Below are 106,369 nucleotides of genomic sequence, written 5' to 3'. Positions count from 1 at the left end.
CAAGATCAACAGTTCAGTGTTGAAGAAGACGGTACGTTAATCTTCACCGATGCAGACCTATTAACAGGCGCTACCGACATTGAAGGTGACAACCTAACGGTTGAAGGTGTGACCTACGATGGCGGTGACGGTATCCTTACTGATAACGGTAATGGTACTTACACATTCGCTCCAAACGAAAACTTCAATGGTGACGTAAACTTCGGCTTCGATGTCTCTGACGGAACCGATACGGTATCAGCAAACATCGACGTGAGCGTAACTGCCGTTGATGATGCGCCAGTGTCTGGCGACCTAGCGTACTCAATCGACGAAGATGGTTCTATCCGTCTAAGTCAAGAGCAGCTTCTATCGCAAGCTTCTGACGTAGAAGGCGATGACCTTACTGCTAGCGGCCTAACGGTTGGTGGAGATGCGACGGTTGTAGCTAATGATGACGGCAGCTTCACCATCACGCCAGATGAGAACTTCAACGGTGACATCGATATCAGTTTCGATATCTCTGATGGCACCAATACCGTTCAAGCATCGGCTGACCTAACGGTTAACCCAGTAAACGACCTACCAGTACCTCAAGATCAACAGTTCAGTATTGCAGAAGACGGTACTTTACAGTTCACAGACGCGGATCTGCTTACAGGCGCGACAGACGTTGAAGGTGATAACCTGACGGTTGAGGGCATCACTTATGAAGGCACTGATGGCGTACTGACTGACTTGGGTGAGGGCTCATACAGCTTTGCTCCAAACGAAAACTTCAATGGTGATGTTAGCTTTAGCTTCGATGTTTCAGACGGAACAGATACGGTGTCTGCAAACATTGATGTAAACGTGACTCCTGAGAACGATCCGCCAGTTGCGGGTTCAACGTCCTACACGGTGAATGAAGACAATTCGATTACCATTTCTGATGCACAACTATTGGCAACATCTTCAGATATTGAAGGTGATGTATCGATAGACAGCGTGACTTACTCTGGTAGTGACGGTGTCCTTGAAATCAATGGTAACGGCACTTACACCTTCTCGCCAAATGAGAACTTCAGCGGTGAAATTGCACTTGATGTGGTTGTTGCTGATGAAGAGGGTGCGACCGATGCAACGACCGCGGGCATCAATGTTCTTGAAGTGAACGATCCGCCGGTTGCTGGCCCAACGTCTTATACCATTGATGAAGATTCAGTGTTGACCTTCAGTGAGTCTCAAGTGTTGCTTAACGCCTCAGATGTAGAAGGGGATGTTGATCTTGTTGGTATTAGCTACGATGGCCCTGAGGGTATCTTCTCAGTAAATGGTGACGGCACTTGCAGCTTCGCTCCAAATGAGAACTTTAATGGCCAAGTTCAGCTTGATGTCACCATTCGTGATGAAGATGGTGCAGAAGTGGAAACCGTCATCAATGTTGACGTATTACCAATCAATGATGCGCCAGTGTCTGGTGATTTGGCTTACAACGTTAACGAAGATGGTTCAATCACACTGAGCCAAGATCAGCTGTTGTCTCAAGCGTCCGATGTAGAAGGCGAAGATCTAACCGCAAGTGACTTAACAGTTGGTGGTGATGCGACGGTTGTAGCTAACGATGACGGCAGTTTCACGATTACGCCAGATGAAAACTTCAACGGTGACATTGATATTCAATTCAACATCACTGACGGTACTGACACGGTTCAAGCAACCGCCGATCTTACTGTTAACCCAGTTAATGACTTGCCGGTTCCTCAAGACCAACAATTCAGTATCGCAGAAGACGGTACGCTTCAATTTACAGACGCCGACTTACTTACCGGTGCCACCGATATTGATGGCGACGACTTAACCGTTGAAGGTATTAGCTATACAGGTGGTGATGGCGTACTGACCGACCACGGTGATGGTACTTATACCTTTGCGCCAAATGAAAACTTCAATGGCGATGTGAACTTCAGTTTCGATGTGTCTGATGGCACAGAAACCGTTAGCGCTAACATTGATGTGAGTGTGACTCCTGAGAACGATCCGCCAGTTGCGGGTTCAACCTCATACATGGTCAATGAAGACAATGCCATCACAATTTCTGATGAACAGTTGCTAGCTAACTCTTCGGATATTGAAGGTGCGGTGTCGGTTGATACTGTGACTTACAGTGGCACTGATGGTGTGTTCCAAGATAACGGCGATGGCAGCTATACCTTCCTTCCTAATGAAAACTTCAGCGGTGATATCAGCCTTGATGTGATTGTTGCAGATGAAGAAGGTGCAATTGATGAAACCACAGCAGGTATTACCGTTCTTGAAGTGAACGATCCACCAGTTGCGGGTCCAACGTCATACACCATTGACGAAGATTCGGTTCTGACGTTCAGTGAATCTCAGATTCTTGTGAATGCTTCGGATATCGAAGGCGATGTAGAACTTGTTGGCATTAACTACGATGGCTCTGACGGTATCTTCACTGTAAATGGTGATGGTACATGCAGCTTTGCACCCAACGAAAACTTCAATGGTCAGGTTCAACTGGGTGTGACCATTCAAGATGAAGATGGCGCAACGGTTGAAACACACATTAACGTTGATGTATTGCCAATCAATGATGCGCCAGTATCGGGCGATTTGGCTTACACCATCAATGAAGATAGCTCCATCACGCTAAGCCAAGAGCAATTGCTAGCAAGAGCAGGTGATATCGATAGCGATAACTTAGAAGCTATCAATCTATCTACTGATGAAAATGCGACCATCCAACACAATGATGATGGCAGCTACACCATCACACCGAACGCAGATTACAACGGTGACCTAGATCTGAACTTCGATATCATCGATAACGATGGTGGTTCAGTTCAAGTTGGCCTAGACATTACCGTGAATCCGGTTAATGACTTGCCACAAGCGCAAGATCAACAGTTCACGATTGAAGAAGACGGTACGTTACTCTTCACCGATGCTGACCTGCTTGTAGGTGCGTCGGATATTGATGGTGATGAACTGTCGATTGAAAACGTACTCTACACAGGTGCAGATGGTGTTCTTAGCGATAATGGCGACGGCACATATAGCTTTGCTCCAAACGAGAACTTCAATGGTGATGTTCAATTCTCATTCGATGTCTCTGACGGTACTGATTCAACATCAGCTGTTATTGATGTCAGCGTAACGCCTGAGAATGATCCACCGGTAGCGGGCTCGACATCTTACACAGTCCAAGAAGATGGCCAAATCACGATCAGTGATGAGCAACTATTGGCAAACTCTTCCGATGTAGAAGGCGATGTTTCACTGTCTGGAGTATCGTACTTCGGTGATGACGGCTCATTTGTTGATAATGGCAATGGTACTTACACCTTTACGCCAAATGAAAACTTCGATGGTGATATTTCACTAGACGTTGTTGTCGTTGACGAAGACGGTGCAACCGCAACCACAACCGCTGGCATCGATGTTATCGCTGTGAATGACGGACCTGAAACTTCGGGCATTCAGGCTGAAGTCGATGAAGATAATTCAATCACCATTACTCAAGAGCAGTTACTCGCTAATGCGACCGATGTTGAAGGTGATGAGTTAACGGCATCTAACCTACAAACCAACGATCCAGATGCGACAATTGTTACTAATGACGATGGTTCATTCACTATTACGCACACAGAAAACTTCAATGGCGAGTTGGACTTCACATACAGCATCAGTGATGGTGAGAATGAAGTTCTGACGACACTCGACTTGACGGTTAACCCTGTCAACGATGCGCCAGAAGCGGGCGATGAAATCTTCATCCAAGCGCAAGAAGACCAAACAGTTGGTGTGACACTTCGTGAAGAACCAGCACTACGTTTAGACCAAGCGCCAGAAAACGGCATCATTGAAGCAAATGTGAATGACGAATGGGTGGTACTGGAAGTAGGACAAGAAGTTCCTGCAGATACCGAAGTGCGCTTTGTTCCAAGTGAAGATGCTCTTGCTGAAGGTACACACACCACACAAATCGGTACGTTTGACGATAACGCGAGTGTGGATGATTGGGGTACAGAAGTTGACCCTTATACGCGTGAGTTCTCAGATGGTGACTTAACGGTAACTGTTCAAAGTAACGATGACCCTCTTGGTGCCTGGAATGGCAACACCCACATTGGTCATGGTATCGGTGATACTGACCGCCAAGGCTTAAGTGGTGATGAGAAACTGACGGTTTCAGTTGAAGGTCAAGACATCAATGAAATCAGTTTCCACCTAGATGGTTTGGGTGGCTGGTTCATGGAAGAGTCTCGTCACTTTACAGAAGTCGAAATCAAAGCGTTCAATGAGGATGGCGACCTAATTGACTCGATGACTTACCACAAAGAAGACCGTGGTACTTTCGAGACAGATTACACGCTAACGGTTGATCAACCAGTGTCCTACTTTGAGCTTGGTACCGTGCAAGGTAATGGTACTTACGTCGTTCAAAACATGACAGTGTCACAAACTTGTCATGATGAAGCGGTGTTTACATCGATTGGTGTAGATGGTTCAGAGATTACTGAAACGGTTGAGTTGAATATCCATGCGGGTGACAACGAAATCGAGTTAACGGCTGATCTTCCGAATATTACTGTCGATACCGATGGTTCTGCCCAGTTTGCTTCGGTTGTGATTACCGAAGAGCAACTACTGGCGCAAGCATCTGATATTGATGGCGACGACCTTGATATTGAAAATCTAGAGCTAGTGGGTGAAAACTCAGAGCATGCAACACTCACCGATAATGGTGATGGCACTTGGACGGTAACACCGGATGAAAACTTCCATGGTGAAATCGAACTTGGTTACCAAGTTACCGATGGTGAGCTGACAGACAGCAATATCATCAATATCAATTTCGAATCAGTAAATGATGCGCCAATCGTTTCTGGCCCGATTGTTCTATCGACAGATGAAGATGAAGGTATCACGTTCAGTGCAGATGACTTGCTAGCGAACACCACAGATGTGGAAGGCGATACGCTGTCTATTTCTGACATCACTTACGGTGGTGATAACGGTGAGCTAGTTGATAACGGCGATGGTACGTTTACCTTCATGCCGAATGAAAACTTCAATGGTGAAATCGACATCGACTACAAGGTGTTTGATGGAACTGATGAAGTTGCAACGCATCTAGACCTAACGGTCGTACCAGTCAATGATGTGCCGGTTCCGGGTGAACCATTGCACACCCAAATGCTTGAAAACGGCTCCATGATCATCGAAGCGAAAGACCTATTGTCTGGTGCGACCGATGTTGATGGCGACATTCTTCATGTCGAAAACCTATTACTTGCAGACCAAACGCAAGGTACGTTAACGGATAACGGTGATAATACCTTTACCTTCGAACCTGCAGAAGACTTCTACGGTGAAGTGAATCTGACTTTCGATATCAGTGATGGCCAAGCAAGTGCACCAAGCACTGCAAGAATTGACGTTGAAATTGTCAATGAAGGCCCTGAGGTGAGTGGTCCAATTGAAGCCACTGTTGATGAAGATGGTTCAATCACTATTACTCAAGAGGATCTGTTAGCGAATGCAACCGATGTAGATGGCGATAACCTTGAAGCGGTTAACTTTGCGACCAACGATCCAAATGCTGTTGTTGTAGAAAACCCAGACGGTAGCTTCACGATTACACCAAGTGCAGATTTCTTTGGTGAGATTGAATTTACTTACGATGTCACTGACGCAATCGAAACTGTTGCCGCTGACCTCAACCTAACCGTAAATCCAATCAATGATGCCCCAGACGTGCCTGACATGTCTTTCGCTACGGAAGATGGTCAAGCGATTACTATTACCGAAGCTGAATTACTGGCACAAGCGACAGACGTTGAAGGTGATGAACTGTCAGTTGTGAATGTAACGAGCGCAAGCGACACGGTAGAAGTCACAGACAATGGTGACGGAACATACACATTAACACCAGAGCAAGGCTTCTTCGGTAATGTTGACTTAGCGTTTGATGTGAGCGATGGCACTGATGTGGTTGCCGCAAACATCGACCTAAAAGTTGAGTTCGTCAACGATGCGCCAGAAGCGACACCGATGGTGGCAGATGTCGACGAAGATGGTTCAATCCTCGTTACACAAGAAATGCTGTTGGAGAACGCGAGCGACCAAGATGGCGATGAGCTATTTGCTTCTTCGCTTGAAACCAATGATCCGAACGCCAGCATTGTAGACAATGGTGATGGCACGTACACAGTGACACCTTCTGAAAACTTCAACGGTGATATTGCATTCACTTATGAGGTGAGCGATGGTGAGCTGAGCACGTCTAATGATATGACATTGACCGTGAATCCGGTGAATGACATTCCAATTGTTGCCCCAGGCATGTACCACATCGAAGAGGATGGCAGCATCCTGTTCACTCAAGAAGATCTGTTGAGTGGTGCGATTGATATTGATGGCGACGACCTAAGCGTTACTAGCATCAATTACTCTGGCGATGAAGGCACAGTCACCGACAATGGTGACGGCACGTTCAGCTTCGTTCCTGAAGAGCACTTCAGTGGTGATCTGCAGTTCAGCTTTACGGTAACAGACGGTACGGATGAGGTTGAACAAGACCTTAACGTTCATATTGAAGCAGTCGCGGATGCGCCGGATCTTGTGATAACCGATGGCGACGGCGTTAACGTTGATGACCAAGCTATTTTGGTTGAGCCAGGCGGCATTGTTGAACTGAACATTGCGGCGGCACTTGTCGACCAAGACTTGTCTGAAACACTCACTGTTACAGTAGATGGTGTGCCAGAAGGTTCGGTTATTCAATACGATAACGAAGGCGTTCTGAATGACCAAGAGAACGGTATCACCAGTTACAACGACACTGAAATCACAGTAACGTTTGAAGGTGAGACGGCTGGCTACCAAAACGCTGCGGGTTACTACAAAGTAGACGAAGACGGCAACATCACAGGTGTTGAAGTTGTTTACGAAAACGCATCACAAGTTGGTGGTGGCGGCGACCTTGTTCCAGGGCAAGATCAATTCAGCTTCCAAGTCGAGGAAGGCGAAAGCTTTAACCTGTTCTTAATTCCAAACGGACATCAGCACAACGACTTTGATGCGATGCAAGACGGTCAGTACGAGTTCCGTGCTGAGGATGGTTCGCCTGCGAACATGGATACGGTTGATCCTCAACTTGTCTTTGTGGCTGCTGATGGAACCGAGACAGTGATTCAAGGCCAGAATGGTGACGCGATCTTCCATGGTGGTTCAAGCTCTCAGCTAAACCAAGATGGTATCGAACATACTCGCACGACGGTTAATGAAGACGGCGAGCTGGTTTACGGCTTTGAAGATTTGTATGGCGGCGGTGATGCTGACTACACAGATTTCAACTTCACAATCGATGTGGGTGAAGTGAACAGCCAAATCTACAGCGGTGAAGTAACGGTTGGCCCTGATGGTACGGTGAACTTACCGACAACGGCTATCGAAAATTCACTACAAATCCAGTTACCAGAAGACTTCAACGAACAGTTTGAAGTTCATGTAACGGCAACCGCAACAGAGCTATCGAATGATGATTCTGAAACGGTCTCTCAAACCATCTACATTAACGCGACAGGCGCGCACATTGAGCACGCACCTGAAGCGCTGCCTGTTGCAGCAACAGTAGAAGAAGATGGTTCTATCACCATTACGCAAGAAGACTTGTTAGCTAATGCTCGAGATCTCGATGGCGACCATCTGACGGCTCTGAATTTAGCGACCGATGATGAGAGCGTTACGATTACCGATAACGGTGATGGTACGTACACATTAACGCCAGATGCTGATTTCAATGGCGATGTTAGCTTTACGTTTGATGTGTCTGATGGTGATGATGTTGTCTCTACCAACCTAGAGCTAACAGTTTCACCAGTGAACGATGGTCCAGAAGCACAAGACCAGGCATTCACAGTCGGCGAAGATGGCGTGTTAACCTTCAATGACCAAGACCTATTAACAGGTGCGACGGACATTGAAGGGGACGACCTAAGTGTTGAAGGTGTAACTTACACTGGCGCAGATGGTGTCCTAACCGACAATGGCGATGGCACATACAGCTTCGCGCCAAACGAAAACTTCAATGGCGATGTCAACTTCTCGTTCAATGTATCAGATGGAACCGATACGGTAACCGCTAACATTGATGTGAGCGTGACGCCAGAGAATGATCCTCCGGTTGCGGGTAGTACGTCTTACACGGTTCATGAAGACAACTCTATTACAATCAGTAACGAACAACTGCTAGCGAACTCTTCGGATATCGAAGGCGAAGTCGCAATTGATAACGTGACTTACAGTGGTAGCGACGGTGTTCTGGAAATCAACGGTGACGGTACATACACCTTCTCGCCAAACGAGAACTTTAATGGCGAAGTTAGCCTAGATGTTGTCGTGACGGATGAAGATGGCGCGACCGAAGCAACAACTGCGGGTATTACTGTCCTTGAGGTGAACGATCCGCCAGTTGCTGGCCCAACGTCATACACCATCGATGAAGATTCAGTACTGACTTTCAATGAGTCTCAAGTTCTGCTGAACGCTTCTGATATTGAAGGTGATGTTGAGCTTGTTGAGATCAACTACGATGGCCCAGACGGTATCTTCTCAATCAATGGTGACGGTACATGTAGCTTCGCTCCGAATGAAAACTTCAACGGCCAAGTGCAGTTGGATGTGACCATTCAAGATGAAGACGGCGCTCAAGTTGATACGTTTATTACGGTTGATGTATTACCAATCAACGACGTGCCAGTATCAGGCGACCTGGCATACAGTGTTGAGGAAGACGGTTCGATTACCTTGAGCCAAGAGCAGCTTCTGTCTCAAGCAAGCGATGTAGACGGAGACGACCTGACTGCTTCTAACTTGATTGTTGATGGAGACGCGACGGTTGTTGCTAACGATGACGGCAGCTTTACCATTACGCCAGATGCGAACTTCAATGGTGACATTGACCTAACGTTCGACATTAGCGACGGTACAGACACGCTCGTTGCGACGGCTGACCTAACCGTTAACCCAGTCAATGACCTTCCACAACCACAAGATCAAACGTTCAGCATTGGCGAAGACGGCATCTTGAACTTCACAGATGAAGACTTGCTAACAGGTGCTACCGATATCGATGGGGATGACCTATCGGTTGAAGGCGTGACTTACACAGGTGCCGACGGTGTTCTTACTGACAATGGCGACGGAAGCTACAGCTTTGCGCCAAACGAGAACTTCAATGGTGATGTGAACTTCAGTTTTGATGTGTCAGATGGCACGGATACGGTTCAAGCCAACATTGATGTCAGCGTGACACCAGAGAACGATCCACCGGTTGCAGGTAGCACGTCTTACACCGTTCATGAAGACAACTCAATTACCATCAGCGACGAACAGTTACTTGCTAACTCTTCTGACATTGAAGGTGATGTGGCAGTCGATAGCGTGACTTACACTGGCGCTGACGGTGTCTTTGAAGACAACGGTGACGGTACTTACACCTTCTCACCAAACGAAAACTTCAACGGCGAAGTTAGCCTTGATGTTGTCGTAACTGATGAAGAGGGCGCAACTGAAGCGACCACCGCGGGTATTACTGTACTTGAGGTGAACGATCCACCAATCGCAGGCTCAACCAGCTACTCAGTCAACGAGGACGAAGTTATCACCATCAGTTCAGAGCAACTGTTGGCAAACGCTTCTGATATCGAAGGTGAAGTGGCGATTGATAGCGTTAACTACACAGGTTCAGACGGTATCTTTACCGACAATGGTGACGGAACATTCAGCTTCGCACCTAACGCTAACTTCGATGGCGACGTAAGCCTTGATGTTGTCGTTACTGATGAAGAAGGCGCAACCGTAGCGACCAACGCAAGCATTGATGTTCTGCCTGTTAACGATGCTCCGGTATCGGGCGACTTGGCGTACAGCGTGGACGAAGATGGCTCAATTACCTTGAGCCAAGAGCAATTACTTGCTCAAGCGAGTGATGTTGATGGCGATGACTTAACAGCGGCTAACCTAACCGTTGGTGGTGATGCGACAGTTACAGCAAACGATGATGGTAGTTTCACTATCACGCCAGATGCTAACTTCAATGGCGACATTGATTTGAACTTCGACATTACCGATGGCGATGCGACGCTTCAAGCAACGGCTGATCTTACCGTTAACCCTGTCAATGACTTGCCAACAGTCGGTGAGCCACAGTTTGTGACTCAAGAAGACACCAGCTTTACCTTTACAGAAGAGCAACTGCTGCAAAATGCGGGCGACATTGATGGCGATAACCTATCGGTTGAAAATGTGGCTTCAGATAGCGGTACTTTGGTTGATAACGGCGACGGTACTTACACATTCGCACCGAATGAAAACTTCGACGGCAATGTGAACGTGACGTTCGACGTGAATGACGGTACAGCGACAGTACCAGCAGAAGCGACGATTGATGTTCAATCTGTGGTTGATATGCCAGAGCTGTCGATTGCTTCTGACCTAGTGATTGCTTCTGACAACTTCGAGTCTGGCTCAAACGGCTGGAATACCGGTACTGAAAGCTCACAAGGCTTCGAATCAGGTGACATGCTAGGTCGTATTGGTGGCACTGGTGGCGATGAAGCTGTCAGCAAAACTTACGACATTCCAAGTGATGTGAGCGAAGTTAATATCTCGTTCAGTTTCTACGAAATTGATTCTTGGGATGGTGAGTCATTCCAAATCTTTGTCGGCGGCGAAGAGCTTACTTCGTTAGATAACTCGGCGTTCCAAACTCAAGATGGCACTACAACGTTGTACGATTCAGCGGGCAATGAAGTCGGTGAAGTTGTTCACGGCGTGTCGCAAGGTGAAGGCTTCAGTGGTTGGAACGACCAAGCACATCAAATCAACCTAACGGTACCCGTTGAAGACGGCCAACTTGAGTTAGGCTTCGGTTCAACCTTGAACCAAGGTGTGAGTGACGAGGCGTTTGGTATCGACAACATCGAAATCACAGTGTCTGACGCGGATTACCAAATCATTGGTACTGAAGACACACCTGTACCACTTGATATTGATGCAGCTCTAACAGATACCGATGGCTCAGAAAACCTTGCTATCTTGATTGAAGACGTGCCAGAAGGCAGCTCGCTTTCTGCAGGTACCGATAACGGTGATGGCACTTGGTCATTGCAACCAGGCGAGCTAGAAGGGCTAGAGTTTATCCCTTCAGGTGACTTCAATGGTGATGTGGTTCTAACTGTGAATGCAACATCAACAGATGTTGATACCGGTACAACCGCAACAGCTACGCAAGACGTGACGATTCACATCTCACCTGCGAACGATGCTCCAGAAGTTGACGGTGATATTAGTGCCGTTACAGCCGAAGATAACAGCATCACGCTAACTCAAGAGCAGTTGCTAGAGCACGCTGTCGACATTGATGGTGATGACCTATCAGCAATCAACCTAACCACCAATGATGAAAATGCGACCGTTCAAATGAACGACGATGGCAGTTTCACCATTACACCGAGTGAAAACTTCAACGGTAATATCGAATTTAGTTACGATGTAACTGATGGGGAAGACATGGTCGCTGCTGGCCTAGACTTGACGGTAACACCTGTCAATGATGCGCCAGAGCCACAAGATCAAGCATTCACTATTGGTGAAGATGGGGTTCTTAACTTCTCTGACGCTGACCTGTTAACGGGTGCAACGGATGTTGAAGGTGATGACTTAACGGTAGAAGGTGTGACATACACAGGTGCTGATGGCGTTCTTACTGATAATGGCGACGGAAGCTACAGCTTTGCGCCAAACGAGAACTTCAATGGTGATGTGAACTTCAGCTTTGATGTGTCAGATGGCACGGATACGGTTCAAGCCAACATTGATGTGAGCGTGACGCCTGAGAACGATCCACCAGTGGCGGGTAGCACGTCTTACACTGTGCATGAAGACAACTCAATCACGATCAGTAACGAACAGCTATTAGCCAACTCTTCAGATATTGAAGGTGAGGTTGCGATTGATAGCGTGACTTACACTGGCAGTGACGGTGTGTTCGAAGACAACGGTGACGGCACTTACACCTTCTCGCCAAACGAGAACTTCAATGGTGATGTGAGCTTAGCGGTTGTTGTTACCGATGAAGAAGGGGCAACAGAAGCGACCACCGCGGGAATCACCGTACTTGAGGTGAACGATCCGCCAATCGCAGGCTCAACCAGCTACTCAGTCAACGAAGATGAAGTTATCACCATCAGTGCAGAGCAACTGTTGGCGAACTCTTCTGATATTGAAGGTGAAGTGGCGATTGATAGTGTTACTTACACAGGCGCAGACGGTATCTTTACTGACAACGGCAACGGCACATTCAGCTTTGCACCGAACGCAAACTTCGATGGCGATGTTAGCCTCGATGTAGTGGTGACAGATGAAGACGGTGCGACAGTAGCCACCAGCGCAAGTATTGATGTTCTTCCAATTAATGATCCACCAGTATCGGGTGACTTGGCATACAGCATTGATGAAGATGGTTCGATTACTCTGACTCAAGAGCAGTTGCTGTCTCAAGCATCTGATGTGGATGGCGATGATCTGACCGCAAGCAACTTAAGCGCAGGCGATAATGCAACCGTTGTTGATAATGGCGATGGCACCTTTACGGTAACGCCAGATGCGAACTTCAATGGCGATATCGACCTAAGCTTTGATATTTCGGACGGCACCGAGTCGATTGTGGCGAACGCCGATCTGACGGTAAACCCAGTCAACGACTTGCCAACGACATCTGATGTTTATGCGAACGTTGATGAAGATAATGTCATCACTATCACGCAGGAGCAGTTACTTGCGAATGCCGCTGATATTGAGGGCGATGACCTTGTCGCTTCCGACTTAACCTTAGTGGGCGACGATGCAACGATTGTCGACAATGGCGATGGCACGTTCTCAATCACTCCAAGCGAAAACTTCAATGGCTACATCGATGTTGCCTACAGCATCAGCGATGGCGACACACCAATTGCCGCTAACTTAGGCTTAACCGTTGACCCAGTTAACGACGCGCCAATTGTTTCTGCTGATGTGGCGATAACCATTGAAGAAGACGGTTCATACACCATTACTCAAGAAGAGCTCCTACAATTCGCGACTGACATCGAAGACGATGACATGACCGCAATTATCGGAGAGCAGGGCGATGAAACAACCGTAACCGGTACAGTGTTGGATGCTGAAACTGGCAATCCAATCGCAGGTGCGGATGTTACGCTAACCGACAACGCAGGTCATTCTTACACAGCGGAGACGGATCAATCTGGTAACTACTCTGTGAGCGGTCCAGTTGTTGACCAAGGTACCGTTACGATTGAACAAGAAGGCTCAATTACTAGCAGCTTCCTAGTTCCAGCAGGCGAAGATACCAATGGTGGCGTGACTGCAATATCTGAAGTCCTTGAAGAAACAGATATGCGTATCGTGGTCACATGGGGTGACAGTCCACGTGATATGGACAACCACCTATGGCTCTACGATACAGAGAATGGCAGTGAGCTAGACCATATTTACTATCGCGACATGAGCCATGATCTTGGTGAAGGTAACGTTGTTCAGCAAGATGTAGATGACACGAATGGCGGTGGTCCTGAAACCATCACTATTCCAAATTATCAAGATGCTGACATGCACTATTCAGTACACAACTACACCAGCAGAAGTTGGGATGTAGATGGTGTTGAAGATGTACAGGTTCAGGTATTTGTTGGCGATACATTGGTTGAAACCTTTAGCCCTGATTTATCTGAAAGCCCATCGGGTGACCACTGGCATGTATTTGATATCGTGAACGGCGTTATTGTTCCAAGCCAAGATGTAGGCAGCGAGAATGCGTTTGATTTACCAACGGCAGAAGAAGCGCTCGCGAATGAAAACGGCATTGATATCTCTGAATTGCTAACCGGCGAGGAAGGTGATGATTCTGGTGAAACGGGTGGTAACGAACCAAGTGTTGGAGATGTTTCCATTGAGAACGCTCTTATCACTGACAATGGTGATGGTACTTACACCATTACACCGGAAGAGAACTTCAATGGTGAATTCTCGATTAGCTACAACGTAGACGATGGCAACGGTGGGGTTACTCCAGCGGAACTAGACGTGACTGTAACAGCAGTTAACGACCTTTCTGTAATTTACGACCACGACTACACCATTAATGAAGATGGTTCGCTGACCTTTACCGATGAACAGCTACTGACTGGTGCAACGGATATTGACGGCGATGATCTTTCTGTCGAGTCGGTTAACTACGAAGGTACAGACGGTGTGTTCACGGATAACGGCGACGGTACTTATACCTTTGCTCCAAACGAGAACTTCAATGGTAATGTCGACCTAACTTACGATGTGAGTGATGGTACAGATGTTGTATCGGCGAATATTGATGTTCAAGTGGTTCCAATCAACGACGTACCGGTAGCGGGTTCTACGACTTACAGTGTTGAAGAAGACGGCAGTATCACCCTAAGCGATGCACAACTTCTAGCGAATAGCTCGGATGTTGAAGGGGAAGTGTTTGTCAGCGATGTAAGCTACAGCGGCACTGATGGTGTATTCACTGATAATGGTGATGGTACTTACACCTTTGCTCCAAACGAAAACTTTAACGGTGACATCAGTCTTGATGTCTCTGTTATGGATGAAGATGGCGCAACCGCTGAAACAACCGCAGGTATCGACGTCATTGCCGTTAATGACTTGCCAGTTGCAGGTTCAACGACCTACAGCGTTGACGAAGATAACGTGATTACCATCTCTGAAGCACAGCTTCTTGCGAACAGCTCAGACATTGAAGGTGATGTATCCGTTAGCGACGTTTCCTACTCAGGCGCAGACGGTATCTTTACTGACAATGGTGATGGTACTTACAGCTTCGCACCAAATGAAAACTTCAACGGCAATGTCAGCCTAGATGTCACCGTTGCTGATGAAGAGGGTGCAACGGCTGAAACCACTGCGGGTATTGAAGTTATCGCGGTTAACGACGCGCCAGTGTCAGGTGACTTGGCTTACTCAGTGGATGAAGATGGTTCAATCACATTAAGCCAAGAGCAGCTGCTTGCTCAAGCATCGGATGTGGACGGCGATGATCTTACCGCTGCCAACCTAACCGCCGGTGATAACGCGACCGTTACGGCAAACGATGATGGTTCATTTACCATTACCCCGGATGCTGACTTTAATGGCGATATTGACCTAAGCTTCGACCTTTCTGATGGTACTGAAACGGTTGTTGCAACGGCTGACCTTACTGTGAATCCAGTGAATGACATCGCAGTTGTAGAAGATGTCGCTTACACCATTGAAGAAGACGGTTCGCTTACCTTTACGGACGAGCAACTGCTAGCAGGTGCTTCTGATATTGATGGTGATGAGCTTTCAGTTGCCGACGTGTCTTACACTAGCGCAGAGGGTGTGTTTACCGACAATGGCGATGGAACCTACACCTTTGCACCGAACGAGAACTTCAACGGTGACGTAAGCCTAGACTTCACAGTGACTGATGGCACAGAGACAGTCGATGCCAACATTGATGTGACAGTCACGGATGTTAATGATGCGCCGGTTGCGGGTTCTACGTCTTACCAAATGAACGAAGATGGCACCATCACATTGAGCCCTGAGCAGTTGATTGCTAACAGCTCTGACGTTGATGGTGAAGTGTCGCTTGATAGTGTGAGCTACTCAGGTGCAGACGGTATCTTGGTTCACAATGAAGATGGCTCGGTAACGTTCGCACCAAACGAAAACTTTAACGGCGACATCAACCTTGATGTGACGGTTATTGATGACGACGGTGCAACGGCTCAGACTACCGCTGGTATTGAAGTCATTGCTGTTAATGACGCACCAGTATCGGGTGACTTGGCTTACTCAGTGGATGAAGATGGTTCAATCACGCTAAGCCAAGAGCAGCTACTTGCTCAAGCATCCGATGTGGACGGTGATGATCTTACCGCTGCGAACCTAACCGCAGGTGACAATGCAACCGTAACAGCGAACGAAGATGGTTCATTTACTATCATGCCGGAAGCTGACTTCAACGGCGACATAGACCTAAGCTTCGATGTGTCAGATGGCCTTGAAACTGTTCAAGCTGGCGTCGACCTAACCGTTAACCCAGTCAATGACCTACCGACAGCCGCAGACCAAAACTTTACTGTTGAGGAAGATGGAACGCTAATCTTCACGGATGCAGACCTACTAGCAGGTGCTGCAGACATTGACGGCGATGACTTGTCTATCACTGATGTGTCTTACACGGGCGCAGAGGGTGTGTTCACTGACAATGGTGACGGCACTTATAGCTTTGCTCCGAACGAGAACTTCAATGGCGATGTAAACCTTGGCTTCACAGTGACTGATGGCACTGAGACAGTCGATGCGAATATTGGTGTGACGGTAACGGATGTTAACGATGCGCCGGTAGCGGGTTCTACGTCTTACCAAATGAACGAAGATGGCACCATCACAATCAGCCCTGAGCAGTTAATTGCTAATAGCTCTGACGTTGATGGCGAAGTGTCGCTTGAAAGCGTGACTTACACTGGCTCTGACGGCACCTTGGTTCAAAACGATAATGGGTCTGTGACCTTCACGCCAAACGAGAACTTTAATGGTGATATCAGCCTAGATGTGGTTGTGACCGATGATGACGGTGCAACTGCAACAACAACGGCAGGAATCGAAGTTCTGGCTGTGAACGATGGACCTGAATCTGAGGATGTGAAACTAACCACAGCCGAAGACAGCACCATTCTTATCACACAAGACATGTTGTTAGCTCAAGCTACCGACATCGATAACACCGCAGACGAGCTGTCGGCTTCTGGTCTACAAATCGACCCTAGCTTAGGTGAGTTGCTAGACAACGAAGATGGTACTTGGTCATTTACGCCAAACGAAAACTTCAATGGCGATGTGCCAATGACGTTTAACGTTAGCGATGGCCAAGAGACAATTTCAGTCGACGGCAACATCGATGTTACGCCAGTCAATGATGCACCTGAAGCGCCAATGATTGAGATGCAAGGCGAAGAAGATGTGGTCATGGTGATTGACCCAGCTTACATCGCGGGTCAAGTAACAGACCTTGATGGCGACGAGATCAGCATTGAGAGCATCACAGTACGAGCTCCAGCGAACGCGACCTTAACTCAGCAACCAGACGGCATGTATCACTTAGTGACTACGCAAGACTTCAATGGCTTGGTAGAACTGGGTTATCAAGCGACTGACGGCGAAGAAGTGGTTGATGGCACGCTGAATGTGGATGTCATTCCGGTTAACGACGCACCATTCAATGTCGGCAACGCAATGATGACCACAGACGAAGATGGCGCGTTCACCTTCGATGCTGGCGACTTGATGAACTTGTTCGGTGACATTGATACCGCTGACCTTGTTGTTTCTCGCATTATCACCGCAGACGGTGAAGATGGCGGAGAAGTAACAGACAACGGTGATGGTACGTGGACATTCACACCAACAGGCGACTTTGCGGGTGTTTCTGACCTACAAGTTGTCGTGAGTGACGGTGAGTTTGAAACCGTTCTCGATGTTCCTGTGTTCGTACGTCCTGTCGCAGATGGCGCGGTTATTTCAACTGACCATGACGGTCCATTGGTGTTCGGTGAGGATGAAACCGGTCACTTAGGACTGAATGTTGGCCTAGTCGATGATTCAGAAACACTAAGTAATTTAGTGATGACAGGTTTCCCTGTTGGATTCGAGGTAACAGATGGTGTGAATACCGTGATGATCACCGAGCCGGGTCAATACATCGACCTGTTCGATTGGGATATCTCAAACATTCAAATGACGCCTCCTGAAGACTTCCATGGTGAGTTCTTCGTAACCGTAAGCGCAACAACGGTTGATTACGGAGATGAGCCGGAAGCGTTTGAAGATGGCATCGATTCTGGTGATTTCGAAACCGTAGCGGGTGATTCCATCATCCTAACGGCGGACGACCTAATCGGATTGGCTGAGAATGTGGATGCAGACAGCGATGATGAAGTGAAACTGGTTCATCTTGCCGACCGCAGCCAAGGTGAGATTGTCGATAATGGCGATGGCACTTGGACGTTCACACCAGCACCAGGCTTTACGGGCGAAGCAGACATTGCGTACGTAGTTGATAAAGATGGCGTGCTTCATGATGAGCAAACTGGCGTAGTCGTGAAAGAAGGCGACTCGCAAGACAATGCAGCACCAGAAGTTAACAGTATCACAACGACGGAAATCGCAGCGGATGCCACTTTATCGTTCACTGATGAAGACATGTTAGCGAACCTGAGCGATGCAGAAGGCGATAGCTTGAGCATTGAATCAGTAAGCTTGATGGAAGGTCAGGGCGTAATAGAGAGCGATAACCAAGGTAACTATCAATTCACTCCTGCTGAAGACTACACCGGCGATGTTCAAGTTGGGTTTATAGCGACCGATGGCGAAAATCGCATCGAAAGCTTCTTCAATGTGGATATCCAAGGTGGTGATGAAGCAGCGGCGAGTGAAGGTTATGCCTTAGCTGATGATGGTTCACTAACTATCACCGAGTCACAGCTGGTGGATGAGTTGGGCGTGAGTGATTCTGCACAAGTTGTTGATGTTGCAGACGCGAACGATGCTGGCTTCTTTGCCGAATCAGGTGAAGGTGAGTGGACTTACTGGCCGAACGAAGACTTCGATGGCAACTTAGCGATGAATGTTGAAGTTAACGACGGCGGTGAAGTATCAAGTCATAGCTTAAGCATTCAAGTTGAAGATGATTCAGTACAAAGTGATGAACCACAAGTCCAAGCTGCTCAAGCAACAGAAGAGCAACAAGTTGAAGTGGCTCAACAAGCTGATGACCAAGCTCAAGATGCTGAAACTGAAGACAGTACAGCAGATGTAACCGCGGCACCGGGTGATACCATCTCTATCTCGATTCCAGATGAGGTAAGTGGTAACGAATCGGTTGATTACGCTGATATGTCTGGTCTACCTGAGGGCGCTACTGTGAGCAACGCACTGGATAACGGTGATGGTAGCTTCACAATCAGTGGCAACCTAGAGCAGCCTGTATCCGTTGAACTTCCAGAAGGTTACGAAGGGACTAGCGAGATCCAATTCCAAGGTTACGACGAATTGGGTAGTTCAATAGACGGTGCTAGCGGTTCTGTTGAAGTTGAGGTCGATGATCAATACACCATGCAAGGTTCTACTCAAGAGCAGCAACCAGACATGGCGGGTATGGAATCTGGAGGCAGCGACTGGACAAGTTCAGGTGGTCAAGATCAAGGTGTTGACTTCACGGATGACTCTGGAAGCTTTGATTCAGATTCTCAAACTGGAACCGATCAAGGCAACGACTTCGACCAAAGCTCGATTTAATCGAGAGAGCTTAGTTTTAGTCTAAACCGACATTTAGTCTAAGCCAACAAGGAGATAGGGCAGCGTAAAGTTGCCCTCATTAAAGCCATGTAGAGTTATTGATACATGGCTTTTTTTAATTTTTTTGTTGTTTGTTTCGATAAATAAACTTGAGAACAGGTAAATATGTCCTTAATTATGAGAAGGGTCAGTTAGACAGGAGTGAGGGCATGTATCGTTATGTCAGTTCACCGCAAGCGTCGAAGTACATAGTGCCACCACCTCAACATCGAGAGTTGTCGAGTGTGGATGTGCCTGAGTCCGAATTAGAGATGCGAGAAATATTGAATAATTGGTTTGCTGATGGTTTAGCGCCCATTATTGAAAGTGAAGATGACTACATCTCTGCGAGCGATCACGTTCGATTTGAAAAGCTTAGCCGCACCGTTGGGATGTTGTTGAGAAACAAAGATTATTATTTTGCGGCTAAACGGATTTTATCAGTGTGGGAACAAGATTGTCTTGAAACCACTTATATCAATTATCTCATTTTGCGCAGTGAGCGAGTCACTTCTTTAAGGTAAGTTAATGGTGTGGCAGTTGTCATTTTTCATTAGGCATTAGGGATTAGCGACTTAGGGTTCGTGTGCTTACGATCTTTTTATTTTTCTAACGAATCAGCAAACAAAAAGGGCAAGCTTGGAGGCTCACCCTAAAGGTCTTTGTTTTGGCTTAACGTTATTTTCAACTAATTCTCAACTGGGTTACGACTTACACCCAACCATCAAATTTGAGTCGTTTTTGAATTCTTTCGACCGCTTCTTTCTGCATTTGTCTAACACGTTCATTAGAAACATTCACATCCAACATTTGTCCGACCTCAGACAGCGTTTTCACCTTGTTATCAAAGAAACCAAAACGGTGGATGAGCACCTTTTGTAATTTTGGAGGAAGTGTATAGATGATTTGTTCTAGAGCTTGGGTAAAGGATTGATCCTCACAATCTTGTTGAGGGTCTGGGATATATTCACTTTCGCATTGATCAAGCACCATAGGCGCATGGCTAGTTCCAACCGTTGTCGTCACGTCAATAAACCCGCTTAACGCCACCAGTTGATCGACGCGTTCGGCCTTTACACCTGAACTGTCTGATAGCTCAGAAATTGAAACCTCTTTACTCATTTTTTTGCTTGCATCGAGCTTTTTTGAGGCGAGGCTGTTTATTTCTTTACACACGTGGGCTGGCAATCGAACGGTTCGACCCGTGTTCATGAGTGCGGCTTCAATGTTTTCGCGGATCCACCAAACAGCATAGGTTGAAAAACGATAGCCTGGTTCTGGATCGTATTTGTCGATGGCCTTAATCAAGCCAATGTTGCCTTCCTCGATCAGGTCGAGCAGGGTGAAATTATTGCCTTTACGTTTTAGGTAACTCTTTGCGATTTTCACAACAAGGCGCAGGTTTGATTCGATCATGACATCACGCGCTTTTTTATCACCCGCGCGATTCAATTTTGCGTAATACACCTCATCTTCACGCGACAGCAGATCAATGCCAACAATATCTTTCAGATAATGAGCATAAGGGTCTGCACTGGTAGAAAATGATTCGGTAATGGGTGTTTCATCCGTGAGCCCCTGAAACGCAGCAAAACTATCGTTGTTCATTTCCTTGTCCTTATCTAGCCGACTGAACGTTTTAGTTTTTTTATTATGCCACCAAGTGATTAACGCTTGGTTTCATTAGAGTGTAGATAACAATTTCTTCTTTACCAATAAATAAAATGCAATTTCGTATGTTTATGTCACAAAAAGATCTACAAATATTTAACTATTTTGCATCTCATCAAGTGTGTTGGTTTTTCGTTTAAAACATTAATACGGATAGTTTATAAAGCATGTGTTATACATCGGTTTATCTAGATAAATGACGTGAATTTATAGGTGTGGGTTAGAACTATAATTGAGAGGAGAAATGATGAGAAAAATGTTAAGAGTCGAGGTTCAATGTTTCCAAGCACCTCAACTCTTTTAGCTGTGTCGGCTGTTAAGTATCGCCATGCACGTTTTAATTCTATCGACTAATAAGTGCTAAGAACCTCATCGATTTGCTGATTAATGATCTTCATTTCGCTGTAGATAACCGAAAGATCATCATCTTGCGGCGCAAGCTTATTGAGTGTGTTTTGTTCTACTCTTTCCAATGCAACTGTGGCCGTTTCTTCACCAAAGCTGGCTAAAATGCCTTTTAAGGTGTGCACGGTAAAATGAAGCTTGCCCCAATCTTGTTGTTGAACCAACTCTTCGATCTCTTGTAGCGAATTGCCATGGTCTTCTTGATATGTAGACAAAACGGCGTAAATGACGTCTCTGTCATTGTCTAAATAGGCGTTTAAAGCATCAAAGTCTAGCATGTGGACTCCTGTCGGCTGAATGTTGAAAATGGGCTAGGCGGCTTAGTGGAAAAACCATACCTTGATGAATCACTAATCCATTGATTCCATTTTGGAGGAAGTTCTAACTGTAAGATTTCTTCTAGATAGTCGTCGCTAAGTTTCTCATCTATATGAGCTTTATTGACGGCGTATATATAGTCAAGTTTGGCGGCAACTGAATATGGGTAACTGTGAATGTAGTCCTTTATTTCTTGGATCGAACCCAAATTTTCAATGTTTATACACGTTGAAGGGTCGACATTTTTGGACTCAAGTTGGTGATTTATGGCTTCTCCACGAGATTTGAGACATTCCACTGTTAAATGATAAAGAGAGTACTCACCAAAGTGGGCGAGCATGGGTAATAACTGAGTGAGCAAATAAGTCGGTTGGCTGTGGAAATTGTTCGCTAACAGTGTCGAAGCTCTAATCACTTTTTTGTGGGCAATCTGAGGGCTATTTTCGATGAGCAATATGCTGCTCTGAAATAGGGCAAGGCTGGCCAAAACTTGCTGCTGTTGTTTTACCGGAAGTTTCAGGTTTACCAACTCGGTGAATTGGTTGGCGTGCTCAAGCAAAATACGTTTGTACTTTAGTTGCGTCTCGCGCTGATACGTTGCTTTTAAGGAATTAAAGTGCGCACCAATGGAATGGATGACATCAATGTCAGCAGCTGAAATGTGGGTTGCATACATCTCACCTAACTTTATGATCATATGTGTGTTATCTGCGTTCTCAGCTAAGTCGATGGCCCTGATTGCACGATGGCTGATGCTGGGAGTCATCTCAAATGCACGAATCGCTAATTTAAGAGCAGGCAGCAGCATTTTATGTTTTTCATAGATACAGCTTAAGCAGTCAATCACGCTCAATGAGAGTGGCTGTGCTATTAGAAAATTGTGGAGCTTATCTATGGCTAAATTTGGCTTGCCTAAGCTGTCGAGAATCAGCGCCTCAGCCACCAATTTGGTTGGGTGCATGTTGGTTTTGGAGTTGTTAATGACGCTAGAGAGTAACTGCCATTTCTTACCTGCAATTAAATGTTCAATCAATGTCGCTTCGAACTGAACGCTAGTACCATTAGGGGAGATCGCCAAAGCTTGAGCTAATCTCTCTTGACTGGCAATGGGATACAAATCATTCAGTTGGGTGAGTTTCTTTGAAACGGACACGGCACTTTGGATCTTTTTACCCAACGTTTGAGTATTAATCGGTTTAGAAACGAAGTGGTGTGCTTCACCTGAAAGGGCGGTTAATACTGTTTCCTGACGCATATCCCCAGAGAGCAAGATTGTCGCCACAGTATGATCGATGAGGCGGTTTCGATACAGAATGCCCAACAGCTCAAAGCCAGTAAAAGACTGTTCTAAGTGGTAGTCAATGAGGAGTACATGAAAAGAGTGTGTCTCGACCGCTTTAATGGCTTTTCGATAGTCGGTCGCAATAAAAATACAGTCGCGCGAAACTCCCAAACTAGCCAGTTGCTGCTTAATAAGTATTGTTGCGCTTTTAGAGTCGTCGACGATCAAAATTCGAAGGTCTGTTGGTAAGGTCAAATCCATTTTCCTTAATACCAAATGTTATTTTTTAATTTAGGTGTCAAGTTGCACATTGTCAAGGTGCCTATATCACATACAAACACTCAATAAACTATTGGTAATTAAAGAGTATTAGATAACATTTATGAAAGCCTTCAAACGCAGGTGACTTTTACCTGATTTTAGTGGGGTTATACGTGTTTTAGAAATAAAAAAGAGGCAAGCCGATAAGCTCACCTATCTGTTTTATTGTTCGAGTTTTTATTCGAAATGTTGTTCTTTGCTTGAAGTTTTATTTACCGAAACTCTAGCGTTAATCACGCATGTTTAGAATCAATACTGCCGCTAGAGCCAAGAACGCCGTCATCATTAAGAACACATCGTTGTAAGCCATGATGGCTGCGTCACGTTGCATTGTGCCGAGCAAACTTGCTTGTGCTTGTTGCATCGCAGTTGCGGCATCACTTCCTGACTGAATGAAAAACGCTTGTTGTTGCTGAAGCGTCTGCCAACCAAGTTGACTCACTGAAGGTAGCGACTCCTTGATGTGTGCTAAGTGCTCACGGGTTTTGTTATCCAATAGCGTAGCGATAATCGCGATGCTGAAAGCGCCCCCTAAGTTCCGCATTACGTTGGTTAACGTTGATGCGTCTGGCGTGTCCATTTTGCTGATGTTCTTCATGGCAACCAAAGACAGCGGAACCATGATGAACGGACTACCAATAGCACGCAGAACCATAGATAAAATCAGCTGTTGCCCGCCAAAATCGATTGTCATGTGTGTATTTACGTAACAACTAAAACCGAACATCGCGAAGCCAAAGGTAACCAAGTACTTAGGCTTAATGATCTGTGTTAGCTTTGGCACAATTGGGAATATCAGAAGCTGTGGGAAACCCATCCACATTAGCACTTCACCAATTTCCATCGCGTTATATTGCTGAATTTGAGTGAGATACATCGGTAGAACATAGATAGAGCCGAGCAATGCCATTCCTAGAATCAAATAGGCGATACAAGACATCGCAAATTGCCCATCCCGCAATAGCCGCAGGTTAACCAATGGCTTCTTGTGTTGGAGTTCGTTTATCACGAAGTAAACCAAACTCACCGCCGACACGATACTCAAGCCAATAATAAAGCTCGAACTGAACCACTCTTCACGGTTACCTTCTTCTAACACCACTTCCAAACAACCTAGCCCTAATGCCATGGTGGCGATACCAAACCAATCGGCTTTTTTCAGCGTGCCAAGGTCGAGCTTTTCATCGTCCAAGCCATATCGGATCATGGTGATCACAAGCAAAGCTGGCGGAATATTGATGTAGAAAATATAGTGCCACGAGAAGTTCTCCGTCAGCCAGCCACCAAAGGTAGGGCCAATCGATGGAGCAAAGGTCGCGGTTACACCAAACAGTGCCATACCCACAGCACGCTTGTTGACCGGCAATAACTGAATCACCAGCGAGAAAGCAAGCGGGATTAGAGCACCACCACTGAAGCCTTGCATCGCGCGGAAAACGATCATCGAGGTCATGTTCCAAGAGAACGAACACAACAAAGATGAAATGGTGAAAATGGCTGTCGTCCACGTGATATAACGGCGTTTACCGAGCGCTTTAGAAAGCCAACCACTGAGTGGGATAGCGATCATCTCTGCGACTAGGTAAGACGTAGAGATCCACGAGCTTTCATCCAAGGTGGCTGATAGCGCACCTTGAATATCTTTGAGAGACGAGTTGGTGATCTGAATATCCAAGATCGCCATAAACGCGCCAATCAAGCCGCCAAATAGGGCGATCCAATGGCGTCTCGAAACCTCGTCATCATCATTTGTTTGGGTGACAACACCAGCGTTACTCATGGTCTAGCCTCGTTTATCGATGGTCGCTACCACAGACAAACCAGGAAGCAGTCGACCTTTCAACTCTTGCTGATCTGGAATAGTAATTTTAACCGGTACACGTTGAACGATTTTAGTGAAGTTACCGGTCGCGTTTTCTGGTGGTAGGAGCGCAAATTTAGCGCCAGTCGCAGGGGAGAAACTGTCTACCACACCTTCAAGAGGCTGCCCCGGGAACGCATCCAGCTCTACTTCAACCGTCTGACCTTTGTGAATACCACTTAGCTGTGTCTCTTTGAAGTTGGCTTCAATCCACACTTGGTTGTTTGGTACCAAGCTCATCAGTGGTGCGCCTGCTTGAATCAGCAAGCCTTCACGTACGCTGCGTTTACCAATCACGCCATCTGCTGGCGCGTAAACTTTGGTGTAATCAAGGTTAAGCTGTGCTTGATCTCTCTGGGCTTGAGCTTCGGTCACGGATGCATTTGCTTGCTCAATCTCACTAGCGATAACGGTTAATTGGTCATTGGTTGCAACGAGGTTTGCTTTTGCTTCTTCTAAATCTGCCTGAGTTACTTTTTGTTGTGCAACCATGCTGTCGACTTCATCTTGAGACGCGTAGTTACGCTTTAGTAAGCTACGAGAACGTACCACTTGTTGAATCGCGCGTTCGTATTCAGCTTGTGCAGAATCAACGCGGCTTTCTGCTTGATTGATCTTGCTACGTTGTAACGTTTGTTGTGCCACTAGATTTTTGACGTCTGATTGCACGACGCTTAAATGGGCGTTTGCTTGAGCGAGTGCTGACTGGTAATCCCGGTCATCGATTTGAACCAGCAAATCACCTTCTTTAACCGATTGGTTATCACTCACATAAGACTTAACAATATAGCCAGAGACCTTAGGGCTAATATTCGTGATGTCGCCTTGTAGGTAGGCATTGTCGGTAGATTCAAAGTACTGGCCATAGCCGTACCAGTATCCAGCACCGGCTAAACCCAATGACAGCATGATCGCAGTAGCAATAAGCGGAGCTTTTTTACGTTTTTTTGTGCTTACTGTTTGCGAAGCGTTGTTGTTCTCTGTCATTTTTTCTTTCTCATTTTGTTTTTATTTAGATGTAACGAATTGTAAATGAATTCGATTGATTGATAAGATAGGAAAAAAGGGAAACACTGTTGCAAAAATCTAACTAATGGCGCTTTGGGAGAAGTACGATGGACTTAAATGCTGTGACTGTTTTTACACAAGTTGTTGATTGTGGGAGTTTCACGCACGCAGCTGAAGCATTGAACATGACCAAGTCGACCGTCAGCCGAAAGCTAGACGAGCTGGAACAGCATCTAGGTGTGAGGTTGATCACTCGTTCGACACGAAGTTTAGTCTTAACGCCAGAGGGTGAGCGCTTTTATCAGTCGAGCATGCAGATGCAAGAGATCATGAACCAAGCTGAGCTAGAGGTTTCAGCCAATCAGGATTTGATCCGAGGGCAGTTGAATGTTGTGTTGCCTGTCGAATTGGGGCATCAAGTATTAGCCAAATACATCCACAGCTTCCTAAAAGAGCACCCAAACGTGACTTTGAACTTAGAACTGTCGAATCGAGAAGTCGACATCATTGCGGAGGGTATCGATCTTTACGCACAAATTGGTGAGCTAGTGGACTCGAGCTTGGTTTCTCGCTACCTCACAACATCAAAGCGTGTATTGGCAGCCAGCCCTGAGTATTTAGAGCAGTTCGATGACGTCTCTTCACCCGATGATCTTGAACCGCCATTCAGAATGATTGAGGTGGTGAACAATGCCGCGCGTCTACCCAAGTGGCATTTACAATTAGAAGGCGGAGAGTCGATTTTGATCGATCTGCCGTGTCAGTTGCGGGTGAATACCATCACGGCATGCCTAACAGCGTGTGTGGATGGGCTCGGCTTGGCGGTGCTTCCTGAATTCATTTGTCGGGAACACTTTAAGACAGGTAAGCTGATTCGTCTGTTACCTGAATATGAGATGCCAGAAGTTTCAGTAAGCCTAGTGTATGCAGACAGGCAGTTGATGCCGAAACGTAAAAAGGTCTTTATCGACTATCTACTGACTGCCTTTCAAAATAGGAAGCAAAAGTAACGGGGAAAACCTTAGCGGTTAAGTGCTTAGGCTTCCTATTATTCGTTATTGTCTAAACCGTATCGAAGCTAACTATGATCGGGCTGCCAGTCGACGACTTGCCCATTCGCCAATATAGCTTTGACCGATAGGGCAGCAATATCGACACCGTTGTAACGAAATGCCTTGTTAGAAAAGTTAGCAATGATCTTACTCCCGTCACTGAACTCAGTTTGTTGAACATCGCCGCTCTTATCTAACCATTCGGAATCGACTAACTGTTTATCCCATAACTGTTCGTGCATTGGTTCAAAGCCATCTTGATAGTGTTTGAGTGCTTTGATTCTCTGGCTTGAACTTGATAAAGCTTCATCTCTGGTCAAGTGAACCATCGGTGGTGTGTTGTATAGCATGGCGGTTAAGTCACGTTCTGCTTGTACATTAGTGAACTTGAGGCTGTCTGAATGCCAATGGTGCGTATTGATTACTTCATCATGGAAAACGGCTTGGTAAAGTGGAATTCGATATTGTGGCGAAAACAGTAGCGACTTATAGGGCTCTTTAACCTCGGCCGGCTTAAAGAAGAAGTCAGGCTTGTGGTCTGGGTACCAACGGCCTAAGTAATAGGGAGACTGGCAGTTCTCTTTCATGTCTTTATCTGTCCAACCAAAACCAACCGTTTCTAAGCCGTGTGCAAACACGATGCCTTTTGTTGTTAGGCTGTTGCCGTCTTCAGATCCTAATACTAACGATGGTTGCTCGCTAAGCCACTGCATTCGGTTGTTGAAGGCAGAAAGCATGTCTGATTCGTTTGTATTGCCATTGCCATTGCCATTGCCATTGCCATTGCCATTACTGTTGCTATGACTATCTATAGAGCCGCTGTAATCTTCACGTGCCATGGCGGTTGCATCAACATCTAAGAACAAGCTGTTGAAGTTGCCGAATCTCATAATGTCTTGAGCACGCTGTTTTACGTATTCTAAATGGCAATTCGGATTTAGATAGAATCCGTTACCGCGAAACCCTTTTTTTAGGTTGCCATCTGCCAGTTCAATGGCACAACTCTGACGCATCGGCTCTGGTAATTGAGCGGTTAGCCAGTTGTCATTGAGCTTCGCAGGAATGGCTGTGTTGTAGGAATCGTAAGTACCGACCAGATATCCGGACTGTTTTGCCATAGCCACGGCGTTAGGTTGATAGAATGCTGGCGTCCAATTGTCGAATCCAAGCCACAGTTTGTTTAAGCCTGCCTTATTTAGATTAGCGACCATGTCTGAAGACAGCGCTTGTCCCCAAGTCTCTGACGAGTTTAGGTAAGGGGAAGCGTGCTCTAGCAACCAGTTCTTCTTATCCTGTGCTGCTTTATATTGCGCTTTAATCGTGTTGTCTTCGAGTGTCGGATTACCAACAGGATATAACACCTGCAATGACTGGCTAATAGAGTCCAACAATAGTTGTTTGTGGTACTGACTGAACCAATCTTTACCCTTGGAGAGTGATGAAAGCTCTCTTTTTGCTTCCTTGGAAACGTTGAGTTTAGAGCCTTTTAGATACCAAGCTTTCAATCCCCACCAGTCACTCACATCTTGGATGCTTAATGGGTCTTTGCCGAATAGGTAAACGTGGCTCGCGCCGATCAACTTAGTCACATCTGGATTGCGCTTTTGCTTTGCTACAAGCGTTTCAGACTGGTCATTATTGATGCGCCAATCTCGGTATTGTTTGGCACCATCTAACCACGAGTCTCCGAGGGTGATACGAACAAGAAAAGGTTGTGACTGATTGAGCATCGTAAATTGGTGTGCTGCCTTCATATCAATTTTGGTTTTTGTATTTGAGGAAGCATTAGAGGATGCATCTGAAAAGAGCAGTTGATTGTTGGTTGCATTAACCATTTGATAGCTAATGAAATGATTGTTTTGCTGTACTGTCCAAAAAGGCATCCTCAAGTCTTGAGTAGTGTTACTTCCAGAATGGTTACCGACGAGATAACTTGCCCAAAGCTTGTTGTCAGTAGGCACGCGCATACCTTCACTAAACGGAAGAAATAGTGTCTGAGTTTGTTGTTCGGCAAGATCAAACCACGCCAATTCGATGGGTTTGTTTCGTTTCACCTGTATATTTGAAGGTAAGCTGAACTGAAAAGTGAGCTGGTCTTGATTAAGCTCTGCCTTAACGTTTATTCCACTGGGTACTAAGGTCCAAGTGGCGATTTTTGCTGAGTCAGCTTTATCGGAAAAGCCAATGACCAGATTGGTCGCTTTCTGTGGTTGGCTATCAACGGTGAGAGCAGCGCTGTTAACGCTTAAGCCGTTCCAATCTATCTCTAGAGTATTCGATGATATAGAGACGGTATTGTTGGTAGCACTGTTAGCGTTGTCGCGAATACTGCTGTCGCTAACGCTGCTATTACTGGTGAGCGTTATTTGGCTCGCTTGTGCATTGGATGAAAACAGACAAGCTGTTGTTAAAGCCACAATGGCACAAGTAGAAAGATTGAGTGGGTGACGAACGCTGAGCATATTTAGATTCCGTAAAGGGTAAGTACGGTTATTACACCTAAGTAGCGCTAGTGCTTTGTCACCTATATGTCTCTATTTTTTGTTTGGCTTTAGTGATGTTCCATTAGAAAGGCACGGCGACGCGTTGCACATATTGGACTTCAATAGCGCCTTGGTATTCAAACATTTCAACCGAAGCACTTAAGTGCTTGGCTTTGGTTCCTAGTGGACTTTCTGTGGGAACGGGTGCTTGTGTTGTTTTGATTGGCACTTTGTAACCCAGCAGGTTGTAGTCTTCATCAAACCATTGCCAACTCACATTAGCGTCAGGGCAGTTGTCGATCACCTTTGGAGGCGAGAGCACGATATGTGGTTCGCTGAGTTTACTTTCGAGCGTCAGCCATCGATTACTGTCATTTAAAGCGACAATAATAGGGTAGTGATTTGAACCTATCTTTAGTTGATAAACACCAGATTCGGGTTTGATGAACATTTCATTGGTTTCAATCTCTTGATACTCATTATTGGAAGCGAGTTGTCCATCAAGAAGGACTTTGCCTTTAGGCGATACCAAAGAAAGAGTTTGGGTTTCTAAGCCTTTGTTGAGCTGTTCGGAAGAGACTTTGATTTGATAACCGTGCGACGACAGGCCATAGCGTCGAATGAAGCTGACTTGAATGTGGTGTTTCGGCTCAGCACTTTGTTTTAGTGAGGTTCCACATTGAGTCTGGCTTAATATCTCTTGTTTGACTGGCAGCCAAAGCTCACTATCGAGTGTTTGTTGATCGAGTGCGATTTGCAGCTCTTGCCACGCAACTTGAGGCTGGTCATCAAGCAGAGATTGGTAGGTGTGCTGTAATGGCGTGTCAGTAAACCATGCTGCATGACTTGCGAACGGCAAGGTGCAGAGCAGTGCAGTTAACGAAGTGACTTTCATTATGACTCCCCAGCCAAGCGGTAACCAACGCCGCGATGTGTTTCTATATTCAATGTGGGCAGCTTCTGGCGTAAGCGCAGTATGTGATTATCAATAGTTCGGGTACTAGGAAAGGCCTGATACCCCCAAATTTTGTTGAGTAACTCATCTCGGTGAAACACACGACTTTGGTTCTGAACAAACAGTACCAATAGCTGAAACTCTTTAGGTTTTAGTGTTACTGGGCTTTCATCCAGATAAGCGCTCCGTTCCGATAAGTTGATTTGGATATTTGCGTAATTTAAGAGGCTCACACCTAACGGACGAAGCTGGGTAATGACTCGAGCAAGTAATTCGTCGTTAGAAAATGGCTTAGTCACGTAATCTTTGGCACCCGCCATTAAACCTTCAACACGTTGTTGAACTTCTACTTTAGCGGTCAACACAATCACAGGCAGCGCTTTGAGGAGCAACCAGTTTGGAAGGTGTTGCAAGCTGTCCCCATCTTCAAGCTGTCGATCCAGTATCACAAGATCGGCTCGAAACCATTTCTTACTGGCATTCTCTGAATCCTTCGCCCAAAGGCATTGGTAACCATTGGATTCAAAGAAGCTGACGAGGCCTTGTCCAAGCAGTTGGTCGTCTTCAATCAGCAGTAGGGTGTTCATAAGCAATTTCCAAAATACATCGGGTTGGGTTACGAAGAATAATGAGGCGGCCATTCGCTTGCTTCATCAAGTGCTCGACAATAGTCAGGCCAATGCCCATGTTATCCAGTTCGTGCGTTTCACTTGGCGTGACACCAGACATGAGCCGTTGTATCGGTGAAGGGAAGTGCCCCTCGTCTTGTACCTCAATCGTCAGCTTGTCACCGAGTTCGACCTTTACCAAAACCTCACCTTTACCATGTTGTTTGGCATTCTTGATTAGATTATCCAAGCAGATGGTTAGCCAGTAATAGGGAAGGTTCAGTTCAACTTCACGCGCTTCACATTGATAAGAAATATTGTGCTTTTCACAGACATGATCGAGCCACTCTTCTAATGATGCATTTTGCTTTAACAAAGGCTCTGACTGATCAGAACTTAGGTACACTTTGCTGTTTTCGGTGAGTTGAGAGAGTCTTTGATAATCAGATATTAAACGCCAAACCGCACTTTGAGTTTCATCCGAAAAGTCATCGTAGCGATTTCTGAACATCTCGACGGTTAGACCTAGGCTAGTAATGGGCGTGCGTAGTTCATGAGTAAGAAGCTGTAAAACGAACTGCCTCTCTTTTCGTTGTTTTGTTCTTAGGTATAAGACTCTAGCGAGGCCGGAAAGCAACGTTAACAGTAATGAAAATATCAAGGTTTTCATGATCAGGTTGTCATTGCTAGGCTCGCTTAAGCACACGTTGCTGTAACGAAAAGTACAGGTATCACCTGCCAAAGATATCTCTTGTTGTTCTGCGATAGGTTGCCAAACATCTAAGGGAATGGCTTTCCAGCCTTGTTCGCCACTTAACCAAAGTACATCATCTTGTTGCCAAGCGCGATATCCATTGAGCAGAGCTTCTCTGCCTTGTGCAGTGAGAGCCTCTAGCTTGGTATATAAAGGGTGCTGTGGGTTGGTAATATTCAAAAATGGACGTATTTGCTCGCTTACGTCTGGGTAAGCTGCCAAATAACGATCAGCAAAGCTGCCACCGGCAGGGTGACGTTTGGAGTGTGCTGCAAACCAAATCGAATCTAATGCTTGTTGCTGACACAGAGCGAGCTCGAACTCGATCGCGTCATGTAATGAAGGGTTACTGCTTTCAATTGCTTGGCAGTGATCTTGTATTGACGCTAACGCTGCGATGTCGTCCCAACTGAATTGGTTGAAATCAGGATAGCGGCTACGTTCATGGAGCAGAACTTTCGGATACTGAGCCAACTCTTGTTGAGATACTAAGATTGGAGATGATTGCCAGCTCAGTTGATACAGGGTTTGCCACTTATCTTGCAAACTTTGGGCATTGGCTAGAGTTGGGAGCCAAAAGATCAAGCAAAGAGCTAATGTAAACCTGCGCATCCAATCATTCTCGTTAAAAGTCGTGGGGCGAGTCTAAAGAGTTTTGGGCGCGATTTGTAACCTGAATGTCAACAAGTGTTCCTTTAACAACAAATTGTCGAGTGGGTCATGCTTTTAAATAATAAAGTACAAATACAGTAAGTATCATTTATTTGAAACGCCCTAGATAATTGTGTACTTACTGTCATTATTGGGCGGATTGAGGGGACTATACTGGGCTCATACCTAATAAGAGGAACCATTATGAAACTCATCATCAAATCAGTATTGGCAATCAGTATTTTGGCCGCAGGCTCTGCTCAGGCGTTCGAATTAACCAGCAACGATATTCAAGAAGGTCACCCAATGGCGAAGACTTTTGAATACTCAAGTTGGGGTTGTGACGGCGAGAACCTATCACCACAATTGATGTGGAAAGATGCACCAGCAGGCACCAAAAGCTTTGCAATCACAGCTTATGATCCAGATGCACCGACTGAAAGTGGCTTCTGGCATTGGGTTGCGTTTGATATCCCTGCAACTGTGAACGAGCTACCTCGCGGTGTCGACATCTCTAAAGTCGGTGGCAAAGAAGGTCGCATTGATTTCGGTACAGTTGGCTACGGTGGCGTATGTCCTCCAGAAAAAGATGGTATGCACCGTTACCAGTTCACGGTTTGGGCATTACCAACGGATAAACTTAACCTCGACGAAAACACGCCGTCGGCAGTGGTTGGATTCACGTTAAACAGTATGGCTTTAGACAAAGCGAAACTGACCGCAACTTATACACGTTGATAGCTTATGTACGTTAAAAGCTTATACACGTACATAATAAGTAAATAAGGGGGATGAGATGAATCATCAATATCAAGTGACGATCTTTCGTGCAGAGCAGTTACAGAAGCTGCGTAATGTGAGGATTCTATCCCCTAGTATCATTCAGATCATTACAGGCAGTAAGCGCCTGTTTTGGAAAGATTCAGCGGCAGAGCTCTCACATTCTGAGCTGTTATTGTGTGAGGCATCAGCTTCACTAAGTTTTGAGAACATGCCCCACAAAGGGCGCTTCTTGTCGCGAGTGTTCAGCTTTCAATTCCAACCTTCTCAGGCGATGCTTGATTTAAGTGAGGAACGGTCGAATGATCTGGGACTGCCTACAGTAAAAGCGGAGCGAAACTTACAAGACTCACTTAATGCGCTGTTTTCGTTTGATACACAGAGCATGAGCAAAGAGACTCAGCAGTTTTGGTTGCAGGGCTTGTACCAGCAATTGGCCGAAAAAGGAGTATTGCATCGGCTGTTTACCAGTGCCAACGTCTCGTTTAGCCAAAAGCTCAGCCATTATCTTTCACATTCACCAGACGAGAAGCATCCATTAGAGTCGGTGGCGGAGCGTTTTGCGATGAGCCGAGGGACATTGATTCGGAAGCTCAAACTGGAAGGTATGCAATATCGAGAGGTATTAGCTGAAGTTCGGTTAAGTCACGCGCTTTATCTGATGCAAAACGGACAACAGAATGTGGCGATGTTGGCTCAGTCTTGCGGTTACCAATCGGAAGGGCGTTTTAGTCAGCGCTTCAAAGGGAAGTTTGGTTTGTCGCCAAGTGAATACATCAAAACCGTCGTCAGCCATAGAGTCGCGAGCAAATAAAGTCGCGACGCCATAATCATTCTGTTTGGCCTAAACGCTCACTTTCTTATCACGTGCTGCCAATGCCGCGAAAATCGTGCACGCAAAGGCAACAGATGCGATCAACAGAATCGGCACACTCCAAGAATCTGTCTGAGCGTGAAGCTTACCCACCAGCGTTGGACCAGTGGCTGCCAACGCATAGCCGATTCCCTGAGCCATACCCGACAATGATGCGGCTTGGCTGCTATTCGATGTTCGCAAGCCAACAAAAGAGAGCGCGATAATAAACGTCGAGCAGTTGGCTAATCCAAACAGTCCCACCCAAAAAATCGCAAACTCAGGCAAATACAATAGGCCAATCAATCCAACAAATACACTCGATGCACACAGAGTGATGAGCCATTGTTGATTGTCACTTTTGGCTAAGAACGGCAGTAAAAGCAATCCCGGAACCATAGTCGAAAATTGTAGAAATCCGTAGATATAACCCGCATCGATTTCGCTGTAGCCAAGGTCGTTCAAGATCTGTGGAAGCCAGCCTGCCAAAGAATAGAAGGTAAATGAGTTAAGCCCAAGAGCTAGTGTCACTTGCCATGCAACGCCACTCTTGATCATCTTCTTCATCGGAATCGGCTTTTCTTGATGCTTGTTATTGGTCGATGGAGAAGAGCGCTTTTTGATTTTAGGCAACCAGATCATCAAAGCTAATATTGGGAATATTAGGTTCATTAACAGTGCTAATTGCCAACCCGTTATCGTAAATAAGGTTAGATTTGAAAACGGCACCATCAAACTTGAACCTAATGTCGACCCGATGCCCATCGTAAAGATGTACAGAGAAGTCACAGTAGCGATGCGTGTCGGGAAGCTAACTTTCACTACTACAGGCAACAACACATTACCAATCGCGATACCAAGCCCGATCATCACCGTGCCGATATACAAGGTTGGGGTTAACCCAGCAGAGCGCAGTGTAATACCCGTAGTGATCAGAACTAAGCCTAATAACAGGCTAGGTTCTAGACCAATTCGTTGAGATATCTTGGTGACTAATGGTGAAAATAAGGCAAAAGTTAACAGTGGCAAAGCTGTTAAGAATCCAGCAGCCGACGACGTAAGGTTGAGGCCTTCCATAACCTGAGAAAGCACAGGAGCCAAGCTCGTAAAAGGCCCACGAAGGTTAAGTGCTAGGAATAGAATCCCTAACATCACGAAAATGCTATTACGAAGAGAGGCGCTCATAGGTTGTTCTACTGTTTGCTTATGAGAAGACAGGCTAGCCTACAGATCATTGAATGATTACACAAATACCGTTTAAATAGGTTTACTAATGATTGAACCAGCGCAGTATGCGCTTAGCCAGAAAAGGTCACCCATGACTGTATTGAATATCGACAAGCTCATCTCAGATTTCCCACTACTTCAACAATTAATGGCACTCGAAGAAATGACTTGGTTTAACCCAAACATCACGACTTTGGAGCAAGGTTTACCCTATTTGGGATTAGGCGAAAAAGATATTCACGATGCGAGCATGAGGCTGCAAAGGTTTGCGCCTTATCTAGCCAAGGCGTTTCCTGAAACTCAAGCGACCAATGGCATCATCGAGTCTGAGCTTATTGACATTCCATCAATGAAATCAGCATTGGAAGCGCATTATCAGCAGCCTATAAAAGGGCGTTTGATGATGAAAAAAGACAGCCATTTGCCAATTTCAGGCTCAATCAAAGCTCGCGGTGGTATTTATGAAGTACTAGCGCATGCCGAGAAGCTTGCGATTGAAGCCGGGTTACTGTGTGAGAGCGATGACTACAGTAAGTTGCTCGAACCTGAATTCCGTGACTTCTTCCAACAATACAGCATTGCGGTAGGCTCCACAGGTAATCTAGGCATGTCGATCGGTATCATGAGTGCCAAATTGGGTTTTACGGTCTCTGTTCATATGTCGGCAGACGCGAGATCTTGGAAGAAAAGCAAACTTCGTGAGCATGGCGTCAACGTTGTTGCAAATATGAGCTGCTAAAAAGATAAGTCATGATAGAAGAGTGTTGTTTATAGCTTGTACACACTCTTTCTCACCTCTAAATCCCACCTTAATTCAAACAATAACTTGCGCAGATCGTTATCCAAAACACACATTTTATAAATTAAGCTTCTTAGATGTTCTAACTATCAGTTAGGTTGAGTGGCATTCAACTTGATAGGGATTGAGCAATGCAGACGGACAAAGTGATACAGACAAGACACATAAACACACCAGAAAAATTACTCCAGCGTTTAGATGCGATTGGGGAGTCTTTGGAAGCATCGGGTAAGGCTCATGCTTTGCTGGGATTGGGCTCAGTAGGTATTGAAACAGAACGACTTGATCAGTATTCAGATGTCGATTTTTTCGCAATAGTGCAAACAGGGCACAAGCAGTATTTCTTAGACAGTTTGCATTGGCTATCTGATATTCACTCAATCGACTACGCAGTGAGAAATACCGTCGATGGCTATAAAGTTCTGTACGCTGACGGAATCTTTTGTGAGTTTGCAGTGTTTGAACCCCACGAGTTAGCGCACATTCCGTTTGCTGAAGGGCGTATTGTTTGGCAGCAACATGAATTTGATACACAGTGTTGTGTTTCACCAATAAAAGGGGAGACAGACACTAATTCCCAAGATTGGATCATTGGTGAGGCTCTAACCAATCTTTATGTGGGTATGTCTCGTTATAACCGAGGCGAAAAGCTGTCGGGCAGTCGGTTCGTTCAATCTTACGCACTCGATCGTTTGATCGATCTTGTGGATCAAACTGAACAGTCTGAGCCTGAATTCGTTGATGAATTTATGTCGGATAGAAGGCTAGAAGCACGCTTCCCTAAGTTTGCCCAATTGCTACCAACCTTTACCCAAGGCTACGAGCGCACCGCTGAATCGGCACTTGCCCAACTAGCATTCCTCAACACCCACTTCGCAGTCAACCAAGCCATGTGTGACCGAATCTCTGAACTGTGTTCCAGTAAAGATTAAGCTTATAGCGTGTGAATCCCCAAGCCTAACTGACACCACCTTTCAGATGATAAGCGGCGGGCAACCTAATTGAGCTCTCGAATTATTATTCTTAAGCACTAAACCCGTACGCTTTTGTTTACTCTTCAAGACCGTGACTGTTCGTGTTTACTCCGCTTATCACTGGATGTCGTCAGCCAAATAAAATACAATCGAACAATGTTTTATTAATTCGTGCTTTATCATTATGATGAGAAACTTACTCATATTCATCGTTAGCCTGTTCTTCTTAACAGCCTGTTCTTCAACGAGTAATCATCAGCTAGACGACGAGACATTGAGCAACGAAGACGCTATGTCGAAAAGTATAGAGGGAGAGAGTAATCTCGAGACTTCAAAGGATACAAACGCTGAGACCAGCGTTGATTCTTCCCATGATTCAATCGTTGATCATCAACCACTCACTAACCTTTATTCAAATAAAGACACGATAGCTCACGCCAATGCAGAGCCAGAATCAGTGGAGCCTTCTCAAATAGAAGCGACAGAAACAACTGAAAGCGATGCTAAGAGTGGCGGTGAAAAAGGCATCGGAAGCTATTTTATTCGTCATAATAAACCGACTAAGACGGTGATTAAATCACTAGAGGGCGTGACAGATGCATTGAACGTCATGACGTTTGGGATATTTGCCACCGGTAACGGTTAAATCGTTAACTTAGAACCACAACCTAATAGATAGAATGAAACGTGAAGGCGAGCCAGATGGTTCGCCTTTTTTGATCTTCTAAATCTGGCCACCGTTCTTCCTAAGAATCGTGCTCACTTATCTGAGCGCTGAGTCAGGCGACGGTTAACGTAAATAGGAAATTATTCGTTCTGGAAGGGACTCGCCGAATTTACCCTGTTTGACTTGTTATATGCATCAAGGGTTCTAATACTCATCCCAAAGTAAGCAATGAAATCTAATCTTACAAAGACAAGCCTTATATTCACTTATGAGCATAGTAAGATGTTTGCTGTTAAGTCGGTTTGGGTTTAGTTATCAATATTCTAGGGAAGAAAAATGAAGAATAAGAGTGTGTTTTTAAGTGCCGCATTGGTGATGTTGTCAGCTCATGCAAGTGCATCAGACGCGAACCATGAGTCTGTATCAGATGGTGTTATCGCAGAACAAAGAGCGAAGCTTTCTGAAAATACCCAAGGGCAAGGTTTTGGCCCGCAAGCTCCACGAGATTTGGGTTCATTAGAAGGTAAAAATACTAGGCTGTTCTCGGATGCCCCTGATTCAACAGCGATGAACTTATGTAATATTCACTTCCATAAAAATGCTGAGCATAAAGGCGGCGAGTTTACTCAATACGCTGGTAACGGTGATGGTAAGGGATTCCAGAGTGGCTTTAAATACACAGGCAAGCTGAGTTCTGCTGAGCTGAAACCATTTGAGGGCGAGGTTTGTCCGAGCGAGCATGGTTCTTTGCATTCGGGTGACACCATTGAAGTTCACTATGTTTATTCAACGGCGCAAGTTGAACCGGGTGAAACACTGGGTGCTTGTTTTAACGATGCGATTACCAACCCGCAACTGCGTGTAGAAACCCAAGTTTACGTATTAGTGAATGACGACAAAGCACCCGACTTTGAAGCGCTCGCTAAACATTCAAAAGTGAACGGCTTACACCAAGCACCAAACATCCCACAAGATACGGGCTCAGCGATCCAATACGCAGGCTCTACAACGGGTCCTGGTTATAATGAGCAAGGTTCACCTTTCCAAGTAACATGGAGCGTTAGACCACAAGTCGCGAAAGTAAATATCGCGACAGTAGGTAGCTGGTGTGAAGGCAATGACTTTAACGAAGATCACGCCCACGGTGTGAGAAATTTGGTGGTTAACCCTGAGTTGTTATCACCCATTCGTAACGACTAAACGATTCTGGCGAACAAAATGATTAAGGCGATGGGTTCGCCTTTTTAGTTGGATATAAATGCCATCGTTTAAACAGAGACTTGTTTGTTAGTCACAATGGTGCAATTATTTAACGAGTGATATTACTCAGATGCATGTCTTATGATGACTATCGAACAACAGCTTTCTCGGCTGGATCTAAACTTATTGGTGTCGTTAAGTGTTTTAATCAAAGAGAGGAACGTAACGCGAGCTAACGCCAACAGATGAACAGGATGTGGTTCGAATGAACCGAGACACCTACTACTCAATGGCAGCAATTAATGTATCAAAGGGGGCGACCGTCACGTTACCTGAGATCCCTGAAGGCAAGTACATGTCGATGGAAGTGATTACTGAAGATCACCGCATTCAGCCAATGCAATACGGTTCTGGTACGTTTGATCTTTCTACTCATAGTGGAGACCACGTGTATGTCATCGTTCGTACTGATGCGACGTTCACCAAAGATGAAGTTCATAAAATCCAAGATCAGATGAGCATTGATGCAAAAGCAGACGGCAAATTTATGGCAATGCAAGTGGATGAGAAATCATTCGATGAGGTAGAGAAAAACCTTAAAATGGAAATGCCGAAACTACTGAAACGCGATGGTGCTCGGGCGACGTTTGGTATGTTTACCAGCCCTGAAGATGCTTCAAAAGAGATGTTTACCAAAGAGAAGTACGCAGTGGGTGCGGCTATCGGTTGGGGTGGCGCGCAGTTAGATGACAATATTTACGAAGTCTCTGGTAACTTCCCAGCAGACACTTGTCATCAGGCAACCTTTGATGATCCTAAGAACCAAGCGTTTTGGTCGGTAACGGTCTACAACAAGCAAGGTTTCATGTTTGGTGAAGTGGCGAACGTAAGCTCAAACACGGCTGAGAAAAATGCAGACGGCACTTACACCGTAAGCTTTGGTTGTGGTGATGATGCAGTAAACAACATCAAAACAGAAAACGATTCTGGTGTGTTTAACTTAGCTTTCCGTCATTACATTCCAAGCCAAAAAGTACGTGATGGATTCCGAGTGCTTCCTTACGTGAAAGCAGTGAACTAATGTTGCGATAGTCGTACAACGATTATAGATGCGCGTTGTTACCAAATGGCAATAACGCGCTTTTTTATGGATTCTATTTCATTTCTTGCTTTCTTAAGTGTAGAAACACAAAGGGCGACTCAAAAATGGTCTAACTTTGATTATACGCAGCGAGCCTCAGTTCAAATAAATCAATTAAACCTTCTTCCATCGATACTTTCAGTTGCACCACGCATTTGATCGAATTTAAACCCGCTGACACCTTATGTGATAACGCTTCCAGTTATCTTTTCAGCCTCTAAAGGGAACAAATACCACAACCAGCGTTATAAAAAGCGATAGCCGTGGAGTGTTATGAGTCCTATTTGAGGTGTATAGTTATAGGTAATTCATTGGGTTATTGAATATTTAAGTTATCAAAAGATGCGGGTGTTATGAAGAAAAACGGCTTTACGTTAATGGAACTAATCGTTGTGATCGTGATAATCGGTATTATTGCTGTAACGGCAGCGCCGAGGTTTCTTAATATCCAAGAATCAGCGAGAGAAGCGGTGCTTGAAGGTGTTGCGGGTGCAATGGAAGGGGTGATCACACAAGTAACCTCTAAAGCTATTATCGCAGGGCTTGATCCTGACGCAACAAACCCAGGTGATCAGAGCAACTATGTGATCGATTTTGGTATCGGTAGTGTTGAGGTTGACTGGGGCACACTTTGTCCGGAAAGCCGAGGGGAGTCGGGCGACAAATTGACGATGATCGATTTTATGACCTTATCAGATGATGACAGCTTAACTTCTGATTTTGGTAATCGACACACTGTGATCGGGTATGAATACGACTTTACCCAAGCTGAATTAGATAGTACGAACATAACGGATGCGGATCTAGAGACGCGCCAAGGTTGCTTTGTTCTTTATGACTCTTTTGGCCGAACAAATGGCAGCCAATGTCCTGATGAAGGATGTGAGTGTACAGTTCGTATTGTAAACAACAATTGTTAAACCGAACCCTGTAACTGATTTTAAGACTTCGAATAAAAAGCGCGTTATCGCCAATGGCAGTAACACGCTTTTTTGTATCAGTTTATTGGTTTATCTTAATTTGCTGTTACCGCATCTGCTGGTGGCAAGTCACGCTTCTTAATCACGTAACGTAAGCGAAGTAGCATCAGAGCGGCTGACACACTCAAGCCCGTTAGAATACCAATCCAAAAGCCTTCTTCACCCATTGCTGGAACAATGTGGTCTGTTAAGCCCAACACCATACCCAGTGGTAACGCTAAGCCCCAGTATGAAGCGATAGCTAAGATCATCGGGATCTTGGTATCTTTATAGCCACGCAGAGCACCATTTGCAGAGGTTTGCAGAGCATCACTGAATTGGTACATCGCCGTAAAGGTCAACAATACCGCTGCTGTCGCGCTTATTGTAGGGTCGGTTGTGTAAAGCCTAATGATCCACTCAGGGAACAGCAGGAACATCGCTACTGAAAGCAATGAAATCAACGCTGCAACCAAGATACCGACTTTACTGCGTTCAATCGCGCCAAGTTCATCTTTTTCACCCAAAGCGTGCCCAACACGAATCGTAATACCAAAAGAGATACTCATCGGAATCACGTAAGTTAGGCTCGATATGTTAAGTGCAATTTGTGCGGCTGCCACGTTCTCTGCACCAATACGGCCAATCATCAATGCGATTACCGCAAAGATGCTGCCACATACCGCGATGTTCATACCGATAGGTAAACCTAACCTAAGAAGGTGAAGCATCTCTTTTGCTTTTGGTTTAGCGTCAGCAAAGCTGATGATGGTTTTGTAGTGGTGATGACCTTTAATGTAGGAATAGAGCATTCCCGACATTAGCCAATACACTAAGCTTGTCGCCCAGCCACAACCCACAGCGCCCATTTCAGGGAAGCCGAACTTACCGTAAATAAGCACGTAGTTGACCGGAATATTCACCAACAAACCAACCACAGAAATGATCATTGGTACTTTGGTGTTGTTCATACCTTCACAGAAGCCGTTCAAGGTGTAGAACAGGGCAATACCCGGTACACCAAAGGCTAGGGCAAACGCATAGTCACTGCCAATTGGAATGATCTCAGCGGCTACGCCAATCCATTCTAAGATCGGTTTCGCACTCACCAAGTAAGCGATAAGCAGTACGCTAGCAATTAATGCCAACCAAACCATCTGGAAGAATTCAACAGAGATACTTTGAAAGTCACGTGCGCCGCGGTGGTAAGCGACAACAGGCGTTAACGCCATAATCACGCCACGCAGTAGCAGCAACACAGGAATCCAAAGGCTGGTGCCAAGTGCAATAGCGGCAAGATCAGCAGGGCTTACTTGGCCAGCCATTGTCGTATCGACAAATCCCATCGCTTGGGTAGCTATTTGAGTCAAAATGATTGGAATCGAAAGATGCATAAGCGCACCCGATTCACGAGTAAAAGGACGAAGTTTCGTTAGCATGGAAGTTCAAAACACCAATATAAATGCACCAGTGATGGCAGGATGGCCGGTGTGCATTTTAGGATGTGCCCCGTTGGGCGGGCGACAATATAAACACCTTACTGTATAGGGTCAAGCATTGGATTTATCGAGTTTTACTTGCTCCGAGGTAAGGGTAGGTTGTGATGGTTACAACACGGATATAACGCGCGTAAGCTCATGATTTAGTGGGAATCATACGAGGCAGTTAAATTGAATATTTGCTACGCTAATCACTAAGGTGACGGTATAAGTGATTGTTATGGAAAGACAAAGGCTAGTACAATTGGTGGCATAAAGAACTAGATAGAAGCATTCTGTATTTAAATGGGGAATGTTTCGGTCTAATAACTGTATACAATTGAAAATATCAACTGAGTAGTAATAGTATGATGCTTTATAAATATATGTCTTTTAACTCCGCAGTCCTCATGCTTAAGAATCTCTCGCTCGGTTTCACTGGGTTAGAGGATCTTAATGACCCGTTTGAGGGGACAAATTTTGGTTTTTCTGCCACAGGTAGTATTTCACCACGTAATGCTGTTCGAGTTTTCAAAGGGCATTTTTCGCGAAAATATGCGGTGTCATCGTTAACTAGAAACCCTCTCAACTCTCTAATGTGGTCGCACTATGGGGATAGTCATAGAGGGGTTGTGATTGGTATTGATGCTGAAGAATGTGGGCTTACTTCAAACCAAGAATTTATAATCCCTGCTCAATTAGGTGAGATAATTTATGTCAGTACAAAAAATAAAGACTTAAATGGTGTGCCATCTCAAAAGCATCTAGATGAACTACGAACTTCGACGGTTTTCAGTCCTGAGATTAAGAACTATTTAAAGCAAGCATTTTTATATAAATCATTAGAGTGGGGTTATGAAGAAGAAGTTCGTGTCATAAAAAGCCTTACCGATTTTAAGTTTGGCTATCACACTAAGGAAGATCAGTTTCTGACAAATGATGGCAGGTGGAATAAGGTTAGAAATAGTTATCTAGGACAACCCTTGTTTTGTTATAAAGTCCCAAAGTCAGGTATTAAAGAAATTTACCTTGGAGCTAATGTATACCGCAATGTTGCTCGCATCGAAGAGGGAGCACATGAACAACGCGTTAAGGATGATCTCGATTTCTTGAAGTCATTTGGCTGTAGGGTATTCAAGTGCGAGCCTGACGCACAAACGTGGGATCTTATGCCTGTAGAGTTGTAAGCTAACAAACAACTGTAGAGCCAATATCAACTTGGCGCTATCTATCTTCTGTATACTATTACTTCTTAGCTTAAATCTGGCGCTGTATAGCTTCTACTGCCACAAAGCCAGTAGAAAAACAAAAAGACCAATCCCAAGCGTTACTTTTAGAAGCAAGCCAAGAGGGGCTCCACCTTTTGGCGCTTTATTGCAACATCCCATAATCAGTTCCTAATTCATCGTTGGTTTCACTCAACCTTAAACCTTTCCCTTACGGTAAGGTCAATGCTTTCTTAGTCATATAATCTGAAAAACAAAAAAGCGAACCAAGTGGTTCGCTTTTGTTTATCTAAAATCTACAAAAATTAGTCTTCGTAGTTGTCGATGCTTGGGCAAGAACAGATTAGGTTACGGTCGCCGTATACGTTGTCTACACGGTTAACTGTAGGCCAGTACTTCGAGTTCTTCGTTGCTTTCGATGGGAAGCAAGCCAGTTCGCGAGAGTAAGGGCGATCCCATTCTGCGCCTGAAAGGTCAACTTGTGTGTGTGGTGCGTTCACTAGAGGGTTGTTGTCTAGTGGCCATTCACCCGCTTTCACAGCTGCCATTTCGTGACGGATTGCGATCATCGCTTCACAGAAACGGTCTAGCTCTTCTAAATCTTCTGATTCAGTTGGTTCTACCATTAGTGTGCCAGCTACTGGGAAAGACATCGTAGGCGCGTGGAAACCGAAGTCCATTAGACGCTTAGCAATATCTTCTTCGCTGATGCCTGTGTCTTCTTTAAGTGGACGAATATCGATAATACATTCGTGCGCTACGCGGCCGTTAGTACCACGGTAAAGAACAGGGTAGTGAGGACGTAGTTTTTCCATCACGTAGTTCGCGTTCAGAATCGCTACTTTAGTTGCGTCTGTTAGGCCTGGTTCGCCCATCATCGCGATGTAAGCCCAAGAGATAGGTAGAATTGAAGCACTACCTAAATCTGCTGCTGATACCGCGTAGTCAGAACCTTGGACACCGTTTTCGATGTGACCCGGTAGGAAAGGTGCTAGGTGCGATTTAACACCGATAGGACCCATACCCGGACCGCCACCACCGTGTGGAATACAGAATGTTTTGTGTAGGTTCAAGTGAGATACGTCTGAACCGATGAAGCCAGGTGAAGTTAGACCTACTTGAGCGTTCATGTTCGCGCCGTCTAGGTAAACCTGACCACCCGCTGCGTGAACTTGTTCACACACTTCTTTCACTTGCTCTTCGTATACGCCGTGCGTAGAAGGGTAAGTGATCATGATGCTTGATAGGTTTTCTTTGTGCTTCTCGATTTTCGCTGCTAGGTCTGTCATGTCGATGTTGCCATCTTCATCACACTTAACAACCACTACCTTCATTGAAACCATTGATGCTGTAGCAGGGTTAGTACCGTGCGCAGAGCTTGGAATCAGACAAACGTTACGGTGAGCTTCACCGCGGCTTGCATGGTAACGTTGAATTGCGATTAGACCTGCGTATTCGCCAGATGCACCAGAGTTAGGCTGTAGTGAGAAATCGTCGTAACCAGTGATTTCACATAGCTTCTCTTTAAGATCTTTTGCTAGTGCCGTGTAACCAGCAGCTTGCTCTAGAGGTGCGAATGGGTGAATTGAACCAAACTCAGGCCATGTTACTGGAATCATCTCAGCAGCAGCGTTCAGCTTCATCGTACAGCTTCCCAGTGGGATCATGCCGTGCGTTAGTGAGAAGTCTTTGTTCTCAAGCTGTTTTAGGTAACGCATCATTTGCGTTTCGCTGTGGTGCGTATTGAATACTGGGTGAGTTAGGAATTCTGATTCACGACGGCAGTTTTCTGGAATTGCTGCAAACTCGTTTGATGCAATGTCAGAAGATAGTGCTTGAACGTCTTCTTTCACGTCGAAGATTGCAAACAGTGAGTTCACGTCGTCGATCGTTGTAGTTTCATCTAAGCTGATACCGATTTTACCCTTGAGAAGGCGAAGGTTGATGTCTGCTGCTTGTGCTTTCGCATACAGTGCATCTGTCTTCTCTTCAGAGTTGATCGTGATGGTATCGAAGAAGCTGTTGTTTGTTAGCTCGTAACCCGCTTTAGTCAGGCCAGCCGCTAGGATAGCTGTCATGTGGTGTGTACGACGAGCAATAGTGCGTAGGCCTTCTGCACCGTGGTAAACCGCGTAGAAAGACGCCATGTTTGCTAGAAGTGCTTGAGCTGTACAGATGTTCGATGTCGCTTTCTCGCGGCGGATGTGTTGCTCACGAGTTTGCATTGCCATACGTAGTGCTTGGTTACCGTGAGTATCGATAGATACACCGATTACACGACCTGGCATTGTACGCTTATGCTTTTCACGAGTACCCATGAATGCAGCGTGTGGACCGCCGTAACCCATAGGAACGCCGAAACGTTGCGCTGAACCGATGACTACGTCTGCGCCCATTTCGCCAGCTGGCTTGAGTAGAGCTGAAGCAAGTAGGTCAGTAGCAACTGTTACCAGTGTTTTGTTAGCTTGAGCTTTCGCAATGATGTCTGTTAAGTCGCGAACTTCACCCGTTGTACTAGGGTATTGAAGAAGCGCACCAAATACGTCTTGCTCAGGAAGTGTTTCAAGAGCGCCAACCATTACTTCAAAACCGATGTACTCAGCACGAGTTTTAACAACTTCTAGTGTTTGAGGGTGAACATCGTCAGCAACGAAGAATACTTTGCTCTTGCTTTTGCCAGCACGCTTACACAGTGTCATTGCTTCGCCAGCCGCTGTCGCTTCATCAAGAAGGGATGCGTTCGCGATTTCCATACCTGTTAGATCCATTACCATTTGTTGGTAATTTAGTAGAGCTTCAAGACGACCTTGAGAAATCTCTGGTTGGTATGGTGTGTAAGCTGTGTACCAGCCTGGGTTCTCTAAAACGTTACGCAGAATAACGTTTGGAGTGAATGTGTTGTAGTAGCCTTGGCCAATGAAAGTACGTTTTACTTGGTTTAGGTTCGCGATCTCCTTAAGAGAGGTCAGCATGTCCATTTCGCTCAGTGGCGCAGCAAGTGTCATTGGTTTTTCAAGACGGATTTGTGCAGGAACCGTTTCATCGATCAGTGCGTCTAAGCTAGTCGCGTTGATCGCTTCAAGCATTTTTTGCTGGTCTGCTTTATTAGGGCCGTTATGACGAGCAACAAACTCGTTTTGAGTACCCAGGTCTTTCAGTAATTGGCTTTGAAGTAATTCAGTCATGATATGTTCTACTTTCTCTCTGGAGCCGTGAGCTAGCCCCTAAAATTAAGCTGCTCACAAGAGCAGCTTTATCGTAATGAGGTTACCTATTAATCTTCTTCGATAGAGCTTAGGTATTCTTCCGCATCTTTAAGGTTGTTTAGTTCAGACGCATCAGACATCTTCACTTTAACAATCCAGCCACCTTCATAAGATTCTTCGTTAATTAACTCAGGGCTATCTTCTAATTCTTCGTTGATTTCTACGATTTCGCCAGAGATTGGTGCGTAGATATCAGAAGCTGCTTTCACTGATTCAACGAGAGAGAAGCTTTCACCAGCTTCTATTTCGTCTCCAGTGTCAGGCAGGTCAACAAACACAACGTCACCTAGCATTTCTTGAGCGTGCTCAGAAATACCGATAGTCACAGTACCGTCACCGTTGTCTTTTACCCACTCGTGGCTGTCTGCAAACTTTAGTGTATTGTCCATTGCTTATTCTCCAAAAATTTATGAGGTTTTAATTTAAATCTTAAAAACGGTTTAACGGTAAAGAGGGAAGCGTTTGCAAAGCTCTTTAACTTGCTTGCGAACACGTTGCTCAACTTCAGCGTTGCCTTCAGGGCTTTCAACTAAGCCGTCAAGAACATCGCCGATCCATTCACCGATAAGTTTGAATTCTTCAGTGCCAAAACCACGACTGGTTCCAGCTGGCGTACCTAAACGAATGCCAGAGGTAATCATAGGCTTCTCTGAGTCGAATGGTATGCCATTTTTGTTACATGTGATCCCTGCACGCTCTAATGCTTCTTCAGTTACGTTACCTTTCAAGCCCTTAGGACGAAGGTCAACCAGCATTAGGTGCGTGTCTGTTCCGCCAGTCACAATGTCACAACCGCGAGTTTGCAACACTTCAGCAAGAACTTTTGCGTTGTCGATCACTGAATCAATATAAGTATTAAATTCTGGGCCAAGTGCCTCGCCAAACGCCACTGCTTTAGCCGCGATAACGTGCATTAATGGGCCACCTTGAAGGCCAGGGAACACTGCAGAGTTGATTTTTTTGTTGATGTCTTCGTGGTTAGTCAGAATCATGCCGCCGCGTGGGCCACGAAGTGTTTTGTGCGTTGTTGTAGTCACAACGTGTGCGTGTGGTAGTGGGCTAGGGTGAGCACCTGTCGCGATAAGACCCGCGATGTGTGCCATATCTACCATAAGGATAGCGCCAACTTCGTCAGCGATTTCTCGGAACTTAGCGAAATCAATAACGCGTGGGATAGCACTACCACCAGCAATAATCATTTTAGGTTGGCTTTCAATTGCTAAAGCGCGAACCGCTTCGTAATCGATTTCAAGTGTGTCGCGGTCTACGCCATATTGAACTGCGTTGAACCACTTACCAGACATTGCAGGGCGCGCACCGTGTGTAAGGTGACCACCAGCGTCTAGAGACATACCTAGGATAGTGTCGCCAGGTTGAAGTAGGGCAAGTTTAACTGCGCCGTTCGCTTGAGCGCCAGAGTGAGGCTGTACGTTTACGTATTCACATTTGAACAGCTGCTTAGCGCGTTCGATTGCGATAGCTTCTACTGTATCTACGTGCTCACAACCACCGTAGTAACGACGACCTGGGTAGCCTTCTGCGTATTTGTTGGTTAGGCAAGTGCCTTGAGCTTGCATTACTGCTTTAGAAACGATGTTCTCAGAAGCAATAAGTTCGATTTGTTCGTTTTGACGAGTGTTCTCTGCTTGGATTCCAGCAAATACTGCGTCGTCAGTCGCAGATAGGTTCGTAGAGAAAAAACTGTCTAAGCTATGGTTTTGGTAAGCGTTCATTGTCGAGACCTTTCATTAAGCTAATGGTGATTGTTTTTATAGTCCATTAGGTCTTACGTTGATTTCTGCATCGGTATCGTTTGCGCTATATAGGTATAGTTAAACGTGAATTGCGTTATAAATATACTCTTACAGCGTCTAAGCGATCGTTGTAGGGGCAATGCAGCACGAATTGTTTCCCAAAAAGTTCGGGTAAAAAACAGCTCTTACAAATGTTAAATCTATCATTTGCTGCAAGCTGAAGTAGCATCTCTTCATCTAACAAGTCGATAACATAGCTCCGATAAAATCAATTTTCAACAAAAATTTCCAATAGGAAACAACTTTTCTTGTTTTGCTACGGGGAGCACGCTTTATTTCTCTGTGTGCTCTTTAATCAACAAAGCGCTTCATGCAACAATGAAATTAATAGACAGGAAGCAAGAAATTAATGAGGGACCTATGTCAGAAGACATTTATGATGAGTACCCATCTTTAACGTTGGCGAAAGAGACGTTAGATCAGAATATCGAACCACTTAGGCTCGGCCAGCGTATTAAAGATATCCGCAGCAAGCTGGGCATTACGTTAGAAGAGGCGAGCCAACGTACTGGTTTGGCGCGCTCTACGCTGAGTAAAATCGAGAACGAACAAATCTCACCGACGTTCCAAGCGATGCAGAAATTGGCTATGGGTTTGCAAATTGATATGCCGCAACTCTTTGAGCCACCAAGAAAAAAGGTTGCCACAGGACGTCGTGACTTAACTAAAGCAGGTCAGGGTAAACCTCACCCAACTCCGACTTACGAGCATGAACTGCTCGCGACAGAACTTTCGAATAAGAAGATGATGCCGTTCAAGAGCCGAGTGAGAGCACGCACCTTTGAAGAGTATAACGATTGGGTTCGCCACGATGGTGAGGAGTTCTTGATGGTGATCTCTGGTGATGTGATGTTCTACTCAGAATTCTATGAGCCGGTACCCATGAGCGAAGGTGACAGCATGTATTACGACGCCAACATGGGGCATATGTTGATTTCTACTAGTACAGAAGATGCACTGATTTTGTGGGTGACTGCAAAATAAGTTAACAAAGTTAGAATTTCTTATAGTGAATGCAAACGTTTGCTTTTGTTTCTAACGTTTGCCAAAAGACGCGATGTTGGTGTGAAAAGCATCAATATCGCGTTTTTGTATGCGACTGAAAGTTGTTTTTAAATTGTTAAATATCACATTTTGAGCTGTTTTAATCTTGTTAAGGGTGTAAAACTGACTCAGGCTTGTTTACTATAGTGAACACGGTTTACTCATGTTGATTGAAGTTTACTGAAGTGAATTCTTAGAAAGTGAGTCGTATAGCTTTTATACAGAAGCCTCTTTTTATATCGCTAGTAATAAAAGCCTATATAGAAGACATCACTTTTTACTATCTACTGTTTCTAACGTTAACCCATATCGTTAGAGGCGACTCTAAATAGAGATATAAGCGGCAGATTCGATTTGGAAAGCCTGCAACGCTTCATGGAGAATAAAATGACTCAAGAACACGCTAATCAAGACCTACTAAAAACACCTCTGCATGCACTTCACGTTGAAGTCGGCGCAAAAATGGTTCCTTTTGCTGGCTACGACATGCCAGTTCAGTATCCACTAGGTGTAAAGAAAGAGCACTTACACACTCGTGACGCTGCTGGTCTTTTTGATGTTTCTCACATGGGGCAACTGCGTCTACACGGTGAAAATGCAGCCGCTGTTTTAGAATCTCTGGTTCCAGTAGATATTATCGACCTGCCTTCTGGTAAGCAGCGCTACGCCTTCTTTACTAATGAACAGGGCGGCATCATGGATGATCTTATGGTTGCTAACCTTGGCGATCACCTATTTGTTGTTGTGAACGCGGCGTGTAAAACACAAGATATCGACCACCTAACGGCTCACCTTCCTGCAGACGTAAAAATGGAAGTGATTGATGACCGCGCTCTATTAGCACTTCAAGGTCCGAAAGCGTCTGAAGTTCTGGCTCGTTTCCAACCAAGCGTTGCAGACATGCTGTTCATGGATGTTCAAAAAGTCGATATCGACGGCGTAGAGTGCATCGTAAGCCGCAGTGGTTATACCGGTGAAGATGGCTACGAAATCTCAGTACCGAACGATCACGCTGAAGCACTTGCTCGTAAACTAACATCAGAAGCAGAAGTAGAGTGGATTGGCCTTGGTGCTCGTGACTCACTTCGTCTTGAGTGTGGTCTATGTCTGTACGGTCACGATCTAGATACAACAACAACGCCGGTAGAAGCTAGCCTTTTATGGGGTATCCAAAAAGTGCGTCGTACTGACGGTGAACGTGCAGGCGGTTTCCCTGGCGCTGATATCATCCTTGAGCAAATCGCGACTAAAGACGTTCAACGCAAGCGTGTTGGTCTTGTTGGTCAGACTAAAGCACCAGTACGTGAAGGCGCTGAGCTGTTCGATGCTGAATACAACAAGATTGGCGTTGTAACAAGTGGTACTGCGGGTCCTAACGCGGGCAAGCCTGTTTCTATGGCTTACGTTCGTACTGACCTAGCGGTTATTGGCACTAAAGTATTCGCTGAAGTTCGTGGCAAGAAGCTACCAATGACAGTAGAAAAAATGCCATTCGTACCTCAGCGTTACTATCGTGGCTAATCTCTTTTAAGAGAAACCACTAAGCTAAATGAAAGCCTATTGTTTGCTTCTCTTTATTGGGAAGCCTAACGGTAGGCTTTTTTGATTTTGGTAGCGTATGTCTTTGGTAACGTATTGCTTTTAACGTTACCCACTAACAACGGTTACTTAAAATTCGTTTATAAAATGAGATATGTGGCGATATCGTTACAAATACTTACTATAATCACGATTGTGACGTGTTATGGTGACGATTCATCATTTTTGTAAATAAGTAGTAGGGGTTACAAGGAGTTAACTATGAACGTAAACCATACAATGAGTCCGGTTCGTAAAGCCGTTTTAGGGCTTTTAGCGCCATTAATTTACACATCAAGTGTTATGGCAACGGAAAACACGGACGAAAGTACTCCTGATTTGGGTGTAACACCCTATATTGTGAATGGTAGCGACGCTTCAGTCACGGAATTTCCTTCGATGGCAAGCTTGTTCATTGATCGTATTGATTATGACGGTGTTTACTCAACAGGCCCTTACTGTGGTGCGACAATTTTAGATAACTATCATGTACTGACTGCTGCACACTGTATTTATGGTGATGAGAATGCTCAACTTTTCACGGTAGTTGTTCCTCAATTGGAAGATACTTCTCTATTCCCTAACGGTAGCATCCAGAAAGTACGAGTATCTGAGGTGTATTATCGAACGGATTATTCAAACAGTATCAATCAACTATTAAGAAATGATATTGCGATTTTAAAGTTAGAAGCTTCTCTTAACCTTCAATCCTCAGCTGAAACTGTTATCCCTCAATTTAATACATACCTTAATGCTGCGAATGATTTCGTTGCAGTTGGCCATGGTGACATCGAGACTGATGTTGATGGTACGACATTGCTACAACAAGTTGACCTGACATATGTTGATACTCTTAATTGTAAAGCTGTTTTCGGTCCGTTAGTCACTGATAAACAAATTTGTTTCAACGGTAACGGACCGAATAATGGCTTATACGGGGGTACATGCCAAGGCGATTCTGGTGGTCCGGTGTTTTGGAAAAATGGCTCTACATATGAACAGGTCGGTATAACGAGTTTTGGGCCGACTACTTGCGGTGATGACATCGGCGTAACATCTGTATTTACAGAGGTATATGATTATAAAGATTGGATTACGGATGTAACTAAAGGGGTAAATGATAGCACGGAAACTGTCCAGTTTACCGCGACAGAGGCAAAACGAGTTGCTGTTGCTGGGACAAGTGCGTCAACTAGCTCTGGTAGCAGTGGCGGAGGTATTTCATTTGGTTTGCTAGGGATGCTGATGTTGATTGCTGGTGTTAGAAAAGCAGTTAAACGTTAGATCTTCAATGTTTTGAACAAGTCGACGCTTTATTTAAAGATAGCGTCGACTTTTTATTTTTACTTTTGCAGGTGTGCAGTTGGTTAGTTGATTGTAGAACTAGTTACTCAGCTCGATAACCGCTTTACGGCTGTATCTTTCTAGAATCTCATCCATCTCTTTTATCGCAGCATTGATGCTTTTAATCCCACCTTGAGCCACACCTTTTTCATTTTCGTTCAATGCAGAAAAAGCTTGCTTTAATTCCTTACCTTCCAACATGTTCCCGTGCAGCAACACCTCTTTGTACGTGAGTAGCTTATGTTGTATTGCAATAATTTCTGGGCGGGAATTGTCTGATTCTAATGCGTGACTAATGCAAGGAAATGCCAATGTATAGCGATTCGCAATTTCCAATTTGACGTCTTTCTTATTCGCAATATGCAATTTTTATTATTTCCCAACACTTGAATACTCAAGTTACCTAGCCTGTACGTTCACAACTGATATCAGTGTGAAGGTTTATGAAACGTAACGGTTTTATCAAGTGAATAATATGCCTTTGATGGCTTATGTAAACCATCACAAGTCAATATGGTCTGCTTCTTGCTAAATTTAGGACATAACTGTCTTTTGAGGATGAGCTTATGTCACAAGAACCCATAATATTGGCGCTGATTGAGCGTAGGAAACAAGCCAACTTGTCTCAAGAAAAGTTAGCCTCGAGTGCAGGAATGAGCTTAAAAACCTATCAAAGGATTGAACGCGGAGAGGCGGACATCAAGATGTCTCAGTATCGTTCAATCACTAGAACCTTAAAAGTGACGGATTTGGATGTGGTGCTTGATATTGTTGGCGCATCACAAGTAACAGCGGAAGATGTAGCTGCGGTCAGTCGTCTGCTGACCAGCGAAGAGCGCCTGTTGTTGATCAAGCTGATTTTGTCGGTCAAAAAGAAGCAGTAGTCTTTCTTTCAAATAAACAGCGTAATAGATCGATTCGTTAGTCAAATTGACAGATACTTCTAGGGTAATGTGTTCTCTGAGGGCATGAAGCCATCAGCTCACTCTTCCACGCAGCTGTTTGGTGGTGCTTCTTTGTTTTTTGCTTTCTAAACGTCTTTTCTGAGAGCCACGCGTCGGCTTAGTTGCTCGTCTTACTTTTTGAACCTTTGTCGCTTCCAAGATCAATTCTTTCAAGCGCACTAAAGCATCATCTCGGTTTTGTTCCTGAGTTCTATACTGTTGCGCTTTAATGATAATCACACCGTCTTTGGTGATGCGGCTATCTTTGTGTGCGAGGAGCTTTTCTTTATAGAAGTCAGGTAGGGTAGAGTGCTTGATATCAAAACGTAAATGTATCGCGCTCGATACTTTATTGACGTTCTGACCGCCGGCTCCTTGTGCTCTGATCGCTGTTAACTGGAGTTCCCAGTCTTGAATCGAAACAGAGTTAGATATTTGTAACATAAACATCCATTTTGAACGGTAATATGGCGCCATGATACTGAATATTGGTTATGGTATCAGTAACTTTATTTAAGAGTGGTAGTAGTGATGAAAATAGATTTAACGGCATATGAAGGATTAATCTTTGATATGGACGGTACGTTGATCGATACAATGCCTGCACATGTAAAGGCGTGGGATCGAACGGCTGAAGAGTTTGGCTTTCATTTTGAAGCGTCTTGGCTGCATAGCTTAGGTGGCATGCCGAGTTATAAGATAGCCGGTGAGGTGAACAGCAAATACGGTTTATCGCTCGACCCACAAGCGGTTTCTACGTTTAAAATGGCGTCGTTTGCGGCTATCGAAGACAAAGGAGACGTTATCCCTTGTACTCACTCTCTGTTGTTAGAGCATCTGGGTAACAAGAAGATTGCAGTCGGAACGGGCAGTCAACGTAAAAGTGCCGAACAGTTACTGGATAAGACAGAGATCTTGAGTAAGCTCGATATTCTCGTGACAGCAACAGACGTTAAGAATCACAAACCAAATCCGGATACTTTCTTAGATGCGTGTTTTGGTATGGGTTTGCAGCCAAAGCAGTGTGTTGTGTTTGAAGATACGAACCTAGGTAAGCAGGCTGCTCATGCTGCGAACATGGATTGTATTCTAGTGGTAGAGGGGAACAAACTAGAGTTCTATCCTGCACCAAGCTGATTGCAAGGATTGGGTTGTTAAACCGCCAAACTAATAGCCTAGCGGAACAATACTGATTTTCTGTTAGGCGATTTCGCTCATTTCGCTGTCTAGGAACAGGCACACACTGTTTCGACCTGCTGCTTTGGCTTCATAAAGTGCTAAATCGGCGCACTTGTAGTTAAGAGCAGGGTCGTTGGTCAGGTTGGTAATTCCACCACTGACCGTCACCACGTTATCGAGCTCAATACTGACTGCGATTCTCAATCTGTTAAGTACATACTCAGCTTCTTCTGTTGTGGTATGAGGCAGAATAACGCCAAACTCTTCGCCACCAATACGAGCCACAAAATCAGTTTCTCGGCACTCTCGTTGTAATACTTGAGCAACGGTTTGAATGACGCGATCTCCATAATCGTGACCAAATCTGTCGTTGATGCGTTTGAAGTGGTCTATGTCCAAAATCGCTAAACAAGACTGTTCGCGAGTAGGGTAACGATTAACACGAGAGCACTCATCTCGCAGCTCAAGATCGAATTTACGGCGGTTCCAACACCCAGCTAAGGCATCTTTTTCACTCAGGTTTCTCAGTTTGTTTTCTAGCTCTTTGTGTTTACTTATATCCACAAATGAAGCGACATAAAACTGAATCACGTCTTTCGAGTCTTTAATGGTTTGGATTCGCAATATTTCCGTGATCAAAGACCCGTCTTTACGACGATTAACCACTTCGCCTTCCCACATGCCTTTCTCTTTGATGATGCTCCACATCTTGATGTAGAACTCTTCGTTGTAGCGACCAGAGGCAAACATGGACGGTTGGCGGCCTTTTACGTCTTCTAACTCGTAGCCACTCACACGGGTGAACTCTTGGTTTACTTTGATGATTCGGTTGTTACTGTCGGTAATCACCAAGGCAGACATGCCATTCATTGCGGCCTTAGCAAGTTGGCTCTCGATACTGTTCTTCTTGTGGTTGCTGTTCCACAATACGAAGCCAGCGGAGATCATCGAAATCAAGAAAGACAAGGTGATGATCTGAACGACGATCGCTTGTTTTTCTTGTCGGTATTGACTGCTGAACTGCTGATTTTCAATGTGAAGAACCATGTAAATAGGGCCTTCAAACTGTTTGATTTTAGGGCTGATGTCGGAATGAAAATACCAGTTCTCACCATCGAAATAGCTCGAAGATGTCTTGTCTTGAATCGCAGTCCAAAGCTCAGGGTATAACTTTGCGTAAGTCTGCTCTGAACGTGATTCAATTACATGTCCGAAAGATTCCGTAGGATCCGGCCCCATGATTATGTGTCCGGTTTTGTTGAGAATAATAGGAACAGCAGAAGATGCACCAATTTGATAGTGAAGGCGCTTATAAATCTCAAGCATGTTCAGGTTTGCGATGAAGTAACCAATAATGCGGTTGTTTTCAGCGACTGGCGTCATAATGCGTAGCGCTGGAATCAAAGGGCGAACGATCTCTCCGTTTTCGACTTCAAGATCAATACCGCGAGAGCTAATCTCACCAATCTTTAATTGCTGTAGTACCTCATAGTAATCACGCGAAGACTTGTTCTGCAGTTCACTATCTGGAACCACGATTGCTTGATTGTCTTTATAATTAACGCGAAACACTTCGTTGCCAGCTAGATCGAGGTAACGAAGATGGGAATAGTATTTTTGGCCACGAGCTAACATCACCCAAAGATCTTGCAGGGTTTCTTTATGGATAATAGAAGGTTCTCGAATCGCTCGGAGTAGTGTTTGAGAGTCGGCGATTGAAGGAACAGAGTTAGAGATTTGCTCAACAATAACAGCGAGTTCATGAAAGCTGTATTCGATTTGATTTTGGCTAGACTGCTTAATATTTAGAGTGTGCTGAGCATCAATTCTGTCAAGTTCAGAATTGATGTAGAGGGCAGGGACTAGTCCTAGGGCAAAGATGGTACATAGAAATTGGCTGACTAGTTTTTTTATACTTGTATTCATCACTGTCCTCAAAGAATCAGCGCAATACTATATATTTTATAGGGTTTTTAATGTGATCTTGACCGAGAAGTTAAGACAAGATTCGCATATAACTACGATTTAAGTGCAACTTCTTGCACTTAAGCTTGATTGCTCAATATAGAACGATGTTCCGAAATATTAGCCAAATTAGTCGCGATTAATTGCCGCTTATCTAACTAAGGACAGCTAGCTTAGGCCTACGATATTTCCATTACTATCAATATCTAACGACATGAACGCCGGTTTGTCAGGCAAGCCTGGCATGGTCATCACATTGCCGCACAACGCGTAAATAAAACCAGCACCAGCACACAATTTTAGTTCTCTAACGGGCACGTCAAATTGGATTGGTGCACCTTTTACGTGTGCTTCTGTCGAGATCGATAATGGTGTTTTTGCTAAACAAACCGATAGGTCGTTATAGCCATGCAGTTTGAATTCGGCCAGTTGTTTTTTAGCCAGTGGAGATAGCGTAATACTTGCTGCGCCATAGCCAACTTCAGCGACTGCCATCAGCTTTTCTTCTAGGCTTTGCTCTGAGTGATACAAAGGCTTAAATCCACTCTGTTTTTGGCAAGCTTTTACCACGGCGTGAGCCAGTTGAGTCGCCCCTTCGCCACCTTGACCAAATGCTTCGCTTACTTCAACGCTAACGCTTGGATCGAAGTCGGTGATCATCTGTTTCAAAGCATCGAGCTCTTGAGCTGAGTCTTGTGGGAATCGGTTAATCGCAACAACTGTAGGCACTTGGTATTGCTTAACGTTAGTGATGTGCCATTTTAGGTTCTCAAACCCTGCAACAAGCGCGTCTTGGTCATCATTAAAGATTGAATCAGGTAACGGAGTGCCCGGTCTCAAATCGTATAAACCAGAGTTAGCCTTTAATCCACGTAAGGTTGCGACAACCACAGCGCAATCGGGCTTCTTGTTCGACGCTTTCGCTTTTATGTTGCACGCTTTCTCAAAGCCCATGTCTGAGCCGAAACCACCTTCAGTTACCACAAAGTCACTCAGCTTTAACGCTATTTTATCGGCAATAATTGAAGAGTTACCATGTGCGATGTTCGCGAAAGGCCCGGCGTGAATTAGGGTAGGAACGCCTTCAAGGGTTTGCATCAATGTTGGTTCAATAGAATCCTTCATGGTCACGGTCATTGCGCCTGCAACGTTGAAGTCATCTGCGGTTAGCGGCAAGCCTTGTTTGTTGTAAGCAAGTACCACTCGTCCGATGCGCTTTCTCAAATCTTGAAGGTCATTGGCTAGAGCAAGAATGGCCATTAGTTCAGAAGCGGCTGAGATATCAAATCCATCTTCTCGCTCAAAGCCGTTAATTGTTTTGTCTGCTTCGTTCTTGCCAACCGTGATCATGCGTAATGCGCGATCATTATGGTCAAGTACACGTCGCCAAACGATTCTACTTGGGTCGATATTCAGTGCTTTTAAGCCTGAGCGCGTTTCAAAGGCGTCTAACCCTTCACGCTGTTCATGATACAAACGTGCATCAATGGCGGCGGAGGCGAGGTTGTGAGCGGCCGTAACAGCATGAATATCGCCCGTGAGATGCAGGTTTAATTGTTCCATAGGGGCAACTTGAGAGTAACCACCGCCCGCTGCGCCGCCTTTTACACCAAATACCGGGCCCATTGAAGGCTGACGAATGCAGGCCATTGCAGATTGGTTAATCTTTGCGAGGCCTTGTGCTAATCCGATAGTAGTGACGGTTTTGCCTTCACCAAGAGGTGTCGGTGTGATCGCCGTGATTACGACTAACTTACCATCTTGTTGGTTGGCGAGGCGTTCAAGTGATGTGAGAGACACTTTAGATTTGAATTGCCCTAATGGCTGATGTTCGTTGTGGTGCAGGCCAGCTTGCTTGGCAACCTCACTGATGTTTTTAAGGGGAGTAGAGCGACAAATATCAATATCAGACAGCATATTTGATCCTTATATCAGAACCGAAAGGTGGTACGTAAACGTTTGCGTGGCGATAGTACTGTATAAATTTGCCAAGTAAAGGCAAACCACACGAATTATGTGCTGGAAGATAACAGATCTAAAGAGTCATTGCGCGAGATCAAATCTTAAACGAGCAAAATATTCGATATGATTAACTTCAGCTGCCGTTATATTGGTGTTGAATACAAAAAGGGCTGCATATAGCAGCCCTTCAAGGAATGGGTAATCTCACTTGGCGTTAACCTTTAAGAGGTAACTGCCTAATATGGTCGATTAACGATCCCAGTATGTTTCTTCTAAGCTATCTTCGCGTTCAGGTAATGCACGAGAAAGGCGAGGAGAGTGCTGAGTCAACACTTCGTAGCTTACACGGTTTGCGTACTTACAAATTTGAGACAGTGAAGAGTAAGTTAGACAAGTGTGCTCGTGTTTCTCTGAGTTTGGTACATTCACGTGGTGGTAGCTATTTGCTGCCATGTCGTGAAGTAGTGCTGAAAGTGCACCATCGCCAGCGCCATTGGTATTCTTAATCTCAAGTGGGCCACCTAGGTAAGGGCCAATGTGAGAGTACACTTTTACTGGGTCTTTACAGTCTTGCTTACGCATCGCACGGCTGAATTCGTATTTATTGAACTCAGGGATGTTACCCGGTAACAATGGCAGTGTGGTTTCGCGTTTCGCTGGTTCGTCAGTGTAACCTGCCATGTATAGACCAATAGGACCTGCAGTACATAGAACTAGGTCAACCCACTCAAGTGCCTTGTTAGCAGCCAATAGAGGATCTTTTTCACCCGTTAGCGCTTCACCTTCATCTTCGTTCATCGCGACGATGGTTACGTTTTCTTTCAGGTATTCTTGCCACCATTCAGCGTTGCCTTCGATCACATACTTAGTACCAAGTGTTAGTACAACAGGCACATTGTGCGCTTTCGCGTATTCAATCGCTTTTTGTACCGCTTTTGGCATCGGGTCTTCAGGTTTGCCACGCATTAGGTATGACGACACAACCAATGCAGAAGCTTTCTCGAAGACTTTTTCAGGAATGCTTTCTGGAAGAAGTTGGTTCATGTGGCCTTCGTTGATTGCAAACGTACGTTCGCCATCTTCAGAAATCAGCGTGTAACAACGACCAATTGGACCATCAACAGTTTGAAGGTGGTTTAGATTCATACGAGAAGAAGTGCGGCAAAGGTAACGATAACCAAATGAGCCAACTTCAATCTTCTTAGACATTACGCCAAGCAGGACAGATTTGCTGTCCGCAAGTACGGAATAGTTGTGCAGTGTGTTGCCGATAGTATCGCCAGGATATTGATGCGTGATCAAACCGCGCTCAACTAACTCTTCATACAGCGCATCTGCTTTACTTTCTTCCAATACCAGTGAGTGACCTTTACTCAGCTCGTATTTTTCTAGGAACTCGTTGTCAACACGGGCTTCGATATCAACAATCGTTTGGCCAACACCCACAATCGTTGCGCGGTGAAGCTTAGGCGTTTGTTGAATTTGGTTGACCAACGGATCACGTGCGTGAGTTGGAAAGTAGTGCTTAGATTTACGCTGTCCAGGAAACTTCATATGAAAAATACAGTGAAAAAATTTTGCCGCATGATATCACATTTTGTTTCTGTTTCTTTCATTTTTATTACATTTTGAATCACCTGCACAATGTCTGTACAGGTGATTCAACTAACTATATGTTTGAAACTACTCGGTTGGCTGTACTAACGTCGCTGGATCAACGTAAGCCTCTGTACCCCATAGTGGAACAGTTGAAAGGCTGTGTTTGAAGCTACCTTCTGTTTCTTTGGTGGTGTAAGACAAGTAGAGCAGCGACTGATTCTCTGCATCGTAGATACGACGAACCTTCATTGTTTTAAAGAAGATACTTTTCGATTGCTTGAATACCACTTCGCCAGACTTACTCTTGTCTATTTGAGCAATCATTTCTGGTGTAATTTCACCTGTTTGACGACAAGATATAGAGCTATCACTTGGATCAGAAAGGCTAAGGTTTGCTTCGATTGATGCGATATGACAGGTAACACCCGCGATCTTATCGTCATCTAATGAAGACATCTTGATATCCTTCATTGTGAAGAAACCCAGTGAGACGTCGCCAACCTCGTTGTCCGAACAGCCAGCTAACATTGTCACGATACCTGCTGCTATTAAGGCTTTTTTCATAAGAAGTCCTTTTTATTTATATAGTTCTGTTTACTATAAGGATATTGAAAGCTTGGATACGAGTGTAGAGCTTTTCGTTAAGTTCTTAAAGGATGTTGTTGGATAATGAAAAATATGAAGCATTTAAAGTACTTGTTGGCCTTGGTCATGCTCTGTATGCTCTCTGCTTGTAGCTCGGCACCTCAGCCGACCGTATGTCTTCCAAATAACTGCGATATTTGGGGATACTAACCGTAGGTACTAAAAGAATGAATAACGAAATACCTGAAATTGCACACAAGAAAAACCAATGGCTATTTAGTCAGCTCGATATTGCTTACCCCGCAAAAGAGAGCCTCCTCGGCCGTGAACTTTATCAAAGCAAACTTCCATCCAAGACATACCAACTCCTAGCACAAGATCAAACTCCTTCCCAAATTGATGAACTGCATAAAGTCGATTTCCATAAATTGACCGTGCTATTTTCACTCAACCAAGCAAGCGTTTACCAAGATGAAATCGAAAGGGCACACATGCTTGAGTTCTTGAGCCAAATTATGCTTTCTGACGATCATGTATTATATATTGGTACTCAAAACGGTGAAGTTGTGGCGAGCGCTATCGTCACAGAAGCGGATGGTTCCCTATTGATCTCGGATGTCGTTGCTGAAAATGGTCAAAGTATCAACAACTTTGCTAAGCAGTTACACGATTTTTGGGCACAAGATCATGCTTCTTGCGATAAAGTATGGATCGAGAACTAAAGATTCTTTGACAAAGCGTTAATCTAAGTACAATACCCCGTCTTATTTAAAGGGTATTGTATGTACAAGCTATTGATATCAATCGCTGTATTATGTGTTAGCGCTTATTCTTCACTCAGTTTTGCTAACGACTGGGATATTAAACGCATCCTAGTTTTACACTCATACGAACCTTCTTATCAATGGACTGCTGACTTCCAAAAAGGGATAGACAGTGCGTTCAGCCAGTCTCAAACCGAAGTTAAACTCTCAATAGAGTATTTGGATTCAAAGCGTGTCCACAGCCCAGAGTATTACGACTCTCTCGCGAACTACTTACGTGCGAAGTATGCAGGTTATAAATTTGATGGCGTAATTGCGACGGACGATAACGCAGCCAATTTTCTTGAATCTCTGCCTAATTTGATTGATCGCTCCACACCTGTCGTTGCAGCCGGCATCTATGATTTCAGCACCGACATGTACGCGGTGTCTGACAGAGCAACTGTGCTTTACGAGAACGATCAGATAGACGTTAATATTAAGCTGATCTCCAAATTAAGACCTAATCTAAAGAATCTCTATTTTGTAAATGATTACAGTGTCACGTCTGAATTGATTCATAAAGAAATGAACAAAATGATGGCTGAATTTTCAAATATCAATCTCGTAGAAATTCGCGACTTGTCGCTGGAGCATACGAGCCAATTTTTGGAAGGGATCTCTGCGGACGATGCGGTATTGCTCAGTCATTACAACACCGAGTTAAAGCAAGGGGTTTATCACACTTACCAAGAGATTGCGGATACGTTGTCAAAAGCGAGTGCTGCTCCGGTGTTTGCTTTATGGCAGTTCTATATTTCGGGTGATGTACTCGGTGGTTACGTTAATCACTCACAAAGCATGGGTGAACAGGCCGTCGATGCGTTGGATAAATACCTTCCACTTGGTTTTACTACACCGTTAATTCCCGGAGACAACAAACGTTTTGTATTCAATTACCCTGCAATGAAGAGATACGGGATTAGTGGAAACGCGTTACCTGACGAAGCGGTTTTCATTAACGAGCCTTCATCCTTTATTCGCAAAAACTTCCAGTTGTTATTGGGGCTGTCGATGGTGATTGCGGGTTTGAGCCTGATCATCTTGATGCAATTTGTCACTCTGCGCCAAAAGAAAGAGTTGGCGAATAAGAACAAACGAATCTTAAAGCTTCAGAAACAGACCTTGAATATCCAAAAGGATATGATTCATGTTCTCGGAGAGGCAATTGAAACCCGCTCTGGCGAAACTGGTAATCACGTTAAGCGTGTAGCCAAGTTGTCTGCACTGCTTGCTAAGTATCGTGGCTTGAGCCATCGCGAGGTCGAGATGATTGAGATCATCAGCCCAATGCACGATGTGGGTAAGATTTCAGTCCCTGAATCAATCTTGGATAAACCTGGGAAATTAACCGACCAAGAGTGGGAGGTGATGAAGCTTCATACTACGGCTGGCTATAACTTACTAAAGAGCGGAGCGGGTGATATTACCAACCTCGCGGCAATCATTGCTAACGAACATCACGAGCGTTGGGATGGTGCTGGATACCCGAATGGAAAAGTGGGTGATGAAATACACCTGTTTGCTCGTATCACTGCCGTAGCCGATGTGTTTGATGCGCTGCTTAGTGCACGTTGCTACAAAGAACCGTGGCCGTTAGATATGGTGGTCGATTTGTTTGAGCGAGAGTGTGGCTACCAGTTTGATCCTCAGCTAACTAAATTGCTACTGAAACACTTATCCGAGTTTGTCGCTATCCGAGATTCGTACCCCGATACTGGAACTGTAGAATATGCGTCTTCACCTTCGTTTGAAGCTAAGGTCTTAGAAGAGTCGGTTGTTAGCTAACCGTTGCTTTATCTGAGTGGCCTATACGTCTTGGCTTCTTTATCTATTCACCACGATCCGGCTAGGAAGTAGTGATTTATATTTCCCCTGAAATTGAGTCACTTATGTAAACCTCGCAGTCTTTGATTTCGTAGAATCTGGGGTCATTTGATGAAAACTGTTGCTTATGCTGAGCGATAAAGTGATCAACTCCATATTTCGCGAAGAGAAATAAGCCTGTATCTGCAAACTGTTACCTCAATCATCTCGCGCATTGAAAGAACACTATAGGATAAAACTTGGATTCAATCTGAGTGAGATACCTATGCGGTTAGAACAGACTAAATGTGTGATTTTCGATTGTGACGGAACACTTATCGATAGTGAAAAGCTGTGCTGCCAAGCTTTGGTGAACGTTTTCACTGGCTTTGGAGCGGAGCTAAACGTCAACGACTGCTATGCGCACTTTCAAGGCGGGAAGCTAGCCGACATCTTAATGGATACACAAGAACGTCTTGGGTTATCTATCTCGATTGATACACTTGAGCCGTTATATCGCAATGAATTACAAGCACTGTTCCAGCGTCATTTAAAACCGATGGATGGCGCTATCGAACTTATTGAATTCCTCAAACAACAAGACATCGAGTTTTGTATTGCTTCCAATGCACCGAAATCTAGGGTTGAATCTTCATTGGCGATGACAGGCATGCTAGACGACTTCAAAGGCAAAGTGTTCTCAGCTTTTGATGCTAACAGCTGGAAGCCAGAGCCTGATCTAATCATGTACACGGCCATGAACATGGGCTTTCTGCCAAATGAGTGCATCTACGTGGATGATACGTTGAAAGGGATTGAGGCTGGTGTTCGCGCGGGTATCCAATCGTTTCGATTACGCCCGAGTATTGATGAAGCAATCGTAGATCCCGAAGCCGACTCAGCAGAACTCGCGGCTCAGGATATCTACAGTTTAGAAGAAATTTCAGTTTGGATTAATGGCAAGCACTGCTCAAATGGTGGTATATCGAATTCTGCAGCTTTGGTGGGGTAGAGCTTAGTTGAAGGCTGACTACCTTACTAAATTGTTTGGTGTGGAAACCGCAAGATGCACAAGTAAACTTTTCTCCACTTTCTGAAAGCAGATACTCGTCGTGTTGGCATAAAGGGCATGTAATGTCGTCGGTGTTTGGTGTTTCTGTTTTATTCATTATGTGTCACCTGCAGCAAGGGGGTAAGCGAAAAAAGACCCGTTCAATTAGATTACTCCTAAGCTCGAATATTAGACAGTTCTGACACTTCTTAATCTCTCCTTTGCGACTTGCTTCATGGTAATTGATAATGTCATCGTTATTGACCATGGTTTTTGTAATGTTATTAAACAAAAGCCAAAAAGAAAGGACCCATTACGAGTCCTCATTAGTTTGTTTTCAATTCACGCCGCTAGTTCACCAGTTGATCCTTAAGTTCGGTAGCGTGCCAATGTCTGAGATAGAGAAACCGACGCTTCTGTTAGCCTAGATACGCCATTTGAAGAATTCTGAGCCACGTCTTTAATCACATCGGATTGGCTTCGAATATCGTTAAGCTCTGCTGCAATCGTATTGGCAACGTTACTTTGCTCATCGGCTGATGTTGCGATTTGGATACTCATGTCCATTAGTGCTTGAGCTGAATCTGCAATCGAGTTTACGTCGTGACCAATGTTTGAAATCAACTGGCTACTGGTTTGCGCTTGGTCAACCGTCTGTTCGGTGATCTTCGCGATATTTTGGCTCTCTTGCTGTAAGCGTTCAATCATCGCTTGGATTTCTACAGTAGCCGACTGAGTGCGGCTTGCCAGTGTTCTTACTTCATCAGCAACAACAGCGAAACCTCGGCCTTGCTCGCCCGCACGAGCGGCTTCAATCGCGGCATTTAAAGCAAGTAAGTTAGTTTGCTCTGAAATAGCATTGATCGTCGTGATGACCTCGTTAATTTGGCTCGTATTCACATTCAAGCTAGTAACAGAAGATGAGGTTTGCTCAATCAAAGAAGAAAGGGTGGTGATTTCCGAGATTGCCTGTTGAACCTTCGCATGGCTATCGTTGATTTGCTGCGCGTCTTGTTCTGTTTGTTCAGTTGAGCGTGCAGAGATGTTAGAGACTTCATTTGCCGAAGCTGTCATCTGATCCATTGCTGTCGCTACAGAGTCTAGAGAGGCATTTTGGCTCATGATTTGTGTTTCGCTGCGCTTCATCTCAGTTTCGAAAGAAGCCGATGTTTCGCTTAGCGTTGCTGCACTGTGGTTTACGTTGTTGACTAACTCACTAAGCGTGTCCATTGAACGGTCAAGCGCACAACCAATCGTGCCGAACTCATCACGGCCAGGGTGGAAGCCAAGGCGTGATGTTAAGTCACCATCACCAATCTTTTGAGTCGTTGAATAAAGAACCCAAAGTGCGCCGCCTAGGAAAGTCGCTACCCAGTAACAGAAAAGACCAAAAGGCACACACCACAAGAAGCTCAGTAATAAAGTGTACAGTGCTTGCTGCTTTTGATTCTGTATATCGTTAGTTGAAACGGTAAGTGAGTAGTAGTTGCCATCTTGTGCGAGTGCTGTGGCAGTCACAGAACCATTATTTGAAATAGTGGTTTGTTGAGCGCGAGTTTGCTGGCTAACAGAGCGAACAGATGCCGGGGAATCTGATGCTGATAAAATGCCTTGCAGTTGATACTCGACCTGCTGTTTTGCAGTTACGTCAATGTGTTCCATTTTGTTGACGTAGTTCAGTCCAGCTAGGCTTGCCAGAGCGGCAAAAAAGATTAAGAAAATGACCCAAAACTTGTCGTTGATCGACATCTTAATAAACAGTTTGTCTATCGTTCGAAATTGTACTTCTTTCATAAAAACTCCACGGTAAATCCTTTACCGTGGACTCTAAATAACCGACCTCAATAAAAATGTGACTTAAATCGACTAATTGTGAAAATTAATGATAGTGATATGTCATTTATGAGATCTGAATCAAGTAAATTAGTTCTGTATAGGTTTATTAGCCTAAAGAAGGCAGTAACCCTACTGAAATAAGAACTTGAATCGCAATGATAAATACGCCAACGCTACCTGCTAAAAACAATGCTTTGCTACCGCCTAACACTTGGTAACTGGCTTCTGAAGATTGTGGTTTGACAGAGAAATCAGTGTAACGAACCTTGTAGACCATCACTGTTGGTAACAGAATCGCGAGCACTGAAAGTGCAATGGCTGCGTAGCCTAAAGCCATGATGAAGCCTTGTGGGTAAAATAAGGCAAACCCCAGTGGCGGTAAGAAGGTGATAGCAGCTGTCTTAACACGTTTTGCGTTACCTAGTTTCTTGCTCAGTGAGTCGCCCATGAATTCAAATAAGCCCAAGCTCACACCAATAAAAGATGTCAGCAGTGCAAGGTCTGCAAACACACCGACGATCACGCTTAGGTTGGATTGATGAACCGTTTGCGATAGCGAGACTAATAGCGCGCCCAAGCTTGTGTCAGACAACAACTGCTCTTGGCTAATCACGCCCAAAGTAACACTTTGCCAGAAAACGTAGATAACCAGAGGCAGTGCCGAGCCAATAATCATTACCTTACGTAAAGAACGAACGTCACCATCTAGGTATCGAACAATTGATGGGATGCTGCCGTGGAAACCAAAAGAGGTAAACACAACCGGAATAGCCGCAACAATAAGGCCTTGCTGTAAAGGCATGCTCATTAAGTATTGAGAGGTAATGTTTGGCGCTAGGAAGCTGAGTACCAAAACCATCGCGATAAGCTTTAAGCCAAACAAAACGCGGTTAACTTTATCAACACTGTGTGTACCAATCGTAACAACGCCGGCAACTAATAGGGTAAATAGAAGCGTGGTGATTTGAGCATTAAGTTCGATACCCGCGATATCCGAAATTCGTTGGTTAAATTGCGCACCGCCGCCAGCTATGTATGCCGCACACAGAGCGTAGAAAAGAAACATCACCGCGAAGCTCGCAATCCACTTTCCTTTTGTCCCCAAAATGGTATGAGCTAACGTGTGTAGGGTAGCGTCAGATTCTGCGAATTGGTGAAGCTCTACCATTAATAGCGCAGTAAAAGCCATTAACGCCCATAAACCCAGCATCAAGAAAAGTGAAGTTGAAAAGCCAATACCTGCAGAAGCAAGTGGAAGAGCGAGCATGCCAGCACCAATGGTTGTGCCTGCAATGATCAAAGTACTACCAAAAACCTTTGATTTATTCATTGTATATAATTCTTTACGTTAGGGTGTGTTTTCATTGTAATTCTTCTAGCTTAAGCGCATAAACCCAAAGAATATCTCGATTTTGAAGTATTCTGATTGAGTTTAATTCCAAATGCAATTCTTATTGTAATTAAAAACATCCACTGTAAATTAATATTTACATAAAGGGGCGTTGCAGCATTCAAATGAGCAAAGCAAACGTTTGACCATGATCGGTTTCAAAATTTACGAGTAATTTGTTGTACTTGGTGTAAGGTGGCAGTACATATGTCGTTCGCGTATACCCTTTAACGCAAAAAAGCGTTAATGATCGCGAGTAGCTTTAAGCTATGAATATGAAATGGGTAGAGTAGAGTGCGTTCATCAAAGTGACATAATATAAGTCCAAGATGGTGCACTAGTTAATCGGACATCATGTCCACATCAAGGAATAGAGGGGGCACAATGAGTGACCAATCTTATAATGACGAAAGTCTAGAGTTGTTAGATGCTATGGAAATTGGCATTGATTTGTCTGACTATGAGCAGACAGTGAAACAGTTAGCAGAAGAGCTTTTCAAGTCTTCGAACTAAGCTTTTAAGATCTTTAATTCAGTTTCAACTGAAACGTTTTAAAGCTAAAAGTTTTCTTAGCTAAAGCTTCTCAAAGCAAACAATTCTAAACTGAGCAAATCGTATTCGCTCACACGTCATACCAAAACTATCCTCATTAAAGTTCGCGAAGATAAACGAGTACGTTTACCATGTTACTTAGTTCTCGATACTTTAATGAGGTTCAATGAACTTTCTCGCACACCTTCACATCGCCAAGCACTGTAACAGTAACTTAGCAGGTAACCTGTTAGGTGATTTTGTTAAAGGCGACCCTAATAAACACTATTCTGATTCCCTTTCTGACGGTATTAGGCTTCATCGATTTGTTGATAGCTATACTGATCGTCATGATGTATCTCGTTCTGCAAAATCACTTTTCTCAGACCAAACACGACGCTTTGCGCCTATCGCACTCGATGTGTTTTGGGATCACTGCTTAGCCAATCATTGGGCTCAGTTTTCACAGCAGACATTAGAACGTTTTTGTTTAGATAGCCATGAGCAGATCTTTGAACATCAAGAGCCACACTGGCCAGAAAATTTCGTTATGGTTCATCAGAAAATGGCTGAGCATCGATGGTTAGAGAGCTATCAAGACATGTCGTCTATAGAGGTGGTATTGCAGCGAATGGCGTTGAGAAGGCCTAAGCTCGGTATGCTCGAGGCATGTTACGATGACCTCGAACGTCACTACGATACGTTGCAGTGTCACTTTAATGAGCTTTATCCCAACGTTTTAGAAGAAGCGAAGCAGTTTAATGCGCTTCAAATGAAGAAAAATCAAAAGGAAAGGTAAACAGCGTAATGCAGGTTTGCTACAATCCGCGCCTATTTAATCTTTGAGCATCATACTATGTCTGAATCTACAAAATCTTTTAACCAACTAGGATTATCTGAGCATCTTCTTGCCACGCTGTCTGAGCTTAATTTTACGGCTCCTACCAGTGTTCAAGAACAAGCGATTCCATTGGTATTAGAAGGCAAAGATGTACTTGCTGGTGCTCAAACGGGTACAGGTAAAACGGCCGCGTTTGGTTTACCGATTATTCAAAGATTAATCGAGACAAAAGACAATGTTATTCCGAACCCTAAGCTCGTTCGTGCGCTTGTGTTAGTACCAACTCGTGAATTGGCACAACAGGTTTTCGATAACTTAACTAGCTACGCAAAGGGCACCGACATTAAAGTCGTGGTGGCTTACGGCGGCGTTAGCATGAAGGTTCAAACTGATAACCTACGCGGTGGTGCAGATATCCTGGTCGCGACGCCTGGTCGTCTTATTGATCACATGTTCACTAGAAACATCATGTTGAGCCAAACGGAAGTACTGGTACTGGATGAAGCTGACCGTATGTTAGATATGGGTTTCATGCCTGACATCAAACGTATTCTTTCTCGCATGAATGAAGTGCGTCAAACCCTGTTCTTCTCTGCAACGTTTGATAACAAAATCAAAGCGATTGCACACCGTATGATGCAAAAGCCAAGTGAAATTCAAGTTACGCCAAAAAACAGCACCGCTGAAACCGTAACACAGATGGTTTACCCGGTAGATAAGTCGCGTAAAAGTGAATTGTTAGCGTATTTGATTGGCTCAAAAAACTGGCAACAAGTGTTGGTGTTCACAAAGACCAAGCAGGGTACTGATGCTCTCGTTAAAGAGCTAAAGTTAGACGGCATTAAAGCGGCATCAATCAATGGCGATAAGAGCCAGGGTGCGCGTCAAAAAGCCCTGGACGATTTCAAGTCAGGCAAAGTTCGTGCGTTGATCGCAACCGACGTGGCAGCTCGTGGTATTGATATCCAGCAGCTAGAACAAGTTGTGAACTATGACATGCCATTCAAAGCCGAAGATTATGTTCACCGCATTGGACGAACTGGGCGTGCAGGTAACAGCGGTTTAGCGATCTCTTTGATGAGTCAAGATGAAGCTTACCTATTGGGTGACATTGAGCGATTACTTGATACGCGCTTGCCTCAAGAGTGGCTGGAGGGCTTTGAACCAAGCCTAGAAAAAGATCTAGCCCCCGATCGTGGTGGTCGCAGCAAGAGCCGTTCATCAGAAAAACGTAAGATGAAAGCAAAGCTTAAGATTCATCAAAATCGCGGTAAAGCTCGTCGCTAAAAAGCTGGACAAAGCTCTAGTTTAAAGATCTCTACATATAAAAATGCGCCGTTGCAGTTAGTTCTGTAACGGCGCATTTTTGTTTCAAGTAAATCAAATTACGACCAAGGAAGATAAAAACACTGGATTAATGATGTTCTTGGTTGCACTTCCATACACAGGGCACTTCATAAATCAGCTCTTCAATCGAGGTTGGATTTAGAACCCACTCTTCACCAATATTGAACTTGCTTACCATCTGCGTGTTGAAAAGGTGCCAATGCTTAAGTAGGGCGTCTTCGGGTGAGGTGACCATATCACCTTCATTCCAAGTGCTTTCCATAAAGGGAGTGAGACATACTGCTCCGTGCGCATACATGATCATTTGCCACTTAATCTCATAAATGTTGATCAAGCTCTCTGGATTCGCATCGTTATACTGTTCAGCTAACATGTTGATTTCTTTTTCGACATCGCCAACATTGTCGATAAAGTAATCGACCAAGTTATCTTTTTGACGAACAGAGTCAGTGATAAGTTGCATCGGTTTTCGTGAGTGAATCATGTTGCTAAAGAGGCGCATACTAAATAAATAGATAGTAATGTTTGGTGCGACGCCTTTTGGTAACTCTTCCATAATCTTAGCAATATAAGACTGAAAATAGGCGTGTAAACAATCGCTTATCGCATGCCAGATTTTTTCTTTGCTGCCAAAGTGGTGGCGAATAAGGCTATGCGATACACCGGCTTTCTCACTGATGTTACGAAGCGAAACGCTATCATAACCCTGCTCACAGAACATATCCGCAGCAACACCCATGATCAAAAATCTAGTCTCTTCAGCGTCTTTTGCGCTTCTTCTACCTTGTTTCTTTTCGGTCATCTTCATTTCACATAATTACCTGATTACAACATTCTACACTGTTTTTACTGAAATAAAAAATACTGCACAAGTGGAAAGTAAAGCTTGAGAATTATTTAATATTAAATATACTGCCCGCCTGTGTAATAAATCATAATAATTAAACGGAGAGGCATCATGCAGTTCAATTTGTCGATCAATGCCATATCGAGCAAGCGCATGGGAGCTGTTATTGCAGCACTATTGCTCGCAGGCTCTCTAACTGGATGTGACAAAGTTCAGTCAGAGGAAAATGTGCAGGTAATCAAGCCAGTCAAGCTGTTCGAAATCCCACAACAGACTGATATTGATCTCGATAGCTTCATTGCAAAGGTTGATGCAACCGACCGTGCGGCACTTTCTTTCCAAGTGGGTGGAGATATAGAAACCTTCGATGTTCGTATGGGACAAGAAGTGAAGAAAGGTCAGGTGTTAGCCGTATTAGACGCGACGGATTACCGTATTGCCGTTGACGCAGCCCAAGCTAAATTTGATCTGGCGAACAGCCAATACAAACAAGCTTCTGAGTTGTATGCGAAAAAACTGGTCAGTACCGATTACTACGACCAAGCCGTAAACACCTTTACTGCCGCTGAAGTTGAGTTGGACCAAGCAAAAACAAACCTTGGCTACACTACCTTAGTTGCTCCATTCGATGGCGTGGTATCGATGGTGTTTGGAAAGCAATATCAATTGATCGCAGAAAAGCAGCCTGTACTGAATATTTTGAATCACAGTGAAATGGATGTGACGTTTTCAATTCCAGTATCAAAGCTTGAAGACCGTTCTATTCAAGACCTAACGAGCTCAAACATGTGGGTTGTGATGGACAGCCACCGCGGCATTCGTATCCCGACTCGCTTTAAAGAAATCTCAACGCAACCAGATGAAGATACCAACAGCTACCAAGCGGTTGTGTCTATCGAAAAGCCAGAAGGCATCAATCTACTTTCTGGTATGACAGCGCAAGTTGAAGTTCAGAAAAGTAAATCTGACTACGGCATTGGTATTGTGGATTCAGCTTGGTTAAACAAAGACGTAGCCCATGGTGAACTATGGCGTTATAACCCTGACTCTCAACTGATTTCTAAAGTACAAGTCCTTCTTGATGAGCAAGGCAAGGTTATCGACGGATTGTCGTCTGGTGACCTTATCGTTGAAGCGGGTGTGGATGTGTTATCAGACGGACAACAAGTAAAAGCTTGGCTTCGTGAGGGCGGTATTTAATGAACCTTTCAAAATTATCAGTTGTTGTCGCGTCGGTTCTGTTACTTCAAGCCTGTAACAATGAAGCTGTTCACCGTGAACAACCACCTTTGTTGGTTTCTACCTTTGAAGTTGGCGCACCGCTTACTAATCAGTTCAGAAGTTTTAATGGACAGGTGATGCCAGCTGAATTGACTCCCTTGGCATTTAAGCTAGCAGGCGAAATCCAACAAGTCTTGGTAGAAGCCGGTGACAACGTCGAAAAAGGCCAGCTACTTGCAACCTTAGACAACGCAACGTATCTCCAAGATCTGACTGATGCTAACTCTCAATTCAAACTGGCGAGCAAGCAGTTGGCCCGTGGTACGGAGATGTTTGGTAGCAAGATGTTGTCGCAGTCAGAGTTAGACCAACTAACGGCTAACTATAAGCTGGCATCGGCGAATTTGGCAGCTGCAGAACGCAAGCTAAGTTACACAGAGCTTTTAGCGCCATTTTCCGGGACCGTTTCTACCGTGGACAAGCAACGATTCGAAAATACGACGCCTGGAGAAACACTACTGAGTGTGTACCAGAACGACAAGGTGTATGTGCGAATTCAAGTATCAGATTCGATCTTGGCGTCAATTAGCCCAGACATGCGTTCAAATAGCTATCGTCCTGAGGCGACCTTTGGCGGTCACACAGGCCAATATCCACTGACGTATCTAGAACACACCAGTGAACTGCACCCACAATCCCGTACCTACGAATTTTGGATGCAGATGCAGCAGCCTGAAAGTGAAATTCTGCCGGGCACGAGCGTTACGGTCAATGTAGATATGGCGAAAGCGGGCCTGAGCGATGTTCAAGGCTACCAATTACCAATGACAACGCTAGAAGCGGGCTCTGAAGCGAATCAGTTCTATGTGTGGAAAATGGAAGACGGACAAGCATTCAAAAGCGAAGTAGAAGTCGACAAGATCAGTGGCCAAGGCGCACTCATCGCTCATGGTGTTGAGCAAGGTGAGCTACTCGTAAATTCGAATTTAAGAAAACTCCGTGACGGAATCCAATTGTCAGGAAAAGCAGAATGAACATCGCAGAATATTCAATAAAGAACAAAGTAATCAGCTGGCTGTTTCTAGTCATTTTGGCCATTGGCGGTGTGACGTCTTTTGGTAATCTATCCCGTTTAGAAGACCCAGCTTTTACCATTAAAGATGCCATGATTATTTCAACTTACCCTGGCGCTACGTCGATGGAAGTTGAGGAAGAACTGACTTACCCCCTTGAGAAAGAGATAAGACAGCTGCCTTATATCGACAAGATCACTTCGACCTCGTCGAATGGCATGTCTCAAATCATGGTCAGCATGAAGATGGACTATGGTCCGGATGAGCTGCCTCAAATCTGGGATGAAATGCGTCGTAAGATCAACGACCTACAGCCAATGCTGCCGAGTGGTGTTAACTCTGTTCAGATCATCGATGATTTTGGTGATGTGTTTGGTGTGATGATCATGCTGACCGGTGATGGTTACGATTACGTTGAGCTCAAACAGTACGCAGATTACCTAACGCGTGAAATCGAACTGGTCGACGGTGTCGGTAAAGTAAGCATTGCAGGTGACCAACAAGAACAACTGTTTGTTGAGATGTCACTGGAACGCTTAGCCGCATTGAACCTAGATATGTCGACGGTTACGTCACTGCTAGCACAGCAAAACAGTGTGGTATCGGCAGGCGAGGTGATGCTGAATGGTCAAAGCCTTACGATCAAGCCAAACGGCACCTTAAGCACGGTTGAAGAACTAGAAAACCTGATCATTCATGGTCGCGATACAGGTAACCTGATTCGCTTGAAAGATGTCGCTGAAGTAACTCGTGGTATTCAAGAAAAGCCGGGCAATGTATTAACGTACAACGGTAAACCAGCAATCAACTTGGGTATTGCGTTCTCTTCTGGTGTAAACGTGGTTGAGATTGGTAAAGCACTGGATGCGGAACTGGATCGCCTAGAAAGCATTAAGCCAGCGGGTGTAGAACTGAATTACTTCTACAACCAAGCGCAAGAAGTAGACAAATCTGTGGCTGACTTCTTAATCAGCCTAGTTGAAGCGGTAGCCATCGTTATCATTGTATTGTTGTTCGCAATGGGCTTACGCAGTGGTTTGATCATCGGTTTGGTTCTTCTATTGACGGTATTCGGTACCTTCATCCTGATGGATTACAACGATGTTGAACTGCACCGCATCTCTCTGGGGGCACTGATCATCGCGCTGGGTATGCTGGTGGATAATGCGATTGTTGTCGTTGAAGGTATTTTGGTGGGCTTGAAGAAAGGCAAAACCAAGCTTCAAGCAGCGAAAGACATCGTCAAGCAAACACAATGGCCACTGTTAGGTGCGACCATTATCGCTATCACAGCGTTTGCACCGATTGGTTTGTCGAAGGATGCGACAGGCGAATTCATGGGTTCACTGTTTTGGGTACTGTGTTTCTCACTGTTTTTGAGTTGGGTAACTGCACTAACACTAACGCCATTCCTTGCCGAGATGTTGCTTAAAGAAGAAGACAAGGTTGATGAGAACGAAGACCCATACAAAGGCATCCTGTTTGTGGTATTCGGTGCGTGTCTGAAAGTAGCACTTCGATTTAGATGGCTTACTGTAGTTAGTATGGTCGCTCTATTAGCAGTTTCTGTCGTCGGTTTTGGTATGGTGAAGCAGCAGTTCTTCCCGCCGTCAAATACCCCAATGTTTTACGTAGACATGTGGATGCCAGAAGGCACAGATGTTCGTGAAACCATCAAGCAGACTGAAAAGGTTGAAAGCTACATTCGCCAGCAAGACAACGTTGAGTTTGTAACGACAACGGTTGGGCAGGGCATGCAACGTTTCGCTCTGACATACCAACCAGAGAAAAGCTATGAAGCGTACGCTCAGTTACAAGTAAGAACGACTGACCGCGACACCATGTTTAAGGCGTTAGAGACGCTAGACAAAGACTTAGCAAACGAATTTGAACAACCGACGTTCCAGTTCAAGTTGATTGAATTTGGTCCGTCACCCGCTTCAAAAATTGAAGCGCGTATTATCGGTGCCGATCCACAAGTACTGCGTAACATTGCAGTTGAAGTCGAAGACATCTTGCTTGCCGATCCAGGCTCTCGAAATGTTCGTCATGACTGGCGTGAACGCACTAAAGAACTTGTACCACTGTTCAACGAATCTAAGGCTCGTCGCCTAGGCATTTCAAAAACTGACTTGTCTGAGACATTACAGATGGCGTTTGGCGGTTACAACATCGGCCTACTGCGTGATGGTACTCATATGTTACCTATCGTGGCACGCCTGCCTGAAGAAGAGCGTTTTGATTTTGAATCACTAAACAATGTGAAGATCTGGAGCCCATCACTGCAAACCTACATTCCTGTAGAACAAGTGATTGATGGGGTTGAGCTTCAATGGTCTGAGCCACTGATTCAACGTCGTGACAGAAAGCGTACGCTAACGGTTCTGGCTGATCACGATGTATTAGGTGATGAAACACCAGCTAGCTTGTTTGCTCGCGTAAAACCAAAGGTTGAAGCACTCGATTTACCAGCAGGTTACAACATTAGTTGGGGCGGTGAGTACGAGAGTTCTAAAGATGCACAAGAATCTCTATTTGGTTCACTGCCAATGGGTTACTTGCTGATGTTTATCATCACTATGCTTCTGTTTAACTCGGTTCGTAAGCCACTTGTGATTTGGTTTACGGTGCCACTCTCTATCATTGGTGTTTCGATTGGTCTGTTAGGTACTAATATGCCATTCAGCTTCACAGCGTTCTTAGGACTATTGAGTCTAAGTGGCATGATTTTGAAGAACGGTATCGTACTGCTTGACCAGATCAACAGTGAGCTACAAACAGGTAAAGACCCATATTTAGCGGTTGTCGACAGCGCGATCAGTCGTGTGCGACCGGTATCTATGGCAGCACTAACAACTATCTTGGGCATGATTCCCTTGGTATTCGATGCATTTTTCGGCTCGATGGCGATTACCATCATGGCAGGCTTAGGCTTTGCTACCGTACTAACACTAATAGTAGTACCGGTGATGTTCGCTATTTTATATAGAATCAAACCGTCCACTGCGGGTTATTAGGGAATGATATAAAACAGATTCTTTTAAGCCAGCCCAGTCAAATTCGACTGGGCTTTTTTATACCTGTTGTCCCGTCCTGAAATGTGTTTACACGTGAGAGCGGCAAATAGGTACGAATAGATAAGCATTAAAAAAGCCGCTACCCAATGGGCAAGCGGCTTTAAGAACAATAGGGCGATTCTAAATTGCTAGCCGTATGTCTAATTCAATCGGCTTTGGCATGGCTAAGTGGTAGCCTTGATACATATTGAAGCCTAAGCCCTGCATCGCTTCGAGTTGTTGTTGGGTTTCAATACCTTCAATCACTGTCTTTGCGCCAATTTGGTTTGCAAGATCAAGTACTAACTCCATTTCTCGAGTGTCGCCTTGTTCAAAGTCCAACATAACCGAGCGATCTATCTTGATGATATGAGGGTTAATGTGACGAACGCGCTGTTCGGTTGATGCTTGTGTTCCAAAATCATCGACCGCTATTTGAAAGCCATTATCCGCAAGCGAAAGGGCGGCATCTTTCAAACGCTCTTCACTTTCTGCATTCAACTCTACCAACTCCATCACTATCTGTTCGCATGAAAGGTTAAGCTCGTGAAGGCGTTTAGCTAATAAGCTATCGCTGACCTTTTCTGCAGCAAACAACTCACCAACGTTTGGAAGAACGTTCAAAAATAGGTGTAAATGACGGATTGTCGATTGTGCGAAGTTACGGATATGAATCGCTCGACTCAACCTCTCGACATTGATTTTGTCTGTGCTTGAGGTTTCGTCGGAATGGAAGAAGTGATCAGGACGAACAATATCACCTTTGTTATTTGAAATGCGCACCAAAGCCTCGACACCTATTTGAGTCATAGAAGAGTCGAATATAGGTTGATAGACGCTTCTAAGCGTCAGGTCTTGGTATTTCGCAATAAACTGCATATCAGCATCTACGGATATACAGCTAATAAATTCACTTCTGTCTGATAAAATCATAGTCGCTAATAAAGAGGGGTTATTCAATGGCGGACGTACATGTCTCGGCTGTCACAATATTGACAGGTGTAAGTAAATTGTCAATTAATAAAAACTCATTTGTAGAGCCAATATTTAATTAAATATAATTAACGAAAAAACAGCATGATAATTGATATTAGTCATTAAAATTATTTATCATTCACCATTAATAATGATTATTGTGAATTTAATCTCTGAGTAATCTATCTCATATCAACATCAATCAATATAAGCTTTCAGCGTAAATACACCAGTTAAAAGTAGGGACAAAGCCCCAGGTTATGGGGGAATGTCAAAGTTGCAATATCAACAAGCAGCTCCGTTTGCATATAAATGATATCTACTTCTCAAAATATGAATGATGATCTGATAAGTTATTATTTTATTGAAGATAAACTTTGATTGATTATTGGGCAGGGCTTGATATGTGTTTCTATAAAATATTGGGATAGAGGTCTAACAATGTACTTTCAAAACTGAACGAAAAAGTTGACCCGTATTCCTACTGCCATTGAAGTACCGCATAAAGTTGCAGGTATTTACGAACCAGTTGTTGATTTCCTGACCGTTTTAAAGGGTGTCCAAATTTAATGAAGCAAGGGCTGATTTTAAAATTATTATTTAAGTCAGTAGCGAATTGAGAATCACTCTCTCTTAGCGTGATACCTTGTTGGCTATATTCCGTGATCTCGTCTGGGAGTTCACCCATCCACCAATGCAATAATTCACCACTGTTTTTACTTCGGCTAATCCAATGGTCGGAGACAATGATCAAAACGTCATTGGGTTGAATGGAAAATCCATACTCTTGTTGCCAATTATGGATGTCCAACATCAACTTTCTACGACAGGTTTTCCCGGCGCTCACCATATGATGACTGATCATCCAAACGGTACCGATTTCGGAAGATATTCGGAAGTGTCGAGGCGTTTCTCTAGAGGAAAGCATTTCAAGTGGGCTGATGTTGCTTGCATGATTAAAGCTAACGAAGGTGTGCTCCATTCGGCGGGCAAATGCCTTACCTATATGATGCTCACTGATCCCTTGATTGTGTACAGTAGGGTAGTGGCGTTCACAGAGCTTTAGGCAATCGTCTTGAAACTGATTAACGCTTTTAATCACTAGATCTAATAACAATGAAGTCCCTTATACACAGCTACTATCTTATTGATGGGCAATAGTACGGTAATTGCGGTTCCGTTACCTATCGTCAAAGTGCGAGTTCTTGATCTCTCTATCAAAATTAACCATTGCTGAGTGATTTTATGGATAGCACTGGCGCTCTACTGGTCTGTATTCTAAATTATGAGGAATTCTAGTTAGTTACCTCGACTATAGTCTAGTCAGCAAATCACAATTGATCTACTTACTCTTTATTTGGAAACATTCATGACCATTCAATTAGATTCGAAACAAAAGTCTGAGCTTACTCATACGCTCCAAAAGTACCTGCAAGATGAACTTGATGTGGAGCTTGGTCAGTTCGACACGGAATTCTTGGTCGACTTCATCAGCAAAAAGTTTGGTGCTGTTTACTACAATAAGGGGATAGAAGACGCTCAGAAAGTGATGGAACGCAAAATGTTAGACATCTCAGATGAGCTCTACGAAATCGAGCAAATTGTTGAAATTTAACGTTTAGCCCAAACTTGTTCAAATAATTTGAATAACTCGTTTAATTTGCAATGATGTAACTATTGTAAAGCTTGGTAAATAATATGTTACACAAACTTAGTGTAGGGTACGCTTTTCAAAACTACACGATTCGTTAACATTCGGAAGAGATGCATGGACAACAACGTTAGAAATTACAACCCTTTAGCTAGAGCGATGCATTGGATTTCAGCTCTCGCAGTATTTGGCTTATTTGGTGTAGGCCTGTGGATGGTTGATCTTTCATATTACAGCGAGTGGTACAAAACAGCGCCAGACTATCACCGCTCGGTAGGCATTCTTTTGGCTACTGTTACTGTTATCCGCTTGGTTTGGAAACTAGTTACCGCGTCACCTAAAGTAGAAGGTAAAAGCTATGAAGTTGCAGCAGCGAAGATCGCTCACGGCTTTATGTACATTAACTTAGCGGTTTTATTTATTTCAGGTTATTTGATTTCAACATCAGATGGCCGCGGGATCGACGTATTCAATTGGTTCACTGTACCAAGTATGGGTGAACTGTTTGCAAACCAATCTGATCTCGCAGGAACGATTCACTACTATGCTGCATGGGTACTGATCATCATGGCATCAGTACACGCCTTAGCGGCGATAAAACACCACGTTATCGACAAAGACGATACGCTACGAAAAATGATAGGAGCTTCAAAATGAAAAAGTCAATTATCGCTACAGGATTAGCATTTGCAATGGCAATGCCTTTCGCTGCGAACGCCGCTGATTACGTGATTGATACAAAAGGTGCGCATGCTTCAGTTAACTTTAAAGTTAGCCACCTGGGTTACAGCTTTATCCAAGGTCGTTTTAACACATTCTCAGGTGACTTCTCATTTGATGAAAGCAACGTTGAAGCGTCTACAGTAAACGTAACGGTTGATACTACAAGCCTTGATTCAAACCACGCAGAACGTGATAAGCATATCCGTAGCGGCGATTTCATCGATGCTGGTAAGTTCTCTGATGCGACATTCAACAGCACGAAAGTTGTTGATAAAGGCGACGGCAAACTTGAAGTAATGGGTGACCTTAAACTTCACGGTGTAACTAAGCCTATCGTTATCGAAGCTGAATTCATCGGTGCTGGTCAAGACCCATGGGGCGGTGAGCGTGCAGGTTTCGTTGGTACAACTCGTCTAGAACTTGCTGACTTCAACATTCCAGTAATGGGCGCTTCAAGCTATGTAGATATGGATCTACACGTTGAAGGTGTAAAGAAGTAATCTAGCTTTCTAGCTCTCTGACAGGTATCAACATTTTTTAGAGACATCAAAAGTTTGGTCGATACTAAATAGGTCAGTATTTAGAAATAGAGAAAGGCGCAAAGTTTTCACTTTGCGCCTTTTTTATTGAGATAAATGGCAACGCGTTTAGGTCTGTTTTGTGTCAAACCGTTTAGTACGTTAAAAGCCACCGTTTACCTCTAGCCAGTCAACGTTGCCATGACTGAGTTATCTAATTGAACTACTAATCCCTAATAGTTCAACTTAAGATTAGTTAAGCCGTTTCTAGTTCAGCTTGTGGAACCACGTTTAGTCGGTCACCGTAGATTGGACGTAGTGCTTGCATCACTTCAATGCGAGTCAACACACCCACCATTACGCCGTTTTCTAACACTGGAAGCATATGTGGTTGGCTTACTTTCATCGCTTTTGCACGCTCTTCTAGAGAAAGAGATGTCAGGCGAGTTGCGAAGCCCATGCTTGTCGTCGGGTACAGTTGCTCTTTGTCGATGCATAGGAACTCAGCAACGTCCACTAGCTTGTCGTTTGCGTCGATTGCCACAACGTCACGGCTCATTAGGTCTACAACTTTTTGGCCTTTAGTTGGGATGTAATCTTGGCACCAAAGGTCAACCATTACGTCATGAACAGAGAAGATACCCACTAGACGACCTTCAACATCGCAAACAGGAGCGCTAACAAGTTGCGCGTCTAAAAGTGTATCAATCGCGACTGATGTTGGCATTTCTACGCTTAGTGTAATTGGTTGAGTGTTCATGATTTGCTTGATAGTAGTTGCTGTGTTCATAGTAATTTCCTTAACTGACGTAATTTCTGTTGTTTGTGTAATAGCGGTAATTTTTGCTGCTTTAAGTTGTGGGCGACGGTAGATGCTCCAGTTAGCTAAGCCGACCAATACTGAACCACCTACGATGTTGCCGATTGTCACTGGTATTAAGTTTGCGGTGACAAATTGCATGACGTTTAGGTCTGCATACTGGGCTGGTGTTGCGCCGATTTGCATCCAGAAGCTTTCTGGTGCGAATGCTTGAATCGTGATGCCTAGCGGAACCATGAACATATTCGCCACACAGTGTTCAAAGCCTGAGCTTACGAACATTGCAACGGGTAACACGGTCATCATTGCTTTAGTCATTGCGTTAGCAGAGCTGAACGTTAACCAAATCGCTAAACACACCAACAAGTTACAAAGCACTCCCAAAGCAAACGCTTGAACTGGGGTGTGGTGTAGCTTGTGTTGAGCAATGTTTAGAGCGTTTAAGCCCCATTGCCCGCCATCCAGTTGATACAAGCCTGCTGCGCTTACCAAAGCCAATAGGAACATGGCACCGATAAAGTTGCCGACATACACCTTGCCCCAGATAGACAGCATCTTCGTGAAGGTGATTTGCTTGTTCGCCCATGAGATGCTGGATAACACTGAGCTGGTAAATAGCTCACCACCGCAAATCACAATCAAGATCAAACCCATACTGAATGCAAGACCGCCGGCTAAGCGACTCAATCCCCATCCAGCATCAGCGCTGCCCGTGGTTACCGTGATGTAGAACAAAAAAGCAAGCCCGATGAATGCGCCAGCCATGATTGCCAAACTCAATGTCATGCTGCTGGTTTTATTTGCTTTACTTAATGCAAACTTCTCTGCTTCCGCCATCATTTCTGTTGGTGAGAACAGTTGATGATTTTCAGAAGTGCTGGTTGCCATATCCCCCCCTTGAACAATCCGTCATGTGTAATTCCTAGTGTTAATGACTTGGTTAATCCGTAATGGTTAATCAGTAATGTTTTGCAGGGCTCGTTGTGTCCTGCCATTCCAGATTAGGGCGTTGAGGGGTAGAGGTAAAATTGATAATTTTTAGAAACCACATCAAATTTATTGATATAGATTTGGTTACGCGTAGAATGAAATTGATTGCTCATTGGCTTTATAAAAAACGAGCATCAGGACACAAATAATTAAAAGCATTAAGGATGAATTTTGCGTTATTCATTAAAGCAACTCGCGGTATTTGATGCAGTAGCAGACTCCGGGAGCGTTAGTCAGGCAGCAGACAAATTGGCGTTGACTCAGTCAGCAACAAGTATGTCTCTTGCACAGTTGGAAAAAATGCTCGGCAGGCCTTTGTTTGAAAGGCAGGGCAAGCAAATGGCCCTGACTCATTGGGGCATGTGGTTAAGACCAAAAGCGAAGCGTTTACTGCAAGATGCGCAGCAAATTGAGATGGGTTTTTACGAGCAGCATTTGTTGAGTGGCGAACTCAAATTAGGTGCTAGCCAAACTCCAGCGGAACACCTCGTTCCGGATCTCATCAGTATTATTGATAACGACTTTCCTGAGATGCGAATCTCGCTTGGCGTGCAAAGTACCGACGCAGTCATTGATGGTGTATTAGATTATCAATATGACTTGGGTGTTATCGAAGGTCGTTGTGATGACAACCGAGTTCACCAAGAAGTGTGGTGTACCGACCATTTAACGGTGGTTGCATCGGCTCATCACCCGTTTGCGAAGCGTGAACGAGTCAGCTTGGCACAATTAGAACAAGCAAAGTGGGTATTACGCGAACATGGTTCGGGTACTCGCAAAGTTTTTGATAGCTCTATTCACCATTTAATTGGCGATCTCGATGTATGGCGAGAGTATGAACACGTTCCTGTTTTAAGAAGTTTGGTTGCAAACGGCCCATATTTAACGTGTTTACCTTATCTCGATGTCGAACAGTTTGTTGAGTCTGGTCAACTGGTCACATTAAATGTCCCTGAGCTTGAAATGGAAAGAACCTTGTCCTTTATTTGGCGTGCAGATATGTCTGAGAACCCACTTGCTGAGTGTATTAAGCGAGAAGGTAAGCGCATGATGAAAGGCAAGCCATCGGTTCTGTAACGATAAATTGATAAAATACTGATAACCAAATATGTTGAATAAGCGATTTCGGTCTCTATCTAGTGATAAATTCACATCTGCATACATTATTAATGTGATCGTGATCGGCTAAATAAGGGCTATCTTCCCATAGTATGCTTACTTGATTTTAAGTGAGGCTAAATCCGGTTGCGTTCAATTACGTAATTAGGCTTTAGAAATAGTATGAGTACATTAGTCGCGATTTCATTAACAACAGGTATTTTGTCAGGTCTATGGGGATGGATTGCTATCTCTTTCGGCTTATTGTCATGGGCAGGTTTCTTAGGTTGCACCAGTTACTTTGCTTCGCCAACAGGCGGCGTTAAAGGACTAGCAGGTAGCTTATTGACCAACATGACTGGCGTATTCTGGGCAATGGTGATTATCGAAAGCTCAACCTTCGCAGGGTTAGAGATTTTAGGTTACATGATTACTGCTATTGTGGCTTTCTTTATGTGTATTCAAGCGAAACAAGTGTGGCTAGGTTATATCCCAGGCACCTTCATTGGTTGCTGTGCGACGTTTGCTGCAGGTGGTGATTGGCAACTTGTAGTGCCATCTTTACTGCTTGGTGGTGTATTTGGATACTTGATGAAAGCAACGGGGCTATGGCTTCACGAGAAATCGACTCAATCTTCGGAAGTTGTTGAACAACACGCTAAACAGGCAAAGGCTTAATTCGTTAACCTAACCTTAGTTAGTCACTGTGAACTCTTGCAAGATAACCCCCAATTAATTTGTATATCGATTTATACAGGCACACCGTTTGGTGTGCCTTTTTTGGTTGAGGCGACTAGCTAAATATTTCATCAGTAGAGCAACTGATAGCATCTATAAAACAAATTATGTTTAGGTATTTCCATTCGCCATGGTGATCACGCGTTTTAATGTCCACCTTAATAAAAGCGGAATGCATTCTTGTCCTTGATTCTCGCAATGAGAAACAATGGCGAGTGCAAGGTCGGGTTTTGCATGTTTCTTCAATACCTTGGCAACCACTTTCTTCGGAGGGATAGGGTGATCGTATGGAATCTTAACCATGTCACGGAAAAAGCTCTCAAACCCATTCATATAAAGGTAATGCTCGATATCTTTATCTGGCAGTTCGGTGAGTCTGTGTCTTTCCTGATCATTACCGAGTTTCGATAACACTGTCGCGGCATACTTTTTACCGGCGGCATCGCCGTCAGTCACCACATGCCAATCAATACCAAACTCTTGTGCAACCTTAATCAGCGCCTTAAGTCCTGATTGGGCGAACTCAATAATCTGCACACCTTCCGCTGCTAGGTTATAGCCACATTGGTTGGCAAGTTCATTGAACAACCAAACCTCAGTTTCACCTTCTACTAATAGCCAACAGCGAGCAAATAGTGCCCCAGAGCGGTGGAAGCGGATATGAAAACCAATTCGACGAAGTTCATCCTTACTGAAATGGTTCATGTTGAGTTGATTGGCGATGGTTTTATCTGACTGACGAACCAAGCGACGAATAGATTGAAGTGGAACAGCTGCAAGTAGGTCGCCACTGTTGGTGGTGAGGATTTTCTGCATGGGCAATTTCTGCATTAAGCTCCAAGCCCTTGCCAAGTGCGTTGGGTGTAATCGACCTTCTGGATCTTCAAGGATCAAAAGAGGGCGCGCACATCGTCTTAGGTCGTTTGGCCCTTTAGCTTGTAGATAAGCGTTAAGTAACCCCATGAATAATAAGCGGGTTTGTTTATTTTTGGTCTCTTCGACGAGTTGATGAATGCTCTGATCATTGGCGCCAGCAGAATAAAGTAATCCGTCTCGCTGTTTTCTAGGGTTGCGACGAGAAGTACTTTTGAAAGAAAAATAGTGCTCAATCAAACTTTGCATCGACTCTAGGCTACTGCGCATTTCACCTTTATTCACATGACCAGGAATCGCCATTAGACGACGGCAGGTGTTGTCGATTCGTTTTTCTATTCTTGCTTGTCGACCATTACCGTTATTGGCGCCGTTTCCATTTGTTGTGCCATTGCTCGTGTGATGGTTCCCGTTCCCGTTTGAATTTGCATTAGTTGCGTGAATATTAGTCGGCAGGTGAGCATTGTGGTTAAGGGACTTGCCGTTGAAAGGACGATCAAAGTGCCTTGCATCACGCAAACGGATAACGGGATGTAAGGTCATTAATTCTTGAGCAAGCTTTTCTGAATGATGAAGCTTGAGCGGATTACCGTCCAAACTAAGAAATGCATAGTGTGTTGTTGTCTCATACTGTTCTAACGTCGCGCTGATTCGGTAATAGATGCGAAATACGCCAAACTCATCCTGAACCCAAATAGGTTTGAGTTTGCGATAACGACCTGCGTTAAGTTCGCTCTTATCGTTAGCTTTTAAGGCTAGAACAATTTGAAGATGTTGAGACTGTGGATGTGAAACAGAGTAATCGACATGAAAATCGGTCATTTCAAAGTGATATGGCACACCGTCTGAGGGCAGAACGACGGAAAGGGCATCCAATAATGAAGACTTACCCCAAGTATTTTCACCAATAAGCGTGGTTAGCTCGTCAAACGCGAGTGACATGCGCTTGATACCTCGAAAGCCAGAAATCTCGATTCTTTCTAGTTGCATAGGCTTACTCCTAACGGAAGGCTCTGCTAATTATTTGAAAGCTAACAGATATCTTTAATCATAATCGAAAAATCCAAATCCGGTATGCTCACCTGTCACAAAACCCGTTGTTTATTAATACGGTGCAAAATGAGATTTTTGATCTATCTCAAGTATTTTTTTGCAGTGCAGTTTCATAAAATTCACGATTCTGTCATGATTCTCGACCTAGTATGAAGGGACAAAGAGAGAAGAAAATATGACTAAAAAGAATAAGCCGACAAAAATAGTGTTGGCACACATCAACGACACCCACTCATACTTTGAACCAACCTCGTTACAGCTATCACTTAAAATGAACAACCACATCATTGAACCTTATGTCAGTGCTGGTGGCTTTGCTCGAATTTCAACACGCTTCAAACAAATAGAACAAGATGCCCAGCGTCAGAAGGTTGGAACCTTGTTCCTGCACGCTGGCGACTGCTTCCAGGGCACGTTGTACTTTTCTTTATTCAAGGGAAAAGCCAACGCAGATTTGTTGAATGCCCTTAATATAGATGCCATGACGCTCGGTAATCACGAGCTAGACATGGGTAATGAGCCCGTTGCGATTTTCGCGAAAAGAATCAAATTCCCACTGTTGGCTGGTAACTGGAATCTATCGAATGAGGATATCAAAAAAACTCATACGCTAGCGGACAACGACATTGTTAAGTCTTATCTGCCTGAAACACGAAGTGCTTCTTTTATGACGAAAGAATTTGATGGCGAGAAGGTCGCAATATTCGGCTTAAGCATCGACAAGATGGCAGGCATTGCTAACCCAGATATCGATACACCGTTTGAAAATGCTTTGGAAACAGCAAAAGCGACCATTGAGCAAATTCATCAAGCAGGCATCAACAAGATTGTGTTACTTAGTCATCTTGGTTACGAAGCTGATTTAGAGTTAGCAGCCAACGTAACAGGTATTGGCGTCATCGTTGGTGGTCATAGTCATCGCTTACAAGGTGATTTCTCTGATATCGGCTTGGTTAAAGATGACGAATACGGTGTGAAAATTGGCGATACCTATGTTGTGCAAGCGGGTTTCCACGCAATGAGCCTAGGACACTGCGAAATCGAGTTCGATTCTCAAGGTAAAGTGACGCACTTCAATGGTAAGAACGAACTGTTATTAGGCCGTCGACTCTTTATAGATGCGAAACTGAGTGAAGTTGGACAAGACGATGCTCACGATATGGCGTGTGAGTTTTTGAATAATCACCCCAATATCGCAGTGTGTAAGAAAGATCCTGAGCTGCAGAGCATTCTGACGGATAAATACCAGCCGCGAGTTCGAAAGCTTCAGCAACAAGTGATTGCTCATGCAGATACCAAACTTCGCCATGTACGCATTCCAGATGATAAAGGCCCGAGTCAACTCGCGCCCTTGGTTGCCCAATCATTTCACTATCTAATGAACAAGAAAGGGCATCAGGTTGACTTTGCCATTCACAACGCAGGTGGTGTTAGAAATTCACTGAATAGCGGCGATGTTTCTGTTGCCGATATTGCCGGAAAACTACTACCGTTTGCCGTACCCATTGGTGTGTATGAAGTAAAAGGTGAAACGATCGCTGGTATGCTTGAAGGTGCAATCAATAACGCGATTGATAATGGTGTCGTGGGCACAGGTTCAGGCAGCTTTCCTTATACGCATAACCTAAGGTTTTGTTACCACAAAGAAGCGCCTTTAGGGCACAGGATTCACCATCTAGAAATCCACTCTGATGATTCAGGTTGGCAAGCTGTTTCTCGCAACCGCATATACCGTGGCGCGTCGTCTGCCTACACAATGAAAGGGAAAGAGGGCTATAACGCTGTGTTGGACATGATAGGTGATGGCACGGTCACCACTGATTCCATGGCAGACTGCTTCATCGAGTTTCTGCAAGACCACCCAGAGTCGCTTCAACTCAATGAACCGTTGAATTGCATGGAGTGTTTTCGATAACTAAAGCTGATACTGATATTTAACACTATTACTTTGGGTTATTTATAAAATTGGCATTGTTTATGCTTTATCTCTACAGGTCGCCTTCTTGTGGAGATATGCATGGATAAGAAAGATTGGTTAGATGCGGTAGTGGTTGTCGGTTGGGTATCAGTTTGGTCAGCGTTAGTGTATTTGGTGCCTACTACAGGTTTGTAATGGTTCTGCGTGCTGGATAAGACTAGCTTTTGAACAGTTGCAGTATTCTTATTATCAATACACGCTATACCTAGCGTAAGTGAAAGAAATAAAAAAGGAGCAGATTGCTCCTTTTTTGCTTTTTCCGTGCAAATTTATATAGACGAAACACAATCAGAGGATTATTATCCACGCGTTTGGGGAGTAGTTAGCGCAAGTTTACATATCGTCATCTCGTTAGGCCAAGAGTCTATCCGGTATGTAAAGGTGAAATCCCATATTTCACTTCAACGAGACCAACGCAATCACAGTCAAGATCCGTAATGGAGCTTGATATGCTTTGTTTGCGGAAGGTCTTTGTACAGTTCTTCCGCCCGGAGGAATAATGAACTCAACTCAATCTCTATTATCTACAAATAGTGAATCCTTTTTTTCATCGCAAATCATGACGACTTATGCGGGCTTTTTCCTGCTGACGGTTATTCTCGTCTCTATTGATATCTATCAGACTCGTGGCGGTAACGTTACTATCAAGAAAGCGGCAATCTGGAGTGTTTCCTGGTTTGTACTTGCGTTTTTGTTTGCTGGCTCTATTTACCTGTTTTGGGACATTTATGCGCCGAACAGTGACTACACAGCGCAAAAAGCAACCGTGTCATTCATTACGGGTTACTTGTTAGAAAAATCCCTTAGCGTAGATAACTTGTTTGTTTTTGCGATGATCTTTGCTCAATACCAAGTTCCTGAGCATCTAAGACCTCGTGCGCTTCTTTGGGGTGTCATTGGTGCATTGGTGCTTCGTGCAATTATGATCGCACTAGGCGCACAGCTATTGGCGGAATACCACTGGGTGCTTTACGTGTTCGCTGCGTTCTTGATTGGTACAGGTATTAAGCTGGCATTAGACAAGGGCGAAGAGGAGAGTGTGAATACTCTGCCTGAAAAGCTACTTCGTAAAGTGATGCCGGTAACAGAGGACTTCCATGGCCCTGCATTAATGGTTAAACAGGGTGCTAAATGGGCATTCACTCCAATGATGTTGGTCATCGGTGCGATCGCAGTCATGGACGTGATGTTTGCATTAGATTCTATCCCTGCGATCTTTGCGGTAACACAAGAACCGTTCTTGGTACTTGCGGCTAACGTGTTTGCGTTACTTGGTCTTCGCTCGTTGTATTTTGTACTGCAAGGTATGATGGACAAGTTCATCTATTTGAAACCCGCGCTTTCATTCATCATGGTGTTCATTGGTGTGAAAATGCTTCTGGTTGATAGCGAGTGGGCTATCCCAACTTACTGGTCATTGGCGGTATTGGTTTCTACGATGACGATTGCGGTTATAGCGTCGGTTTATGCGAAGAAGCCAGGCATTGAACAAGTAAATTAAAAACAAATATAACTTATCGAAAAGTCGATAATGAACACGTGGCTGATGAAGTGGAAAATTTATTTATGTAAATTTTCTGTGACATTGGCCACTGTTGTTTGCGGGGTATTTGTACTAAATGCATGATTTAAACACTATATTGAATTTGTACTCACATAATCTGCATATCTATTTTGTGGCATTGTTAATGGTTTGTTTTATTAGAAAAACTAATCCCAAAATCTAATTTTAGTCATTTTTTAACCTGCAAAAGATCACCTATTATTCTTGTCATCAGAACGAAACACATTAATAAATTTATAGAGAGGCAATCATGGCTCAAGCAGTACAAATGAATACTATCGCTGTTCCTAACTCTATGGATAAGAAAACCTACTCGGTTAACTTCAAAGGATTGATTGCACACATTTTCGATATTCTTTTCGTAGACAACTCTCCACGTAGTTACTACGCAAGCGACCTATCTGGTCACATGCAACGCGATATCGGTATTAACCGTTAATCTCAGCGTTAACATGTAAATATAGAATTTTAAGAAAACGCCAGCTTCTAAAGCTGGCGTTTTTGTATCTGAAATAAACTCAATCTCTTCGTAAACTAAGCACCTGAAAGAAAAACCTAGGCATAACGGTCTGTATTTGAGCGCCATTCAATTCGCTTTGTACAAGGATCTCGGTATGTCACACGCCAAACGCAATTCATCATTGATTAAACTTTGTTTATTTGCCTTACCGATCGGCTTCTATTCCTCAGTGTCGCTTGCACAAACCTGGAGTAATGAAGGCCAGCCCGCACAGGTTATCGAGCTCTTCACCTCTGAAGGTTGTTCAAGTTGTCCACCTGCTGATCAGTACCTCAGTACTTTTGAAGACCATCCAAAACTTTGGACACAAGTTATTCCGCTTGCCTATCACGTCGATTATTGGGATTACTTAGGTTGGGGCGACAAGTTCGCGAGTAAGGCGTTTAGTCAGAAGCAACGCTTGTACAAAGCTTATGGAGTAACAAGTGGGGTTTACACACCCGGCTTTGTTGTCGATGGAAAAGAGTGGCGCGGTTACTTTAACTGGTTAGACAGAACGTTGCCTTCGCTCAAACAACAAAATAACCCCAAGCTAACGGTCAACTATAAAGGCGATACGTTCAGCGTAAGTTACGAAGGCAAAGGGGATTATGTTGCTCATATAGCTTTGCTGGCGATGAACGAAGTCACCAGCGTTAAGGCGGGCGAGAACAGGGGTAAGAAACTCGAACATGATTTTGTTGTGGTTTACGATGGTTATCAGCGTGGTGAGTCTGAATGGCAATTTAATATCAATTTTGAGCCACTTGTCGCTACACCAGACGCAGTCGCTGTTTGGATAAGTGAGCCGAATTCGTATGCACCGGAACAAACGGTAGCAGGTTGGCTGAACTAACTGCAACCCACGCAATTGTGTAGCTGGAATACTCTTAGACGAAGTTGGTACGGCGAGTATCGAGGTTCTCACATCGATAACTTCGCGTCTGACGGATATTAATCAGTGAAATAGAAGCGAAAGGGCGATTTAGTTACGTAATACTGCTGAAATACGTTAATATAGCGCGCTATTATTTTAGCTTTGAGTTCCTGCAATTAATGACTAACACCACTACACCAACCAACTTCTCTGATCTTGGCTTAATCTCTCCTTTGATGGCTCGTTTATCTGAGCTTGAATACCAACAGCCAACGCCTATCCAAGCGCAAGTTATTCCAAGTGTGTTAGCAGGACGCGATTTAATTGCAGGCGCAAATACCGGTTCAGGTAAAACCGCAGCATTTGCTCTTCCACTGTTACAAAAGATTCATGAAGATGCCCCTCTGGACCGTCGTTCAGGCAAAGGTAACTTTGTTTCTGGCCTTATCTTGGTTCCTACTCGTGAACTTGCTAAGCAAGTGGCTGACAGCGTTAAATCTTACGCTGTGCATTTCAATGGCGCGATTAAAACGGTTTGTGTGTTTGGTGGTGTATCGGTAAACACTCAAATGCAGGCTCTACGTGGCGGCACTGATATCTTGGTGGCAACACCGGGTCGTCTGCTTGACCTTATTTCGAGCAACGCTATCAAACTAGATAAAGTGAAAACGTTAGTGCTTGATGAAGCTGACCGAATGCTAAGCCTAGGTTTTACCGAAGAACTTGATGCAATCTTGAAGCTCTTGCCGAGCAAAAAACAAACCTTGTTGTTCTCTGCAACTTTCCCAGAGCAAGTTAAAACGCTGACTCACGAACTTCTAAGCGATCCAATTGAAGTTCAACTTCAAAGTGCCAATGCGAGCACACTGGTTCAACGTGTATTCGAAGTAGAAAAAGGTCGCAAGACAGCGTTACTCGCACACCTAATTCAACAACATGAATGGCGCCAAGCTCTGATCTTCGTTAATGCGAAGAACAGCTGTGAGCACCTAGCAGACAAGCTTTACAAGCGCGGTATCATCGCAGAAGTATTCCACGGCGATAAAGGGCAAGGTTCACGTACTCGTATCCTAGAAGATTTCAAATCTGGCGAGATTGACGTTCTGATCGCGACAGACATCGCGGCACGTGGTCTGGATATTGAGAAGCTTCCAGTGGTAATCAACTTTGACTTACCGCGCAGCCCGTCAGACTACATGCACCGTATCGGCCGAAGTGGTCGTGCAGGTGAAGTTGGTCTTGCGTTATCTCTGATCGATCACGAAGATTACCACCACTTCAAAATCATCGAGAAGAAGAACAAGATTCGTCTTGAGCGTGAGCAAATTGAAGGCTTTGAAGTGGATGAAGAAGCGACAGCTGAACTGATCGCAGCACTAAAACCTGTTGCGCCACCGGCCGGTACTGGCAAGAAGAAAAAGAAGAAGAAAGCTCCAAAAAACCAAGATGTGTGGCTGAACAACAACTGATCTTGAGTCAGTAAACTATATGAGTCAGCAAGCCATATAAATCAATAAGTAATAGACATTCAAAAGGTGCTTAATTGCGCCTTTTTTGTGTCTGTAGGGCTGGGATTTGAGTCGTTAATAAACGACTGTTGTGGTGTTAAACAACCCGATAAGCCGTTCGAAGGATAGCGTCCTCCATAAGAGATTCGGCGATTTAACGCTTTGCTCATAACCTGTTCGGGTTTTGAGCAATTGGGTAACCGCGTGAAGACCTCGATTAAACAATTAGTGCTGGCCACTTCATTTTTCCTGTTTACCCAACACTCTTCTAGTGCTGCTGAATTTGAGGTTAAAGGGGTTAATAAAACTCTCACCGAAAATGTAGAATTATATTTAGAACCTTTAGCCGATGTTCCTGCATCACAGCTATCGAAAACGAAGCTATCTAAACGTATTCAAGATGCACTCAACCCTTATGGTTATTATCACCCACAGCTCGATATCGACCTCAATGATTCTGATAACGTGATCATTAACATCGATTCTGGTCCTGTCATGCGCATCGCAGAATCGATAGTAAAAATAACAGGTGAAGCTAGCCTAGATGCGGAGTTCATCAATATACTCAATCAAAGCAAGTTAGGCTCAGGTTTAACTTTGTCTCACCAAGAATATGACCAAACTAAGCGTGCGATTTTCTCTTTAGCAAAGCGGAAAGGTTATTTTGACGGCAGGTTTATCGAGTCAAAGATTGAAGTTATTCCTAGCGAGAACATCGCGAATATACACTTGTATTTTGCAAGTGGTCCACGCTACAAGTTCGGTTCTATAAGTATTCCTGATGATGGGGTTGACCCTACTCGTATCGAGAAAATACCCACCTTTAAAAAAGGTGATGACTTTGACACCATCAAGTTAGGTGAACTGCAATCTGATTTGTCAGACACTCAATGGTTTCGAAGTGTCATCGTACATGGTGACTTTGACAAACTTGATGACAACCTAGAAGTTCCAATTGAAATCATTGCCGAGCCAAGTTCTCGAAATATCGTGCAGGTCGGTGGCGGCTATTCTACAGATCTCGGTTTACGCGCCTCTCTCAGTTGGTCAAAGCCTTGGTATAACCGGAGAGGCCACAGCTTTGAAACACAGACATATTTGTCTGAACAGGAGCAATCACTTCAGTTGGGGTACAAAATCCCCACAGAGAAAGTCACAACGGATTACTTTGGTATTCAGTTTGAATCGAAACGAATTGATCATCGAGACACCAATAGCTTTACAAACGATCTTAAGTTCGAACGTTACTGGCAATTAGACAGTGATTGGCAAAGCACCATTTATGTCAAATACTTGCACGAACAGTACCGTCAGGCATCTGAGGAAGAGCAATCGCAATTACTGTTACCTGGCATCAGTTTTTCTCAGGTTGATCGTAAAAATGATCAGTTGGAGCTCAATCATCGACACATCTATTCTGTCGAGTATTCTGACCCTAGTCTGTTCTCTGACTCAAGGCTGTTGCGGTTGGAAGGAAACAGTGTCCTTTCATGGGATATTAGTGACAGGCAGAAGCTCCATTTCCGCTCCAACGTAGGCATCAACATTGCCAAATCATTATCTGATGTGCCGTCGTCACTGCGGTATTTTGCTGGTGGCGATGGAAACCTGCGAGGTTATGGTTACGAATCTATCTCCCCTAGAGACGAGAATGGTGAACTAACGGGGGCACGTTATATGTTAACTGCTGGGCTCGAATATCAGCATCAAGTCTATCGTTCAATTTGGTTGGGCGCATTTCTTGATGTGGGTGATGCATTTGATCAACAAGCGGATTGGAAGCGTGGGACGGGCGTGAGTTTGATTTGGAACTCACAGTTAATGCCAGTTAAGCTCGATTTTGCTTACGGCATAGATGCGCCTGAAGGCGACGAATTTCGTATTCATTTTTCCTTTGGTACTCAATTCTGATTTTTGTACGCTGTTTATGCACTCGCGAGGATGCGAACCATCTAATAGGATTCAAGTAAATCGAAAGAGCGTAATAACCTTTGTGCTTTAGCAAACACAAAGGTAAAAACTATGAAAAAGCTACGATTCGGTGTATTTGGTAATATGGGCCCTGAAGCAGATGCTCTGTTCCAAGATATCGTCGCCAAGAAAGAAATTGAACACGGCGCACTTAAAGACTAAGACCACATGGCCATGATAGTGGTGAAAAACTCAGATATCCCCGATCGATCTGAAGTGATTAACGAAGGCGGTACCGATCCTGTGCCTGAACTGATTGAGTCAGCGTGCATTTTAGAACATGCCAATGTTCAGTTTGGCGTAATGACCTGTAACACCGCTCATTACTTTAGACCTGAGGTTCAAAAGCACACCAACGTTTATATCGTCGACATGCTTCAAACCACCGTTGATCAAATCAAAGAGCAGAACTCTGAATCTGTTGTTGGTATTTTATGTACCAACGGCACATACAATTCGGGAATCTATGATCGTTACCTAACGGACGCGAATCTGGTGTTCGTTAAGCCAGATTCCTTTGAGCAAGAGCATAACGTGCATAGTGCTATCTATGGTGAAGTAACCGGTGAGATGACAGAGTGTGGACAAGCAATCCGAGAAACCAACGGGATCAAAGCGGGCGAGTTTGAGCGTAATGCCGCACTGCTTGCTGTAGCGATTCAATCCATCGTAGAGAAGGGCGTTGATACGGTTATTTGGGGATGCACGGAACTTCCTTTGGTTAGAAAGCAACTTGAAACGGCATTTCCAACAGTCACTTTTATTGATCCTATGGAAGCGGTAGCTGAGCGTGTCGTTGATATTTACCGTCTCGCTGAGCAATATGTGGAGCGTGGACATGTGGATTACAACATTAATGATGTTAATTCGATCTTCACAACGCTTGATATGGTGAACTACGTAGTCCAAAGAGCGATGACCTACCGTCTATAAGCTCAGATACGTGTATTTGAAACATGAGAAAGCCGCGAATTACGCGGCTTTTTTACATTTGGACTGGAGAAAATTAAAAATAAAGATTCGAAGCTGAACACTTAAAGCTCGAACTCGCCATTCATTTTTCGAAATAACCAATCAGGTACCTTGTTCCATGAACTGTAGTTCGGGTTCTTAGTATGGATTTGTTCCTCTGAAGCCCAGATGGTGTCACCTGATTGTTCTCGCGACACAGCCCAGAACAACTCCTCTTTCTGACGTGTTAAGTAGTGTGTCACTTGCTTCGCAAACTCTTCACTGTCAACCAACACCCCAAACTCAACGTTGAGAAAGTCTGATCTTGGATCGAAGTTAGAAGAGCCAATATAGGTGACACGCTCATCTAAAATTACTGTCTTGTTGTGGTAGTAGGTATCAACATGAAAGTAGTGATCATCATTGATCGCTTGGCTTTTGTACTCATAGATACTTACGCCCTTGTCGAGTAGAGTCTCACGGTGTTTTTCGTAATACGCAGGCACAAAGCCCGAATCATTAGAAGCCGATGAATTCGTCAGTAAGGTGACTTCGGCTTTGCTCTCTCTAAGTGCATCGACGAATACAAACTTGTTATCGCTTGGCACCATATAAGGCGTAGAAATAATAACCTTAGAAGGTGTCGGTACTTTTTGCTTCATCAAGTGTTCAATACGTTGGCGAAAGTAGGGCTTGTTGTCATTGAGTTTCTCCAGTGAGTCAAATACCGGCGTGACAGAGGCTGAAATGAACTTCGGTTGGTTTAAGCTCTTTATCTGCCTTTCGACTTCAGACGTGATCAATGCTTGATTCTTTTCACCTTTGTTCAACGCTTTGGTGAACGCTTGGTATTGCTCTTTCTCTTTGATTTTAATGCGTTCTTGAATTGGCACTACATGCTCACTGTTCCACAACGCTTGGTAGTTTCGGTCGAAAGCAGCAATCACGTCGCCTTTAAACAGCACATCCATATCAAAGAAGTTGGCACTTTCGCTGTAGCCAAAGTAGTCATCACCGATGTTGCGCCCACCGAGGATCATCGATTGGTGATCAACGTTAAAGTATTTCTCATGCAGTCGATTATCTAACTGTTTTTGATGAGTAGAGAAGTTGAGCGCACGACCAATCCAGCCAGCTTTACGTGACTCAAAAGGGTTGAACAGTCGAATCTCAATATTGGCGTGTGAGTCCAACTCCGCAAGCCATTTGTCATTGAATACCAACAAGTCATCCAGTGTGAGGCGCACGGCCACATCGCGGTCAGCGGCGTGTTTCAGCTCGTTTAACAGCATCAGACCCAGAGTGTCGTTTTCCCAAGAGAAGTAAGTCATATCAATCGAGTGTTTTGCTTGGCGAACCAGATCAATGCGGCGCGCAAAGGCTTCAGGCGCACTCGGGATCAAATAGACTTCGGCTTGATGTTCTGTGCTTTGCCAGTTAGCTTCGAAGTCAGGTTCAACATCGGGGTAAGGTTGGGCACATCCTGTGACCAAAGCAATCAACATTATTGTGCATGCTGTTTTTAGTTTGCTAAGTGTCATAACTAACCTGCGTTTAAACATAAAATTTGGATATAGAAACGGCCAGCGAGCTGGCCGTTAAAGTAGGAAGGGTGTTGAATATGTTTAGTTTAGGTACCAGTCCCAAGGCATAAGACCTTGCTCTGCTAGACCCGTTAAGCGACCTTCACGAAGCTTAGGATCAACACCTGGGTTTGTGACATAGTCCCAGTCGAAGGTAGTGCTGTTGTCGCTGAATCCTGCACCATCAATGACAAGCACATTGTCGGTAGCATCGCTGTACTGGTAGCTCTGGAACAATTCATCGCTAAACCAAAGACGCGACATTTCGTTCATAAGGGCTTTATCTTTGCTTGATGGATTTACTTCGCTTCCATCAAAACGTACAGCTTTGTTGAACATAAATGGCAGTTCTGAACCGTTACATGCACCGCTGATGCAACCAATCGTTTTGAATAGATCAATGATTGACAGTTGGTCGTATTCGCCCGTTTCTTCATTTAGACCTGTTTTATAGTTCCACATGTTAAAGCTTGGTTTGTGCTCAAAGTGGTATAGCGTTGCTTCTACTCCGCTGTTTGCTGCCATATAACGAGCTGGGCCATTGAACAAGGTGTCATTTAGCAAGGTTTTAAATTGCTTCATGTTGTCAAGAGCGCCACCAAAGCTAGATTCTGAGTTAGGGTAGAAATCAGTTAGAGCCAGAATATCTTGGGTTTGCTGGTGGCTAGTGATCTCAACAATGTCGACCAAGCAACCTACGGTACCCGCAATATCGTTGGTATCAATGCATCCAGTCATTTCAAGTAGATCACCTTCTAGCTTGGCACCATAAAATAAGCCCGTTACTGCGCTGTACGCACTGCTTGGCAATACAAGATCTGCTGAAACTTCATCACTTGCTTGCTCAGATAGTTTTTGTTGCAGAAGAACGATGTTGTTTTCATCTTCTAACCAGTTAACCATAGCTAGAGCTAGCTTTGTTGGATCTTCGTTAGTAAGCAGTTCAGGTTCATCATTTGTTAATAACTCGATGACCGTCGGGATTAAGAACGTAGCGCTAAATAGCATGCCAAAGCTGTTCGCTTCATGTGCATTTTCACCTAGGACAGTTGGTACTGAGAAGCCTGCTTTCATTGGTGACTCTGCTGATTCTCTACAGCTACCAAGGAGACTTGTTTTTTCACACAATATGTATGGAGCAAAAGGCATCAGGTTTGACATTGGCGTCTCATCTGCGGCTGGGCTCAGAATTGGGATTTGCAAAGAACCTAACAACCAATTTTTTAGCTGTTCAATACCATCCAAAGCTGTTTCTTGCGACGCCATGATCTCGTCGACCGAAGTGTCTGCATCAAAGTTATTGTTGCGGCTCTTAGCAACGTCATAACTTGGATACTCGAACCCATAAGGGTTGCTTTGCATGATTGCACGTTGGAAATATTGACCTGCGATATCGTCATCTTGCTGCAAGAAACCAATAGACATAGCACCAGAGCCTTGACCCATAACGGTTACGTTTTGAGCATTACCACCGAAGTCAGCGATATTGTTATGTACCCACTCTAAGGCGCGCTTCTGGTCACCTAGGCCATAGTTGCCATCTTCGTTCGCGCCTTTAATCCATTGAGTACCTAACTGACCAAGACGGTAGTTAAAGCTTACATAGATGAAAGGCTTACCATCGTCGCTTCCTTGAGCAACCACGGTATCACCGTGCACAAGTGCTTCAGAACCTGAGCCATATTCAAAGTCACCACCGTGAATGAATACATAAACCGGTAGGTCTGCATCAGCATCTACGCCTACTGGGCGCCAAATGTTAAGGTTCAAACAGTCTTCAGATTGTGTCTGTGAAACGGTCTTCAATTGAGGACATGCATCACCAAACGTAGTCGCATCAATGTCACTCCCAAGATCAACCATTTCACTGTGCTCAAAACGCTCTGCATCGGCAAATTTAATGCCTTTAAAAGACTCAACTGAAGCCAGTTTGTCGTCTTCGGTATTCGACGTAATAACCAGCTCTTCTTTGGTCGCTTTGATACTTGCGTCGCCGATTTGAATAGTAAAGGTTTCCGCAGGGGCAGGTACGAGAGGTTCAGGTTTGTCTGGCATTGGAACCGTTGGTTCAACGTCTGTGTCACAACCAGCAAGAGCGGCCGCAATAGCGAGCGCGATGAGAGAACGATATGCAATAGTCATAAAAAAGGTGTCCACAATAAAATTTGGTAAAGTAACGAACAGCGCATCGATACCGTCAAACCTGTCCTTCCATCAGGTGATTCGCTCCATCATTGGTGCGTTTGACGTGGTTGTTTATTTCACTTGCTCTCTGTTGAAAACAAGGGGGCGCAATGTCGTTGGTATGATGTCGGCGCAAGTAAACGTGAGATTTACACCGATATCAGAGTTCAATGAGCTAAGAGCTTATTAGGTCTAGAAGATCAAACGTTCTAGAAGCGATAGCCAAGGTTCAATGTCACAGCCGAACGAGTTTCACCTTTGTTGTACAACACGGTCATGTTGTAATGCTTGCCAATCTGTTTGTTGACTCCGGTTAAAAATGCCCACTGGTTAATGTCGACACCAACGTCGTAATCAAACTCAATATCGTCTGTCTTTACAGTACCTTGCATACGTGAATCTAAACCTTGGTATTCAGCACCAACGAAGAATTGAGCGCGATAATCAACTAATTGGTAGCCCAACATTGGCTGAATCGTGACAATGCCGTCACCCCAATCATCCATCCCTTTCAGACGGGTTTGTGAATAGGTGCCGGTCAGTGATGCAAAGAACTCTTTGTAACCAACAGATAGTGTTGTACCCGCACCGCGTAAGTCATATTCGAGATGCAGTGGTACATTTAAACGCCCACTGTTACACAGTGCTGATACGCCCTCGCACAGTTTGTCACCTAGACCAGGTAGTTTGTTATTGAGTTTATCTTGTAGATATTCTCCCGCAGCGCCGGTGTAAGAGGCATCAACATTCGCGTCAACGTTTACCTTTCCTACATATCCGAATACATTCCAGAACGGCAGAATATTCACATCACCACGTATTGAAAGACTTTCTGCTTTAACCGTTGCAACGCTATCTTCAGGGTCGAACAGGTCATTCAAGCGCACACCGCCAATCACGTAATCGGTCATAGGAAGGTTCATGTCTTGATTGCGATAAGCAACTGAAACACCGAATGGTAATGGCAAATCGATACCTTGACGACGCACCATGTCACCCATTAAAGGGAATACTCGATCTAACTTAACACTCGCTTCTTGCATACGAGGATCTGAAACTTCTTTTAGACGCTCTTCATGCAGGACATTAACGCCGTTGTCGTCTTCATAAATTGCGACGGGTTCAGTTACAGCGCTCATGGTCATCGGTTTCGTTTTAGACGTACCCTCGATGTTAGTTGTCTTACGTTCAATAACGACTTTACCAGAGTCTAACTTTTGGAAATCAATCACTTGGTAATAGGTATCGACTTTTGACTTACCAAGATTAAATGGCTTGTCGTTGGTGATTACCATGCGTTTTGGTGTGCCGCCTACAAGTTCAATATCAACATTCAAGAAACGGAAATAGGCGATGTCTTGTGGTAAGCCGTATTTCGAATAGTTGAAGCTAATGGTCACGTCGCCGTTGTCTTTTTCATTGACTTTCACTGACGATGGATCGAAGCTTTCTGCATAATTTCTTAGTCGATACTCAGTGCGCGTAAACTCTTCAATTTCATCGATCAGTTTTTCGTTTTCATCCAGCTCTTGCGGGTTGTATTTGACGCGCAGGTCGATGTTGCCTTTGCTGTCTGTGTTTTTTATCAGATAGACGCTTGAGTCACGAACCTCATCGCCAATTTGTATGGTTCGATGTGCGTGTTCAACTAGGTGCTCGCCCTGTACGAGCGAACTGATTGCTAGCTTTGGTAAATCATGACTGATGCCATATTTGTCAAATAGTGCTCGACCTTTTTCCATAACTTCGCTGTAAGTATTGGTTTCTGTCGCAGACGCAAAATTGGGGGTGGTAAGTAATAGGGCGCACGCTAACACAGAAAGAGTATGGGTCTTACAGGCGCTGGTGCGTATTTCAAAAAAACTCATGACGGTTCCCACGCTGAGTAGCCTCAAACCTTCGAGACTCAAACAGTCGATGTAATACTGAACGTCGTGTTCAGTTGTTATGTATTTATCCGTTAGGATTGCTAGTGTGAATGTCGCGACTAAAAATGCATTGCGTCAATCAATGAGAGGATTTTAAGAGGAGGTGGCAGATCGCGTTAATCGCTTTTGATGGACGCTATCCTCATTTAGTAATAATTAGCGTTAATTAATTGATTTATAATGATTTTCAATAGATAAAAAACGGCCTGTGAAGTAAAAATACTTGGCAGACCGTTTTGTTGTGAGTTGTTAAGCGCATTTAGTTCTAAGCAGTTACCCTCACTCTAAATAGATCAGTAAACAACTTCGCTATCATCAGAATAATCAAAATGTTTACGAGCATCAAAAGTGGCGTTTCAATTCCATAAACAGGTGTGAGGTTGAGCGCACCAGATGTGAGAACAACTAATAAGTTAATACCCAATATTCGGTGTACCATGAGCTTAGGTGTCGCGAACACTTTCCATATCACCATAATGTTAAGGAAGTAGAATAGTCCCAGCTCCCATAGTTCTGTCATTAATGGCATCACAAAGATGTATTGCAACAGAACCACCGACCCTGTACCCAACACACCATAAAAAGCGTCCTTAATAACGCTTGGTGGCATGGTCGGCACCATAGCAGAGAATACACCGGCTAACATAGGAAATATGAAACCACCTGGAACTGGAAGATAAATCCAAACCAACAGCGATGTGATAAACATCGACACGCCTTGCAGCACTTTGCGCCCATCTTCATTCAAATGTTCAACAAACGTGCGATGTGCATGATGCCAAGACACGTCTTTATGATCACCTATGACATTGAGTTCACCCTCAACAAGAGATTGTTCTGGTGTTAATACATCGAACGTCTTCAAGTTGTGAGTAAGAACTGCCCATTGGATATCTAAGTCTGATTCGCTGTTACTTTGTTTGAGTAATGTATCTTGGATATGTGCCATTTCATCGATACGCAAGCGCCATGTTTGGATGTTCTCTTTAAGGTGGTAGCTTCCGGTCAGTGGCAGATCTAAAAGTTGATACAGCTTATCAATATTCGCGGTGTTGCTTTCAAGTGCGGCAATGTCGATGTTGTCTGTTTTTTCCATTGCATCTAACAACGCTTGTTTACTGGTTTCGAAACGTTGTACAAAGTTGAGTTCAGTATTCACAGGCCACACGATGCGATACACAATAGAGAACACAACAACACCTAATAGTGTTTCTTGAAGTCTAAGTACAGCAAAGTGAAAGGTGGTTTGGTTATCAAACCCGCCCAGACAAGCAACAATCGAACACACGGTAAATCCTATTGAAAAGATGTAGCCGTATTTCTCGTCACTAGACATGAAAATACAAGTGCCTAAGAACACGGTAAGAAATGTTAGAAACAAAAATCGATCTTGTGAAAACATCGCAATGAGGAAAAAGGCATAACCGGTCCCTAACAAGGTTCCCATTAACCGGTTATGGCCTTTGTTTATTGAATGGGCGAAGCTCTCGTTCAATGCCATCACTGCGACGGCTATCGCAGCCCAATACGGTTTTTCCCAACCAAACCACAACGCTAGGCAGATTGCGATAACGATAGAGAGTGCGACTTTAATCGCGTCTTTAGTCGATGCAGTGAACATAAGAATCACCTAGCTATTTTTGATTATCTTGATCGAGGCAGTCATACCAACACGCAGTTGTACGTCTTCTGGTATTTTCTCTAACTTCACTTTGATAGGGATGCGTTGAGCTAGGCGTATCCATTGGAAGTTTGGATTCACGTTTGGCAATAAATCATTACCTGTGCTGCCGTCTTGCTTCGCGATACCAAAACCAATACTTTTGATATGTCCTTCTAGCTGAACATTGTTGTGCATCATTAAGGTCACATAAGCAGTGTCCTGAGCATCGACACCGACTAAATCAGTCTCTTTGAAATAACCTTCAATCCAGAAGCTATCTTCATCAATTAGCGCAACCACAGGTGAATTCGCGACAACTTGAGAGCCAACACGTAGGTTCAGATTGGTGATATAGCCGTTAGTAGGCGCATATACCTTGGTGTACTCAAGGTTGAGATGTGCTTCTTCTACGTTCGCTTTTGCCAGTTCGACATTTGCGGCGCTGGTTTCTACCGCGTTGTTCAAGTTGTTTAGTGTCAGCACGGGCACGGCACCGGGCGTTCTTTTCTCTAAATTCAACGCGCGTTGCTCTTCGTTTTTGGCTTTGGCGAGTAGGGCAAATGCTTGTTTTTGAGTCGCAAGTGCTTTTCTGTAGGTCGCCTTGTAAATACTCGGATCGATCTCAAAAAGAAGATCGCCTTTTTTTACCTTCGAGTTGTCTTCGACATGCACTTCAATGACTTGACCCGTGACTCGAGGTGTAATCGAGACGATATAAGCGCTGACTTGTCCGTCTCTGGTCCATGGGTTACTTGAGTACGACTGGTAATAGCTATAAACCACAGTTCCCGCAGCAGCCAATAATAAAAGTGTAATGAGATAACGTTTGATCACAGTAAGTGCCTCAAAAAATGGTAATAAAATGGCCGATAGCGCCAGTAAAAATCACGATCAAGCTCAGTTCTGCTATTGCAGGAAAGGCGACGTACTTATGAAGGCCAAAGCGTGTCGCGATTGACCCTGTTAGCATTGTCAGTATGTAAGCCAGTGCGATAACCAATAACAGCGGTGGGAAGTAGACTTCATCCCACACAAGCTCATGCGGCATGGTATTCATGGTTCTGTTCTCTATTTGTTTGATGAATGCAACGATAACGGAGTTCGATTTATTGTGATAATCGCTTATAGAGGATCGTACCCATCACAATCCAACTTTATTCGGTGATTATGCCAACTGCCTCTTTGTTGAGAGCCGTAAGCCAGTAAAAAAACGGTAGGAGGTTGTCGTTCTTGAAGTGGAAACACTTAATTGAAATTGATTTCGAAAATCATCTACTTTTGCCGGTTTAAGATAAATATATTTAAACCAATCACTTAAGGTGTAAATTGCACTTCAAAAACTATGCGAACAGTTAAAGTGATGATTTGATCCATCAAATGGGATTACATAATAAAACCTTTTGTTCTTAATATTCGGTTCGAAGCAACGAGATGCTTTATTTATTTTGAATAATCCAACAAATATCATTATTAAGTTATTCGTTAGATTATTTACTCCTTATATTTAGTAACAAGAGTAAATTTGTCATGGACATTATTTCTAATCTGTTTGACATGGCACCATTTGTCGCACTATTTATTACACTCTCATTGGGTTATATGGTTGGTAAAATTACTATCGGCCGATTTGTTTTAGGCGGTGTGGCCGGAACATTATTAATGGGCGTAATTATTGGGCAATTTGGTGTTCAGATTGATCCCGGCGTAAAAAGTATTTTCTTTGCGCTCTTTATTTATGCTGTGGGTTATCAAGGCGGCGCACAATTCTTTAAAGCGCTTAACTTTAGAACCATCAACATTCTGTTGTCTGCGGTTGTTATGACGGTTTCAGGCTTATTGTGTGTACTTGCCGCTGCGTGGTTGTTTGACTTAGATAGAGGTACTGCTGCGGGCCTAGCTGCCGGTGGTTTAACTCAGTCTGCGATCATTGGTACTGCAGGCGATGCGATCGCCCGTTTGGGTGGTGTGTCTGAAGAAGCCAAACATCTGATGCAAACTAACGTTGCTGTAGGTTACGCTGTAACATACATCTTTGGTTCTCTAGGTCCAATCCTAATGGTGACATGGGTATTCCCAACACTAATGAAATGGGACATTCGCGCTGAAGCAATCAAAATGGCAGAAGCGAACTCAGATGGTAATGCAGAGCTTGGTGCTGGTGAATTCAATGCGATGACAAAACTTGAGACTCGCGCTTTTGAAATCAAAGCAGAGAGCAAAGTGAATGGTTTGACACTAGCCCAAATCAATCAAGATTCAATAGACGCATGCATCGAAGTTATCGAGCGTGATGGCAAAGCGATTGAAGCAGACAAATTTACTAAGTTTCAACAAGGCGATGTTCTGGTTATCACAGGTACTCGTAAAGCCATTGGTCAGTTGAAAGGTGACTCTGTTGGCTCTGAAGTTGTGCTTCCAGAAGAGTACGAAGTCATTGAAGAGAACCGTCAGCTTATCGCAGACAACAAACAACTGATTGGCCGTACACTAGGTCAAATCAAATCAGAAGCGAACAAAGGCACTTACCGTGGTGTTTATGTGACTGACTACCTTCGCGAAGGTGTATCAATCCCAGTTCACGCTGACCTTGTTGTTAAGAAAAATGATGTTATTCAATTAACTGGCTCACCAAGCGATATTAATCGTGTTCAAGGTACAATCGGTAAGCCAATGAACTCAGCAACAATGACTGACTTCATTGTACTAGGCATGGGTATGGTATTGGGTCTTTTGATTGGCCTAATCAACTTCAAAATTGCAGGTATTCCGGTCACTATCGGCTCTGGTGCAGGCTGTCTAGTGTCAGGTCTGATTGTTGGTTGGTTACGCAGCCGTAACCCACATGTGGCGCAATTCCCAGAATCAGCAGCAAGCTTTATTCGCGACTTCGGTCTAGCAGCATTCGTGGGTATCGTTGGTCTTGAGGCTGGCCCTCAAGCGGTAGACACCATCAAAGAACACGGTATGAGCCTACTATTCTTGGGTGTTGCGGTAACCATCATTCCACAGATTATTTC

At 44.3% G+C, this 106,369-nt stretch carries 70 protein-coding genes and 2 pseudogenes; 39 read left to right on the top strand and 33 right to left on the bottom strand.

The genetic code is table 11. The features are described from left to right. Together AB4371_RS04050 and AB4371_RS04045 are read left to right on the top strand one after the other, a co-directional pair. Nucleotides 1-19,413 (top strand): tandem-95 repeat protein (locus tag AB4371_RS04050; RefSeq protein ID WP_372149055.1); only part of this gene is annotated, 19,413 nt, incomplete at its 5' end. Nucleotides 19,414-19,622: 209 nt separating this feature from the next. Beyond that, nucleotides 19,623-19,976, top strand: coding sequence for a hypothetical protein (locus tag AB4371_RS04045; RefSeq protein ID WP_017072193.1), 354 nt, complete (start codon nt 19,623-19,625; stop codon nt 19,974-19,976). Nucleotides 19,977-20,163: 187 nt separating this feature from the next. On the opposite strand, the gene AB4371_RS04040 is transcribed toward AB4371_RS04045, so the two are convergent. From AB4371_RS04040 to AB4371_RS04020, 5 genes are all read right to left on the bottom strand, one after another. Next, a complete protein-coding gene (locus AB4371_RS04040) occupies nt 20,164-21,060 on the bottom strand; it encodes an RNA polymerase sigma factor RpoD/SigA (protein ID WP_017060509.1) in 897 nt (298 codons plus the stop codon). Nucleotides 21,061-21,473: 413 nt separating this feature from the next. Then, nucleotides 21,474-21,806: an Hpt domain-containing protein gene (locus tag AB4371_RS04035; RefSeq protein ID WP_017060508.1), complete on the bottom strand. Its 333-nt coding sequence runs from the start codon at nt 21,804-21,806 to the stop codon at nt 21,474-21,476. Further along, a complete protein-coding gene (locus tag AB4371_RS04030) occupies nt 21,800-23,389 on the bottom strand; it encodes a response regulator (protein ID WP_017064673.1) in 1,590 nt (529 codons plus the stop codon). Before AB4371_RS04030 ends, AB4371_RS04035 begins: the two co-directional genes overlap by 7 nt. Nucleotides 23,390-23,678: 289 nt before the next feature. Next, nucleotides 23,679-25,229, bottom strand: coding sequence for a DHA2 family efflux MFS transporter permease subunit (locus tag AB4371_RS04025; RefSeq protein WP_017060506.1), 1,551 nt, complete (start codon nt 25,227-25,229; stop codon nt 23,679-23,681). Between the two features lie 3 nt (nt 25,230-25,232). Continuing rightward, complete coding sequence (locus tag AB4371_RS04020; RefSeq protein ID WP_017066726.1) at nt 25,233-26,297, bottom strand: HlyD family secretion protein; 1,065 nt, start codon at nt 26,295-26,297, stop codon at nt 25,233-25,235. A gap of 128 nt (nt 26,298-26,425) precedes the next feature. On the opposite strand from AB4371_RS04020, the gene AB4371_RS04015 reads away from it, so the two are divergent. Beyond that, complete coding sequence (locus AB4371_RS04015) at nt 26,426-27,328, top strand: LysR substrate-binding domain-containing protein (RefSeq protein WP_372149052.1); 903 nt, start codon at nt 26,426-26,428, stop codon at nt 27,326-27,328. Between the two features lie 68 nt (nt 27,329-27,396). Here the strand turns inward: AB4371_RS04015 and AB4371_RS04010 are convergent, their stop codons facing one another. The 4 genes from AB4371_RS04010 to AB4371_RS03995 form a co-directional block, all read right to left on the bottom strand. Continuing rightward, nucleotides 27,397-29,832: a glycoside hydrolase gene (locus tag AB4371_RS04010; protein WP_372149050.1), complete on the bottom strand. Its 2,436-nt coding sequence runs from the start codon at nt 29,830-29,832 to the stop codon at nt 27,397-27,399. Between the two features lie 103 nt (nt 29,833-29,935). Beyond that, nucleotides 29,936-30,748, bottom strand: a complete 813-nt coding sequence (locus AB4371_RS04005) for a DUF2861 family protein (RefSeq protein WP_372129233.1) — start codon at nt 30,746-30,748, stop codon at nt 29,936-29,938. Then, nucleotides 30,748-31,395, bottom strand: a complete 648-nt coding sequence (locus AB4371_RS04000; protein WP_372129231.1) for a response regulator transcription factor — start codon at nt 31,393-31,395, stop codon at nt 30,748-30,750. Before AB4371_RS04000 ends, AB4371_RS04005 begins: the two co-directional genes overlap by 1 nt. Continuing rightward, a complete protein-coding gene (locus AB4371_RS03995) occupies nt 31,373-32,782 on the bottom strand; it encodes a DUF3404 domain-containing protein (protein ID WP_372149047.1) in 1,410 nt (469 codons plus the stop codon). The genes AB4371_RS04000 and AB4371_RS03995 overlap by 23 nt, the downstream gene beginning before the upstream one ends. A gap of 243 nt (nt 32,783-33,025) precedes the next feature. Here AB4371_RS03995 and AB4371_RS03990 point away from each other — a divergent pair, with 243 nt between their 5' ends. Together AB4371_RS03990 and AB4371_RS03985 are read left to right on the top strand one after the other, a co-directional pair. Then, nucleotides 33,026-33,559 carry a YbhB/YbcL family Raf kinase inhibitor-like protein gene (locus AB4371_RS03990; protein ID WP_372149045.1) on the top strand — a complete coding sequence of 178 codons (534 nt, stop codon included), beginning with the start codon at nt 33,026-33,028 and terminating at the stop codon, nt 33,557-33,559. Nucleotides 33,560-33,617: 58 nt separating this feature from the next. Continuing rightward, the gene (locus tag AB4371_RS03985; RefSeq protein ID WP_102331900.1) at nt 33,618-34,415 is read left to right on the top strand and encodes a helix-turn-helix transcriptional regulator; all 798 of its coding nucleotides are present in this window, start codon (nt 33,618-33,620) and stop codon (nt 34,413-34,415) included. Nucleotides 34,416-34,445: 30 nt separating this feature from the next. Here the strand turns inward: AB4371_RS03985 and AB4371_RS03980 are convergent, their stop codons facing one another. Continuing rightward, a complete protein-coding gene (locus tag AB4371_RS03980) occupies nt 34,446-35,639 on the bottom strand; it encodes a CynX/NimT family MFS transporter (protein ID WP_372149042.1) in 1,194 nt (397 codons plus the stop codon). A gap of 133 nt (nt 35,640-35,772) precedes the next feature. Between AB4371_RS03980 and AB4371_RS03975 the strand changes: the two are divergent. From AB4371_RS03975 to AB4371_RS03950, 6 genes and pseudogenes are all read left to right on the top strand, one after another. Next, a pseudogene (locus AB4371_RS03975) lies at nt 35,773-36,402 on the top strand (D-serine ammonia-lyase); the annotation flags it as partial. A 209-nt stretch (nt 36,403-36,611) separates the two neighbouring features. Beyond that, complete coding sequence (locus tag AB4371_RS03970) at nt 36,612-37,412, top strand: hypothetical protein (RefSeq protein WP_065583740.1); 801 nt, start codon at nt 36,612-36,614, stop codon at nt 37,410-37,412. Between the two features lie 226 nt (nt 37,413-37,638). After that, on the top strand, nt 37,639-38,100 hold the full coding sequence (locus tag AB4371_RS03965) for a hypothetical protein (RefSeq protein ID WP_372149039.1): 462 nt from the start codon (nt 37,639-37,641) through the stop codon (nt 38,098-38,100). A 357-nt stretch (nt 38,101-38,457) separates the two neighbouring features. Then, entirely contained in the window at nt 38,458-39,321 is an 864-nt protein-coding gene (locus AB4371_RS03960) for a delta-class carbonic anhydrase (RefSeq protein WP_372149037.1), read from the top strand. Nucleotides 39,322-39,547: 226 nt separating this feature from the next. Next, nucleotides 39,548-40,402: pseudogene (locus AB4371_RS03955) on the top strand (DUF1254 domain-containing protein); the annotation flags it as partial. A 437-nt stretch (nt 40,403-40,839) separates the two neighbouring features. Beyond that, the gene (locus AB4371_RS03950; protein WP_372149057.1) at nt 40,840-41,382 is read left to right on the top strand and encodes an MSHA biogenesis protein MshA; all 543 of its coding nucleotides are present in this window, start codon (nt 40,840-40,842) and stop codon (nt 41,380-41,382) included. A 95-nt stretch (nt 41,383-41,477) separates the two neighbouring features. Here AB4371_RS03950 and AB4371_RS03945 read toward each other — a convergent pair whose 3' ends face one another. Then, complete coding sequence (locus tag AB4371_RS03945; protein WP_136982775.1) at nt 41,478-42,860, bottom strand: MATE family efflux transporter; 1,383 nt, start codon at nt 42,858-42,860, stop codon at nt 41,478-41,480. A 407-nt stretch (nt 42,861-43,267) separates the two neighbouring features. Between AB4371_RS03945 and AB4371_RS03940 the strand changes: the two genes are divergently transcribed. Beyond that, entirely contained in the window at nt 43,268-44,086 is an 819-nt protein-coding gene (locus tag AB4371_RS03940) for a DUF2971 domain-containing protein (RefSeq protein ID WP_372149036.1), read from the top strand. A 344-nt stretch (nt 44,087-44,430) separates the two neighbouring features. Here the strand turns inward: AB4371_RS03940 and gcvP are convergent, their stop codons facing one another. The 3 genes from gcvP to AB4371_RS03925 all read right to left on the bottom strand — a co-directional run bounded on the left by gcvP (nt 44,431) and on the right by AB4371_RS03925 (nt 49,124). Continuing rightward, nucleotides 44,431-47,310: an aminomethyl-transferring glycine dehydrogenase gene (gcvP, locus tag AB4371_RS03935; RefSeq protein ID WP_016768711.1), complete on the bottom strand. Its 2,880-nt coding sequence runs from the start codon at nt 47,308-47,310 to the stop codon at nt 44,431-44,433. A gap of 89 nt (nt 47,311-47,399) precedes the next feature. Beyond that, nucleotides 47,400-47,780, bottom strand: a complete 381-nt coding sequence (gene gcvH, locus AB4371_RS03930) for a glycine cleavage system protein GcvH (RefSeq protein ID WP_004730871.1) — start codon at nt 47,778-47,780, stop codon at nt 47,400-47,402. 51 nt (nt 47,781-47,831) lie between these two features. After that, the gene (locus AB4371_RS03925; RefSeq protein WP_017064653.1) at nt 47,832-49,124 is read right to left on the bottom strand and encodes a serine hydroxymethyltransferase; all 1,293 of its coding nucleotides are present in this window, start codon (nt 49,122-49,124) and stop codon (nt 47,832-47,834) included. A gap of 441 nt (nt 49,125-49,565) precedes the next feature. On the opposite strand from AB4371_RS03925, the gene AB4371_RS03920 reads away from it, so the two are divergent. The 3 genes from AB4371_RS03920 to AB4371_RS03910 all read left to right on the top strand — a co-directional run bounded on the left by AB4371_RS03920 (nt 49,566) and on the right by AB4371_RS03910 (nt 53,111). Next, complete coding sequence (locus AB4371_RS03920) at nt 49,566-50,189, top strand: helix-turn-helix domain-containing protein (protein WP_017059847.1); 624 nt, start codon at nt 49,566-49,568, stop codon at nt 50,187-50,189. Nucleotides 50,190-50,636: 447 nt separating this feature from the next. Further along, the gene (gene gcvT / locus AB4371_RS03915; RefSeq protein WP_372149033.1) at nt 50,637-51,770 is read left to right on the top strand and encodes a glycine cleavage system aminomethyltransferase GcvT; all 1,134 of its coding nucleotides are present in this window, start codon (nt 50,637-50,639) and stop codon (nt 51,768-51,770) included. 279 nt (nt 51,771-52,049) lie between these two features. Next, nucleotides 52,050-53,111, top strand: coding sequence for a trypsin-like serine protease (locus AB4371_RS03910; protein WP_372149031.1), 1,062 nt, complete (start codon nt 52,050-52,052; stop codon nt 53,109-53,111). 99 nt (nt 53,112-53,210) lie between these two features. Here the strand turns inward: AB4371_RS03910 and AB4371_RS03905 are convergent, their stop codons facing one another. Beyond that, nucleotides 53,211-53,537 carry a hypothetical protein gene (locus AB4371_RS03905; protein ID WP_372149027.1) on the bottom strand — a complete coding sequence of 109 codons (327 nt, stop codon included), beginning with the start codon at nt 53,535-53,537 and terminating at the stop codon, nt 53,211-53,213. Between the two features lie 200 nt (nt 53,538-53,737). Here AB4371_RS03905 and AB4371_RS03900 point away from each other — a divergent pair, with 200 nt between their 5' ends. Beyond that, nucleotides 53,738-54,055 carry a helix-turn-helix transcriptional regulator gene (locus AB4371_RS03900; protein WP_017059843.1) on the top strand — a complete coding sequence of 106 codons (318 nt, stop codon included), beginning with the start codon at nt 53,738-53,740 and terminating at the stop codon, nt 54,053-54,055. 93 nt (nt 54,056-54,148) lie between these two features. Here the strand turns inward: AB4371_RS03900 and arfB are convergent, their stop codons facing one another. Next, the gene (gene arfB, locus AB4371_RS03895; RefSeq protein WP_017059842.1) at nt 54,149-54,559 is read right to left on the bottom strand and encodes an alternative ribosome rescue aminoacyl-tRNA hydrolase ArfB; all 411 of its coding nucleotides are present in this window, start codon (nt 54,557-54,559) and stop codon (nt 54,149-54,151) included. An 87-nt stretch (nt 54,560-54,646) separates the two neighbouring features. Here arfB and AB4371_RS03890 point away from each other — a divergent pair, with 87 nt between their 5' ends. Continuing rightward, a complete protein-coding gene (locus AB4371_RS03890) occupies nt 54,647-55,252 on the top strand; it encodes a beta-phosphoglucomutase family hydrolase (RefSeq protein ID WP_372149025.1) in 606 nt (201 codons plus the stop codon). Between the two features lie 63 nt (nt 55,253-55,315). On the opposite strand, the gene AB4371_RS03885 is transcribed toward AB4371_RS03890, so the two are convergent. The 4 genes from AB4371_RS03885 to AB4371_RS03870 form a co-directional block, all read right to left on the bottom strand. Next, nucleotides 55,316-57,220, bottom strand: a complete 1,905-nt coding sequence (locus tag AB4371_RS03885) for a diguanylate cyclase (RefSeq protein ID WP_372149023.1) — start codon at nt 57,218-57,220, stop codon at nt 55,316-55,318. 207 nt (nt 57,221-57,427) lie between these two features. Continuing rightward, a complete protein-coding gene (locus tag AB4371_RS03880) occupies nt 57,428-59,176 on the bottom strand; it encodes a formate--tetrahydrofolate ligase (RefSeq protein ID WP_372149020.1) in 1,749 nt (582 codons plus the stop codon). 294 nt (nt 59,177-59,470) lie between these two features. Then, the gene (locus tag AB4371_RS03875) at nt 59,471-60,775 is read right to left on the bottom strand and encodes an inosine/guanosine kinase (protein ID WP_017069885.1); all 1,305 of its coding nucleotides are present in this window, start codon (nt 60,773-60,775) and stop codon (nt 59,471-59,473) included. 129 nt (nt 60,776-60,904) lie between these two features. After that, the gene (locus tag AB4371_RS03870; RefSeq protein ID WP_017064645.1) at nt 60,905-61,384 is read right to left on the bottom strand and encodes a CreA family protein; all 480 of its coding nucleotides are present in this window, start codon (nt 61,382-61,384) and stop codon (nt 60,905-60,907) included. Between the two features lie 248 nt (nt 61,385-61,632). Here AB4371_RS03870 and AB4371_RS03865 point away from each other — a divergent pair, with 248 nt between their 5' ends. The 3 genes from AB4371_RS03865 to AB4371_RS03855 all read left to right on the top strand — a co-directional run bounded on the left by AB4371_RS03865 (nt 61,633) and on the right by AB4371_RS03855 (nt 65,026). After that, a complete protein-coding gene (locus tag AB4371_RS03865) occupies nt 61,633-62,127 on the top strand; it encodes a hypothetical protein (protein ID WP_017064644.1) in 495 nt (164 codons plus the stop codon). Nucleotides 62,128-62,187: 60 nt separating this feature from the next. Continuing rightward, the gene (locus AB4371_RS03860; RefSeq protein WP_372149018.1) at nt 62,188-63,996 is read left to right on the top strand and encodes an HD domain-containing phosphohydrolase; all 1,809 of its coding nucleotides are present in this window, start codon (nt 62,188-62,190) and stop codon (nt 63,994-63,996) included. Between the two features lie 304 nt (nt 63,997-64,300). Further along, nucleotides 64,301-65,026 (top strand): HAD-IA family hydrolase, encoded by a 726-nt coding sequence (locus AB4371_RS03855; RefSeq protein ID WP_017059834.1) that lies wholly within the window; start codon nt 64,301-64,303, stop codon nt 65,024-65,026. 408 nt (nt 65,027-65,434) lie between these two features. Here AB4371_RS03855 and AB4371_RS03850 read toward each other — a convergent pair whose 3' ends face one another. Together AB4371_RS03850 and AB4371_RS03845 are read right to left on the bottom strand one after the other, a co-directional pair. Next, nucleotides 65,435-66,859, bottom strand: a complete 1,425-nt coding sequence (locus AB4371_RS03850) for a methyl-accepting chemotaxis protein (RefSeq protein WP_017064641.1) — start codon at nt 66,857-66,859, stop codon at nt 65,435-65,437. A gap of 148 nt (nt 66,860-67,007) precedes the next feature. Further along, nucleotides 67,008-68,231: an aromatic amino acid transport family protein gene (locus AB4371_RS03845; protein ID WP_017059832.1), complete on the bottom strand. Its 1,224-nt coding sequence runs from the start codon at nt 68,229-68,231 to the stop codon at nt 67,008-67,010. A gap of 444 nt (nt 68,232-68,675) precedes the next feature. Here AB4371_RS03845 and AB4371_RS03840 point away from each other — a divergent pair, with 444 nt between their 5' ends. The 3 genes from AB4371_RS03840 to AB4371_RS03830 all read left to right on the top strand — a co-directional run bounded on the left by AB4371_RS03840 (nt 68,676) and on the right by AB4371_RS03830 (nt 70,950). Beyond that, on the top strand, nt 68,676-68,804 hold the full coding sequence (locus AB4371_RS03840; protein WP_017059831.1) for a hypothetical protein: 129 nt from the start codon (nt 68,676-68,678) through the stop codon (nt 68,802-68,804). A gap of 205 nt (nt 68,805-69,009) precedes the next feature. Further along, complete coding sequence (locus AB4371_RS03835; RefSeq protein WP_048612524.1) at nt 69,010-69,621, top strand: ACP phosphodiesterase; 612 nt, start codon at nt 69,010-69,012, stop codon at nt 69,619-69,621. 57 nt (nt 69,622-69,678) lie between these two features. Next, nucleotides 69,679-70,950: a DEAD/DEAH box helicase gene (locus tag AB4371_RS03830; RefSeq protein ID WP_017059829.1), complete on the top strand. Its 1,272-nt coding sequence runs from the start codon at nt 69,679-69,681 to the stop codon at nt 70,948-70,950. A gap of 127 nt (nt 70,951-71,077) precedes the next feature. Here the strand turns inward: AB4371_RS03830 and AB4371_RS03825 are convergent, their stop codons facing one another. Then, nucleotides 71,078-71,818 carry a TetR/AcrR family transcriptional regulator gene (locus tag AB4371_RS03825; RefSeq protein ID WP_102393232.1) on the bottom strand — a complete coding sequence of 247 codons (741 nt, stop codon included), beginning with the start codon at nt 71,816-71,818 and terminating at the stop codon, nt 71,078-71,080. A 150-nt stretch (nt 71,819-71,968) separates the two neighbouring features. Here AB4371_RS03825 and AB4371_RS03820 point away from each other — a divergent pair, with 150 nt between their 5' ends. From AB4371_RS03820 to AB4371_RS03810, 3 genes are read left to right on the top strand one after another with little or no spacing between them, the layout of a single operon-like run. Beyond that, the gene (locus AB4371_RS03820) at nt 71,969-73,057 is read left to right on the top strand and encodes an efflux RND transporter periplasmic adaptor subunit (protein WP_102319710.1); all 1,089 of its coding nucleotides are present in this window, start codon (nt 71,969-71,971) and stop codon (nt 73,055-73,057) included. Next, on the top strand, nt 73,057-74,112 hold the full coding sequence (locus tag AB4371_RS03815) for an efflux RND transporter periplasmic adaptor subunit (RefSeq protein WP_372149016.1): 1,056 nt from the start codon (nt 73,057-73,059) through the stop codon (nt 74,110-74,112). Before AB4371_RS03820 ends, AB4371_RS03815 begins: the two co-directional genes overlap by 1 nt. Then, on the top strand, nt 74,109-77,168 hold the full coding sequence (locus tag AB4371_RS03810; RefSeq protein WP_372149014.1) for an efflux RND transporter permease subunit: 3,060 nt from the start codon (nt 74,109-74,111) through the stop codon (nt 77,166-77,168). The genes AB4371_RS03815 and AB4371_RS03810 overlap by 4 nt, the downstream gene beginning before the upstream one ends. 180 nt (nt 77,169-77,348) lie before the next feature. On the opposite strand, the gene AB4371_RS03805 is transcribed toward AB4371_RS03810, so the two are convergent. Together AB4371_RS03805 and AB4371_RS03800 are read right to left on the bottom strand one after the other, a co-directional pair. Next, nucleotides 77,349-78,086 (bottom strand): EAL domain-containing protein, encoded by a 738-nt coding sequence (locus AB4371_RS03805; RefSeq protein WP_029235240.1) that lies wholly within the window; start codon nt 78,084-78,086, stop codon nt 77,349-77,351. Nucleotides 78,087-78,663: 577 nt separating this feature from the next. Further along, complete coding sequence (locus tag AB4371_RS03800) at nt 78,664-79,299, bottom strand: hypothetical protein (RefSeq protein ID WP_017067365.1); 636 nt, start codon at nt 79,297-79,299, stop codon at nt 78,664-78,666. A 252-nt stretch (nt 79,300-79,551) separates the two neighbouring features. On the opposite strand from AB4371_RS03800, the gene AB4371_RS03795 reads away from it, so the two are divergent. The 3 genes from AB4371_RS03795 (at nt 79,552) to AB4371_RS03785 (ending at nt 81,056) form a co-directional block, all read left to right on the top strand. Then, nucleotides 79,552-79,797 carry a DUF2164 domain-containing protein gene (locus AB4371_RS03795; protein ID WP_017059821.1) on the top strand — a complete coding sequence of 82 codons (246 nt, stop codon included), beginning with the start codon at nt 79,552-79,554 and terminating at the stop codon, nt 79,795-79,797. A gap of 153 nt (nt 79,798-79,950) precedes the next feature. Continuing rightward, complete coding sequence (locus AB4371_RS03790) at nt 79,951-80,490, top strand: cytochrome b (protein WP_017059820.1); 540 nt, start codon at nt 79,951-79,953, stop codon at nt 80,488-80,490. Further along, complete coding sequence (locus tag AB4371_RS03785; RefSeq protein ID WP_017059819.1) at nt 80,487-81,056, top strand: YceI family protein; 570 nt, start codon at nt 80,487-80,489, stop codon at nt 81,054-81,056. Before AB4371_RS03790 ends, AB4371_RS03785 begins: the two co-directional genes overlap by 4 nt. Nucleotides 81,057-81,330: 274 nt before the next feature. Here AB4371_RS03785 and focA read toward each other — a convergent pair whose 3' ends face one another. Beyond that, nucleotides 81,331-82,782, bottom strand: a complete 1,452-nt coding sequence (gene focA / locus AB4371_RS03780) for a formate transporter FocA (protein ID WP_050650436.1) — start codon at nt 82,780-82,782, stop codon at nt 81,331-81,333. Nucleotides 82,783-83,055: 273 nt separating this feature from the next. Between focA and AB4371_RS03775 the strand changes: the two genes are divergently transcribed. Then, the gene (locus tag AB4371_RS03775) at nt 83,056-83,961 is read left to right on the top strand and encodes a LysR substrate-binding domain-containing protein (RefSeq protein WP_017064628.1); all 906 of its coding nucleotides are present in this window, start codon (nt 83,056-83,058) and stop codon (nt 83,959-83,961) included. Between the two features lie 204 nt (nt 83,962-84,165). Next, nucleotides 84,166-84,660, top strand: coding sequence for a DUF1097 domain-containing protein (locus tag AB4371_RS03770; RefSeq protein WP_102433339.1), 495 nt, complete (start codon nt 84,166-84,168; stop codon nt 84,658-84,660). 171 nt (nt 84,661-84,831) lie between these two features. On the opposite strand, the gene AB4371_RS03765 is transcribed toward AB4371_RS03770, so the two are convergent. Continuing rightward, nucleotides 84,832-86,583 (bottom strand): ATP-dependent endonuclease, encoded by a 1,752-nt coding sequence (locus tag AB4371_RS03765; RefSeq protein ID WP_372149012.1) that lies wholly within the window; start codon nt 86,581-86,583, stop codon nt 84,832-84,834. A gap of 238 nt (nt 86,584-86,821) precedes the next feature. Between AB4371_RS03765 and AB4371_RS03760 the strand changes: the two genes are divergently transcribed. From AB4371_RS03760 to AB4371_RS03730, 7 genes are all read left to right on the top strand, one after another. Next, nucleotides 86,822-88,561 carry a bifunctional UDP-sugar hydrolase/5'-nucleotidase gene (locus tag AB4371_RS03760; protein ID WP_372149010.1) on the top strand — a complete coding sequence of 580 codons (1,740 nt, stop codon included), beginning with the start codon at nt 86,822-86,824 and terminating at the stop codon, nt 88,559-88,561. Nucleotides 88,562-89,123: 562 nt separating this feature from the next. Further along, nucleotides 89,124-90,125: a TerC/Alx family metal homeostasis membrane protein gene (locus tag AB4371_RS03755; RefSeq protein ID WP_372149008.1), complete on the top strand. Its 1,002-nt coding sequence runs from the start codon at nt 89,124-89,126 to the stop codon at nt 90,123-90,125. Nucleotides 90,126-90,438: 313 nt separating this feature from the next. Next, nucleotides 90,439-90,627 carry a hypothetical protein gene (locus AB4371_RS03750; protein WP_017059812.1) on the top strand — a complete coding sequence of 63 codons (189 nt, stop codon included), beginning with the start codon at nt 90,439-90,441 and terminating at the stop codon, nt 90,625-90,627. A 175-nt stretch (nt 90,628-90,802) separates the two neighbouring features. Continuing rightward, complete coding sequence (locus AB4371_RS03745; protein WP_372149005.1) at nt 90,803-91,543, top strand: DUF1223 domain-containing protein; 741 nt, start codon at nt 90,803-90,805, stop codon at nt 91,541-91,543. Nucleotides 91,544-91,743: 200 nt separating this feature from the next. Next, nucleotides 91,744-93,033: a DEAD/DEAH box helicase gene (locus AB4371_RS03740; protein WP_017059810.1), complete on the top strand. Its 1,290-nt coding sequence runs from the start codon at nt 91,744-91,746 to the stop codon at nt 93,031-93,033. Nucleotides 93,034-93,264: 231 nt separating this feature from the next. After that, nucleotides 93,265-94,983, top strand: a complete 1,719-nt coding sequence (locus AB4371_RS03735) for an autotransporter assembly complex family protein (RefSeq protein WP_372149003.1) — start codon at nt 93,265-93,267, stop codon at nt 94,981-94,983. A 228-nt stretch (nt 94,984-95,211) separates the two neighbouring features. Next, nucleotides 95,212-95,976 (top strand): aspartate/glutamate racemase family protein, encoded by a 765-nt coding sequence (locus tag AB4371_RS03730; RefSeq protein WP_372149001.1) that lies wholly within the window; start codon nt 95,212-95,214, stop codon nt 95,974-95,976. A 101-nt stretch (nt 95,977-96,077) separates the two neighbouring features. Here AB4371_RS03730 and AB4371_RS03725 read toward each other — a convergent pair whose 3' ends face one another. The 6 genes from AB4371_RS03725 to AB4371_RS03700 form a co-directional block, all read right to left on the bottom strand. After that, the gene (locus AB4371_RS03725) at nt 96,078-97,535 is read right to left on the bottom strand and encodes a phospholipase D family protein (protein ID WP_372148998.1); all 1,458 of its coding nucleotides are present in this window, start codon (nt 97,533-97,535) and stop codon (nt 96,078-96,080) included. A gap of 84 nt (nt 97,536-97,619) precedes the next feature. Then, nucleotides 97,620-99,719 carry a carboxylesterase family protein gene (locus AB4371_RS03720; RefSeq protein WP_372148996.1) on the bottom strand — a complete coding sequence of 700 codons (2,100 nt, stop codon included), beginning with the start codon at nt 99,717-99,719 and terminating at the stop codon, nt 97,620-97,622. Nucleotides 99,720-99,970: 251 nt separating this feature from the next. Continuing rightward, nucleotides 99,971-101,629, bottom strand: coding sequence for a hypothetical protein (locus tag AB4371_RS03715; RefSeq protein ID WP_372148992.1), 1,659 nt, complete (start codon nt 101,627-101,629; stop codon nt 99,971-99,973). 325 nt (nt 101,630-101,954) lie between these two features. Beyond that, nucleotides 101,955-103,310: an FUSC family protein gene (locus tag AB4371_RS03710; RefSeq protein ID WP_372116283.1), complete on the bottom strand. Its 1,356-nt coding sequence runs from the start codon at nt 103,308-103,310 to the stop codon at nt 101,955-101,957. Nucleotides 103,311-103,319: 9 nt separating this feature from the next. After that, nucleotides 103,320-104,186, bottom strand: coding sequence for an HlyD family secretion protein (locus AB4371_RS03705; protein ID WP_372148989.1), 867 nt, complete (start codon nt 104,184-104,186; stop codon nt 103,320-103,322). 10 nt (nt 104,187-104,196) lie between these two features. Continuing rightward, nucleotides 104,197-104,409 carry a DUF1656 domain-containing protein gene (locus AB4371_RS03700; RefSeq protein ID WP_017059802.1) on the bottom strand — a complete coding sequence of 71 codons (213 nt, stop codon included), beginning with the start codon at nt 104,407-104,409 and terminating at the stop codon, nt 104,197-104,199. A gap of 470 nt (nt 104,410-104,879) precedes the next feature. Here AB4371_RS03700 and aspT point away from each other — a divergent pair. Next, a partial coding sequence (gene aspT, locus AB4371_RS03695) for an aspartate-alanine antiporter (RefSeq protein ID WP_104216373.1) occupies nt 104,880-106,369 on the top strand: 1,490 nt, incomplete at its 3' end.

Source organism: Vibrio sp. 10N.261.51.A3, assembly GCF_041471965.1.
GTDB classification, from domain to species: domain Bacteria; phylum Pseudomonadota; class Gammaproteobacteria; order Enterobacterales; family Vibrionaceae; genus Vibrio; species Vibrio crassostreae_C.
This window is presented reverse-complemented; position numbering and strand designations above follow the sequence as displayed.

Bases quoted from the DNA above. Each gene is read 5' to 3' on its own strand.
- AB4371_RS03850 (WP_017064641.1), bottom strand. From the start codon at position 66,859: ATGAAAGAAGTACAATTTCGAACGATAGACAAACTGTTTATTAAGATG.
- AB4371_RS03845 (WP_017059832.1), bottom strand. From the start codon at position 68,231: ATGAATAAATCAAAGGTTTTTGGTAGTACTTTGATCATTGCAGGCACA.
- AB4371_RS03725 (WP_372148998.1), bottom strand. From the start codon at position 97,535: ATGACACTTAGCAAACTAAAAACAGCATGCACAATAATGTTGATTGCT.
- AB4371_RS04045 (WP_017072193.1), top strand. From the start codon at position 19,623: ATGTATCGTTATGTCAGTTCACCGCAAGCGTCGAAGTACATAGTGCCA.
- AB4371_RS03880 (WP_372149020.1), bottom strand. From the start codon at position 59,176: ATGCTGTCTGATATTGATATTTGTCGCTCTACTCCCCTTAAAAACATC.
- AB4371_RS03875 (WP_017069885.1), bottom strand. From the start codon at position 60,775: ATGAAGTTTCCTGGACAGCGTAAATCTAAGCACTACTTTCCAACTCAC.
- AB4371_RS03900 (WP_017059843.1), top strand. From the start codon at position 53,738: ATGTCACAAGAACCCATAATATTGGCGCTGATTGAGCGTAGGAAACAA.
- AB4371_RS03965 (WP_372149039.1), top strand. From the start codon at position 37,639: ATGATGAGAAACTTACTCATATTCATCGTTAGCCTGTTCTTCTTAACA.
- AB4371_RS03740 (WP_017059810.1), top strand. From the start codon at position 91,744: ATGACTAACACCACTACACCAACCAACTTCTCTGATCTTGGCTTAATC.
- AB4371_RS03790 (WP_017059820.1), top strand. From the start codon at position 79,951: ATGGACAACAACGTTAGAAATTACAACCCTTTAGCTAGAGCGATGCAT.
- AB4371_RS04020 (WP_017066726.1), bottom strand. From the start codon at position 26,297: ATGACAGAGAACAACAACGCTTCGCAAACAGTAAGCACAAAAAAACGT.
- AB4371_RS03805 (WP_029235240.1), bottom strand. From the start codon at position 78,086: ATGCAGTTTATTGCGAAATACCAAGACCTGACGCTTAGAAGCGTCTAT.
- focA (WP_050650436.1), bottom strand. From the start codon at position 82,782: ATGGCAACCAGCACTTCTGAAAATCATCAACTGTTCTCACCAACAGAA.
- AB4371_RS03710 (WP_372116283.1), bottom strand. From the start codon at position 103,310: ATGTTCACTGCATCGACTAAAGACGCGATTAAAGTCGCACTCTCTATC.
- AB4371_RS03865 (WP_017064644.1), top strand. From the start codon at position 61,633: ATGAATAACGAAATACCTGAAATTGCACACAAGAAAAACCAATGGCTA.
- gcvP (WP_016768711.1), bottom strand. From the start codon at position 47,310: ATGACTGAATTACTTCAAAGCCAATTACTGAAAGACCTGGGTACTCAA.
- AB4371_RS03920 (WP_017059847.1), top strand. From the start codon at position 49,566: ATGTCAGAAGACATTTATGATGAGTACCCATCTTTAACGTTGGCGAAA.
- AB4371_RS03745 (WP_372149005.1), top strand. From the start codon at position 90,803: ATGTCACACGCCAAACGCAATTCATCATTGATTAAACTTTGTTTATTT.
- AB4371_RS04030 (WP_017064673.1), bottom strand. From the start codon at position 23,389: ATGGATTTGACCTTACCAACAGACCTTCGAATTTTGATCGTCGACGAC.
- AB4371_RS03860 (WP_372149018.1), top strand. From the start codon at position 62,188: ATGTACAAGCTATTGATATCAATCGCTGTATTATGTGTTAGCGCTTAT.
- gcvH (WP_004730871.1), bottom strand. From the start codon at position 47,780: ATGGACAATACACTAAAGTTTGCAGACAGCCACGAGTGGGTAAAAGAC.
- AB4371_RS03820 (WP_102319710.1), top strand. From the start codon at position 71,969: ATGCAGTTCAATTTGTCGATCAATGCCATATCGAGCAAGCGCATGGGA.
- gcvT (WP_372149033.1), top strand. From the start codon at position 50,637: ATGACTCAAGAACACGCTAATCAAGACCTACTAAAAACACCTCTGCAT.
- AB4371_RS03785 (WP_017059819.1), top strand. From the start codon at position 80,487: ATGAAAAAGTCAATTATCGCTACAGGATTAGCATTTGCAATGGCAATG.
- AB4371_RS03870 (WP_017064645.1), bottom strand. From the start codon at position 61,384: ATGAAAAAAGCCTTAATAGCAGCAGGTATCGTGACAATGTTAGCTGGC.
- AB4371_RS03855 (WP_017059834.1), top strand. From the start codon at position 64,301: ATGCGGTTAGAACAGACTAAATGTGTGATTTTCGATTGTGACGGAACA.
- AB4371_RS03995 (WP_372149047.1), bottom strand. From the start codon at position 32,782: ATGCGCAGGTTTACATTAGCTCTTTGCTTGATCTTTTGGCTCCCAACT.
- AB4371_RS03990 (WP_372149045.1), top strand. From the start codon at position 33,026: ATGAAACTCATCATCAAATCAGTATTGGCAATCAGTATTTTGGCCGCA.
- AB4371_RS03985 (WP_102331900.1), top strand. From the start codon at position 33,618: ATGAATCATCAATATCAAGTGACGATCTTTCGTGCAGAGCAGTTACAG.
- AB4371_RS03840 (WP_017059831.1), top strand. From the start codon at position 68,676: ATGAGTGACCAATCTTATAATGACGAAAGTCTAGAGTTGTTAGATGCT.
- AB4371_RS03750 (WP_017059812.1), top strand. From the start codon at position 90,439: ATGGCTCAAGCAGTACAAATGAATACTATCGCTGTTCCTAACTCTATG.
- AB4371_RS03940 (WP_372149036.1), top strand. From the start codon at position 43,268: ATGATGCTTTATAAATATATGTCTTTTAACTCCGCAGTCCTCATGCTT.
- AB4371_RS04025 (WP_017060506.1), bottom strand. From the start codon at position 25,229: ATGAGTAACGCTGGTGTTGTCACCCAAACAAATGATGATGACGAGGTT.
- AB4371_RS03715 (WP_372148992.1), bottom strand. From the start codon at position 101,629: ATGAGTTTTTTTGAAATACGCACCAGCGCCTGTAAGACCCATACTCTT.
- AB4371_RS03910 (WP_372149031.1), top strand. From the start codon at position 52,050: ATGAACGTAAACCATACAATGAGTCCGGTTCGTAAAGCCGTTTTAGGG.
- AB4371_RS03825 (WP_102393232.1), bottom strand. From the start codon at position 71,818: ATGAAGATGACCGAAAAGAAACAAGGTAGAAGAAGCGCAAAAGACGCT.
- AB4371_RS03945 (WP_136982775.1), bottom strand. From the start codon at position 42,860: ATGCTAACGAAACTTCGTCCTTTTACTCGTGAATCGGGTGCGCTTATG.
- AB4371_RS03950 (WP_372149057.1), top strand. From the start codon at position 40,840: ATGGAACTAATCGTTGTGATCGTGATAATCGGTATTATTGCTGTAACG.
- AB4371_RS04005 (WP_372129233.1), bottom strand. From the start codon at position 30,748: ATGAAAGTCACTTCGTTAACTGCACTGCTCTGCACCTTGCCGTTCGCA.
- AB4371_RS03830 (WP_017059829.1), top strand. From the start codon at position 69,679: ATGTCTGAATCTACAAAATCTTTTAACCAACTAGGATTATCTGAGCAT.
- AB4371_RS03815 (WP_372149016.1), top strand. From the start codon at position 73,057: ATGAACCTTTCAAAATTATCAGTTGTTGTCGCGTCGGTTCTGTTACTT.
- AB4371_RS03890 (WP_372149025.1), top strand. From the start codon at position 54,647: ATGAAAATAGATTTAACGGCATATGAAGGATTAATCTTTGATATGGAC.
- AB4371_RS04015 (WP_372149052.1), top strand. From the start codon at position 26,426: ATGGACTTAAATGCTGTGACTGTTTTTACACAAGTTGTTGATTGTGGG.
- AB4371_RS03765 (WP_372149012.1), bottom strand. From the start codon at position 86,583: ATGCAACTAGAAAGAATCGAGATTTCTGGCTTTCGAGGTATCAAGCGC.
- AB4371_RS03795 (WP_017059821.1), top strand. From the start codon at position 79,552: ATGACCATTCAATTAGATTCGAAACAAAAGTCTGAGCTTACTCATACG.
- AB4371_RS03810 (WP_372149014.1), top strand. From the start codon at position 74,109: ATGAACATCGCAGAATATTCAATAAAGAACAAAGTAATCAGCTGGCTG.
- AB4371_RS03720 (WP_372148996.1), bottom strand. From the start codon at position 99,719: ATGACTATTGCATATCGTTCTCTCATCGCGCTCGCTATTGCGGCCGCT.
- AB4371_RS03760 (WP_372149010.1), top strand. From the start codon at position 86,822: ATGACTAAAAAGAATAAGCCGACAAAAATAGTGTTGGCACACATCAAC.
- arfB (WP_017059842.1), bottom strand. From the start codon at position 54,559: ATGTTACAAATATCTAACTCTGTTTCGATTCAAGACTGGGAACTCCAG.
- AB4371_RS03960 (WP_372149037.1), top strand. From the start codon at position 38,458: ATGAAGAATAAGAGTGTGTTTTTAAGTGCCGCATTGGTGATGTTGTCA.
- AB4371_RS03700 (WP_017059802.1), bottom strand. From the start codon at position 104,409: ATGAATACCATGCCGCATGAGCTTGTGTGGGATGAAGTCTACTTCCCA.
- AB4371_RS04040 (WP_017060509.1), bottom strand. From the start codon at position 21,060: ATGAACAACGATAGTTTTGCTGCGTTTCAGGGGCTCACGGATGAAACA.
- AB4371_RS04035 (WP_017060508.1), bottom strand. From the start codon at position 21,806: ATGCTAGACTTTGATGCTTTAAACGCCTATTTAGACAATGACAGAGAC.
- AB4371_RS03980 (WP_372149042.1), bottom strand. From the start codon at position 35,639: ATGAGCGCCTCTCTTCGTAATAGCATTTTCGTGATGTTAGGGATTCTA.
- AB4371_RS03835 (WP_048612524.1), top strand. From the start codon at position 69,010: ATGAACTTTCTCGCACACCTTCACATCGCCAAGCACTGTAACAGTAAC.
- AB4371_RS03925 (WP_017064653.1), bottom strand. From the start codon at position 49,124: ATGAACGCTTACCAAAACCATAGCTTAGACAGTTTTTTCTCTACGAAC.
- AB4371_RS04010 (WP_372149050.1), bottom strand. From the start codon at position 29,832: ATGCTCAGCGTTCGTCACCCACTCAATCTTTCTACTTGTGCCATTGTG.
- AB4371_RS03970 (WP_065583740.1), top strand. From the start codon at position 36,612: ATGCAGACGGACAAAGTGATACAGACAAGACACATAAACACACCAGAA.
- AB4371_RS04000 (WP_372129231.1), bottom strand. From the start codon at position 31,395: ATGAACACCCTACTGCTGATTGAAGACGACCAACTGCTTGGACAAGGC.
- AB4371_RS03885 (WP_372149023.1), bottom strand. From the start codon at position 57,220: ATGAATACAAGTATAAAAAAACTAGTCAGCCAATTTCTATGTACCATC.
- AB4371_RS03770 (WP_102433339.1), top strand. From the start codon at position 84,166: ATGAGTACATTAGTCGCGATTTCATTAACAACAGGTATTTTGTCAGGT.
- AB4371_RS03730 (WP_372149001.1), top strand. From the start codon at position 95,212: ATGGCCATGATAGTGGTGAAAAACTCAGATATCCCCGATCGATCTGAA.
- AB4371_RS03755 (WP_372149008.1), top strand. From the start codon at position 89,124: ATGAACTCAACTCAATCTCTATTATCTACAAATAGTGAATCCTTTTTT.